This is a genomic window from Flavobacterium sp., assembly GCF_004295795.1.
GTDB lineage: Bacteria > Bacteroidota > Bacteroidia > Flavobacteriales > Flavobacteriaceae > Flavobacterium.
The window spans coordinates 1-115,343 of the sequence record NZ_SEBR01000014.1; the positions used below are offsets into that span (position 1 = coordinate 1).

Annotated in this window: 107 protein-coding genes and 1 tRNA gene (1 of these 108 running past the window's edge); 70 read left to right on the top strand and 38 right to left on the bottom strand. The window is 47.4% G+C overall.

Annotation, left to right across the window (positions count from 1 at the left end; genetic code table 11):
- Positions 1–739: 739 nt before the first annotated feature.
- The 4 genes from EOO49_RS12520 to EOO49_RS12535 all read left to right on the top strand — a co-directional run bounded on the left by EOO49_RS12520 (position 740) and on the right by EOO49_RS12535 (position 5,655).
- Positions 740–1,894 (top strand): M14 metallopeptidase family protein, encoded by a 1,155-nt coding sequence (locus tag EOO49_RS12520; RefSeq protein ID WP_290846183.1) that lies wholly within the window; start codon positions 740–742, stop codon positions 1,892–1,894.
- A gap of 85 nt (positions 1,895–1,979) precedes the next feature.
- Positions 1,980–2,459: a winged helix-turn-helix transcriptional regulator gene (locus tag EOO49_RS12525; RefSeq protein ID WP_091399129.1), complete on the top strand. Its 480-nt coding sequence runs from the start codon at positions 1,980–1,982 to the stop codon at positions 2,457–2,459.
- A 110-nt stretch (positions 2,460–2,569) separates the two neighbouring features.
- Entirely contained in the window at positions 2,570–5,140 is a 2,571-nt protein-coding gene (locus EOO49_RS12530; protein WP_290846382.1) for a phosphoenolpyruvate carboxylase, read from the top strand.
- Entirely contained in the window at positions 5,140–5,655 is a 516-nt protein-coding gene (locus tag EOO49_RS12535) for a DinB family protein (protein ID WP_290846188.1), read from the top strand. Before EOO49_RS12530 ends, EOO49_RS12535 begins: the two co-directional genes overlap by 1 nt.
- Position 5,656: 1 nt before the next feature.
- Here EOO49_RS12535 and EOO49_RS12540 read toward each other — a convergent pair whose 3' ends face one another.
- The 10 genes from EOO49_RS12540 to EOO49_RS12585 all read right to left on the bottom strand — a co-directional run bounded on the left by EOO49_RS12540 (position 5,657) and on the right by EOO49_RS12585 (position 16,691).
- Complete coding sequence (locus tag EOO49_RS12540) at positions 5,657–6,136, bottom strand: DNA-deoxyinosine glycosylase (protein ID WP_290846190.1); 480 nt, start codon at positions 6,134–6,136, stop codon at positions 5,657–5,659.
- Positions 6,133–6,933, bottom strand: a complete 801-nt coding sequence (locus tag EOO49_RS12545; protein ID WP_290846192.1) for a bifunctional 2-polyprenyl-6-hydroxyphenol methylase/3-demethylubiquinol 3-O-methyltransferase UbiG — start codon at positions 6,931–6,933, stop codon at positions 6,133–6,135. The genes EOO49_RS12540 and EOO49_RS12545 overlap by 4 nt, the downstream gene beginning before the upstream one ends.
- Before the next feature lie 271 nt (positions 6,934–7,204).
- Entirely contained in the window at positions 7,205–7,651 is a 447-nt protein-coding gene (locus EOO49_RS12550) for a DNA primase (RefSeq protein WP_290846194.1), read from the bottom strand.
- A gap of 10 nt (positions 7,652–7,661) precedes the next feature.
- Positions 7,662–8,633 carry a deoxyhypusine synthase family protein gene (locus tag EOO49_RS12555; protein WP_290846197.1) on the bottom strand — a complete coding sequence of 324 codons (972 nt, stop codon included), beginning with the start codon at positions 8,631–8,633 and terminating at the stop codon, positions 7,662–7,664.
- Between the two features lie 42 nt (positions 8,634–8,675).
- On the bottom strand, positions 8,676–10,079 hold the full coding sequence (locus EOO49_RS12560) for an arginine decarboxylase (RefSeq protein ID WP_290846199.1): 1,404 nt from the start codon (positions 10,077–10,079) through the stop codon (positions 8,676–8,678).
- 55 nt (positions 10,080–10,134) lie between these two features.
- Positions 10,135–10,308 (bottom strand): hypothetical protein, encoded by a 174-nt coding sequence (locus EOO49_RS12565; protein ID WP_290846201.1) that lies wholly within the window; start codon positions 10,306–10,308, stop codon positions 10,135–10,137.
- A 58-nt stretch (positions 10,309–10,366) separates the two neighbouring features.
- Positions 10,367–11,428, bottom strand: coding sequence for a 3-dehydroquinate synthase (gene aroB, locus EOO49_RS12570; protein ID WP_290846202.1), 1,062 nt, complete (start codon positions 11,426–11,428; stop codon positions 10,367–10,369).
- Positions 11,429–12,268: 840 nt separating this feature from the next.
- A complete protein-coding gene (gene katG / locus EOO49_RS12575; protein WP_290846204.1) occupies positions 12,269–14,521 on the bottom strand; it encodes a catalase/peroxidase HPI in 2,253 nt (750 codons plus the stop codon).
- A gap of 119 nt (positions 14,522–14,640) precedes the next feature.
- The gene (locus EOO49_RS12580; protein ID WP_290846206.1) at positions 14,641–16,215 is read right to left on the bottom strand and encodes a Na+/H+ antiporter; all 1,575 of its coding nucleotides are present in this window, start codon (positions 16,213–16,215) and stop codon (positions 14,641–14,643) included.
- Positions 16,216–16,307: 92 nt separating this feature from the next.
- A complete protein-coding gene (locus EOO49_RS12585) occupies positions 16,308–16,691 on the bottom strand; it encodes a hypothetical protein (RefSeq protein ID WP_290846208.1) in 384 nt (127 codons plus the stop codon).
- 260 nt (positions 16,692–16,951) lie between these two features.
- Between EOO49_RS12585 and EOO49_RS12590 the strand changes: the two genes are divergently transcribed.
- Together EOO49_RS12590 and EOO49_RS12595 are read left to right on the top strand one after the other, a co-directional pair.
- Complete coding sequence (locus tag EOO49_RS12590; protein ID WP_290846210.1) at positions 16,952–18,121, top strand: proline dehydrogenase family protein; 1,170 nt, start codon at positions 16,952–16,954, stop codon at positions 18,119–18,121.
- Positions 18,122–18,140: 19 nt separating this feature from the next.
- Positions 18,141–18,755: a hypothetical protein gene (locus tag EOO49_RS12595; protein WP_290846212.1), complete on the top strand. Its 615-nt coding sequence runs from the start codon at positions 18,141–18,143 to the stop codon at positions 18,753–18,755.
- A 998-nt stretch (positions 18,756–19,753) separates the two neighbouring features.
- Here EOO49_RS12595 and xth read toward each other — a convergent pair.
- Positions 19,754–20,527 carry an exodeoxyribonuclease III gene (gene xth / locus EOO49_RS12600; RefSeq protein WP_290846214.1) on the bottom strand — a complete coding sequence of 258 codons (774 nt, stop codon included), beginning with the start codon at positions 20,525–20,527 and terminating at the stop codon, positions 19,754–19,756.
- A 235-nt stretch (positions 20,528–20,762) separates the two neighbouring features.
- Between xth and EOO49_RS12605 the strand changes: the two genes are divergently transcribed.
- The 5 genes from EOO49_RS12605 to EOO49_RS12625 are packed head-to-tail and all read left to right on the top strand — an operon-like array spanning position 20,763 to position 27,298.
- Positions 20,763–22,007, top strand: coding sequence for a response regulator (locus tag EOO49_RS12605; protein ID WP_290846216.1), 1,245 nt, complete (start codon positions 20,763–20,765; stop codon positions 22,005–22,007).
- Between the two features lie 3 nt (positions 22,008–22,010).
- Positions 22,011–25,571, top strand: a complete 3,561-nt coding sequence (locus EOO49_RS12610) for a response regulator (RefSeq protein ID WP_290846218.1) — start codon at positions 22,011–22,013, stop codon at positions 25,569–25,571.
- Between the two features lies 1 nt (position 25,572).
- The gene (locus EOO49_RS12615; RefSeq protein ID WP_290846220.1) at positions 25,573–25,941 is read left to right on the top strand and encodes a response regulator; all 369 of its coding nucleotides are present in this window, start codon (positions 25,573–25,575) and stop codon (positions 25,939–25,941) included.
- Positions 25,938–26,747, top strand: a complete 810-nt coding sequence (locus EOO49_RS12620; RefSeq protein ID WP_290846222.1) for a protein-glutamate O-methyltransferase CheR — start codon at positions 25,938–25,940, stop codon at positions 26,745–26,747. Before EOO49_RS12615 ends, EOO49_RS12620 begins: the two co-directional genes overlap by 4 nt.
- Positions 26,729–27,298, top strand: coding sequence for a chemotaxis protein CheB (locus EOO49_RS12625; RefSeq protein ID WP_290846224.1), 570 nt, complete (start codon positions 26,729–26,731; stop codon positions 27,296–27,298). The genes EOO49_RS12620 and EOO49_RS12625 overlap by 19 nt, the downstream gene beginning before the upstream one ends.
- Positions 27,299–27,343: 45 nt before the next feature.
- Here EOO49_RS12625 and EOO49_RS12630 read toward each other — a convergent pair whose 3' ends face one another.
- The gene (locus EOO49_RS12630) at positions 27,344–27,919 is read right to left on the bottom strand and encodes a GDYXXLXY domain-containing protein (protein WP_290846225.1); all 576 of its coding nucleotides are present in this window, start codon (positions 27,917–27,919) and stop codon (positions 27,344–27,346) included.
- Entirely contained in the window at positions 27,909–29,192 is a 1,284-nt protein-coding gene (locus tag EOO49_RS12635) for a DUF2157 domain-containing protein (RefSeq protein WP_290846226.1), read from the bottom strand. The genes EOO49_RS12630 and EOO49_RS12635 overlap by 11 nt, the downstream gene beginning before the upstream one ends.
- Before the next feature lie 134 nt (positions 29,193–29,326).
- On the opposite strand from EOO49_RS12635, the gene EOO49_RS12640 reads away from it, so the two are divergent.
- A complete protein-coding gene (locus tag EOO49_RS12640) occupies positions 29,327–30,817 on the top strand; it encodes an aminotransferase class V-fold PLP-dependent enzyme (protein WP_290846228.1) in 1,491 nt (496 codons plus the stop codon).
- On the opposite strand, the gene EOO49_RS12645 is transcribed toward EOO49_RS12640, so the two are convergent.
- Entirely contained in the window at positions 30,807–32,039 is a 1,233-nt protein-coding gene (locus EOO49_RS12645; RefSeq protein WP_290846231.1) for a sterol desaturase family protein, read from the bottom strand. The genes EOO49_RS12640 and EOO49_RS12645 overlap by 11 nt on opposite strands.
- Positions 32,040–32,223: 184 nt before the next feature.
- Positions 32,224–33,108 (bottom strand): lysophospholipid acyltransferase family protein, encoded by an 885-nt coding sequence (locus tag EOO49_RS12650; RefSeq protein ID WP_290846232.1) that lies wholly within the window; start codon positions 33,106–33,108, stop codon positions 32,224–32,226.
- A gap of 101 nt (positions 33,109–33,209) precedes the next feature.
- Here EOO49_RS12650 and EOO49_RS12655 point away from each other — a divergent pair, with 101 nt between their 5' ends.
- The 5 genes from EOO49_RS12655 to EOO49_RS12670 all read left to right on the top strand — a co-directional run bounded on the left by EOO49_RS12655 (position 33,210) and on the right by EOO49_RS12670 (position 36,045).
- Positions 33,210–33,857: a rhomboid family intramembrane serine protease gene (locus EOO49_RS12655; RefSeq protein WP_290846234.1), complete on the top strand. Its 648-nt coding sequence runs from the start codon at positions 33,210–33,212 to the stop codon at positions 33,855–33,857.
- Between the two features lie 41 nt (positions 33,858–33,898).
- A complete protein-coding gene (locus EOO49_RS12660) occupies positions 33,899–34,588 on the top strand; it encodes an SIMPL domain-containing protein (RefSeq protein ID WP_290846236.1) in 690 nt (229 codons plus the stop codon).
- A gap of 372 nt (positions 34,589–34,960) precedes the next feature.
- Positions 34,961–35,149 carry a hypothetical protein gene (locus tag EOO49_RS12665; protein ID WP_290846237.1) on the top strand — a complete coding sequence of 63 codons (189 nt, stop codon included), beginning with the start codon at positions 34,961–34,963 and terminating at the stop codon, positions 35,147–35,149.
- A gap of 177 nt (positions 35,150–35,326) precedes the next feature.
- Positions 35,327–35,500, top strand: coding sequence for a dihydrofolate reductase family protein (locus tag EOO49_RS19320; RefSeq protein WP_366927242.1), 174 nt, complete (start codon positions 35,327–35,329; stop codon positions 35,498–35,500).
- Between the two features lie 53 nt (positions 35,501–35,553).
- Positions 35,554–36,045: a DUF6438 domain-containing protein gene (locus EOO49_RS12670; RefSeq protein WP_290846238.1), complete on the top strand. Its 492-nt coding sequence runs from the start codon at positions 35,554–35,556 to the stop codon at positions 36,043–36,045.
- 430 nt (positions 36,046–36,475) lie between these two features.
- On the opposite strand, the gene EOO49_RS12675 is transcribed toward EOO49_RS12670, so the two are convergent.
- The 3 genes from EOO49_RS12675 to EOO49_RS12685 form a co-directional block, all read right to left on the bottom strand.
- Positions 36,476–36,556, bottom strand: a tRNA-Tyr gene (locus EOO49_RS12675).
- Between the two features lie 137 nt (positions 36,557–36,693).
- Entirely contained in the window at positions 36,694–37,830 is a 1,137-nt protein-coding gene (locus EOO49_RS12680; protein ID WP_290846240.1) for a TlpA disulfide reductase family protein, read from the bottom strand.
- An 87-nt stretch (positions 37,831–37,917) separates the two neighbouring features.
- Positions 37,918–39,324: an MBL fold metallo-hydrolase gene (locus EOO49_RS12685; protein ID WP_290846241.1), complete on the bottom strand. Its 1,407-nt coding sequence runs from the start codon at positions 39,322–39,324 to the stop codon at positions 37,918–37,920.
- 126 nt (positions 39,325–39,450) lie between these two features.
- Between EOO49_RS12685 and EOO49_RS12690 the strand changes: the two genes are divergently transcribed.
- Positions 39,451–40,572 carry a VWA domain-containing protein gene (locus tag EOO49_RS12690; protein ID WP_290846243.1) on the top strand — a complete coding sequence of 374 codons (1,122 nt, stop codon included), beginning with the start codon at positions 39,451–39,453 and terminating at the stop codon, positions 40,570–40,572.
- Positions 40,573–40,743: 171 nt separating this feature from the next.
- Positions 40,744–42,207: an AAA family ATPase gene (locus EOO49_RS12695; RefSeq protein ID WP_290846245.1), complete on the top strand. Its 1,464-nt coding sequence runs from the start codon at positions 40,744–40,746 to the stop codon at positions 42,205–42,207.
- On the opposite strand, the gene EOO49_RS12700 is transcribed toward EOO49_RS12695, so the two are convergent.
- Positions 42,208–42,450: a hypothetical protein gene (locus EOO49_RS12700; RefSeq protein WP_290846246.1), complete on the bottom strand. Its 243-nt coding sequence runs from the start codon at positions 42,448–42,450 to the stop codon at positions 42,208–42,210.
- A gap of 196 nt (positions 42,451–42,646) precedes the next feature.
- On the opposite strand from EOO49_RS12700, the gene EOO49_RS12705 reads away from it, so the two are divergent.
- Positions 42,647–44,605 carry an endonuclease gene (locus tag EOO49_RS12705; protein WP_290846248.1) on the top strand — a complete coding sequence of 653 codons (1,959 nt, stop codon included), beginning with the start codon at positions 42,647–42,649 and terminating at the stop codon, positions 44,603–44,605.
- On the opposite strand, the gene EOO49_RS12710 is transcribed toward EOO49_RS12705, so the two are convergent.
- Complete coding sequence (locus EOO49_RS12710) at positions 44,606–47,035, bottom strand: PAS domain-containing protein (protein ID WP_290846250.1); 2,430 nt, start codon at positions 47,033–47,035, stop codon at positions 44,606–44,608. It lies immediately after the preceding gene.
- 243 nt (positions 47,036–47,278) lie between these two features.
- On the opposite strand from EOO49_RS12710, the gene EOO49_RS12715 reads away from it, so the two are divergent.
- Complete coding sequence (locus EOO49_RS12715; protein ID WP_290846252.1) at positions 47,279–47,995, top strand: 3-ketoacyl-ACP reductase; 717 nt, start codon at positions 47,279–47,281, stop codon at positions 47,993–47,995.
- A 579-nt stretch (positions 47,996–48,574) separates the two neighbouring features.
- On the opposite strand, the gene EOO49_RS12720 is transcribed toward EOO49_RS12715, so the two are convergent.
- From EOO49_RS12720 to EOO49_RS12755, 8 genes are read right to left on the bottom strand one after another with little or no spacing between them, the layout of a single operon-like run.
- Entirely contained in the window at positions 48,575–50,431 is a 1,857-nt protein-coding gene (locus EOO49_RS12720; RefSeq protein WP_290846253.1) for a hypothetical protein, read from the bottom strand.
- A 6-nt stretch (positions 50,432–50,437) separates the two neighbouring features.
- Positions 50,438–50,869 carry a GPW/gp25 family protein gene (locus EOO49_RS12725; RefSeq protein WP_290846254.1) on the bottom strand — a complete coding sequence of 144 codons (432 nt, stop codon included), beginning with the start codon at positions 50,867–50,869 and terminating at the stop codon, positions 50,438–50,440.
- Positions 50,850–53,279 (bottom strand): ATP-dependent Clp protease ATP-binding subunit, encoded by a 2,430-nt coding sequence (locus EOO49_RS12730; protein WP_290846256.1) that lies wholly within the window; start codon positions 53,277–53,279, stop codon positions 50,850–50,852. The genes EOO49_RS12725 and EOO49_RS12730 overlap by 20 nt, the downstream gene beginning before the upstream one ends.
- A 9-nt stretch (positions 53,280–53,288) precedes the next feature.
- The gene (gene tssO / locus EOO49_RS12735) at positions 53,289–53,801 is read right to left on the bottom strand and encodes a type VI secretion system TssO (RefSeq protein ID WP_290846258.1); all 513 of its coding nucleotides are present in this window, start codon (positions 53,799–53,801) and stop codon (positions 53,289–53,291) included.
- Positions 53,802–53,813: 12 nt separating this feature from the next.
- Positions 53,814–55,001 carry a hypothetical protein gene (locus EOO49_RS12740; protein ID WP_290846260.1) on the bottom strand — a complete coding sequence of 396 codons (1,188 nt, stop codon included), beginning with the start codon at positions 54,999–55,001 and terminating at the stop codon, positions 53,814–53,816.
- A 24-nt stretch (positions 55,002–55,025) separates the two neighbouring features.
- The gene (locus EOO49_RS12745) at positions 55,026–55,889 is read right to left on the bottom strand and encodes a TssN family type VI secretion system protein (protein ID WP_290846262.1); all 864 of its coding nucleotides are present in this window, start codon (positions 55,887–55,889) and stop codon (positions 55,026–55,028) included.
- Entirely contained in the window at positions 55,889–56,824 is a 936-nt protein-coding gene (locus EOO49_RS12750) for a hypothetical protein (protein ID WP_290846264.1), read from the bottom strand. Before EOO49_RS12750 ends, EOO49_RS12745 begins: the two co-directional genes overlap by 1 nt.
- A complete protein-coding gene (locus EOO49_RS12755; RefSeq protein WP_290846266.1) occupies positions 56,821–57,387 on the bottom strand; it encodes an NlpC/P60 family protein in 567 nt (188 codons plus the stop codon). Before EOO49_RS12755 ends, EOO49_RS12750 begins: the two co-directional genes overlap by 4 nt.
- 322 nt (positions 57,388–57,709) lie before the next feature.
- On the opposite strand from EOO49_RS12755, the gene EOO49_RS12760 reads away from it, so the two are divergent.
- The 40 genes from EOO49_RS12760 (at position 57,710) to EOO49_RS12955 (ending at position 97,833) form a co-directional block, all read left to right on the top strand.
- Entirely contained in the window at positions 57,710–58,696 is a 987-nt protein-coding gene (locus EOO49_RS12760) for a PKD domain-containing protein (protein WP_290846268.1), read from the top strand.
- Between the two features lie 18 nt (positions 58,697–58,714).
- Positions 58,715–59,179 (top strand): hypothetical protein, encoded by a 465-nt coding sequence (locus EOO49_RS12765; RefSeq protein ID WP_290846270.1) that lies wholly within the window; start codon positions 58,715–58,717, stop codon positions 59,177–59,179.
- A gap of 8 nt (positions 59,180–59,187) precedes the next feature.
- Positions 59,188–60,552 carry a DUF5458 family protein gene (locus EOO49_RS12770; RefSeq protein ID WP_290846272.1) on the top strand — a complete coding sequence of 455 codons (1,365 nt, stop codon included), beginning with the start codon at positions 59,188–59,190 and terminating at the stop codon, positions 60,550–60,552.
- Positions 60,553–60,716: 164 nt separating this feature from the next.
- Positions 60,717–61,103, top strand: coding sequence for a type VI secretion system tube protein TssD (tssD, locus tag EOO49_RS12775; RefSeq protein ID WP_290846273.1), 387 nt, complete (start codon positions 60,717–60,719; stop codon positions 61,101–61,103).
- A 104-nt stretch (positions 61,104–61,207) separates the two neighbouring features.
- Positions 61,208–61,603, top strand: coding sequence for a type VI secretion system tube protein TssD (tssD, locus tag EOO49_RS12780; protein ID WP_290846275.1), 396 nt, complete (start codon positions 61,208–61,210; stop codon positions 61,601–61,603).
- A gap of 7 nt (positions 61,604–61,610) precedes the next feature.
- Positions 61,611–62,030 (top strand): hypothetical protein, encoded by a 420-nt coding sequence (locus tag EOO49_RS12785; RefSeq protein WP_290846277.1) that lies wholly within the window; start codon positions 61,611–61,613, stop codon positions 62,028–62,030.
- Positions 62,031–62,149: 119 nt separating this feature from the next.
- Entirely contained in the window at positions 62,150–63,970 is a 1,821-nt protein-coding gene (locus EOO49_RS12790) for a phage baseplate assembly protein V (RefSeq protein WP_290846279.1), read from the top strand.
- 11 nt (positions 63,971–63,981) lie between these two features.
- Entirely contained in the window at positions 63,982–64,152 is a 171-nt protein-coding gene (locus EOO49_RS12795; protein WP_290846281.1) for a hypothetical protein, read from the top strand.
- Between the two features lie 18 nt (positions 64,153–64,170).
- Positions 64,171–65,211, top strand: coding sequence for a DUF2931 family protein (locus EOO49_RS12800; protein WP_290846283.1), 1,041 nt, complete (start codon positions 64,171–64,173; stop codon positions 65,209–65,211).
- A 9-nt stretch (positions 65,212–65,220) separates the two neighbouring features.
- Positions 65,221–66,612, top strand: a complete 1,392-nt coding sequence (locus EOO49_RS12805; protein ID WP_290846285.1) for a DUF2235 domain-containing protein — start codon at positions 65,221–65,223, stop codon at positions 66,610–66,612.
- Between the two features lie 17 nt (positions 66,613–66,629).
- Positions 66,630–67,427 carry a hypothetical protein gene (locus tag EOO49_RS12810; protein ID WP_290846286.1) on the top strand — a complete coding sequence of 266 codons (798 nt, stop codon included), beginning with the start codon at positions 66,630–66,632 and terminating at the stop codon, positions 67,425–67,427.
- Positions 67,428–67,442: 15 nt separating this feature from the next.
- The gene (locus tag EOO49_RS12815) at positions 67,443–67,907 is read left to right on the top strand and encodes a DUF4280 domain-containing protein (RefSeq protein WP_290846288.1); all 465 of its coding nucleotides are present in this window, start codon (positions 67,443–67,445) and stop codon (positions 67,905–67,907) included.
- Positions 67,908–67,910: 3 nt separating this feature from the next.
- Positions 67,911–70,448 carry a hypothetical protein gene (locus tag EOO49_RS12820; protein ID WP_290846290.1) on the top strand — a complete coding sequence of 846 codons (2,538 nt, stop codon included), beginning with the start codon at positions 67,911–67,913 and terminating at the stop codon, positions 70,446–70,448.
- A complete protein-coding gene (locus EOO49_RS12825) occupies positions 70,449–71,150 on the top strand; it encodes a hypothetical protein (RefSeq protein WP_290846292.1) in 702 nt (233 codons plus the stop codon).
- The gene (locus EOO49_RS12830; protein ID WP_290846295.1) at positions 71,147–71,785 is read left to right on the top strand and encodes a hypothetical protein; all 639 of its coding nucleotides are present in this window, start codon (positions 71,147–71,149) and stop codon (positions 71,783–71,785) included. Before EOO49_RS12825 ends, EOO49_RS12830 begins: the two co-directional genes overlap by 4 nt.
- A 199-nt stretch (positions 71,786–71,984) precedes the next feature.
- The gene (gene tkt, locus EOO49_RS12835; protein WP_290846296.1) at positions 71,985–73,985 is read left to right on the top strand and encodes a transketolase; all 2,001 of its coding nucleotides are present in this window, start codon (positions 71,985–71,987) and stop codon (positions 73,983–73,985) included.
- 3 nt (positions 73,986–73,988) lie between these two features.
- The gene (locus EOO49_RS12840) at positions 73,989–74,444 is read left to right on the top strand and encodes an RpiB/LacA/LacB family sugar-phosphate isomerase (RefSeq protein ID WP_290846298.1); all 456 of its coding nucleotides are present in this window, start codon (positions 73,989–73,991) and stop codon (positions 74,442–74,444) included.
- A gap of 19 nt (positions 74,445–74,463) precedes the next feature.
- Positions 74,464–75,870 carry an NADP-dependent phosphogluconate dehydrogenase gene (gndA, locus tag EOO49_RS12845; protein ID WP_290846301.1) on the top strand — a complete coding sequence of 469 codons (1,407 nt, stop codon included), beginning with the start codon at positions 74,464–74,466 and terminating at the stop codon, positions 75,868–75,870.
- Between the two features lie 30 nt (positions 75,871–75,900).
- On the top strand, positions 75,901–77,421 hold the full coding sequence (zwf, locus tag EOO49_RS12850) for a glucose-6-phosphate dehydrogenase (protein WP_290846303.1): 1,521 nt from the start codon (positions 75,901–75,903) through the stop codon (positions 77,419–77,421).
- A gap of 1 nt (position 77,422) precedes the next feature.
- Positions 77,423–78,166 (top strand): 6-phosphogluconolactonase, encoded by a 744-nt coding sequence (gene pgl, locus EOO49_RS12855; RefSeq protein WP_290846305.1) that lies wholly within the window; start codon positions 77,423–77,425, stop codon positions 78,164–78,166.
- Positions 78,167–78,761: 595 nt separating this feature from the next.
- The gene (locus EOO49_RS12860) at positions 78,762–79,625 is read left to right on the top strand and encodes a hypothetical protein (RefSeq protein WP_290846306.1); all 864 of its coding nucleotides are present in this window, start codon (positions 78,762–78,764) and stop codon (positions 79,623–79,625) included.
- Positions 79,626–79,677: 52 nt separating this feature from the next.
- Entirely contained in the window at positions 79,678–80,373 is a 696-nt protein-coding gene (locus EOO49_RS12865) for a hypothetical protein (protein ID WP_290846308.1), read from the top strand.
- Between the two features lie 31 nt (positions 80,374–80,404).
- Positions 80,405–81,364 carry a hypothetical protein gene (locus EOO49_RS12870; protein WP_290846310.1) on the top strand — a complete coding sequence of 320 codons (960 nt, stop codon included), beginning with the start codon at positions 80,405–80,407 and terminating at the stop codon, positions 81,362–81,364.
- A gap of 32 nt (positions 81,365–81,396) precedes the next feature.
- Entirely contained in the window at positions 81,397–81,729 is a 333-nt protein-coding gene (locus EOO49_RS12875; RefSeq protein ID WP_290846312.1) for a hypothetical protein, read from the top strand.
- A 1-nt stretch (position 81,730) separates the two neighbouring features.
- Positions 81,731–82,327: an STM3941 family protein gene (locus EOO49_RS12880; RefSeq protein ID WP_290846314.1), complete on the top strand. Its 597-nt coding sequence runs from the start codon at positions 81,731–81,733 to the stop codon at positions 82,325–82,327.
- Positions 82,328–82,395: 68 nt separating this feature from the next.
- Positions 82,396–82,959 (top strand): hypothetical protein, encoded by a 564-nt coding sequence (locus EOO49_RS12885; protein ID WP_290846316.1) that lies wholly within the window; start codon positions 82,396–82,398, stop codon positions 82,957–82,959.
- A 73-nt stretch (positions 82,960–83,032) separates the two neighbouring features.
- Positions 83,033–84,253, top strand: a complete 1,221-nt coding sequence (locus EOO49_RS12890) for an ankyrin repeat domain-containing protein (RefSeq protein ID WP_290846318.1) — start codon at positions 83,033–83,035, stop codon at positions 84,251–84,253.
- Between the two features lie 25 nt (positions 84,254–84,278).
- Complete coding sequence (locus EOO49_RS12895) at positions 84,279–84,893, top strand: hypothetical protein (RefSeq protein WP_290846320.1); 615 nt, start codon at positions 84,279–84,281, stop codon at positions 84,891–84,893.
- 81 nt (positions 84,894–84,974) lie between these two features.
- Complete coding sequence (locus EOO49_RS12900) at positions 84,975–85,646, top strand: hypothetical protein (RefSeq protein ID WP_290846322.1); 672 nt, start codon at positions 84,975–84,977, stop codon at positions 85,644–85,646.
- A complete protein-coding gene (locus tag EOO49_RS12905; RefSeq protein WP_290846323.1) occupies positions 85,643–86,212 on the top strand; it encodes a hypothetical protein in 570 nt (189 codons plus the stop codon). Before EOO49_RS12900 ends, EOO49_RS12905 begins: the two co-directional genes overlap by 4 nt.
- Before the next feature lie 100 nt (positions 86,213–86,312).
- Positions 86,313–86,852, top strand: a complete 540-nt coding sequence (locus EOO49_RS12910) for a hypothetical protein (RefSeq protein ID WP_290846325.1) — start codon at positions 86,313–86,315, stop codon at positions 86,850–86,852.
- A 760-nt stretch (positions 86,853–87,612) separates the two neighbouring features.
- The gene (locus EOO49_RS12915) at positions 87,613–88,575 is read left to right on the top strand and encodes an L-histidine N(alpha)-methyltransferase (protein WP_290846327.1); all 963 of its coding nucleotides are present in this window, start codon (positions 87,613–87,615) and stop codon (positions 88,573–88,575) included.
- A gap of 24 nt (positions 88,576–88,599) precedes the next feature.
- Positions 88,600–88,983 carry a VOC family protein gene (locus EOO49_RS12920; protein ID WP_290846329.1) on the top strand — a complete coding sequence of 128 codons (384 nt, stop codon included), beginning with the start codon at positions 88,600–88,602 and terminating at the stop codon, positions 88,981–88,983.
- A gap of 22 nt (positions 88,984–89,005) precedes the next feature.
- Positions 89,006–90,154, top strand: coding sequence for an ergothioneine biosynthesis protein EgtB (gene egtB, locus EOO49_RS12925; protein WP_290846331.1), 1,149 nt, complete (start codon positions 89,006–89,008; stop codon positions 90,152–90,154).
- Positions 90,155–90,159: 5 nt separating this feature from the next.
- Positions 90,160–91,530, top strand: coding sequence for a mercuric reductase (locus EOO49_RS12930; protein WP_290846332.1), 1,371 nt, complete (start codon positions 90,160–90,162; stop codon positions 91,528–91,530).
- Positions 91,527–92,501 (top strand): ABC transporter ATP-binding protein, encoded by a 975-nt coding sequence (locus EOO49_RS12935; RefSeq protein ID WP_290846334.1) that lies wholly within the window; start codon positions 91,527–91,529, stop codon positions 92,499–92,501. The genes EOO49_RS12930 and EOO49_RS12935 overlap by 4 nt, the downstream gene beginning before the upstream one ends.
- Positions 92,488–94,050, top strand: coding sequence for an ABC transporter permease/substrate-binding protein (locus tag EOO49_RS12940; RefSeq protein ID WP_290846336.1), 1,563 nt, complete (start codon positions 92,488–92,490; stop codon positions 94,048–94,050). The genes EOO49_RS12935 and EOO49_RS12940 overlap by 14 nt, the downstream gene beginning before the upstream one ends.
- Before the next feature lie 3 nt (positions 94,051–94,053).
- On the top strand, positions 94,054–95,598 hold the full coding sequence (locus EOO49_RS12945) for an MFS transporter (RefSeq protein WP_290846338.1): 1,545 nt from the start codon (positions 94,054–94,056) through the stop codon (positions 95,596–95,598).
- Between the two features lie 203 nt (positions 95,599–95,801).
- Positions 95,802–96,626, top strand: a complete 825-nt coding sequence (locus EOO49_RS12950; RefSeq protein ID WP_290846340.1) for an alpha/beta hydrolase — start codon at positions 95,802–95,804, stop codon at positions 96,624–96,626.
- A 28-nt stretch (positions 96,627–96,654) separates the two neighbouring features.
- Positions 96,655–97,833 carry a PAS domain-containing protein gene (locus EOO49_RS12955; RefSeq protein ID WP_290846342.1) on the top strand — a complete coding sequence of 393 codons (1,179 nt, stop codon included), beginning with the start codon at positions 96,655–96,657 and terminating at the stop codon, positions 97,831–97,833.
- A 63-nt stretch (positions 97,834–97,896) separates the two neighbouring features.
- Here EOO49_RS12955 and mnmE read toward each other — a convergent pair whose 3' ends face one another.
- Complete coding sequence (gene mnmE, locus EOO49_RS12960; RefSeq protein ID WP_290846344.1) at positions 97,897–99,291, bottom strand: tRNA uridine-5-carboxymethylaminomethyl(34) synthesis GTPase MnmE; 1,395 nt, start codon at positions 99,289–99,291, stop codon at positions 97,897–97,899.
- A 155-nt stretch (positions 99,292–99,446) separates the two neighbouring features.
- Here mnmE and EOO49_RS12965 point away from each other — a divergent pair, with 155 nt between their 5' ends.
- Positions 99,447–100,280 carry a universal stress protein gene (locus EOO49_RS12965; RefSeq protein ID WP_290846346.1) on the top strand — a complete coding sequence of 278 codons (834 nt, stop codon included), beginning with the start codon at positions 99,447–99,449 and terminating at the stop codon, positions 100,278–100,280.
- Positions 100,281–100,448: 168 nt separating this feature from the next.
- A complete protein-coding gene (locus EOO49_RS12970; protein ID WP_290846348.1) occupies positions 100,449–101,825 on the top strand; it encodes an NAD-dependent succinate-semialdehyde dehydrogenase in 1,377 nt (458 codons plus the stop codon).
- A 407-nt stretch (positions 101,826–102,232) separates the two neighbouring features.
- On the opposite strand, the gene EOO49_RS12975 is transcribed toward EOO49_RS12970, so the two are convergent.
- The 7 genes from EOO49_RS12975 to EOO49_RS13005 all read right to left on the bottom strand — a co-directional run bounded on the left by EOO49_RS12975 (position 102,233) and on the right by EOO49_RS13005 (position 108,618).
- Positions 102,233–102,577 (bottom strand): hypothetical protein, encoded by a 345-nt coding sequence (locus tag EOO49_RS12975; RefSeq protein WP_290846350.1) that lies wholly within the window; start codon positions 102,575–102,577, stop codon positions 102,233–102,235.
- A gap of 58 nt (positions 102,578–102,635) precedes the next feature.
- Positions 102,636–103,328 (bottom strand): LipL32 family surface lipoprotein, encoded by a 693-nt coding sequence (locus EOO49_RS12980; RefSeq protein ID WP_290846352.1) that lies wholly within the window; start codon positions 103,326–103,328, stop codon positions 102,636–102,638.
- 347 nt (positions 103,329–103,675) lie between these two features.
- Positions 103,676–104,794: a DNA polymerase III subunit beta gene (dnaN, locus tag EOO49_RS12985; protein WP_290846354.1), complete on the bottom strand. Its 1,119-nt coding sequence runs from the start codon at positions 104,792–104,794 to the stop codon at positions 103,676–103,678.
- A 96-nt stretch (positions 104,795–104,890) separates the two neighbouring features.
- A complete protein-coding gene (gene gldG, locus EOO49_RS12990; RefSeq protein WP_290846356.1) occupies positions 104,891–106,696 on the bottom strand; it encodes a gliding motility-associated ABC transporter substrate-binding protein GldG in 1,806 nt (601 codons plus the stop codon).
- On the bottom strand, positions 106,693–107,418 hold the full coding sequence (gene gldF / locus EOO49_RS12995; protein WP_290846358.1) for a gliding motility-associated ABC transporter permease subunit GldF: 726 nt from the start codon (positions 107,416–107,418) through the stop codon (positions 106,693–106,695). Before gldF ends, gldG begins: the two co-directional genes overlap by 4 nt.
- Before the next feature lie 68 nt (positions 107,419–107,486).
- Positions 107,487–107,783, bottom strand: a complete 297-nt coding sequence (locus EOO49_RS13000; RefSeq protein ID WP_290846360.1) for an antibiotic biosynthesis monooxygenase family protein — start codon at positions 107,781–107,783, stop codon at positions 107,487–107,489.
- 1 nt (position 107,784) lies between these two features.
- Positions 107,785–108,618, bottom strand: a complete 834-nt coding sequence (locus tag EOO49_RS13005; RefSeq protein WP_290846362.1) for an SAM-dependent chlorinase/fluorinase — start codon at positions 108,616–108,618, stop codon at positions 107,785–107,787.
- 137 nt (positions 108,619–108,755) lie between these two features.
- Here EOO49_RS13005 and EOO49_RS13010 point away from each other — a divergent pair, with 137 nt between their 5' ends.
- Complete coding sequence (locus tag EOO49_RS13010; protein WP_290846364.1) at positions 108,756–109,706, top strand: PhoH family protein; 951 nt, start codon at positions 108,756–108,758, stop codon at positions 109,704–109,706.
- Between the two features lie 62 nt (positions 109,707–109,768).
- Here EOO49_RS13010 and EOO49_RS13015 read toward each other — a convergent pair whose 3' ends face one another.
- Complete coding sequence (locus tag EOO49_RS13015) at positions 109,769–111,061, bottom strand: hypothetical protein (RefSeq protein WP_290846366.1); 1,293 nt, start codon at positions 111,059–111,061, stop codon at positions 109,769–109,771.
- 152 nt (positions 111,062–111,213) lie between these two features.
- Here EOO49_RS13015 and EOO49_RS13020 point away from each other — a divergent pair, with 152 nt between their 5' ends.
- The 3 genes from EOO49_RS13020 to EOO49_RS13030 all read left to right on the top strand — a co-directional run bounded on the left by EOO49_RS13020 (position 111,214) and on the right by EOO49_RS13030 (position 113,140).
- Positions 111,214–112,164 carry a phosphoribosylaminoimidazolesuccinocarboxamide synthase gene (locus EOO49_RS13020; RefSeq protein ID WP_290846368.1) on the top strand — a complete coding sequence of 317 codons (951 nt, stop codon included), beginning with the start codon at positions 111,214–111,216 and terminating at the stop codon, positions 112,162–112,164.
- A gap of 158 nt (positions 112,165–112,322) precedes the next feature.
- A complete protein-coding gene (locus EOO49_RS13025; RefSeq protein ID WP_290846370.1) occupies positions 112,323–112,703 on the top strand; it encodes an ankyrin repeat domain-containing protein in 381 nt (126 codons plus the stop codon).
- 41 nt (positions 112,704–112,744) lie between these two features.
- Positions 112,745–113,140 (top strand): hypothetical protein, encoded by a 396-nt coding sequence (locus EOO49_RS13030; RefSeq protein ID WP_290846372.1) that lies wholly within the window; start codon positions 112,745–112,747, stop codon positions 113,138–113,140.
- A 61-nt stretch (positions 113,141–113,201) separates the two neighbouring features.
- On the opposite strand, the gene EOO49_RS13035 is transcribed toward EOO49_RS13030, so the two are convergent.
- Positions 113,202–114,290: a M42 family metallopeptidase gene (locus tag EOO49_RS13035; protein ID WP_290846374.1), complete on the bottom strand. Its 1,089-nt coding sequence runs from the start codon at positions 114,288–114,290 to the stop codon at positions 113,202–113,204.
- 83 nt (positions 114,291–114,373) lie between these two features.
- Between EOO49_RS13035 and EOO49_RS13040 the strand changes: the two genes are divergently transcribed.
- The 3 genes from EOO49_RS13040 to EOO49_RS13050 form a co-directional block, all read left to right on the top strand.
- The gene (locus tag EOO49_RS13040) at positions 114,374–115,054 is read left to right on the top strand and encodes a DUF4294 domain-containing protein (RefSeq protein ID WP_290846376.1); all 681 of its coding nucleotides are present in this window, start codon (positions 114,374–114,376) and stop codon (positions 115,052–115,054) included.
- 71 nt (positions 115,055–115,125) lie between these two features.
- On the top strand, positions 115,126–115,302 hold the full coding sequence (locus EOO49_RS13045) for a hypothetical protein (protein ID WP_290846378.1): 177 nt from the start codon (positions 115,126–115,128) through the stop codon (positions 115,300–115,302).
- A 20-nt stretch (positions 115,303–115,322) separates the two neighbouring features.
- Positions 115,323–115,343: part of a hypothetical protein coding region (locus EOO49_RS13050; protein WP_290846380.1), annotated on the top strand (this coding region is incomplete at its 3' end). 486 nt of the annotated region lie beyond the right edge of the window; the window shows 21 of its 507 annotated nt.

Here is a 115,343-nt window from a genome sequence, read left to right on the forward strand (position 1 = left end):
TTTTCGGTTTCGCTTTTTTGCCACGAATGGACGAATGTCACGCGTTGCTGATTTTTTGCCACGGATGCACGGATTTTCACGGATCGCACGGATTTCAGTTCGGGTTAACCTGCAAGGTTTTTTCAACCTTGTAGGTTTTCGAAGTTTATGTAACCGCGAATTCGCGAATTTATGTGACGGATGTCAGGAGGAATTCGCGAATTGGCGGCTGAAATAATTTTTGGTTTCGCTTTTTGCCACGAATAGACGAATGATACGCGCCGCTGATTTTTTTGCCGCGGATGGGCGGATTTTTCACAGATCGCGCGTTATTACAGATCGCAAATTTTCACATATTATCGGATCGTACGGATTAACTCAATCCAAAGCCACCCTTAACTTTCCTTAACTACTTAATGGTTTAAAAACGTTAGACTGTGTATTTCTGGCTGAACATAAGCGAAGCGCCTTAATGTTCTTAATGGTTAAAATTTTGCCACGACTGGAAGATTGATCGTAAAGGTAATTTTCCAAAGAAGTAGTAATGTTTCCGCTGGAACAAAAACGGTATTTAGTTAAAATTCAGCGTTTACAAAACCAAGACCAAAGCAAAGCCGTAAATGTAAAAGAGACAAGAGATCCGCGTCCCTAAACGCGGTTCGAAATATTTGTGTTTGTTTTATTGGTTCTGAAACCTCGGCACGTTCCGGGGTTTCTCATTTTTGGCAGTATGCGTACTTTTGCGGTTCAAAACACAAAGATGGATTACAGAAAAGTTTTCGACAGCCATAAAGAAAAAGCCATTCACGGCCGATACATTACGCTCGACGACATACTTCCGTTACTCAAGAATCACAGCAGACACGCGCTCGTGAAGCAATTCGGGACATCGGTGAACAAATTGCCTTTGCTTTATTTGAAGGTCGGAAGCGGTTCGCGCAAGATCCTGATGTGGTCGCAAATGCACGGAAACGAATCGACATCGACCAAAGCCCTGTTCGATCTTTTCAATTTTCTGGCATCCGACGAAGCGCTGGCCAAACAATTTTTATCGGAATTCACGATGTGTTTTGTTCCGATGCTCAATCCCGACGGCGCCAAATTGTACACGCGGGCGAATTTTGACAACGTCGACCTGAATCGCGATTTCCACGAATTGACCCAACCCGAAAGCCGCGCGCTCACTGAGCTTTTTGAGGAATTCGAACCCGATTTCTGTTTCAACCTTCACGACCAACGCACGATTTTCGGTGTCGGGGATACGGGCAAACCGGCCACGATCTCGCTTTTGGCGCCGGCATTCAATTTCGATCGCGACATGAATGGCACGCGTCAGAAAGCGGTGGATGCTATCGTGGCGATGAACGAAGTCTTGCAACAGCTGATTCCCGGTCAGGTGGGAAGATTCGACGACTCGTTCAACATCAATTGCGTGGGCGACAACTTCCAGTTCCGGGGCGTTCCTACGGTTTTGATCGAAGCCGGACATTTCGGGAAAGATTACGATAGGGAAGAAACCCGCTTTTTGTTTTTCACGAGCCTTTTGACTGGTTTGCAGCAGATTTCCGAAAACGTTATAGTTAATAACTCCATTGCAGAATATTTAAATATTCCTCAAAATAAGGTCGTATTTTTTGATTTTGTCTACAGAAATATCAAGATTAATTATGATGGTACGGAAAAAATTACGAATTTTGCCGCACAATACAAAGAGGAACTTGTCGGAAATTCCATTCAATTCAACGCTTACATAGCGCAGGTTGGCGATTTGGATCACCACTTCGGACACGTCGAACTGGACGCAGCTCAGGAAATTTTTTCCAACGGAATCAATAATTTTCCTGAAATTGACCAAAAAGCAAATTTTTCTATCGGAAACGATGTTAAAATTGTTAATGGTTTAAAAGAAATGTAGTCTTTTCGTTTTTCTATTAAGGAAAAAATATTTCTTTTGTATTGCAAAGACAAATTATACAGACCGATAAAAACAAATACACATTATGAGCAAGTTTCGTTTAGATGAAGTCGATCATCAGATTTTGGATATGCTGATTGACAACACCCGCGTACCTTTCACTGACATTGCCAAAAAACTGTTGATTTCTGCCGGAACCGTGCACGTGCGTGTCAAGAAAATGGAAGACGCCGGAATCATCATGGGCTCGTCTCTAACGCTTGATTACGAGAAATTGGGCTATTCTTTCATCGCTTACGTCGGGGTTTTCCTCAACAATACGTCACAGACCAAATTCGTTTTGGAGCGCATCAACGAAATCCCTTTCGTGACTGTGGCACATGTGACTACAGGAAAGTTCAACATCTTCTGTAAGATCCGCGCCAAGGACACCAAACATGCCAAGGACGTTATCTTCATGATTGACGATATCGACGGCGTTTACAGAACAGAAACCATGATTTCACTAGAGGAAAGCATCAATGACAAGAAACGTCTGATGCATACGATCTTCAAGAATATGTAATTTTCGGTGTTCGATTTTCCTTATCGGATGTAATCCACACACTTATGAATTTCTTAAACCCCGACGCTCGTTCGGGGTTTTTTTATACCTTGAAGGAAAATCTTAAAAACATGTACACGCCGCCAAAAATGGAGCGTTTCGACCGAAATGTCCTGTCCAAATACAACGTTTACAACAGCGTTTTCCTCACACTTCCTTTCGACGACATTTACAACACGGGCGCGCTTTTGCCTTTGTTCACAGAAGTTTGCGAGAAAGGATTTTCGCAAAATGAAAGTCCGGAGCAAATCGTGGGTTTCTTCGCCTCGAAATACATGGACAATCCGTCCGAACAGGATCGCATCGATTTGATGTTCCGATTCATCCAATATGTGGAAAGACAGATCGTTTTGTTCGACGCTATCGAAGATGCCGCTTTCGCCGATGTGAACAATCTCGAGGGAAAAGGTTCGATGCGCGAAGTTCGCGACGCAGCCGATGCCGAAGATGTGCGCAACAAACTCAAGGATTTCCTCGACGATTTCAAGATTCGGACAGTGCTCACGGCGCATCCGACGCAATTCTATCCGGGATCGGTTCTCGGAATCATCACAGATCTTACCGAAGCCATCCGCACCGACAACCTGTACGAAATCAAGAAACTGCTTTCCCAACTCGGGAAAACGCCTTTTATCAAAAAAGAAAAACCGACGCCTTACGACGAAGCCGTCAGCCTGATTTGGTATCTCGAAAACGTATTTTATGAGACTTGCGGCGACATCGTGAATTTTATCTGCCGAAACATTTACCAGGGCGACAAGATTGGCGGCCCGATTTTGAGTCTCGGCTTTTGGCCCGGAGGCGATCGCGACGGAAACCCATTCGTGACAACCGAAATCACGCACAAAGTTGCCGAAAGGCTTCGCATCGCGATCCTCAAATGTTATTATAAGGACATGCGTCGTCTTAGGAGAAAAATCACGTTTTCCAAAGTCGACCAAATGGTGGCCGATCTCGAAACCAAAATCTACAAATCGGCATTCAGTCCGGACGGCGAATTGTTTCTCTCAGCCGACGAATTCAAAAGTAGCCTGATTGAAATCCGCAAGATCATCACGAGCGAACACCAATCGCTTTACGTGGAAGACGTCGATTCGCTTTTGAACAAAATCAACGTTTTCGGGTTTTATTTCGCCTCGCTCGACATCCGCCAAAACAGTCACATCCACAATTCGGTGATCGAGACAATCAGTAAGAAAGACTCCGAAATTCCCAACGATTACAAGGATTTATCCGAAGAAAAACGAATGGAAATCGCCGGAAACATCAAGGTAGAAAACCAAAAATCAGATCTGGACGACGAAATCGCCAACCAAACGCTCGACTCGATGCGCGCCATGAAGGAAATCCAGCAAAAAAATGGCGAATTGGCGAGCAACCGTTACATCATCAGCAATAACGAAAGTGCACTCAATGTCCTGGAAACACTTGCCATGTTTAAACTTTCGGGTTGGGAAAATCCAAATGTCGATATCGTGCCTTTGTTCGAGGCAGTCGAAGATCTGAAACGTTCGGAAGATGTGATGGAAGAATTGTATACGAATCCGGAATATCTCGCGCACCTGAAACGTCGCGGCAATACGCAAACCGTAATGCTGGGCTTTTCCGACGGCACGAAAGACGGCGGCTATCTCATGGCGAACTGGGGAATTTTCAAGGCCAAGGAAGCGATCACGGCCGTTTCGAGAAAGTACGACATCAAAGTGATTTTCTTCGATGGACGAGGCGGTCCGCCGGCAAGAGGTGGTGGAAAAACCCACAAATTCTACGCATCGTTGGGTTCGGACATAGAGAATCGCGAAATCCAGCTTACGATCCAAGGCCAGACGATCAGCTCGAATTTCGGGACAAAAGATTCGTGCCGATACAATCTCGAAAATTTGCTGAGTGCCGGAATCAACAACATGGTATTCGAAAAAGGCAAAAACGATCTTTCGGCAGACGACAAAAAACTGTTGGACGAACTTTCCGAATTCGGCTACAAAAAATATTCCGCTTTCAAGAACCACGAGAAATTCCTTCCTTTCTTGCAGGAAATGAGTGCGCTCAAATATTATTCAATGCTGAATATCGGCAGCCGACCAGCCAAACGGAACAAAGGAGATAAATTGAATTTTGGCGATTTGCGAGCGATTCCTTTTGTGGGCGCATGGAGCATGCTCAAGGTCAACATCCCGGGATTTTTCGGAGTCGGAACGGCTTTGAAAGCTTTTGAGGAAAACGGGAATTGGGACAAAATCCAGGAGCTTTTTGACCGCTCGCTGTTTTTCAGGACTTTGCTCGAGAATAGTATGATGTCGCTCGCAAAATCGTTTTTTCCGCTCACGAACTACATTCAGGACGATCCGGAATTCGGGCCTTTCTGGAAATTGGTCAAGGACGAATACGAAGAAACCAAGCGCTTGCTGCTGAAGATCGCCGGACACGAGACGCTAATGGAAAATTATCCCGACGGAAAAGCCTCGATCGCCGTGCGCGAACACATCGTTTTACCGCTGCTGGTGATACAACAATATTCGCTTCAGCGCATCAATGAAATCCAGAAAAACGAAAATCCCGATGAAAACCTGATTGCCGTTTATGAAAAACTCGTGACGCGATCGCTCTTTGGAAATACCAACGCCGCCAGAAATTCCGCCTGATGAAACCCAGCCAATTACAGCCGAACGAGTATCCGGCTTATCAAAAAACATATATCGATTTGGTCGACGAAGTCAATTTGGTCGAAGAACTTGAGATCTCGCTTCACCGATTCGTGCATTTCATAAGGGAAATCCCAATGGACAAATTCGATTACCGATACGCCGAAGGAAAATGGACAATCAAGGAAATCATCCAGCACATTATCGATACCGAACGCATTTTCGCCTATCGCGCGCTGGCTTTCGCGAGAAATGACAAAACGCCTTTGCCGGGCTTCGAGGAAAATGATTACGCTGACGAATCTTTCGGGAATTCACGTCATTTGACGGCTTTGCTGAATGAATTTTCCGAAGTGCGCTACTCGAACATTTCGCTTTTCAAGTCTTTTTCGGACGAGGTTTTGGCGCGGATAGGCAATGCTAACGGGAATCCGAATTCGGTTCGGGCGCTTGGTTTTGCGATCATTGGCCATCAAAACCATCATGTCAAGGTTTATCAGGAGCGGTATTTGTAGCTTAAAAATTCAGGATCGTTTTCCAGTTTTCCAATTTCATGTCAAACTTCATAGTGTTCGCCGGACTCGTCGAAGGCATGACGATCTGCGGAAGCGAAATGGAAGAACCGAACGTCTTGACAAATATCTTATGGCTTTCCTTTCCGTTGAAAATCAGCGCTTTTATGTTCGGATGGTTTTCGAGTAATTCGGGGATTTTGTTCGGGATTCCGTTTTTGATGTTGGAATCCAGACTTCCGGCGCGCTCGCAACTTTCCAAGACGTCCCAAAGTGCGATGTCGTTGGCTATCAGGATTTTTTTGCGACTCTCGAAATCAGGCGGAACGGGTAATTTGGAGAAAAGCGAAAACATGATCTTCCAGAAGGCATTTTGCGGATGCGCATAATATTCGTGTTTTTCCAAAGATTTTACGCCGGGCATCGTTCCCAGAATCAGGATTTTTGAGGTTTTTGACGCCAGGGCAGGAAAGGAGCTGATCATTTCTTTGCGGCCAAAATCGAATACACCATCGGGATTTTGTTGCCAAAATGCTTGATGCGGAATTTTCCGGCTTCGAACTCTTCGGTGTTGTTGAAGCAATCGTATGGCGAATAGTCGTATTCGTTGAATTTTTCGACAGACAATCCGTTCGCGACAAGACTTGTGAAAACTTCCGAAAGCGAATGGTTCCAGGAAATCGTGCGGTTCTCGATTTCGGAATCTTGGTTGGCATACGTGCCCGTGGACGTTTCCAAAATCGCATCCGACTTAAAATAATCGTAAGTCACTTTCGCAAAATCGTCGTCGTACATCCAGATCACGGGATGAAATTCCGCGAACACGAATTTTCCGTCGGGTTTTAGGAAATGGCTGATGACTTTCGCCCATTTGTCGAGATCCGGAAGCCAACCAATCGTTCCGTAAGACGTAAAAACGATATCGAATTCCTGATACATTTTGTTTGGCAGATCGTAGACGTCGCTGCAAATAAAGGTTGCATCGGCATTCAGATCTTTTGACAGACGCGTCGCGGTTTCGACAGCTTTATCCGAAAAATCGACCCCAACTACGGTCGCGCCCATTCTGGCCAGTGAAATCGAGTCTTGTCCGAAATGGCATTGCAGGTGCAAAATCCTTTTTCCTGCTACATTTCCAAGCAACTCGAGTTCTATCGGTTTGAGCGAACTTTTGCCCGACATGAAATCGGCTTGACCGTAAAAATCAGAATTGACGTGCACATCGACCTTGTCGTTCCAGGTTTTTCGGTTCAGTTCGAGATAATCTTTTTCCGGATCCATTTTTTAAACACTTTGCTTAAAGTTAGCAGTTCTTTTTTACAAATCACCAAATTCCAAAACCCAATCCCAGTCATGACAAATTCCAAATTCCAAAGATAAAATCCGGGAAGAACAGCGCAAATCTGTTAAAATCAGCGTCCGGGAATCGGGAATCGGGAATCAGATCGAGGTCAACTGCGATTTAGTTTTTGCGTTGTACGAACTCAGGCATTCAGGAACTCCGAACTCAGGCACTCCAAAAAAAAGGAACCCAAACCGGATTCCCATTTCTTTATTTTTCGTCTTCTTCATCATCTTCTTCGTCGTCGAATTCTTTCTCGTCCTCGTCGAAATCGTCGTCATCGTCATCGTCGTCGTCACCATCTTCGCCTCGGCTGCGCTTTGGCTTGTCGGCGTCGTCTTCATCTTCTTCTTCCTCATCGTCTGCCGATGGCGCATCCTCGTCCTCGATTTCCAATTTCATGGAATCGATCGGTTCTGCGATATCGTCTATGTCGTTGTCTTCGTCGAATTTCTCGAGACGGCTTGCAAGTTTCGTACTCACTTTTACCAAATAGATCGTGTCTTCGGTACGGACTTCGACGGCTTCGACAAGCTCGTTTTGGGCATTTCTGAAACGTACGATGTGTGAATCGTCGTATCCGTCGGGAAATTTTTCCAGCAGCAAAGTCAGGATCTCGTTGGTCAGTTTGTTATAGTCTACAATTACGCGTTTCATAGGGCAGAGGTTACATGTCTAAAAGGTAAGCGAAAATAAGCGGAGCCACAATAGTCGCATCCGATTCTATAATAAATTTGGGTGTGTTGATGTCGAGTTTTCCCCAGGTGATTTTCTCGTTGGGAACGGCGCCCGAATACGATCCGTAACTTGTGGTAGAGTCCGAGATCTGGCAGAAATAGCTCCAGAACGGAACATCGTGCATTTCCATGTCCTGATACAACATCGGAACGACGCAAATTGGGAAATCTCCTGCGATTCCGCCTCCAATTTGAAAGAAGCCGACGCCTTTGTCTGAATTCTTGGAATACCAGTCGGCCAGGAAAGTCATGTACTCGATACCTGATTTCATCGTCGTGGCTTTCAGTTCGCCTTTGATTACGTAAGAGGCGAAAATGTTGCCCATCGTGGAATCTTCCCAACCTGGAACGACGATCGGCAAATTGGCTTCCGCGGCAGCGTACATCCACGAATCCTTCAAGTCGATCTCGTAATATTCCTCAAGAACGCCCGAGAGCAACATCTTGTACATGAATTCGTGAGGGAAATAACGCTCGCCCTTGTCGTCCGCGTCTTTCCAGATTTGGTAAACGTGCTTTTGCAGACGTCGGAAAGCCTCGTGTTCAGGGATGCAGGTGTCGGTCACACGGTTGAGTCCGCGCTCGAGCAAATCCCATTCTTGTTGTGGCGTCAAATCGCGGTAATTCGGAACTCTTTCGTAGTGCGAGTGCGCCACCAGGTTCATGATGTCCTCTTCGAGGTTCGCTCCGGTGCACGAGATGATCTGGACTTTGTCCTGGCGGATCATTTCGGCGAAAATTTTGCCAAGTTCAGCCGTACTCATCGCGCCCGCAAGCGTCACCATCATCTTTGCCCCGTTGTTCAATTGGTCTTCGTAAGCTTTCGCCGCGTCCACCAAGGCTGCCGAGTTGAAATGCAGATAGTACTTTTCAATAAACTGGCTAATTGGTCCTTTACTCATTATAGTCGTATTCTAGTTTTTGTCTTAGCTTTCAAAAATAAATTATTTTTCGTCGTAACCTAGAATTTTAAGTACGTCTTGAGATTTCTGCTCCGGAGAGAAAATCTCTGTACCCAAAATCCCGTTTTCGTCACGGTCGATGAGAATGTGCTTGGGTTGCGGGATCAAACAGTGGTGCAAACCTCCAAAACCGCCGATGGTTTCCTGATAAGCGCCCGTATTGAAAAACCCTATGTAAAGTGGTTTCTCCTTGTTGTATTTCGGAAGATAAACCGCGTTCATGTGTTGTTCCGAATTGTAGTAATCGTCTGAATCACAAGTGAGTCCGCCAAGTAAAACGCGCTCGTAAGTGTCGTTCCAGCGGTTTACGGCGAGCATCACGAAACGCTTCGAAATCGCCCAGGAATCAGGCAATGTCGTGATGAAAGACGAATCGATCATGTTCCATTTCTCGCGGTCGTTCTGTTGTTTTTGGTGGATGATCTCGTAGATCGCGCCACCTGATTCGCCAACAGTGAACGATCCGAATTCGGTAAAGATATTCGGAACAGGAACTTCGGCATCGTCGCAAGCGGTCTTGATCTGGTTGATGATCTCGTCGACCATATATTGGTAATCGTATTCGAAAGCCAACGAGTTTTTTATCGGGAAACCGCCGCCAATGTTCAGGCTGTCAAGCGTTGGACATTCCTTTTTGAGGTTGATGTAAACCTTGAGACACTTCACCAATTCGTTCCAGTAATACGCCGTGTCGCGAATTCCCGTGTTGATGAAAAAGTGCAGCATTTTGAGCTCGACCTGTTTGTTGTCGGCAATCTCTTTCTTGTAGAAAGGCACGATGTTTTTGTATCCGATGCCCAGACGCGAGGTATAGAATTCGAATTTCGGCTCTTCCTCGGCCGCGATCCGGATGCCGACCTTGATTTTCTTGGTCGGGACTTTTTCGAGAATCATGCTCAATTCGTCGTAATTGTCGATAACGGGAATCGTCTTGCTGTGACCGTTGTTGATCAGGCGAGCGATGTTGTCGATGTATTCCTCTCGTTTGAATCCGTTGCAGACCACATGCGTATTGCGGTTGATCTTGCCGTTCTTGAGCAGATTCTCCACGATATTGATGTCGAATGCCGACGAGGTCTCGATGTGGATATTGTTCTTGAAAGCCTCGTTCATCACGAATTCGAAGTGCGAACTTTTGGTGCAATAGCAATAGAAGTATTTGCCTTCGTATCCGCTTTTTTCCATCGCTTTCCTGAACCAGCCTTTTGCCTTGTTGATGTTGTTGGAAATCGCCGGAAGGTAGGTGAACTTGAGCGGCGTACCGTATTCCTCGACGAGTTTCATCAGGTCGATGTTGTGGAAAAGAAGCGAATCTTTGTTCAGACGGAATTCTTCCTGCGGAAAATAGAACGTCTGGTTGATAAGGTCGAAATATTTTGTATTCATTTAGTACCGGATTGAAATTGAAAAAGGTTTAAAAACAGCGTATGCGCAACTGTCCTCAAACCCGTATATTGGCAAAAATGATCTGTAGTTTTTCACTGTGGAAGCAAGGGCCAGGCTCTACGTGAAGTACGGCCCAAACCGTTCTGAAAACACCTGTTGCCTCGCGGTAAATCCACTTGACGAAAATGTCGAAAGGCGCGTTTTTAGTAGTGTTTTGGAAATTGTTCATTAAGGGCAAATGTAAAAAATAAAGTTTCCTGTAAACAAGCCTTTTTATTAAAAATATATTAAGATTTGTACGATGCGAAGGCTTTGAGAATCAGTTCGTTTTCGACTTGGGCATTTATTTTTATGCCGCCGATTCCGTCCAGCAACGAAAACAGCACTTTCCCATACTCGTTTTTCTTGTCGTGTTTGAGCAATTCGAAGATTTCCGGAAGGTCATTTTCGTCGATTTCGACCTTGCCGAAAATTTCGGTTATGGCCGTTGTGATTTCCGATAATTCGGCTTCCGACAAAAGTCCTTTTTGCCAGGAAATGTGCGCCTCGAGTAGCATCCCGACTGCAATCGCCTCGCCATGCAAAAGCGGATTTTCAGATTCCAGATAAAAACTCTCGATCGCATGCCCCAAAGTATGACCGAAGTTCAGTGCCTTGCGGATGCCTTTCTCGGTCGGATCCTGGGAAACGATTTCCTGCTTGATCTCGATCGAGCGATAGATCAGCTGATCGAAATCGGAGAAATCGACTTGGGACAAATCGACAAATTTCCGCCAATACGGTTTGTCGTAAATCAGTCCGTGTTTGAGCATTTCGGCCAATCCGGATCGCATTTGTTGCTGCGGAAGCGTCGCCAGAAAATCGGTATCGATCAAGAGCAATTTCGGAGGCGTAATGGTTCCGACCTGATTCTTGAGCACGCCAAGATCCACGCCGTTTTTCCCGCCAACCGACGCGTCGACCATCGCGAGCAAAGTCGTCGGAACGTGGATGAAATCGATGCCGCGCTTGAAAGTCGAGGCCACGAATCCGCCCAAATCCGTGACGACGCCGCCGCCGACATTGATCACAAGCGCTTTTCGGTCGGCTCCATATTCGGTCAGGACGTTCCAGATCGAAACGCAGGTCTCGATGTGTTTCTGTTCCTCGCCGGGCTCGATCTCGATGACTTCGATGTTCACTTCGGTCTCGAGTTGCGCCAGGAAATCTGGAATACAGAACTCGTTCGCGTTCGAATCGGTAATGACGAAAATCTGGGAATAGGAGTTGGCCGCCAAAAGTCCGTTGAGTTCGGAATATCCGTCCTCATTGAAAACTATCGAGTAACCATCGGCATGAATCGCTTGCATCGCTTTTTGATTTGAGGGGCAAAGTACGCGATTTGTATTTAAAAAGCTGTCGTCTTTAGGCAAATAAAAGCCGCTGTTTTTTCGCATTTTCTGCTTCATCACGCTTTTAGCTGCATCCACTTCTGTTTCCGTAAATGCTTGTGAATTTGGGCGTGTCACCGCCTGGAAAAAAGCTGGCCGCATTTTTCCCAGCCGCTGTCAGGCTGACCCGCTGCAATCTTTTTTGCGGAAATCATTTTGGTGACGACAAAGAGTCATTTCGCAAAAAAGGATTTCCACTTGCATCCTTCACGCAAAGCGTCCGAAGCCAAAATTGTCTAGACAAGGAATGCAGTTTTCCCTTAGTCCAAGAACTCCATACCATTAGTGGTTCAAAATTTTGCCGCTACATTTATTTTGCCAGGGATTCTTACTGTTTGAGCATTTCGACGAAAGCGCAAACGTCAGCCAGTTAGTGAAACACCTTAATGAACTTAATGCCCTTAATGGTTCAAATTTTTGCCGCTGATTTTTTTTTTGCCACGGATTCTTACTGTTTGAGCATTTCGACGAAAGCGCAAACGTCAGCCAGTTAGTGAAACACCTTAATGAACTTAATGCCCTTAATGGTTCAAATTTTTGCCGCGGATTTTTACCGCCAAAATATTTTTAACCGCGAATTCGCGAATTTACCTGCGGCTGTCAGATAAATTCGCGAATTCGCGGTTAAAATTTGAGCAGTGTGTTTTATCCCTTTTGACTTGTCAAATCGCGGTTAGGCGCGCGATCACTCACAATTCCGGAGAAATAGAAAAGCCACGAATAAACGAATTCGTGGCTTAAATAAATTTGCACTGAAGATCAGTCGAGGTCGAACCTGTCGAGATTCATGACCTTGTCCCAAACCTTGACGAAATCCTTGACGAATTTTTCTTTCGCGTCGGACGAAGCGTAAACCTCGGCCACGGCACGCAATTCAGAGTTCGATCCAAAGACAAGGTCGGCGCGCGTTCCCGTCCATTTCGCTTCACCGGACTTGCGGTCGCGTCCTTCATAAAGTTCGCGGTCGCCTGAAGCAGCTTTCCACTCCGTGTTCATATCGAGTAAATTCACGAAGAAATCATTGGTCAATTGCCCCGGATTGTTTGTGAAAACGCCGTTTTTCGAGCCGTCGTGGTTCGTTCCCAACACGCGAAGTCCGCCAATGAGAACCGTCAATTCAGGAGCCGAAAGCGTGAGCAGGTTGGCCTTGTCGATAAGTAGAGCTTCGGTAGCGACTGGCGCATTCGACTTTTTGTAGTTTCGGAAACCATCGGCGAACGGTTCGAGATAGTTGAAAGATTCGACGTCGGTTTGTTCCTGTGACGCGTCCATTCTGCCGGGAGTAAATGGAACAGAAATCGCGTTTCCTGCATCTTTTGCCGCTTTTTCGACAGCCGCGACTCCGCCTAGCACGATCAAATCTGCCAACGAAATCTTCTTTCCGGAATTCTGGAATTCGCGCTGTATGTTTTCCAGCACAGAAAGTACGGTCTGCAACTTCGCCGGATTGTTCACCTGCCAGCTTTTTTGAGGTTCCAGCCTGATTCTTGCTCCATTGGCGCCGCCGCGTTTGTCCGAACCGCGGAACGTCGAGGCCGAAGCCCAAGCCGTCGTTACCAGATCTGAAACCGACAAACCTGAAACCAACAATTTCGACTTGAGGTCAGAAATATCGCTTTCATTGACCAATTCGTGGTTCACTTCGGGAATCGGATCTTGCCACAGAAGTTCTTCGCCTGGCACTTCCGGGCCTAGGTAACGCGCTTTTGGTCCCATGTCGCGGTGCGTCAATTTGTACCAGGCTCTCGCGAATGCGTCCGCGAAAGCGTCGGGATTTTCAAGGAAGTTGCGCGATATTTTTTCGTAAACCGGATCGAGTCGCAGCGAAAGGTCTGTGGTCAACATCGTCGGAAGGTGTTTTTTGGAAGCGTCGAAAGCGTCGGGAATGATGGCTTCGGCGTTTTTGGCGACCCATTGGTGAGCGCCCGCCGGACTTTTCGTCAATTCCCATTCGAACGCGAAAAGGTTCTCGAAGAAATTGTTGCTCCATTGCGTTGGAGTTTTCGTCCAGGTGACTTCCAATCCGCTGGTAATCGTGTCCGGACCTTTTCCGGTGTTGTATTTGTTGTGCCAACCGAAGCCTTGCAGTTCGAGATCGGCGGCTTCCGGTTCTTTTCCGACGTTGTCCGAATTCGCCGCTCCGTGCGTCTTGCCAAAAGTGTGTCCGCCGGCGATCAGGGCCACGGTTTCCTCGTCGTTCATCGCCATGCGGCCAAAAGTCACTCGAATGTCGTGAGCTGCTTTTATAGGATCAGGGTTTCCGTCCGGACCTTCAGGATTCACATAGATCAATCCCATGTGTGCGGCGGCAAGTGGTTCTTCCAAACCTCTTGAATGCGTGTCGCCCGTGGCATCTTCGTCAGACGATAGGACACCGCGACCGCTCACGCCCGAAACACCGTCAGCATAACGTTCCTCGTTTCCGAGCCACGTTGTTTCCGATCCCCAATAAACCGATTCGTCGGCTTCCCAAACATCGGCTCGACCGCCGGCGAACCCGAAAGTCTTGAAACCCATCGATTCGAGCGCGACATTTCCGGTTAAGACCATCAGATCGGCCCACGAGATCTTGTTTCCATATTTCTGTTTGATAGGCCACAGCAAGCGGCGCGCTTTGTCGAGGCTCACGTTGTCTGGCCAGCTGTTCAATGGTGCGAAACGCTGCATTCCGGCTCCGGCGCCACCGCGTCCGTCAGAAACCCTGTATGTTCCCGCGCTATGCCACGCCATCCGGATGAAAAGTCCGCCGTAGTGACCAAAATCGGCTGGCCACCAATCCTGGGAATCTGTCATCAAAGCGTGAAGGTCTTGTTTTACGGCTTCCAGATCGAGGCTGTTGAAAGCTTTTACATAGTCGAAATCTTGTCCCAAAGGATCTGAAACGGGAGAATTCTGCCTGAGAATCCCGACCTTGAGTTTGTTTGGCCACCATTGCTCGTTGCGGGTTCCGCCTCCGGCCGTGGCTTGTGAATTGTGGAAAGGGCATTTGCTGATGTCTGATCCGTGTTCCATAGTATTGCGTTAAAATTGGTTTGCTTTGTTTACCGAATTTCGGTTTTCATAAAGTTAGGAGTTTGGCCCGAGAATCCAAATCCTATTATTCTATGCGCAAATAGCCAAAGGCGATACGATTAGCTCAATCGCAGTTTTTCCTCCTCCAGATCCAGTCGCAGCAAGTGTTTGCGGACGATATCTTCATTGAGATGCTGGTCGCCTTTATTCTTTTCGAGAAGCCAGTGGCGTTGTCTGGAAATCAGGTCGGACAGGATCGTTATGCACTCGCCAGTGTAATCATCGCCCTCGATTTCGGAATTGTTCTGGAGTTTGAACGCGATCTGTTTGATCAGCGGCTGGGTTTCCATTTGTGTCGGATAGTGCGTGCGAAGTTGGGACAGCGCGAAGGCGGCGAGTTCGTGTTTGAGGTTGTTCTCGATTTCGGCTTCGGACAATTCGTTTTCCGGATATTTGGGATGGAACTTTTTGATTATCCACGGAAGTGTAAGCCCTTGTCCAACCAAAGTCAGCAAAATGACGACGAAAGTGATGAACAGGATCAGGTTGCGCTGCGGAAAAGCTTCTCCCGAAATCATTACTGGAATCGACAAAGCGGCCGCCAATGAAACAACGCCTCGCATTCCCGACCAGCCCAAAATGATCGGGACGCGAAAACCGGGATGACTCGCATCTGCGACCGTGATAAAATTTCGCATTATCAAGGTGATAATTACAGCGGCATAGCACGAAATGAGTCGGGCGACAATCAGCACGAAGGTTACCAAAACGCCGTAACCGATGGCAGTCATCACGTCGAAACCTTCCTTTTCCAGTCCGTTGGTAATGTGCGGAAGATCGAGTCCGATGAGCATAAAGACCAATCCGTTCAAGAGGAAACTCAGGCTCGCCCAAACGTTCACGCTCCGAATCCTGGAAGTCGTCTGCAGGAATCGGAACCTGTTGTTCGACAAAAACAGTCCGCCGGAAACAACAGCCAAAACGCCCGATCCGTGCACTTCTTCGGCTAAAATGTACATGGCGTAAGGCGCGACCAAGGTCATGATCACGTCGATATTGGCATCTGTGGGAAGATATTTGTGCAGTTTCATGAACACGAATCCCGTCAAAACGCCAATTCCGACACCCGAAAAAAGCATCCATCCGAAACTCATCGCGGCTTCGTGGAAAATGAATTCACCGCTTCCGACAGCAATCAGCGCAAATCGAAAAATGATAAGCGAAGAAGCGTCGTTGAGCAAACTTTCGCCTTCGAGGATCGACGAGAGCCGTTTGGGCACGTTCACGAATTTGAGGATTGCTCCGGCACTTACCGCATCAGGCGGAGAGACGATTCCGCCAAGCAAGAAACCAAGTGCCAAGGAAAATCCAGGAATAAGATAGTGCGCGGCCAAAGCGACCGAGAAAGCCGAGAACAAGACCACGAGAAATGCGAAACTGCAAATGATGCGTCTCCAGAACCAAAGATCTTTCCACGAGATCGACCAGGCGGCTTCATATAATAAAGGTGGAAGGAATATCAGGAAAATGAGTTCGGGGCTGATCTCGAACTGCGGGATTCCGGGCACGAAACTCAATCCGAGTCCGGCGAGTACAAGCAAAACCGGATAAGCAACCCGTATTTTGTTGGCCAACATCACCAGGAGCGCGATGACCAAAACGAGAATCAGGTAAAAGGGGAAATTTTCTGCCATTTCGTTCGACCGCGAAGTTTAGGATCGGTCAAAACGAATTTAGAAAAAAACGGACGAAAATCGGTTGTTTTGGACTCGTCCGATGAAAGGAATTATCGGTATTCGACGAAAATCGCTTCCGATTCCAAAAACGCGAACAAATCCATCCATTCACTCGGATCGTATTTCTCGACGCCGCTCATGTACCACTTCCCGATGACCTTGATCTGGAAATCGTTGAAGCCGTCCAAATCGATACTCATTCCCAACATTCCGGCAAGCATGAAATCCTCGAGTACTTCGTTGTTCAAAAGTTTTTGCGGGATTCCGAGTGAGATTGGTCCGTTGTTGCTTTCGTAATTGTGGCGTCCGGAGTAAAATCCGTTGGAGAAAGCTTCTCCGCTGTAAGACATATCGCCGCCCAGAAAAGGGTTCGACCCGAAAACGTATCCGTCCATGTATTCTTTTCTGTAAACCGGATCAAAAATCTTATCCATAGTAATCGTGGTATCTTGTGAATTTCTGGGTCAAACTTATCAACAATACTTTTCCTACTAATTTAAAGTCGTTGAACGGTGAAAAAACTCTTTAAATCACAAAGGCCGTGGCGTTCGTCGATTAAAAAAATAGGGATTATCGACAAATGACAGGACTTGCGTTTTTTACCGATGAACAGCGAAATCGTTATCATAAATTTCAAAATGCCGAATAAGAAATCAGGATTCGTGGTTATATTTGCACAATCTTCAAAATTGCCATGGAAAAAATCTTCAACGACACACAAGTCGCCTTTGCCTTGAAAAGCGATACCGAACTCGATCGCGCCTATTTTTTGTTCAAGCTCATCGACAGCGAGCCTTTGGTGAGAATCGGAACCGCGGTCACGAATTTTGCCATCAAAGCGCACTTGCCCGTCGAAGGTTTGATCCGCGCGACGGTTTTCGACCATTTTTGCGGTGGCGTGAACGAACAGGATTGCTTGCCGGTGGTCGATAAGATGTTTACGAAAGGCGTTTCGTCGGTTCTGGATTATTCGGTGGAAGGAAAAGAGGAAGAAGCGCAATTTGACGCGGCACTCGAAATGACGCTCAAAACGGTGGAATTTGCCAAGGAAAGGCTCGCGATCCCGTTCGCGGTTTTCAAGCCGACGGGTTTCGGACGTTTCGAACTCTACGAAAAAATCGGTGAAAACCAGGAATTGACGCCACAGGAAAAAGCCGAATGGAACAGAGTAGTGGAGCGTTTCGACAAAGTCTGCAAGACCGCACACGAGAAAGATGTCGCGCTTTTGATCGACGCCGAGGAAAGTTGGATGCAGGACGCCGCCGACGATCTTGTCGAGCAGATGATGCGCAAATACAACAAACAAAAGGCCATAGTTTACAATACTTTGCAGCTGTATCGCCACGATAGATTGCACTATCTGCAGCAATTGCACGAGCGCGCCAAAGCCGATGGTTTCTACATCGGGATGAAATTGGTTCGCGGCGCGTATATGGAAAAAGAGCACAAAAGAGCTGAGGAAAAAGGCTATCTCACGCCCATTTGCGCCAACAAGGAAGCCACCGACAAAAACTACGACTCCGGAGTCGAATACATGGTAAATCATCTCGATTCGATGTCGGTCTTCGCCGGAACGCACAACGAGGACAGTTCCTACAAACTCATCGAACTCCTGAATCAGGAAGGAATCGCCAAGAACGACAACCGCATCTGGTTCGGACAGCTTTACGGAATGAGCGACAACATCAGTTACAATCTGGCCGAAAACGGATACAACGTGGCCAAATATTTGCCGTTCGGGCCGGTTCGCGACGTGATGCCATACTTGATCAGACGTGCCGAGGAAAATACGTCGGTTGCCGGACAAACCAGCCGCGAACTCACACTGATCAAGGCCGAACGCAGCCGTCGCAAAGGAAAATAAACGTCCGAAACAATTAGATATGCCAAATTCCCATTCGCTCAAAGCCGACGGAAAACCAATGCTGTTCAGCTACGATCTGGAAACAGAAATCGAGAACATCGAACGTTGGTCGCAAGGAAGTAAGGCCGATGGAACTTCGGTACAAATCCTCAAAAAACTCGCTTCCGATTATATTGAAATCATTGATTCGAACAGCGTTTCATCGGAACAATTGCAGCGATTGCACGAGGCGACTTCAAAAGGGAAAAGCGGCATTTGGGAAAGAGCGGTTTCGCGTTTGGAACTTTTGGTCTATCATTTTGACGAAGCCAAACTGTTTGTGGTCGATGCGATAAAGGCTGCGAAAGGCGCGACTTTGGAACGTTTGCTCAATGTGGTTTCGGACAACTTTTCGTCTGAACAACAACTCCAGATTTTTGGTTCGGGACTTGCATCGGCCAACAAAAAAATCCGGATGAAAGCTGCCGAAATGTGTCTGGATTCGCGAAATATGGAGTTGGTTCCGATGCTCGAGTCCAAACTAGCTTCTGAAGTAGATCCGATCGTGAAATCTTGCTTGAAATTCGCTATCCGGAATATGCATCAACCTAAAGGTGAATTGGTTATCGATATGGATGATGAAGATGACGATTGAACCTGTAGACTTTTAGGGATTGAAACTATTAAGTTCAATATTAGTCTAATAATCGTTCGCAAATAAATTTGAACCATTAAGTTCATTAAGAGCAGTAAGGTTTTTGTCAGTCGCTGCCGAAAGAATTCAATCGGATCGATCTTGACTTTTTACTTTCCGCAAATAAATTTGAACCATTAAGTTCATTAAGAGCATTAAGATTGTGTCTGCCGTTGCAGAAAGATTTAATCGGCTCGATCTTAACTAACCTTAATTATCTTAATTGTTTAAAATTTCAATGAAAGAGCTTAATGTGCTTAATGTGCTTAATGGTTTAAAAGTCCAAGCGGATTGATGGCCAAAAAACTAATCTGTAAGCTCGATCTTGACTTGCTCGGGAATAAATTTGAACAATTAAAGTTCATTAAGAGCATTAAGGTTGTGTCTGCCGTTGCAGAAAGATTTAATCGGCCCGATCTTAACTAACCTTAATTATCTTAATTGTTTAAAATTTCAATGAAAGAGCTTAATGTGCTTAATGCCCTTAATGGTTTAAAAATCCAAGCGGAACAATGGCAAAAAGACTAATCTGTAAGCTCGATCTTGACTTGCTTAGGAATAAATTTGAACAATTAAAGTTCATTAAGAGCACTGAGATTGTGTCTGCCGTTGCAGAAAGATTTAATCGGCCCGATCTTAACTAACCTTAATTATCTTAATTGTTTAAAATTTCAACGAAAGAGCTTAATGTGCTTAATGTGCTTAATGGTTTAAAAGTCCAAGCGGATTGATGGCCAAAAAACTAATCAGTAAGCTCGATTTTGACTTGCTCGGGAATAAATTTGAACAATTAAAGTTCATTAAAAGCATTAAGGTTGTGTCTGCCGTTGCAGAAAGATTTAATCGGCTCGATCTTAACTAACCTTAATTATCTTAATTGTTTAAAATTTCAATGAAAGAGCTTAATGTGCTTAATGCCCTTAATGGTTCAAAAATCCAGGCGGAACAATGGCAAAAAACTAATCAGTAAGCTCGATCCAAACAGGCGCATGATCGCTTGACTTTTCCCAACCGCGAACGTGCCGGTCAACCTGAGCCTCGGCCAAACGCGCCTCGAGACCGGGACTCAAAAGAAAATGGTCGATCCGCAAACCCGCATTTCGTCCGTAAGCATTTCGGAAATAATCCCAAAAAGTGTAAATGGTTTCCGTCGGATACAAATGCCTGATAGCATCTGTCCAACCTTGCGCAACCAACTTGTGGAAAGCCTCGCGGGTTTCAGGCCGGAAAAGCGCATCGTCGACCCAGCGCTCGGGTTTGTACACATCGAGTTCGGTTGGCATTACGTTGAAATCTCCTATCAGAATCGTCGGCGTGTTGAATTCCAAAAGCTTTTTCGCGCGATTTTGCAATCTTTCGAACCAGTTGAGTTTATAGTCGAATTTCGGTCCGGGCGAAGGATTTCCGTTAGGCAGATACAGACAACAAATCAAGACGCCATTCACCATTGCTTCGAGATAGCGGCTTTGCTCGTCATCCGGATCGCCGGGAAGTTTGCGCCCTATTTCCTGTATTTCGTGTTCGCGCGACAAGATTGCCACGCCGTTCCAGCTTTTTTGTCCGTGCCAGATCGCTTTGTAACCTGCCTCTGCAATCGCTTGATCGGGAAATTTTTCGTTAGGCGCTTTGAGTTCCTGAAGGCAGACAATATCGGGTTTTGCTTCAGACAGCCATTTCAAAAGTACTGGCAATCTTCCGTTTACGCCATTTACGTTGTAAGTTGCGATTTTCATGGTGGGAAATTTAATGGAAATTCCGAAAAATTATCGGAAATTGGAAGTGTTTTGGCAATGCTTTGGCGTCGCGAAAAACGCCGATAAACATGTGAATCATGTAACACGGAACCGAATTTTAATAACAAAATTTGTGGGTTGCGTCAGAAATATCGCGCACAAAAACCAACACTCAATTATGTCCTATCTTATCGAATCCCGCCGTTGATGCGATCAGACAATCCAAATACCAGGTATGATACTGATCGTTGACGACAAAAAGGAGAATATTCTTCCGTTGAAAAAAATTCTTGAGGTGCACGGACTCGAATCGGATTCAGCCGAATCGGGTGAGGAAGCGTTGCTCAAAACCCTCAAAAGAGAATACGCATTAATAATAATGGACGTGCAAATGCCCGGGATGGACGGCTTCGAAGTCGTCGAGACCTTGTCGGGAAGTAGCCGTACCAAAGACATTCCCGTGATTTTCCTGTCGGCGATCAGCAAGGAAAAAAAGTATATCGCCAAAGGATACGAATCGGGCGGCGTCGACTATATCACAAAACCCGTCGATCCTGACTTGCTTATCATGAAAGTCAAGACGTTCCTGAAACTCTACAACCAGAATAAGGAACTCAAGGACATGCGCGACTTGCTGTCCAAAGAGATTGAAATCCGCAAGGAAACCCAGCAGGAATTGATGCTCGCCAACGAAAATCTCGAAGTGAAAGTATCCGAAAGGACTAGCGAACTCACCGAGAAAAACGACGAGCTCGAGATGCGCAACCACGAATTACAACAGTTCGCGTGGGTCGTTTCCCACGATTTGAAAGAGCCGCTGCGCAAGATCGAGACTTTCGTGAAATTGCTGCGCGACCGCTATCTCGTGCCCGAGGAAAAAGCCATCGATTACGCCAACCGCACTGTCGGATCGGCTTCGAGAATGACGAGTCTCATAAACGATTTGCTTGATTATTCACGACTTTCGTCCGAAGTTGTTCCCGAGGAAGTTTACCTCGAAGATGTCATAAACGAGGTTTTGGCCGATCTGGAACACCAGATCGCCACGAAAGACGCCAAGATCTTTGTGAGCAATATGCCCAGATTGGAGGGAATTCCGGGGCAGTTGCGACAATTGTTCCAGAATATCATCGGAAATGCGCTAAAATTCTCCAAGGAAGGAATCGCGCCTCAAATCGATGTAAGTTGCGAGCGTATCGGCACGAAAGACTTTGCTGGCGCAATTTCGGACAACGGTCAATTTTGCCGGATCACCATAAAAGACAACGGAATCGGCTTCGAGGAAATCTATCTCGACCGGATTTTCGTGATTTTCCAAAGCCTTCACGACCGAAAGAGTTTTGAAGGAACGGGCATCGGACTTGCGATCGCCAAAAAGATCGTCGAGAGACACAACGGGTTGATCACCGCAAAAAGCCAGCCTGGCGAAGGAACCAGTTTCATCGTCATTTTACCCATCGGATCAAACAACAAACACTAAATAATGAGGAATACTTTCAAAAGGAATCTACTGCTTAGTTTCGGCGGATCGCTTTTGCTGCTGGTAATCAGTTCCGGAGCGGCTTACCTGAGCATCAAAAACTTGCTCGGCAGCTCTGAAATGGTCGACCACACCAACGAGGTGATTTACAACCTGAACCGCGGCCAGCAAGTCATGACTGACGCACAATCGGGAATGAGAGGTTTCGTGATCACGGGCAAGGAGGAATATCTGTCCGATTACAAAGGGGCCGAAGTAAGGGCCGATTCGTATTTCAACAAACTGCGAGAACTCACCCAGGACAATCCGGTGCAACAGAACAGTCTGCGCGAGCTCGTGCCTTTGCGCCTCAAGTATTTCCTTTATCTGCAAGCCAGGATCGGGGAGAAGAAGCGAGGCGAATCGAATTTGGGCGAACTCGGAAACGGAAAAGCGATGATGGCCGAGATGCGAAACATCGTAAGGCGAATGGAAAGCGAGGAGTTAGGGCTGCTAAAAAAACGCACGCAGGAAACGCAAACCTACGCCAATTACAGTATTTGGCTTATCGTGGCCGCTGCTTTTGTTTCGATTTTCCTCAGCGGACTGTTCTTCGTGAGAATTTTGGCCGATTACAACGAAAGGACGAAACTCAACAAACAACTCGTCGACAAGGATATCGAAATTGCCGAAAGAATCCGGATCATAAGCGGCGTGGCGCAACAGATTACTGAAGGCAACTTCAAGGTGCGCGTTAAGGATTCGACTACCGATAATTTGGGAAGTGTGGGCGAATCGCTCAACAACATGGCCGTCGAACTCGACAGATCGTTCCAGTCGCTTTCCGACAAGGAATGGCTCCAGGCCGGAATCGCCGAATTGGGCGAGGTCATGATAGGCGAGAAAAACGTGTTGCAACTTTCCAAAGACGTTATTACGTACATAGCCGAATATACCAAAAGCGATGCGGCGGTGATTTACGTGCAAAACGGTGACGAACTCGTTGCGGTTGCCGGTTACAGTTATGTCCCGAATCCGAAAAGGGAAAAGATACAGATTGGGCAAGGTCTTGTTGGACAAGCCGTCGAATCGGATAAATTGACACAGATCAGATCAGATTCAGAAGACAATATCACGGTTTCGTATGCACTAGGCGAAATGAAACCCAAGCACATCGTGGCACTTCCGCTCAGGGAAATCAACGTGGAAGGTGCGCTTGAGATCGCGACCGTCAACGCGTTTTCACCTTTGCAGCTCGAATTTTTGGACGCTGTCGCGGACAGTATCGCCATCGCGTTGAAAGGCGCCCAAAACAGATCGAAATTGCAGGAATTGCTCGAGGAAACCCAGGCACAATCCGAAGAGTTGAAGGCGCAACACTCCGAATTGGAAAGCATGAATGCCGAATTGGAAGCCCAGACCGAAAAACTCCAGGCATCCGAAGAAGAGCTCAAAGTGCAACAGGAAGAATTGCAGCAAACCAACGAGGAATTGGCCGAACGCAGCGTTTTGCTTGAAGAAAGAAATACCGAAATCCAGAAAAAGTCCGAAGATCTGGAACGCACGACGCGCTACAAATCGGAGTTTTTGGCCAACATGTCGCACGAATTGCGAACGCCGTTGAATTCGATTTTGCTTTTGAGCCGATTGCTTTCCGAAAACAACGACAAGAACATGTCATCGGAACAAATCGAATTCTCGAAAGTGATAAACAGTTCGGGCAACGGATTGCTTGGCTTGATCGACGAAATCCTCGACCTGTCGAAGATCGAGGCCGGAAAGATGGATCTCGAATTCGCCGACGTTTCGGTCCAGGAAATATCGGGCATGATGAAAAGTCTGTTTTCGGAAGTCGCCAAGGAAAAAGGAATTGCGTTTGTCGTGGACGATTCGAACGCTCCGGTCGTGATCAAAACCGATAAAATGCGTCTGGAGCAGATTCTCAAAAACCTGATTTCGAATGCGATAAAGTTTACGGAAAATGGATCGGTGACTTTAGCCATCTCGAAATCGGAGGACAAATTCGCGACATTTTCGGTAAAAGACACGGGAATCGGAATCGCTCCGGAAAAGCAACTGCTGATCTTCGAAGCGTTCCAGCAAGCCGACGGATCGACCAAAAGAAAATACGGAGGAACGGGACTTGGATTATCGATAAGCCGCGAGCTCGCGAAATTGCTCAGAGGCGAACTCAAACTCTCGAGTTCGGTAGGCGAGGGTAGCGAATTCTCTTTGACGGTGCCGCTTTCGGCTTCGTCCGCGGCGGTTTCGGGCCCGATTTCGGTGCAGCGTCCAACGTCGGAACAAATGTCGGAGCAAAACGACGAGGTCAAACTCACGAAGACTTCCGAATATCTGAGCGACTCGATTCCGGACGACATTCCGGACGATCGCGAGTCAATTTCGGAAAACGACAAAACGATCCTCATTGTGGAAGACGACACGAATTTTGCCAAGTCGTTGCTTGAATTCACGAGACAGCGCGGCTACAAAGGCATCGTATCGGTTCGCGGCGATCACGCGCTTAATCTGGCTTTGGTCTACAAACCGATCGGCGTTTTGCTCGATATTCAACTTCCGATAAAAAGCGGATGGGAAGTCATGGAAGAACTCAAAAGCAACGGACAGACGCGCCACATTCCCGTCCACATCATGTCTTCTCACAAAATGCGCCAGGAAAGTCTGCTCAAAGGCGCGGTGAATTTCCTCGAGAAACCGGCGGCTTATGAACAGATTCCGGAGGTTTTCCGACGCATCGAACACATCGTGAACCGCGAATCGCAAAAAGTGCTTATCATCGAGGACAATTCGCAGCATGCCAAGGCGCTCGCTTACTTTTTGGAATCGCACAACATCAATTCGGAAATCCAGAGCGACATCACCTCGGGCGTCGACGCGCTTCAGAAAGAACACGTGAACTGCGTGATTCTCGACATGGGAATTCCCGACAAACAATCCTACGAAATCCTCGAGAATGTCAAGAAAAACAAGGGCTTGGAGAATCTTCCCGTCATTGTTTTCACCGGAAAAAGCCTGTCGCTCAAGGAAGAAGTCAAGATCAAGCACTACGCCGATTCGATCATCGTGAAAACGGCACACTCGTACCAAAGAATGCTCGATGAGGTTTCGCTTTTCCTGCATTTGATGGAAGAACAGAAGAAAGCGCCGGGCATGGCCAAAAAGGTGAATCTTCTGAACAATATCCTTAGCGGAAAAACCGTGCTCGTGGTCGACGATGACGTGAGAAACATCTACTCGCTCACCAAAGCGCTCGAAACCCTCAAAATGAACGTGATTACGGCAATCGACGGCAAAGAAGCGCTGAAAGTACTCGAGGCGCATCCCGAAACGGACGTCGTTCTGCTGGATATGATGATGCCGAATATGGACGGATACGAAACGGCGACGCACATTCGCCAAAACCACAAATACAAGAATCTTCCGGTGATTGCCGTGACCGCAAAAGCCATGACCGGCGATCGCGAGAAATGCATCAACGCCGGAGCTTCCGATTATATCACAAAACCAGTCGACGTCGACCAACTTATGTCGTTGCTTCGCGTTTGGCTTTACGACAAGAATTGATATGGAAAAGAAACGCATTCTTATCGTAGACGACGATTCGCGCAACATTTTTGCACTTTCGGCGGTTTTGAGATCGAGAAATTTCGAGTGTCTGTCGAGTTCGGGCGCGCGGGAAGCCATCGATCTGTTAAAATCCGAAACCGACGTCGACTACTTGCTGCTCGATATGATGATGCCCGAAATGGACGGATACGAAGCCATTCCGATCATAAGGAAACTGCCTAACGGAAAAAAACTTCCCATCGTCGCCGTAACCGCTCAGGCCATGGTAGGCGACCGCGAAAAATGCCTGGAAGCCGGAGCCGACGAATACATCTCGAAGCCCGTCGATATTGACAAATTACTACAAACGCTTACCAAATTGCAATGACCGAAGACCGTGAAATCGAATGGTTGATCAATGAAGTGGACGAATATTACGGCTATGATTTCAGCGGATATTCGAGAGCTTCGTTTCGAAGACGCGTAGATCGTTTGCTCGAGGTGGACGGTTTTAAGGATTTTTCCGAATTCCTGTCCAAAGTGCGTTCCGATCCCGAATACTTCAAGCGCATGGTCGAGGAAATTACCGTGAATGTGACCGAAATGTTTCGCGATCCGTCGTTTTACGCCGTTTTGAGAAATGTGATTTTGCCGGAACTCGGAACCAAACCGTTCATCAGGATCTGGCACGCCGGATGCTCGACCGGAGAAGAGGTTTTTTCGATGGCGATCCTGCTCGAGGAAGCCAATCTTTTGCACAAATCGCTTTTGTATGCGACCGATATCAATCCGCAGGTTTTGGACGTCGCCCGGAAAGGGATTTTTCCGCTTCGCATGATGAAGGAATATTCCGAAAACTACGTGACGTCGGGCGGAAAACAAGATTTTTCGGGATATTACACAGCCAACTACGGATTCGCCAAATTCAGCGACCGCTTTTCCGAGAAAATGGTTTTTTCGCAGCACAATCTCGTCTCTGATCGATCTTTCAACGAATTCGACCTGGTTTTGTGCCGAAACGTGCTGATCTATTTCGATAAGGACTTGCAGGATCACGCGCTTCAGCTGTTTGACGACAGTTTGGCCAAACTGGGTTATTTGGCGCTCGGAACCAAGGAAAGCATCAAATTTTCATCCATCCAAAGAAAATACCAACAGTACGAAAAGGACAAGATATGGAAGAAAGTCAAGTGACGAAACTAGTGCTCATAGGCGGTTCGGCCGGAAGTCTCGAGGTTTTGATGCAACTGCTTCCCGAATTGGCTTTCGGATTGGATTTTCCGATTGTGATCGTGCTTCACCGAAAGAATTCCGACGACACGACTCTCGAAGAACTCATTGCAATGAAAACCGTTTTGCCCGTTCGCGAGATCGAGGACAAGACCGTGATGCAAAAAGGTTCGGTTTACATCGTGCCGTCCGATTACCACTTGCTTTTTGAGAACGACGCATCACTTTCACTGGACACTTCCGAAAAGGTGAATTACAGCCGCCCGAGCATTGACGTGGTTTTCGAATCGGCGGCGGTGGTTTTCAGGGAAAGTGCGGTCGCAATCTTGCTTTCGGGTTCAAACGCCGATGGAGCCAGCGGATGCCGCCTGATAAAAGAAAACAACGGGAAAGTCATCCTCCAGAATCCAAAAACGGCCGATATGGGGTTTATGCCGAACTCGGCTTTGCAACTCGTCACGCCAGATTTCATTTTGGAATCTTCCGAAATTGCATCGGTGATCAATGAACTTTGAGATTGCGTTCGCTGCTTTTGGCAACATTTGCGTTACCGATATTGTTCATTGCTTCGTCTGAAGCATTTCCGAGGCGATCTCGCGGATCGATTTCCCGTCGATCATCACATCGGTCACGACAGCTTCTCCATCTTTCACCGAAACTACGGCATAGCAAACGCTGCTTGATTCCGGAAGTGCCTGGACAATCGTGGCACGAGTGTAGGCTTTTTCGGCTGCGGGCGCTTTGAATTCGTCCATGTAAAAATGATCGAAAGGCAAAATGATCCGAATTTGGTCGTCGTAATTGTTGGCGATGATTCTTGCCTTTACGGAATTTTTCTCGGCCGATGCAGAAAGCCCGATCGCTTTCGCAAAACCGTTTTCATCTTCTCCCAAAACCACGTAAGCCTGGGTTTGGTCTGCCCATTTTTTGGAATCAGGGCGGTGGATTTCATCAAGCTCGAAATTGAGATAGACGTACTTCCCGCGAAAAGGATCGGAAGGATCGATGGGCGCGGTCTTGAACTTGAATGCCGTTCCTTCGTCAATGATCGATTCGCGTTCGAAGATCATCTGCGCCGGAACGAACAATTGGGCAACGAAAGCGATTGCCAGCGCAATAAACCATTTATTGCTCATTTTTCCTGCGGTTTTTAAGAAGTTTCACGTTGGTCAGAATAAATCCGGTGCCAACAGCCATGAACAGAAGTCCGCGCGCGACGAACGGGATATCGGTATCGAAAAATCGGCAGATGGCGAGGATCACGATGATCAGCAATCCGAAGTTGAGCAAGCCGAGATGATCCATTTTACGACCTTTTTCCACATACCACAATCCGATGCAAAGCACGAGAATGTTCGGGAGTATGACCGCGAATCTCGTGAAATAGCCGATGATGAAAGCTGCGACAAAAACAAGGCTGAAAAGCGGAATCGGATCAAGATCGCCGGGATTTGCGGTTTTGTACTTTCGGATCAGCAACAAGACGCATCCCACAAAAAGCACAAAAGCGATCCAGAAATTTGCGGTCGAGAACAATTTCGGCTCGAAAAAGCGGCCGAGTTGCCACATCCAAAACCATTCAAAACTCGCGATAAGCAACAGGATCGGGATTCCGACGGCTGACAAAACCCGGAAAGGATTCGCGAACAAGGCTTTTCCCGAGAACATTGGAAATTCGCCAATCTGATAGAGGATCGCCAAAAGGAAAACGTAGGACAACATCGTGAATTCTTCGCCTTCGATCCCGAAAGCGCCGATTGCGATAAGCGTCGAAATGCCCCAGAACCAATGGTGGAAAGCCGTGAAATTCGAATCGGGACGGTTTTTTAGCGACATCAGATAATGTGGCGCCAAAAGGACGACGAATCCAAAGTATTCGAAAGGAAGTTCGCGCGGGTAGCCGAATCCAATCGAAAATGTCAAAACGGTTGCGCCGGCAATTGACAGCAACGAGGCCATAGACGACCGCATCAGGTAAACCAAAGGAACCGACAGCAAAACCCAGGTTGTGACAAATGATTTGAAATCGCCGGGAATGTTGTAGATCTGGGCGACCAGCGCAATGCTCGAACCGATCGAAAACACGAGTAAAGTCGTGCTGCTTTCTCGCCATCCGACCGAATCCTTGCGAAAGAAGAAACTGAAACCGCAAAGCAGCTGCGAAAGCACCAAGGGCAGGAACGCGAGGAAAGTGCGCACCGATTTCGGGAAATCGTCCCAATTGTGCGCCAGAATCAAAATGATGCCAAGTCCTATCAACAAAGCACCGATGATTCCGAAAACGACAAAAATCCTATTTGAGTTGTCGGGAATTTTACTGTTGTGGTAATCGGCGATCGCCTGACGCGTTTCGGGCGTGATGATGCCTGCCGACAAGAGTTCGTCCAAGTCTTTTTTAGAGATGTTCATTAATTGGGTTTGCGCCAAATCTAACGAATTTTCCAGTTCCGGTTCAAAGAAAACGTTTTCGCTTTTGCACGTTTTGGCCTGAAAGATTACTTTTGCCGGATTCAGGTTTTGAAACTGAAGTAAACCACGACGCCATGAGTCCAGAAACGCCCGTAAAAACGTCTTTAGAGCAGTATTTCAGCAAGTTCCGAAACGACATCGTCGGGATTTCACAGGAATTCGAATCGCCTTTCGGAACCCGGAAAATCATTTATACCGATTGGACGGCGAGCGGTCGTCTCTATCGTCCGATAGAACACAAATTGCTCCACGATTTCGGGCCATTCGTAGCCAACACGCACACGGAAACCACAGTTTCGGGAACGGCGATGACGATGGCTTACCACGAGGCGCGTCACATCATCAAACACCATGTGAACGCCAATCAGGACGATATTTTGATCACCGACGGAAGCGGAATGACGGGCGTCGTCAACAAATTCCAGCGTATCCTTGGACTCAAGATTCCCGAAAACCTCAAGCAGTTCACCAAAATCCCGAAAGAAGATCGTCCCGTGGTCTTCGTTTCTCATATGGAACATCACTCGAACCAGACTTCGTGGCTTGAGACGATTGCCGAGGTCGTGGTCGTTCCGGCTTGTCCGAAAGGCTTGTTCTGCCTGGAAACTTTCGAGAATTTGCTTTTGGAGTACAAAGATCGTTCGCTCAAGATTGCCTCGGTGACCTCTTGCTCGAATGTAACCGGGATCAAGACGCCGTATTTCGAGATCGCGCGTTTGATGCACAGGAACAACGGGTTGTGTTTCGTCGATTTTGCGTGCTCCGGACCTTATGTCGAGATCGACATGCATCCGGAAGACGAAGAATGCCAACTCGACGCGATTTTCTTTTCACCTCATAAATTCCTTGGCGGACCCGGAACTTCGGGCGTGCTCATCTTCAACAAAAAGCTTTACAAGAACCTGGTGCCGGATCATCCCGGCGGCGGAACCGTGAGTTGGACGAATCCTTGGGGCGAACACAAATACATCGACAATATAGAAGAACGCGAAGACGGTGGAACGCCGGGTTTTCTTCAGACGATAAAAACCGCTTTGGCCATAAAGCTAAAGGAACAAATGGGCGTTTCTAATATTCTCGAGCGAGAGGAAGAACTTGTCGATTATGTCTTTTCGGAATTTGATTCGCTCCCGAATCTCAACATTCTCGCGGGTCAACACAAGAAACGTCTTGGCGTGATCTCGTTTTACATCGATAAATTGCACTTCAATCTCGGAGTCAAATTGCTGAACGACCGTTTTGGAATCCAGACGCGGGGCGGATGCAGTTGCGCCGGAACGTACGGACATTATCTGCTTCACGTGGACCAGGAAACCTCGAATTATCTGACCGACAAAATTTCTTGCGGCGAATTGCTCGAAAAACCGGGATGGATTCGAATGTCGATCCATCCGACGACCACAGATTCGGAGATTGCATTCGTTTGCAAAAGCATCCGTGAATTAGCGCAAAACCACGAAGAATGGGCTAAGGAGTATGATTACGATTCGCGCTCGAACGAATTCGTGCACAAGAATGCCAAGCGCAATGAAGCTGCAATGATCCAAAACTGGTTTACGCTTTGATTTTGGTCTCGTCGTAAAGCAACACGTGTTTCTCGTACCATTTATCAAGTTCGAGAGCGTAGTTCAAAATGACGAAAACCGCCGCCGAAGTCGCGAAAAGCAAACCCGAATCCAGCCAGTACGAAACATAAGCCACAACGAGAATCACGCGTAGATATTCGAGATAGTAAATCCAGCGCCTTTGTTCGAGAAGCGCTCCGCAATTGATCAATGTGATCAGGATGAATGTCACGCAGAAAGTGACCGTGAACGCATCCGCGGAAGCGAAATAAGCCGTAAATACAGTCAGGATCGCCACACAAATCCCAAGTTGTACATACAAATATTTTCGGAAACGGAAGCGGCACTGCCAATGTTCTTTTCTGTCCGGAATAAACGTCTTTTCGAGCTGCGGCCGAATGTCCTGATCGAGCAATGCCGGACTTCCAAATGTGATTCTCATCTTGTTTTTGAATCCGGTCACGCGTCGGCAGGCTTCGTAAATCTCGAGGTAGTAATGGAAATGCTGCCAAAGGAAACTGTGGCTTTTGAGCGGATGGGTGAGTCCGTAAGTGGGTTTTTCTTGCTCTCGCATAAACGTTCCGAACAGTTTATCCCAAAACACGAAGACGTCGCCGTAATTCTTGTCGAGGTATTTTTCGTCAGATGCGTGATGGACGCCGTGAATCGATGGCGTTACCAAAATATGTTCGATCCAGCCCAATTTCCCGACGAGTTGCGTGTGAGTGAAAAACGAGTAAGCGCCGTGGACGACCAATACGAGCATGACCATATCCGGTCGGAAGCCCAAAAAGGGAAGTGCGCACCAGAAAAAGCCGCGGATTATCGCCTGGAAAGTCGTGATTCGGGCCGAAACCGTAAGATTGAATTCCTCGCTTTGATGATGCACGATGTGCGCCGCCCAAAAGATGTTGACTTCGTGTCCAAGCCTGTGATACCAATACCAGACGAGATCGGTTGCAAGCAAAAGTCCGATCCAGATGTACCAATGGCCAGGAATCTGGAACAATGCAAAGTTTTTGTAGACGTAGACGAAAAGCTCGTAAAAACTCACCGATATGAACAAATTGAGCAAGCGTTCGGCAATTCCGATACTCAAATTCGTGACCGAACTCTCAAAGTGAAACAGTTTTTGCTTTCGGAACCGCGCTATCCGATACTCGATATAGAGAAAAATGAAAAAGCCCGGAATGGCGAAAGCGAGATAGTTTGCGTTTTCCATAAAAAAAAAGCGGCCACCTGAATCAGGAAGCCGCACTTGATTAAAAGTTATACCAAAGCCTTACCCGACACTGCGCGCCAAATCATTACAACAACAGTTGCAACAAGTAGCGGCCGTAAAGCAAAACTGATTTTTCATTGTGTCCAAGTAACGAAATTTTGGTTTGTAAAACAACAGCGAAATGCTATTTAACAGCGTCCGGTTTGCGGTGTTTCCAGCGTTTGTGCGTCCACAAATAAAGTTCCGGAACTTTGCGGATCTGTTTTTCAAGACGTTTCATGTAATCGTCGGTGATCTCGAAATTCGGGATCTCTCGAGGATTTTCGGACAGGATCTCAAAAGTCGCCTCGTAGAAACCGCGTTTTACCTGATCGACTCTCAAGTTCAGCGCGATCATGTCGTAGCGCTTGGCCAGCATTTCGGGTCCGATGTGAACCGGCGTCTGGATTCCCATGAATTCCGTCCAATGCGAAATGCTCGAGGCTTTGGGCGATTGGTCCGAAACAAGCCCGTACGTTCCGACAACGCCGGCAACTCGATTTTTGGTGATCGTGGGAATCGTTTCCTTGGTCGTGATCAGATGCGCGCGAAAACGACCTCTGATCTTTCTGACCAACTTGTCGAAATAGGGATTTCGGATGCGCTTGTAAACTGCAAATCCGTTGTTTACAGTGTGGTAATTCACAGAAATGATCCACTCGTAAGTGCCGTAATGCGAGGCATAGACCATGATGTTCCGGTTTTGCTTCTGGAGTTCGAGAAACAGTTCGAGATTGGTGAAGTGGAAGTGCTTTTCCATTTCGTCCCGCGATATCGTAAGGGTTTTGACCATCTCGAGGAAATTGTCGCACATGTGATGGTAGACTTTTTGCTCGATTTCTCGTCTTTGCTTGTCCGATTTCTCCGGAAAGGCAAGCTCCAGATTTTTGCGCACCGTCGATTTGCGGTATCCGACGAGGTAATAGGCAACCAGATAAATCGCGTCCGACACCACGTAAAGTATCCGCCAAGGCAAAATCGAAAGCACCCATAAAATCGGGTAAAGCAATAAATAAGCGAGCAACTGCATCGACAAAAATTTTGGCAAATATACGGTTTCCCGAATCGGGCAGGTGCGCACCTTAACAATTCCCGGGCATATTCGTATTTTTACGCCACAAAATTTCTTCCATGGATTTAGTCCTTATTGCGCTCATCACAGTAACGGCGCTGTTCAGTCTCAAAGGTTTCGAAGACCTTCACTTTTTTCGCAAGTACGATTTTCATATCGGAAGCATCCGGAAAGGCGAGCAAATCAGAATGTTGTCATCCGGATTCCTGCACGCAGATTACATCCATCTTGGCTTCAATATGCTCACTTTGTATTTTTTTGCTCCCAAAGTCATAGACGAATTGGGCGATTTGCTGTTTTTGTTGGTTTACTTCGTGAGTTTGGTTGGAGGAAGTCTACTTACTTTGGTCTTGCACAAGGACGACTATTCTTATCGTGCCATCGGAGCTTCGGGCGCAGTCACAGGCATCGTTTTTTCGGCAATTTTAGTCGATCCGAGCATGAGAATGGGATTGCTTTTCCTGCCGAGACAACTTTATATGCCAGGCTGGATTTTCGGGATCGTCTACCTTTTGTATTCGATTTACGGCATGCGTGCAAAACGCGACAACATCGGACACACGGCTCACTTTGGAGGAGCAATCGGCGGATACGCGATCACTTTGGCCTATCAACCAAATTTATTTACAGATCAAACCTTCACAGTCATTGCTTTAGCTATCCCGATAGTCGCACTTTTCGTTTTGGAAAGACTCGGCAAGCTGTGATGGCACAATAATTGAAAACAGGCAACTCAAACAACTTAAATATGAAAAAGATTATCCTCATGTCGGCTATGCTTATCGGAATGGCCGCCGCAGCCCAAATTCAGGTCGTCGACCAAAAACCTCAGATTTCAGTGAACGGAGAAGGCAAGGTCAAGGCCGTCCCGGACCAAGCGCAAATTTCCATCGGAATCGAGAACAAAGGTGCAAACGCCACTGATATCAAGAAACAGAACGACCTCACGACAGAAAAAGTCGTCAATTTCCTTAAGAAGTTCAACCTTCCAAAAGGCGATGTCCAAACCCAGAAAGTTTCGCTCACGCCAGAATACGACTACGACAAAAAGAAATATACCTACGTCGCCAACCAGACTATCACGATTTTCCTGCGCGACCTCAATAAGTATGACGAACTCATGGCAGGCCTCGTCGATACCGGAATCAACCGCGTGAATTACATCAATTTCAAGTCGTCGAAAGAAGAGCAGTACAAAACCGAGGCGCGAAAACTGGCCATGCAGGACGCCAAGAAAAAAGCCGAGGATTACGTGTCGGTACTCAATCAAAAAGTGGCTAAAGCGCTAACGATCAACGACAACACCCAAGTCATCTACCCGCAAGCCGACAGGATGATGGCCTTCGCGAAAGTCGGTGGTGGCGCGGCTCCGGAGACGCTGATGATCGGTGAGATCGATGTCACGGCCAATGTCAGCGTAAGCTTTTTACTTGAATAACTATAAAAAACGATTTAACAGAAAGTCCCGGTTTTTCCGGGATTTTTTATTTACGGCAACTGCGACTGCTTTCTGCCACTGCCACTGCGACTGCTTTCTGCGACTGCCACTGCTACTGCTACTGCTACTGCCACTGCCACCGCTTTCTGAATTTGGGCGTTGCGGCGGTAACTGCATCCTGTTCTGCCACAACTCCGGGCAACCGCCGCCGGGCTGGTCGCACTCGCTATTTCCCGCCGAAAAGAGGCGGGAAATGAGCTCAAACAAAGCGACCATCCCTAACGCAGATCCGTTTACGCGACTACTTAAGTTCTTTCTAAATCGCTTTGCATCCGCCGTGAGAATGGGTAACTTCAGGATAAAAACAGCGCCATGAGAAAACTGATTCCGTGTGAATGGCTGGCATTGGATGGTTTCGCTAGCGACAAGAACGGCACGACCGCATTCTTCGAGAATCCAAAATACGGCAAAGGTTCAGACCAAGACATGCTCGGGATCTTGAAAAATGTAGACACGATCCTCATCGGAAGGAAGACCTACGAAATGTTCGTGAACTTCTAGCCAGACGTCGATCCCAAAAAAAGAACCGATAGCAAAAGCGCTCAATGCCACGCCAAAAATCGTATTCCCGGGCACACTTGCGAAAGCGCCTTGGGGAAATGGGAAGAGGCGAAAATCGTGTCGGGAGCTCCATCCGAAAAAATTGCCAAACTAAAATCGCAAACTTGAAAAGATATCATCGTTTGGGGAAGTATTTCGCTGGCGCGCGCGCTTGTTGCCGCAAATCTCGTTCACGAATACCAAACTCGCGTCTTACCCGTAATTTTGGGCGAAGGCGAATCGTTGTTCAACAATTCCGACCCAATCGATCTCGAACTGTCGAGACCGAGGGCTATGAGTCGGGATTGGTAAATTCGCGTTATCTGCCCAGGTAGTTTCGACAAATATTCTAAATCACCTTTAAAATGAAAAAAGTTGTTCTTGTGCTTCTGGTGTTCGCCGCTTCGTTGGGTTGCGCCACCAAATCCGAATCTTCGTCTTTCGAAAAGATTGTCTACCACACGTCGGGCTGTTTCGGATTCTGTCCAATTTACCATTTGCAGGTCGAAGGCAACGGAAAAATCAGGTTGCATATTGAACGTGTCTACACAAACGGGCGGGAAGTCGACTCGACAAAAATCGGGTACTACGAAGGCACGCTTGATAAAGCACTTTACTCCAAGCTCGAATCGGAAATCCGGAAATTCGACACTTCCAAAATCAAATTCGAGAACACGAGTTGTTGTGACGGCGTTCTCAAAACCGTGATACTTTACCGAAATGGCAAGCGCGAATTCGTGCGTGAAATGTTCGAGCCTGAGCAGATGCGGCCGCTGGTTGGGGTTTTGAATGAAATTTGTGCTTTTGGTGGTTTGAGGCGTGTTGGGGAATTTGAGGTTGAGGTTGGGGAGAGGTGATTTTTGGTGTTTTTTGGTTTGGGGAGTGTGGAGATTGGTTTGGTGTTGGTTGGTTTTAGATTGGTAGGTCACTCGCTGCGCTCGTTATTTTGGCGTGAGTCCTTTTCGCTGCGCTCGTTTTTTTTGGCGTGAGTTCGTTTCGCTGCGCTCGTTTTTTTGGCGTAGTTCGTTTCGCTGCGCTTGTTTTTTTTTGGCGTGATTCCGTTTCGCTGCGCTCAATATTTTGGGTTATATGGTAAATGGCGCTGCGCTTAAAGATTCTTTTTTTCTTCGATTGCAAGTACTTTTTAGGTAATGACAAGATTTTCCCACAGGATTACGTCGCTTCGCGACGTGATCCATGTGAGGGTGAACCCTCACATAATAAATTCAAAAAAAAACTGGGCAATCAAGCGAAGCTTGTTGCCCAGTTTTTTTTTGAATTTATTTGTGGGAAGAGCAGGATTCGAACCTGCGAAGGTTTCCCAACGGATTTACAGTCCGTCCTCGTTGGCCGCTTGAGTATCTTCCCTTGGCGTTAACGGGTGCAAATATAAGCCGCTTTTTGGGCTTTGCAAGTTTATTAAAAAATTATTTCAGAAGTATTTCGCAACAATCTGAATCCCAATAACTACAAGCATAAAAAAATCCTCCGGGCGGAGGATCGTATTATTTCGGTACGTCTGGCTTGGCGAGCCATTCTTCGACTTTCTTGCGAAGTTCTGCTCCGTGAAGGTCTTTTCCCACAACAACTCCGTATTGGTTCACGACAAAGCTGCTTGGAATCGCTTCTACTCCGTAGCGTTGCGCGATCGGGTCTTTCCATTCCTGAAGATTGGAAACCTGCGTCCAGGCAAGTCCGTCTTTGGCGATCGCTTCTTTCCATTTGTCGGCAGATTTGTCCAATGAAACACCAACGATATTCAAACCTTTGGCGTGGAATTCATTGTAAAGCGCGACGACTTCCGGATTCGCTTTTCGGCAAGGACCGCACCAGGAAGCCCAAAAATCGATAAGCGTGACTTTTCCGCGGGCGTCTTTAAGCGAAACCTGTTTTCCGTCTGGCGTGGCGGCCGAAAATTCCGGAGCGCGTTTTCCCGCTTCGACCACTTTCGCTTTCTTGATCTGTTCGCCAAGCTTCTTTCCTGCTTTGGTCTTTTTGAGTTCAGGGTCGAGGTTGTTGTACATGGTCTCGATTTCCGGAATATTCGGCTCATAAGTCCTGAATCCGTTTCCGATAAGGAAAATCGAAATATAAGCTTTCGGGTTGTCTTTCGTCCACTTCATGATCTTCTCTGTGATCACTTTCTGCCTGCCGTCCATGTCCTTGCGGATCTTGTTCACCGTGGCCGTGTCGTTCTTTTGTTGCGCAGCCAGATACTGCGGCTGGATTTTCTTCCACTGCTCGCCCAGCTCAAGTGTCAGTTTCGAGCTCAGCTCACCATATTCGGTAAACTTGTCGTTGTTGAAAGTTCCGGAAACCTTGTTCTTGAAAATACTGTCTTTGTTGATGGCCACATCAATCGTTCCTTCTTCGGCTATGAATGGGGAAATCGTCTGCAGACCTTCGATTTCGAGTCCATACATTTCAGGCTCTGTCGCCGTTCCCTTGAATTCGAATTTTCCGTTTTCGATCTTTACCGTGTCGACGTTGACAGATCCTATCGAGTCATCTTGTCTCTTGAGGATGATTTTTTTTCCGTCCACTCCAGAAACGGTTCCTTTGAGTACGAACTCGTTTTCGCCAACCGAATTACAGGCGATCAAAAGTGCCGGGATGGCCAGTGCCAAAAAAGCTTTTTTCATTATTAAAATTGATTTTTCGTGTGCAAATGTATCTAAAAATAAAGCCGTACACGAATCGCACGGCCTAAAATTTTCTTATTGTTTGGGTTACTTCGAATTCGACGGACAGGCGAAATTGCTCAACGCAACATCGGTCTTGCGAATGCCTGCCATTCCTTTCTCGACGTTGGTGAAATTGTGTATGCCGCGCGACTTGAGGATCGATCCCATGATCACCGAACGATAGCCGCCGGCGCAATGCAGATAGAATTCTTCCTTGGGCAAACCCGCGAAATTCTCGTTCACATCGTCAAGCGGGAAACTCAACGCGTCTTTGATGTGTTCCGATTCGAATTCACCCGGTTTTCTGGCGTCGACGATCGGTTTTTCGGTCGCGGCCGATGCGAATTCCTCGGGCGATACCGACTTCATTGCATCGGTCTCGAATCCGGCATTTTTCCAGCTTTCGATTCCGCCTTCGAGATAACCGACGACGTGGTCGAACCCGACGCGCGAAAGTCTCGTGATCGCTTCTTCCTCTTTGCCCTCGGGCGTGACGAGCAGCAAAGGCTGGTTCACGTTCATCAGCAAAGCACCGACCCAAGGCGCAAATTGGCCCTGCAATCCGATGAAGATCGAATTCGGGATGTGTTCTTTCACAAAGTCGTTTTCATGTCTCACGTCAAGCACGACCGCGTCCGTTTCGTTTGCCGCAGCTTCGAAAGCTTTCGCAGACAACGCCCTTTTGCTGTTGGCCAGAATCGCGTCGAGGCTTTCGTAACCTTTGCTGTTCATCTTGACATTTTGCGGGAAATAGGCTGGAGGCGCGCCAAGTCCATTTAGCAGTTCTTCGGTAAATTCGGCTTTGGTCATGTCCTGACGCAAAGCGTAATTCGTTCTTTTTTGGTTGCCGAGTGTATCGGTGGTTTCCTTGCTCATGTTTTTTCCGCAAGCGCTTCCGGCTCCGTGACTTGGGTAAACGATCAAATCGTCGGCCAACGGCATTATTTTCTCACGAAGCGAATCGAACAGGTAACCGGCCAATTTCTCTTGCGTCAGATCGGCTACGGCTTCCTGGGCCAAATCGGGTCTGCCGACATCACCTATAAATAAGGTATCGCCCGTGATGATGCCATATGGTTTTCCGGTTTCATCCGAAAGCAGATAACAAGTACTTTCCATAGTGTGGCCCGGCGTATGGATAGCTTTGATGGTGTATTTCCCGATTTTGAATTCCTCATTGTCAGTGGCGATGTGGGCTTCGAATTCTGGTTTTGCCGTCGGTCCGTAGACGATTTTGGCAGCTGTTTTCTTGGCCAGATCCAAATGTCCCGAAACGAAATCGGCATGGAAATGGGTTTCGAAGATGTACTTTATGGTAGCGTTGTCGTTTTGTGCCTTTTCGATATAAGGCGAGACTTCGCGCAACGGGTCAAAAATGGCCGCTTCTCCATCACTTTCCAGGTAATAGGCGGCCTGAGCGATGCATCCGGTGTAGATTTGTTCGATTTTCATGACTGTAAGTTTGGCTTTTGCCGGGCATAAAAGTACGATTTTTATGGGTTTGGACTGGTTCCGATTTAACTTAAAATTAGTATCGGCCCAAAGCTCCAACCGACGATTTTGCCGTAATTTTAGCCTATGGACAATATATTCAAAAAAGGGTTTCGCTTCCATTCTTACCAAGCGCCCGAATTGTCGCCATTCGATCGTCTCTTCGACATTTTCAAGGAACTCATCACGCATACATCGGGCGATCTCGACGAAGCGCTTGATTGGTTGCGCGAACTGGATTCCGAATACAATCTCACCGACGAAAACTATACGATAGCGCATTTTGTTGAGGATCTGAAGAAAAAAGGCTACATCCGCGAGGAATTCGAAGACGACGGAACGCCCGGATTGTCGATCACGGCAAAGACCGAACGCGCCATCCGCAAACAAGCTTTGGAGCATATTTTTGGGAATCTGCAAAAACAGGGATCGGGCAACCACCGCACGAAATTCACGGGAAGAGGTGACGAACATACCGGAGAATTCCGCGAATACCAATTCGGCGACGGACTCGAAAGGATCTCGCTTACCGAAAGTTTGAGAAACGCCCAGATCAACAACGGAATGGACGAATTCCGCCTGACGGAAAACGACCTGATCGTCGAAGAAGCGCGTTTCAAAGCCCAAATGAGCACGGTTTTGATGATCGATATCTCGCACAGCATGATTTTGTACGGCGAAGATCGCATCACGCCAGCCAAGAAGGTCGCGATGGCTTTGGCTGAACTGATCACGACGCGCTATCCGAAAGACACCTTGGACATAATCGTATTCGGGAATGACGCTTGGTCGATCGCTATCAAAGATCTTCCGTATCTCAAGGTCGGACCTTATCACACCAATACTGTCGCGGGTTTGCAGTTGGCAATGGACATTCTAAGGAGAAAGCGAAATACCAACAAACAGATTTTCATGATCACAGATGGAAAGCCGAGTTGTGTGCGCGAACGCGACGGATCGTATTACATGAACAGCAACGGCCTAGACGAATATATCGTGGACAAATGCTATACTCAGGCAGCCCAGGCGCGAAGGTTGCACATTCCCATCACGACTTTCATGATTGCCGAAGATCCTTATTTGCAGCGTTTCGTGAGCCTTTTCACCGAAGCCAATCAAGGCAAAGCGTTCTACACCGGGCTTAAAGGTCTTGGCGAGATGATTTTTGAGGATTATGAGGCGAACCGTCGGAAGCGGATTCGGGGATGATTCAGTTGCAGTTGCAGAAGCAGTTGTAGTTGCAGAAGCAGTTGCATTTGCAGATTTATAAACAGATGCAGAAGCAGTTGCAGAAATCGAAGCAGTTTGTTTCGCAGTAAATAGCAGAATGGCCGATCGATTAAACAGATGAGATCGTCGGCTTAACAATTAGAATTCAATATGGAAAATCAGACTATAAAAACAATAGGACAATTAAGGCAATCGGGTTATGTTTCGAAATCGATCAAAGACGAGCTGAGAGACAACCTGATCGCAAGCATAAAGACCAAGAAATCAGCTTTCGAAGGCATTCACGGATTCGAGAATACGGTTATACCGGAACTTGAACGCGCGATACTTTCGCGTCACAATATCAATTTATTAGGACTTCGCGGACAAGCAAAAACGAGACTTGCCAGACTGATGGTAAATTTGCTCGACGAATACATTCCGGTTGTCGAAGGTTCCGAAATAAACGACGATCCTTTGCGCCCGATTTCGCGTTTCGCCTTGGACTTGATCGCCGAAAAAGGAGACGATACGCCCATTTCGTGGTTGCACAGAAACGATCGTTTTCTGGAGAAATTAGCGACGCCCGACGTAACTGTCGCAGATTTGATCGGTGATGTCGATCCGATAAAAGCCGCGAATCTGAAACTTTCTTACGCCGACGATCGCGTCGTGCACTTCGGGATGATTCCGCGCGCCAACCGCTGTATTTTCGTCATAAACGAATTGCCCGATCTTCAAGCAAGAATTCAGGTGGCCTTGTTTAACATCTTGCAGGAAGGCGATGTACAGATTCGCGGTTTCAAGGTTAGATTGCCTTTGGACATGCAATTCGTATTTACCGCAAACCCTGAAGATTACACGAATCGCGGCAGCATCGTCACGCCGTTGAAAGACCGCATCGGCTCCCAGATCCTGACGCATTATCCCGACACGATCGAAGTCGCAAGAACGATTACCGAACAGGAAGCAAAACTCGACAAGCGACAGGAGGAAAGCGTTTACGTGCCATCTTTGGCAAAAGACCTTCTGGAACAAATCGGGTTCGAGGCGCGCGAAAGCGAATTCATCGACAACAAAAGCGGCGTCAGCGCGCGAATGAGCATCACGGCCTATGAAAACTTGCTGAGTACGGCCGAAAGACGCGCGCTGAAATCAGGCGTTGACAAAACTTCGGTGCGTCTCTCGGACTTTTTGGGAATTATTCCGGCGTTGACCGGAAAAGTGGAACTGGTGTATGAAGGCGAACAGGAAGGCGCGGCATTCGTCGCCCAAAGATTGCTGTCAGACGCAGTGAAAACGACCTTTTCGAATCTGTTCCCGAAAATAGAGAAACTCGAGAAACAAGGCCAGGACAATGCTTATAAGGAAATCGTCGACTGGTTCTTTACCGAATCCGGATTCGAACTGGCCGATGAAGCGTCTGACCAAGAATACAAAAAAACGTTGGATTTTGTCACGCCACTATCTGACCTGATGAAAAAATACCAACCGGACACGCCTGAAAAAGACGTGCCATTCGTAAAAGAACTGGTATTGTGGGGATTGGTCGAAAACAACAAACTGAGTAAAGACAGGTTTACCGAGGGTTTCCAATTCAAGGATCCTTACGGCAGCTACATCAGCAAGTTGTGATCAGGCACTCGCGAGTGTATTGATTCTGGTTCGGCAAACGTGAAGTTCACCTTGGGCGTGTTCAAGCTCGTTCATGGTGATTTTCATGTCGAGCGTAAGCTGTTTGAGTTCGCGTCTGAAGATCGCGTCTTCGGGTTTTTGGTCGAGTTGGGAGCGTACATTTCTGAGTTTTTCTTCCAGCATTTTTACGGTTTCCCGCGCTTTTTCGACCTGCAGTTCATAATCCAGGCAGGTTGTACTCATTATCGTTTATTTGTGTTATTGTTTCTCGATTGCTAATATACAGACAATTAAATTTCGCGCAATTACCTAAAAGCGGTATTTTGAATATATCCCTAAAATCAGGGATATTTAACAGGTTGATAATCGGGTTTTTAACGAAAATTCCTTCACGGGCTGCGATAAAAATGTACCTTTACGGTGACTAAAATTTCCCGTAATGTTCAAAAATACGCTGGGCTTCCTGCTGCTTTTGTGCTCGTTTTCGAGTTTTTCGCAGGTTGTCATCAATGAATTGGATTCCGATACACCAAGTACAGACGACAAGGAATTCGTAGAACTCAAGTCCAACGTCCCGAATTTTCCGCTTGACGGATACGTGTTGGTTTTCTACAACGGAGCCACGAATTCGAACCGAAGTTATTTCGTGCTCGACCTCGACGGACTCATAACTGACGCAAACGGCATCGTCCACATCGGAAACCAACTGGTAGCGCCCGTTCCGGCGAGGATTTTCTCGAACAGCGTAATCCAGAACGGAGCTGACGGCGTGGCCTTGTATGTAGGAAACGGCTCCGATTTTCCAAACAACACCATAGCGCATTCCAACAATCTCATCAGCGCACTCATTTACGGAAACAACAATCCAGATGCCACGACCTTGATGTCGCTTTTGGGCGTTTCGGTACAATATAACGAAGCCGCGAACGGACTCGGCACGACGCAATCGCTCCAAAGGAAAGCCGACGGAACTTACGAGGCAAAAGCTCCGACTCCGGGCGAGAACAACGACGGAAGCGGCATAGTTTTCAACGGACTGACAGCGAGTTCCAACATTACCTACGAAATTGCCGAAGGTGCAAGCATGACTTTGACGTTCAGCACGCAAACGCCGGTAACATCGGCGCTCACATTTACTTTCTCTTTCGAAGGAACGACGTTTTCCACAGCCGATTTCACCGGAAATACAACTCTTACGATTCCGACGGGAGCGACAACCGCGACGACGCAAATTACTATCGTTGACGACAATCTCGACGAAGGCGACGAGGTTTTCAGGCTCAAATTCGGAACGCTTCCAACAGGATACGTGAGGATGAACGACAATCTTCCGTTCATCGTGATCGACAACGATTTTACGACGGCAACTTACGGAACGCCGCTGAATCCAACCTACGGACTGGTCACACCGGGAATTCCGGCGGGGTATTACGATTCGCTCGAAGGAAAAGCCGGAGTCGAACTCAAGCAAGCCATCCAGGCGATCATCGCAAATCCAAATGTCGTGCGCGCCCAGAATTACGGCGACATCCAATATATGTTGCAGGACGCCGACCAGAATCCTTTGAACAGCAATCAGGTTTGGTTGATGTATGTCGAGCAGCCAAGAGGCAAATATAAGTTCCAATCGACAGCATCGAATACGGGTTCCTGGAACCGCGAGCACATTTTTCCGCAATCGCGCGGCGGATTTTCGGATGGAACGAGCAGTCAGGCTGACGGAATAAACGTCTGGCTTCCGACAGGTCCGGGCGATATTCTGGCCGGTCACGCCGACGGACACCACATCAGGGCAGAAGACGGGCCCGAAAATTCCTCGAGAAACAACCGCGATTACGGATCGGACTACAACGGGCCGGCAGGAAACCAAGGCAGCTGGAAAGGCGATGTGGCGAGAGCGTTGTTTTACATGGCGGTGCGCTACAACGGACTCAATCTCGTCGTCGGGAATCCTGACGATACGACCGGAAACCAAGTCATGGGCGACCTGATCTCACTTTTGGCGTGGAATCACAGCGATCCCGCGGACGATTTCGAGATGCACCACAACAACGTGATCTACAACTGGCAACTGAACCGGAATCCGTTCGTGGATTATCCGGATTTGGCCGATTATGTGTATGGACAATTCGCCGGTGCAAGCTGGCACGCGCCTTTGTCGACGCCAAGTCCTGAAAAACCAAAAGTCGCTTTGTATCCGAATCCATCTAAAAACCAATTCCGCCTTTCGGGAATCGAAACGGCGAGTATCGAGATTTTCAGCGTTGCGGGAATGAAAGTAATGGAAGCACAGGTTTCAGGAACCGACGCAGTGAATTTCGACCTGAAAACGGGAATGTATCTTGTGAAAGTTTTGTCCGACGGAAAAGCTACCACGCTAAAACTCGTGGTGAAATAATCACTTGAATTTGACGATGAATTTCGTGCCGTGACCGGGTTGGCTTTCGGCAGAAATACTTCCGCCCATGGCTTCCACCTGATTTTTGGTGATGAAAAGTCCGATGCCGCGCGAATCAGGATTGCTGCTGAAAGTCTTGTACATACCAAAAATCTGGTCGCCATATTTCTCCAGATCGATGCCGATTCCGTTGTCGCTGACTTCGAGTATTTTCGAAGCTTCACATTCCGTCCATTTCACGAGTACTTTCGGGTCGCGTTCCGAGCTGCTGTAACGGATCGCATTCGAGATCAGATTCAGCAGAATACTTTCCAGATAGGCCGGATTGAAAAGGATTTCAGCTGTTTTCGGAACCTCGACCTTGATATCCGCAGCCTTTATCGCAATTTGTTCCGATAGGACGGCCAGTGCATTTTCCACGTAATGCCTCACGTTCAGATCTTCCGAAACCAAACTGATATTGGTTTGGATGTTGACCACTTCATTGAGATTCGTCATGGTTTCGTTGAGTGAAGCCGAAACCGTGCGCAACATCCCGATCATCTGTTTCCTTTCGTTTTCCGAATCGGCCGCGTCCATCAAGACTGCGATCGACTGGATATTGCTTGTGTGCGATCGCAAATTGTGGGAAACGATGTACGAAAAATTCTGCAACCTTTTGTTTTGCTCGATCACGAGTTTGAGCGATTCGTTGAGTTTCCTGTCAGATTCCTTGCTGTCGGAAATGTCCATCATGATGCCTCGCACGTAAGCGGGCGCGCCCTTTTCGAACACGACGCTCACATAATCCTTGACCCAAAGTATGCTTCCGTCTTTTTTGATGAATCTGTATTCGAACTCGAATTGCTTGTTCTTGCGCACGTTTTCCATGTAGGCGCGAATCGTGGATTCCCGATCTTCCGGATGCACGTGATTGGTCCAGAAATTGGGTTCTGACAGCCATTGTTCTACCGGATAACCCGAAATTTCCTCGGCCTGCGCATTCACGAACGAGATGTTGTCGTTCTCGAAATCGCTTTCCCAGACGATGCCGTCAATCGTGTTCACGAGCGACTCTATCTTTTGTTGGGAATTGTAGATGAGTTTTTCAGATTCTTTCCTGTCAGTGATATCTTCCGTGGCGACGATTACGCGATCGAGCGTTTCCTCACAACCTTTCATGACGGTCCATTGCAGGAAAAGCTGGCGATACGATCCGTTTCCGACTTTCATTACCGTGTCCATCGAAGTCGTTGTGAGCGATTTGGAGACCGCCGCGATCTGTCGCACGAAATCGTCCTGGACGTCGCTTCCGATAATCGAATCCAAACCTTCGGCCAACAATTCTTCGCGCGTTTTCGGATAGTGCAACCTCAGGCATTCGTTGTTGACATTGATGATCTTTACGAGCGAGAGGCAGTTTTTGAGTTCGTTCGGATTCTTTCGGAAAAAATCGTTGAGGAATAAAAAATCGCGTTCCATGAGGTTCATGTCTACGAGATAGCGCTTGACGTGCGAAAAATCTTCTTCCCACAAGGCAATTGGCGAATCGTTGAACAAACTCTCGAATTTGGCTTCGCTCTCGCGTGCGGCCTGCGCGGGTTTTTCCAGAAGTACGGTTACCAGGAACCCGAACAGCAAAGCCACGGCCATTCCGAAAAGCAAAATCGGGAACACGATCCAAAGTGCGCGATAATTGTCTTTCGAGGCCAGGATCAGTTTCCAGCCGCCGTCGGGAATTTCACGCGTTACAAAATTCTTCCCGTTGTAACTGTCTTCGCCCGGCAAAAAATACTGGATTTGTCCTGTGGACGGATTGGTCTTTACGAGCTGGAAATAGAATTTGTTCTCGTCGATAGATTTGAGTCCGGCGTAGCGATAGAGCGTTTCAGGTTTGATCAGCACCGCCGAAAATCCCCAGAATTTGCCTTTGCGATAGACCGGCAAACGGCCAATGATTCCCATTCCGCCTTGCTTCAGCAAGATCGGTCCGGCGAAATACATTTTTCCGTCGTTGACAGATCGCATGGCTTCGATTTTGTGATCGGGCGAATTCAGGATGTCGAAACCAAGTGCTTTTTCGTTTCCGATCGTCGGATAAATATACTTGATCACGCCGCCGGGAACGAGTTCGAGCGTGTGGATGAGATTGTTGGATTGCAGCAGTTCAGAGGCGATCCTGTCGAAATCTTCGGGCACGCCGTCGTCGTTGATCGTCATCGCGATCGATAAGGAGGAAGCGTAACAACTTTTGATCGACTGCTCAAGATTTTGGTGCGCGGCATCTATGAGTAAATGCATTTCGCGTTGTTCGTTGGCCTTCGACATGTGGTAACGCTGAAAGGCAATCAAAGTCACGATAAGCGCCAATAAAAAAGTCGCCAGGACACCCGAGGTTTTCGGATGCGAGGCGAACCAGTCGAATGTACTTTTTCTTTGCCGTGGGATCATCCGGGCAAGCAGGTTAGGTTAGTCGAACAAATGTAAGTATTAACTTTTGATTAACATTCGTTGAAAGTGTAAATAGCCTTTTCGGATGCGCTTCCGCGGATGCAATAGCACTGAGAATAATCGGATTGGCGTCGGTGGATGCAATACGGGTTTCGAACCTAGCATCCGAATCCCAAAAAATCCCAATGTTCACACCAATACCAACGGAATTCCCGAAATTTACGGCACTCAAAAAAATACAACATGAACACATTGAAAGGAAAAACGGCAATCATAACCGGCGGTAACCGCGGATTGGGAAAAGCGGTCGCGTTATTGCTGGCACAGGAAGGCGTAAACATCGGCTTGACCGGAAGAAACGAGGAACAACTTGCCTCGGTCGCGGCCGAAATATCGAAAATAGGAGTGAAGTCGGCTTATGCGATTTTTAGCGTCGACAACGCACAGGAAGTAAAATCGGGCATCGACAAATTGGTGAATGAACTTGGAGGCGTGGATATTTTGGTCAACAACGCCGGAATCGGCTGGTTCGGATCACTCGAAAAAATGCCTGCCGAAGATTGGGAACAAGTCATCAAGACAAACCTATTCGGCGTTTATTACACGTCTCAGGCGGTTTATCCTTATCTCAAGGAAAAAGGCGAGGGCGATGTCGTGAATGTTGCGTCTACCGCGGGACTCAAAGGTGGCGCCAATATGTCTTCGTACGCCGCCTCGAAAGCCGCCGTGATTTCGCTTTCGCAGTCGATGATGGCCGAGTGGCGTAAAAACAACATCCGCGTGATCACTTTGACACCGAGCACGATCGCTACAGACATGAGCATCGAAGGAAAACTCACCGACGGAAATCCCGAAAAAGTGCTGCAACCCGAAGATTTCGCCGAATGGGTGCGCGACATGCTCAAGATGAACCGACGCGCTTTGATTGCCAATGGGTCGATCTTTTCTACGAATCCATAATTACAATCAAGTTCCAAAATTCAAATTCCAAATTCCAAAATCGCGGTGGCAACTTCGGGTTTTGAATGCTCGGATTAATTTTGTTAAATTTTGTGGCGGATTTTTGCTCTCGGTTCAATGGAAATTCGCGAATTCGCGGTTGAATTGAATTCGGGTTTGAGAGCCCGTGTTTTCCTGCCTGCCAGTTCGCTTTTTGACAAGAATTTTTGCGGATTACACGATTGTGCTTTCGCGTCTTCGGATTTCATGGACGGAAATCTCCTCGTTTAGTTTTTACTACAAATACAGGATTTTACATTGGCCGAATTATTCGTGTACTCGTGGCTCAGTTCATAAAAATCTAAATGTTCAGGCCGAAACAGTTAGCGGAAAATGGCTTCTTGTGTTTATTTCTTTCAACGCAAATTCGGAAATTTCGTCAAGTTTTCGATCTCTATCGATATTCCAAAAAACAACCCTGTCACCGTTTAAAACAGTGACAGGGTTTATAACCCTGACAGGGTGTGCATTTTTTGTACGAAAAAGTCAGAAAAGTCAGTCAAATCCCAACCCAAAAAAACTTGCACTTAAACCATCACTTCAAGCCGAATAAATAACGCGAAAAGGAATAATGTTAACAGCACGCTTCTCAATGGTAAGTTTTAGGTTCTCGCTTAGAAAGTGCCATTCCTCATCGGTGTAAATTTCAGGATTTTTACGATGGATGTAAAGATCGATAGTGGGCGTGTATCCGACATTTTCGTCCAGGCTCGTCTGGATTCCGTTTTTCACTTCGACGCCACTTATCGCGTCTCCATAGTGATTCTTGCTCAAGATTATCAAATCCTGTCGCGTCACTACACGTTGGTTCGAAATCAGATTTTCGCGGTAGGCGTAGATTTTCTGTGAATTCGTTAGTTCGTCTTTTCCGCCTCTTGTACTCGATAAAAAGGCAATTCCGTCTTTCTCGAATTCCGATCCCTTGTAAACGGTAAGTCTCGAAAAAGCGTTGATTTTGTTTGCACTTTCGCCGTTAGTCGTCCAGTATTTCACGAAAAGGCTGCCTTTCCGATTTTTGTCTTTTGTGTTCAAAACCAAGTAAGGACTGTTGGCGTTCTGCATGTCGAGTTGCACCATCTTGTTTCGGAATCTCGAAATGATCTGGTTGATTTCCTTGAGGTTGTTGTCGGTGAAATCGTGTCCGAGCCTTGAAAAAGCCGCGGCTTCATCGCGAACCAGATCGATCAGGTAATTGATTTCCTCGGTGGCATTCCGCTCGTCGAATCGGGCAATTCCGCCAAAGCGCAAATACGTAAAATCCTTGTCTTCGTTGCGTTCTTCGGTCGAAGTCACGATGTCGAATTCCTCGTTTTTGTCGTCGGTGACCGAAAGCAGTTCGAGAAAAAATTCCTGTCCGAGACTCAAAGGATAAATATTGAGCAAATTCTTGATGTTGCCCTGCATTTCGTTGAGCTTTTTGTTGATCGCGGGAAAGCAGTTCGTCGCGCAAAACATTTCGGCGAGCATGTCGTTGTTGATCACATTCGGAAATTCGACTCGCAACCAAAGCAGTTTTTCGGCTTCAAGTTCCTTGAGGTTTTCTGTGGGAAGAAACTGCGAAAACTCCTTTGGAACAGAAGTATCCGACTCAAAAATCGTGAGAATGTCCTTCACGGTAATAAACTGCTTCGAATAGAATTCGTTGACGTGTTCCTGGGTTTTCTCGATGTGGTAAAAACTCTCGCTGCTCAAGGATTCGGACGCAAAATCATCCGACGCATCGTTGTTGTAACCTTGTGTGGTATGCAATTCGTAGTCGTTCAGGAACCATTTCGCCTTCGGAAGAAAATGATAGAAAGTCGTCCTGAAATCGATGTTCTTCTGGTAAAAATAAAACATCAGATCCTTGACGATACCGTTTCCTTCGTGTTTGATTCCAATCCACGCTTTTCCGTAAGGCGAGGGTTTCAGGAATTCCGAGCTGCCAACGCTTTCGCGGAACTGGTCTTTAGAGATTTCCTGGACACCATTCGGAAGCACGACATACCGAAGCTTATTGCGCGTAAGTTTCACCGGCGCGGTCGGCCCGAAAAAGTAGCTTTTGAGATTGGTTTCTATCGGATTGTAAGGATTCGTCTCTTTTCGTTGGTAATAAAATTGATGATGATCGTGCAAGATAACCTCGTTCTCGACCGGATAAGCTTTCAAGATCGCGCTTGCCGGAGTGGCTTTTGTCGCGGCAGTCGGTGTGAGGATGTCGATCAGGCGCTCGGTCATGCGACGTCGGCTCGAATAGATTTCGCCCGAAATTTTCTCGAGTTCCTTGGCGCAAACGTCAAACAACAAATTCACGATGGGATCGAATCCATTCTCGAGTTCGATATCGCTGTAACCCCATTGTTTGGCGGCGCGCTTGAGCAAACGGTCTTTGATCTGGTCTTTCGATAGCTGGTTCATGGGCGTTTATTTGAAGGAAAATGGCGCTAGGAAATAGGAACTTTTGTAGTAGTAAGGCTGGTTGGTTTTCTTGATTATGCCGTAAACGATGATGTCGAGGCGTTTTTTCACGCGGATGTTCGTCGCATAATTCACCGTGTCTTCGTTCACGCTTAAAGTGACGTCGGTAATCGTGAGGCGCTGCTCGTACTTTTTTACTTTCGAAAAAACCGAGTCTTTTATGATGTCTTTCAGATGGTTTACGTTCGCCAATTGGTTGAAATCGGTTTCCCAGATCACCGTCCCGAATTCGTCGTCATATTTGTATTCGCCAAAAATTGTCGAGATGATAAGCGAGATGAATTGAGCAAGCGATTCCTCGATCGTCACTTTTCTCACGTCTTGTCCCTTGGTCAGATTTCCAAAAGCCAACGGCAATTTATAATACAGATCTTTCATGCGCTTTCTCGAATTTGATGGTGCCGTTTTCGTCCAATTTCACCTTGAGATGATCGCCTTTCTGGATTTCGTTGGCGATGATCATACGTGACAACGGCCGTTTCAACTGATTTCTGATGATGCCTTTTATCGGACGCGCACCATATTCAGGACTGAAACCTTTGAGCGCGATCGCTTCCTTGTCAGCCGCGTCGATCTCGAGCGTGATCTCAAGTTTTTCAAGCAATTGCAGCAGTTCTTTTTTGAGGTGGATGTCAAAAATCCGGGCGACATTCGTGGAGCTGATCGGCGCAAATGGAATGATTTCGGTAACGCGTCCCAAAAACTCAGGACGGAAATAAGGACTCATCAACTTGATAAGATCGTTCGACTCGGGAATTATCTCCTGATCGAACTGCTTCACGATATAATCCGATCCGATGTTTGAGGTGAACAAGATCACCGAATTCGAAAAATCGCCTTCTTTGCCCAATCGGTCGTGCAGTTTTCCCTCGTCCAAAATCTGGAGAAAAACGTCGAAAACAGACTTGTGGGCTTTCTCGATCTCGTCAAAAAGTACGATGGAATAAGGTTTCTGACGGATTTTATTGACCAGAAGTCCTCCTTCTTCATAACCGACATAACCAGGAGGCGCGCCATAAAGCAAAGCAGCCGAATGTTCTTCCTTGAATTCGGACATATCGAATCGTATGATCGCGCTTTCGTCCCCGAACAGGAAATCGGCAAGCGACTTGGCGAGTTCGGTTTTCCCGGTTCCCGTCGGACCCAAAAAGAAAAACGACCCAATCGGTTGTCCGGGTTTTGTCAATCCCGACCGCGATTCCAGAATCGCGTCCGAAACCACTTTCACGGCGTGATCTTGCCCGATGACGCGTTTTTTGAGCGTATTCTCGATTTCCATCAACCGCTCGCGTTCATCCGACTTGACTTTCCCGGCTGGAATTCCGGTAATGCCGGAAACGATCACCGACAAATGCGAAGGAAGCACGATTTTTTCCTGCGTTTCCAAGGCTTCCAAAAGCTCGAAAAGGTTTTTTATCTGGGAATTCCTGTCGTCTTCCGAATTGTTTTCTTCCGAAAAAAGATAACCTGCGCTGTGGAAAATGCGCGAAAAAAGGTCAGCATAAAGCGCTTCCTTTTCCTCGTTTTGGGCCTTTTCGATTTCCTCGAATTCGGTCCGCAAAGCCGGAAGTTCTTTCTTTATAAGCTCGCGCGCGACTTTGAGCGAAGACATTGTTCGGTCGATCAGGTCGAGAGCCGAATCCGGAAGCGATTTTTCCTTGAGATACCGTTTCGAAAGCCGAATCGATTCCGAAAGACCTTCGTCGTCAATCGTGTAGTCGTGGTGCGTTTGGTAATGGTCGATCACGTTCTTGATCATTTTGTGGGCGAGATTCGCGTCTGGTTCGGCAATCTCCAAAACCTCGAAACGTCTGGTAAGCGCGTCGTCCTTGCCAAGCGATTTTCGGAACTTATCGGTCGTGGTCGCGCCAATGAACGTGATGTCGCCTTTCGACAGTTCCGATTTTATCAAACTCGTGATGCCCGAACCCTGACTTGTATCGAGCAATTCGTGAATGTCGTCCACGAAAACGATCGGTCTGTTGAATTCGCGTATCTCGTTGAAGAGTTTCTGCAATCTGTCCTCGACTTCGCCTTTGTATGAAGCGCCCGCAAACAGCGAACTCACGTCGATTTCGAAAAGTGTCGCCTCGTGAAAGATGTCGATCGCGCTCTTGTTTGCGATCTTGTGGAAAAAACCTTCAACTAAAGTCGATTTGCCGACGCCGCTTTCGCCCGTAATCACGATATGCGGTTTCTGGCGGCGGTTCAAGACTTCGGTAATCGTTTTGATTTCGCGATCGCGTCCAATCACGGGCACGAATTCGACGCCTTGCAATTTCCGGAGCTTGTCGATACAATATTTGTTGATGTTGGATGAACCGCGCGATGTAACACTGCTGACAGCCAAAGGTTTCTGGTTTCCAGATTTTGCGCCTGTAGCAAATGCCGTCTCAAGTTCGTGTACCGAAACCGGGAGCGACTTGAGCTGATCGTTCGAAAACCCAACGCCCGGCGTGACCAAAGCGATCAGCACGTGAATGAAATCCTGGTCTTTTCCGGCTTTTTGGGCAATCGACTCGCTTTCCGACAGCACCGAATCGGCGTGGTCGTCGAGTTCGGGTTCGGTTGTGGGTTTGGCGGTTTTCGCGTATTCGCCCATTCTGATATCGGCCCAATCCTCGAGATAAAAAACGTCGATTCCGGCCGCGTCAAGCGCTTTCATAAACGGGAATTGGCGGTTGAGCAAAGCTTTCAGGAGATGCGCCGGACTGCATTTGGGATTCATGTTCTCACGCGCGACCTGTTTGGCCACGTGGAGCATTTCGAGTAGGTTATCGGCTGTCATAACTTGGATTTAAGGGCGCATATTGAGTTGTCTTGCGAGTTCGAGTTCGCGCGCAAGGTCTTTGTTGTCTTCTTCGTAAGCCTTGATCTGGTTGTTGAGCATGTCGATTTCCTTTTTGGAATCGCTCACCTGAAGCAACTGTTTTTTGGTGTTCACAAGATCTTTTACGGTCAGGATGTAATTGTCGTAAAGCTTGAGCGACTGGTCGGAATCGGGTGGAAGCTTTTCCTTGAGGCGCACGAGTTCGTAAGTGATTCCCTGTTCGATGAACTGGAAACTTTCGGGTGCTTTGTCGAGCGAATCGACGAGTTTCGAGACGTGCTCGATCTTTTCCGAAAAACCTTTCTGGAAATTGAACTCCTTGAGAATCGTCTCGTTTTCGGCTTTCAACACCTCGTTTTCCTTGAGCGGAAGTTTGAAATTGACGAATATCGCGGCGATGAGCGTGCCGGTTGTGATCAAAAACATCAACAGGAACAGCAAAAATGCCGACAATCTTTCTTTTCTGTTTAGTACGTCCATGGTAGTTTGGTTTTATTCGGCCAAAAAGGAAGGCGAGGTTCTTGGTTCGTCGTCGTCGTCATTGGCAGCGTTGCCGAAGAACGAAGGTTTCGATGTTTTGAGGATGTTCTCGTTGACGAAGATTCCGGAGTCGCGTTTCTTGCCGATGTAATCGAGTTGGTTCAAAATCGAGAACAGATTCCCGGCGTGTTCTATGAATCGCGTGGCCTGCACGATTGTCGGAGCGATGTCGTATGCATTGCACTTCACGTTTATCGTATCGGTGAAAAGCCTTTCGTAGTCGCCGCTCGTGATTTCGGTCCATTCTGAAAAATAGTTGAACAGGACTTCTTTTCCGTCTCCCGAAAAAGAGTCGAACGTATTCTTGATCACGCGGGCCAAACTCACGGTGTTTTCCAAAACTTCCATAGGACTCAGGTTTCCGCCTTGCCACTTGTTTTTGGTAATGCATTGCGCGGTGAAAATCTTGATCTTGTCGCAGGCGTCGAAAACCATTTTGGCGATGATGTTCTCGTCTTCGGTCGTGTTCCGGAATCTGATCTTCTGCGAAATCTGAACAGAATTGAATTCCATCTGCTTGAAGAAATTCTCGTAGTTCTCGAAAAGCGACAACAAATTCGGATGGCTGTTTATCACCATGCAAGGCGGGACGAAATCAGTGATTATCTCATAATTGTCCTGCGTCATGCGGAATTTGGCCAGCGGAAACTGCAAAGCGCCAATGTTGTTCTGGTTCACTTCAGATTCGACGATGCTCGTCAGGAAATACCTCGGAAGCGCATTCGGAAACCGCGGCGGCACCTCGTCCATTTTCTGTTCGCCCGACGGAACGCGCTGAAAAGGATCGATGTTGAGCAACAGGAAATAATCGTTCTCGCGGAAATCGAAGTCGTTCAACGCGATGCTTTCGGAAAATTCGCCCGTGTAATTCGTGATTTCGATGCGTCCGCCGCCCGGAGTTACGGCTTTGAGAAACTTGATGTTCACCGTGAGTTCGCGATGGGCATCGATCGAGATCGAGTACTGGAAAGGGCGCGTCAAAGGCGTCGGCAAAAGACCGTAGTTGATGTAATTCACGCCAATCGATCGCGCGTCGCGAAGCAGATCCTCGATATTGTCCTGCAAATCAATAAAGTGGTTTTTATTGATCTTCATTCCGTCGATCCAGTTTACCGGAAAATGTTTGATGTTTTCAGCCATGTCGTTGTGTTGTAGGTTGTTGTGTTAGATACGTTGGCAAATGATGGTTTGTCCGTCCTTGAGGTTGTTCGTGTCGATCGCCAGATCTGGGTCGATATAGTTCGAGCCGCTGAACCACTGCGGTTTGGTGTAGAAATACCAGCCGTAAGGTTCTCTTGCCGAATCGAGATAGTGGATTTGGCTGTTCGGATTCTTCTCGTTGTAATCGTTGATGAAGTAGTAGAAAAGCCGTCCGAATTCGAAGGCACGAGGCGCTTTCACCTTGAAATTGATGATGTGCTTGTCCCCGTCTTTTTTCTGGAAAACGAGATTGAGGATGATGATATTCCTCATGTCAGACGAATGCGGATCGGGATAGATCTTGCTCACCGGATAAAACCAGCGCTTGTGCAACTTTACCGGAATCGAGATCGCCGTTTCGAATAAGGTGTAGCTCATCGTCGGTAAAAAGAAAACCAGGACCGTTCCCAACATATAAGGCAGGAAAGTGAACTCTTTGAAATAGGCGACGGTCGCAATCACGAAAGCCGACAGGAAAATCGCGCTCACAAACGAGATAGCCAATTCCTTGAAGATCGATTTGGAGTCGAATCGCTTGAAAAGGTTTCGGAAAAGAATCAGGTGAACCGAACCCGCAATCAGCATAAAAGCCTGAACCGACAAGAATCTGTCAGTAAGCGTCGTTCCTTTTAGATTGTAGAGAATTGCCCCGAAAATCAGGAAAAAAAGTCCCGTCGTCAACATATATATAAGGTAGCGTCTCTTGTCCTGCCGGAATTTCGGGACTTTGCTTCCGATGAAAATACTCACGATAAGCCCGATGGCCACGGCCAGGAACACATAGATTAGGATTTCGGCCCCGCCAAATTGGTTAAGGTAGCTGCGCATTACAAAACGGTTGAGATTCCCAATCGGGATTTATAGATCAGTTCGTCGTCCATCGAAAACAGTTCGTCTTCCGGATTCAGGCTTATTTCGAACGAGAATTGCGAATGGAACGGGATAAAAAGGTTAAAGAACGCATTGAGGAAATTCTCGAGCTCTTCTCCGGTGAAATACAAAGGCAGGTTGGAAGGCTTTGAAAGCGGCCCGATCCTGAAGTGGTATTTCTTGAGGAAAATCTTCTCGCTGCTGGCAAGTGTCGTGTTTATTCCCATTATCATTTCCTGTTGTTTGTCTTCGATGTCGAAATTGTTTTCGAGTATGATGTTGTCGCTTGTAAAAGAGACCGATTCGCCGATTATCTCGGAAAGTATGCGGCAAAGCTCGACCGTGTCGTTCACGGGTTTGCTTTTTTGCAGCATCAGCGCATAGAACAGTTTGATGACCAGATGATCAGGCATTTCCTTTTCGATTCCGAGGATTGACTTGATGATATCGGCGACTCCATTGGTATTCAGTCCCGATAAAAAACGCGCCTCGAAAGTCTCGATCTCGTGCCGGAACAAAAAGAACTCATTTTCCAGCGGACTGAAAAAATCGCGCGCCTGTTTTTCCTCTTTCTTGCGGCTTTTGAAATCCTGAACCGGATCTTCGCGCACATCGCGTCCGGAGTAATCGTGCGTGATGCTTTGCGGAAGGATGTCGTAAATCCCGTCTCGGCTCACGGTAATCTCCAGCGCATCCGGATCATTCCTGTCCTGTTGTACCAAAGTCACGTCCTTGCTGAACTTTCTGTAGAAAAGGCTTTTGTGGATGATGTTCACATCGGCCGGATCGACGCCTTGGTGCAAAAGCGCATCGAACAGCAGTTCCATTCGCACATCGAAATGGATCAGGCTGCGGTAGTTTTCCGTGAAAGTCTTTTTGTCGAACATAGTCATGATTTGAATCGGCCGCCGCTGACGAAATTGCTCTTCCACTTTTTCTTGTCGAGACTGTAAATGGCTGCTTTATTGTTTTCACTCGAGACGAATCTTCCGTTTTTGAGATAGACGCCCGTGTGTGTCACGACCTCATCGCTTGATGTCCTGAAAAAAACCAGATCGCCTTCGCGAAGGTTGTCCTGCGATTTGAAAAGCTCGAGTCTCTTGTCGCTCATAATGTCTGTTGGAGTGCCCGTGATCTTGCGGTTGTAGACCGAATCGTAAAGCAAGGTCACGAGTCCTGCGCCTCCGGTCGAGATTCTTTTTCCCTCGCAACGTTTCACGAAGCCGTAAAGTTTGGCGTTTGTCAATTCAGAAGGTGCGACACCAAGTTTCAGCGCAAAGTAAGCCTTGTCTTCCTTGCCGAGTTCGCTCGTTTTTTCACCGCTTGACGGACCGCCTCTTTCCTTGTCAACATAGGCGTCGGTTATGATGAAATCTTTTTTGGATCCGCACGATCCGACACAGGCGAACAAGCTGCAAAAAATCAGAAAAAAGAAAAAGCGTTTAGTTGGCGGCATAGGTTTGGGATTTGGAAACTGTAAGATATTTTATACGGATTTGATGTTTGAAACAAGTGTTAATTTAGGACAACTCTGACATTAAATTAGTATATTGTTAATACAATTTACCTCAATTAACAATTTCATAGCCGATTTTTAACAAAGTTTTCGTCAAGAATTTTCTTTCATAAAAAGGTACGTTAAATGATTGACAAGATTTTGTTAATAATGGTTTTTGGTAGTTTAAAATTCAATTGCTTTGTTAGAAGCGGGAAAAGCGATTTTCCCGAAAATGTTTCGGAATCCTTAGAGAAGTGTTTAAAATGCTAAACAATATCACATGGCAACCGCTATTAAGACCCATTTCGATAAAAAAGTGATAATTCTATTTATCGCACTTTTCATCGCGTCCGGAGCTTTGCTTGCTTTCAATCTCAATTCGGAAGCCCGCTGTCTTGCCAAGCAATTCGAGGTAAGTTCAGGAACACTCAAAGAAAACGAACTGATCACTTTTACAGATGTCACGCCCGGTGCTTACGACTGGAAATGGTCGTTTGGTGACGGTGCCGAATCTTCCTTCAGATCGAAGACCACACACGCATTTCCCAAAGCCGGAAAATACAAAGTGAAACTCGTGGTCAACGGATCGTGCAAGGTCGAAAAAGAGCTCACGATCTTGCCCCGAAAAGAAGAACTCAACAAGGCATTGCTTCCGGTTTTCAGCGCGCCGGCCGTCGTATACCAAAATGCCGAGGTCGCTTTCGCGGATGCCACAAAACACGCCAAATCGTGGGAATGGCGATTCGGGGACGGCACCAAGATCGACGCCACCGAAAGCCATCCGAAACACACCTATAGAATTCCCGGGGAGAAAGTGGTTTCGCTTGTAGTGAACGGCGACATCAAATATGTTTCCTACCAAAAAATTACGGTGCTTCCGGCCAAGAAACTCAAGAAAGACTGGGTCAAAGACAGGATTGCACGCCGAAGCCAGGCACGCGCGGACGCCGTTGGTGAATATTTCGAGAAAATTCCCGAAGCGCCAAAAAGAGGTCCGGAGCTCGACGGAATCGACGAAAACAAACTGAGGTCGATATTGCTCGGCGTGTCCGAGGACAAATTGTCTTACGCAAACATGACCCGATATATGTGTGACGACAACCTTCCGCTGGTGCAGTTGAGAGACGGAAAAGCCATTTCGCTAAAGGAACTCGACAAACAAATCAGGAACCGCGCGATAAAAATCCGAAAACTTAGCCTGCAAAAAGACAAAGACAATTGTGTCGCGCTTATTTTACTCGATTTCAAATTCAGATCATTGTTCTAATACCTAAACATATACAACATGGCAAATACATTTTCAAACAGTTACGGCATCGGTGGTAACGAAGTAAGGCTGGAAGGGCAGGAGGCCATCCTCGAAATCCCGCAAAACAAGACCCTTATTGCCCAAAAGCTCACGCCAGATACGCCAGTGCGTCCGGAAATCGTCACAGGTCTGCAAAACATGGACGAGGTTTTCGAGCACTTTTCCCCAAAAGTGAAAGTGAATTTCGAGGACGACGAAGGAAAGATCTCAAGGGAAGAACTGGCTTTCAAGAATGTCGGTGATTTCTCGCTCAACGGATTGACTTCGCAAAGTCCATTTCTGCAGGATCTAAAAACCAAGACCGTCCAATACCAGAAAATGATCAAGCAACTCAAGACCAACAAGGTGTTGAAACTTGCGCTCCAGGATCCGGAAGCCAAAAAAGCCATAATCGCCTCTCTCGAAGGATTGATTCAGGAACTTGAACAAACCGATAAATAAGCCGCCCCATGACAAACTCTGAAAATAACAAAGCTACTTTAAACAACAGCCAGGAAAAAGTTGCGGGCGCCAAGTCGCTCGAGCAAAACCTCGATTCGTTTTTGCAATTCGGAGGTTTCGACCTTTTGGAAGGCGCCATCGACGGCGTACAGAACCTGAATCCGGAAAGGAAAGCCAGAAAAAACATCTTTCTGACCGAGAACGCCAAAAAGCAGGAGCGAAAAGAACTCAAGACGGTTTTGAAACTCTGGAAGGAATCGCTGTTGAAGTCTGACAACCTCGTCGACCTTGTATCGGAATGCGAACAAAAATCGCAGGAAGCCGAACAAACCTTGAAAAAGAATCTGACCACGGCCGTTAACGAATCCAAGGAATTGGAAGAAAGTTACAGAACGCTCCAATTGTTTTTCAAGAACACCGAAGAAAGCAAAGTCAAGAACATCGCCATTCTCAACGCCGAACTCGACCAACTCAAGGATCTTGACAATTCGCGTTTCGTGGACCATATAAACGAAGAACTCGTGAATGGTTTCGACAGGCTCGATTTGCGTCAAAACTATTCGCTTTTGGTGATTCCGGGTTATTTGGGATCGAACAAAGTCATAGAGAAATGGGCGAAAATGGCCTATGAAAACAAAGTTATGCTAATCACCGATTTCCAGCATCTGGACGAACCGGATGATGTTATGGAAATGTTCGAATCGGCAAATCTTACAGGTGGCGACACTTACAGATCGAACGTGATGATGACGTGTAACTGGCTTGTCGGTCGCGGAAAGCACGACGAAATTGAGGAAGAAGACAACCTTTACATCGCGCCATCGGCCGCACTTGCAGGGAAAGTGTACAATACTTTGATGTCGCAAGTTACCGCCGGTAAGAAATTCGGCGGCATAAACGAAGTCGACGGCGTAAAATTCGACCTCAAGAAAAGCGAGATCGCCAATCTTGAAAATATGGGCTTGATCCCGATGGTGAACGAGTACGGAAAAGTCATGGCCTTTTCGGGCAAGACTTTATTCAACGGCGACAACTTAGGATTGCAGACTTATTCGGTTGTCCGGGTTTTCGATTATGTGACAAAAGTGTTGATGGATTTCCTCAACAGACGCGCTTTCGAGAACTTCAACGCCAAGACGCGAAAAGAAATCCTGAACCAGATCGTGAAATTTCTCGACAACGTTTCCGGTCCTGACAAACTCATCGAGGATTTCGAGATCAAACGCTTCGAACAGGACGAGCAGCAAAAGGACAGGATTTTCCTTGACATCCGCCTCAAGCCTTATTTTCCGGCCAAAAATTTCCTTATAAAAATGGATGGTCAAAAAGGAGACGATGGAAACGATTGGGATACCGAATACGCTGAATCCTAATATGTTAAAATTGATTTATTTAGAATTTTTTAAGAATTAGTTAAACCAACAAAATCATATTTTTCGTACATTCATACTACTTAAAAAAGGCAATCACTCACGCCTTTTGCCTCCCTCAATTTAACTGAACCCACGTCTAGAAATAAACCTTAAACTATATTACTATGTCATTTAAATCTAAACTCAAAGTTGGCGGAAAAGAGCTGAATGTTCTAAGTGTTTCTTACGATCTGCACCAGGAAATCGACGCCACTGGTCGCCCATCGTCCGTTACCCGCGGTGGTACGATCAATCTTGCAATCGAATCTACCGGAGATTCCTTCTTTTTCGAATGGATGACCAACAATTTCGAGCGAAAAGACGGAAGTGTCCAGTATGTCAAACGCGACACCGACGCAAAACTAAAAGAACTGAACTTCAAAGAAGGCTACCTGGTCAAGTACAACGAAACTTTTGATGCCAAAGACGGCAATCCGCTGGTGGAAACTTTCACTATTTCCGCAAAAGAACTTTCTATGGGCGGAGGTGCGCATGTCAACGAATGGGTTTGATTTTCTTAACAACACATTGAAGAAACAGTAAAGGGTTTGCGCTTCCTGCATTCCCTTTATTCTTTCATTTTTCAGATGATTGTTAACTAACGAACCTTTTCGATATGTCATTTTTAGCCAAACTGGAGATTGACGGTGAGGTCATGAACGTATTGGAATTCCAGTGCACGATTAACCAGGACACCGACAAGAGCGGAAAACCTTCGGCAGATCCCGTCGGAGGAAAAATCAGGGTTGTAGTAGAATCTACAAAAAGTACCATGCTGTTCGATTGGATGGTGAGCAACACACAAACAAAAAACGGTAAACTTACCTTTTACAGAAGGGATGCGATTTCGAAAATGCGCGATCTTCAGTTCAAGGATGCTTATTGCGTGCATTATGACGAGATGTTTGTGGCTTACAATTCCATGTCGATGAAGATCGAGATCGTGGTTTCGGCCAAGGAAATCGATATGAACGGATCGCGATTCGCGAGAAACTGGCCTCTTAAACTTTAGGTTACACATGCGAAGCAATTATTTCAACCGATATCAATCGATCAGAGACGATTTTGAAAGTCGCGAAAACCAATTTGCGTCAGGTGAAAACCGATATTTTGAGCATTCCGATTTCAGGTCGGATGCGCAAATCGACGTCGGGCTTCCATCGGATTCATTCGGCAAGTTCGCCAATCCGGGCAAGAATCACATCTGCGGAAATTCTCCGGACTATTTCACGTTTTCCCAAAAGCGCGATTTTCCGCAATTTGAAGCTTCCGATGAAAAGCAGCCACCGAATCAATCGGACGAATTTCCAAAGTCCCAGGTTTTTTCGAATCCGGAAAGTCGCGATTTCCTTTTTTCGTCACAAAAATCGGCTTACCTCAATTACGGTGAAGTTTCGGTTTCGAAGGATGTTTTGGGAAAAGCGATAAATCTTTTCTGATCTCAGGCAGCATTTATTCCGTTAGCTTATCGTCAAGACGATAGAAGTTATCGCATCCGGATTTTTCGCAGGAATACCGATACCGCACAATTGCACATAATAGCCAAATACAAAGCGCTATGCCAATAAGTACCCAAATAAAAATTACCATAGCCGGAGAGACACTCACGCGTTTTTCCAAGCTCGTGATCGACCAAAAAATCCAAACGCACCACCGGTTTTCGCTTTTACAGCCGCTGCCGAAGGAATTCGTCGAGCAAGCGATCGACAAAGCCCAGAAATACGTCGGGCAGTCGATAAAGATCGACATCGATGCCAACAGCACGGTCACGACTTCGAATCTGGTCTTCAACGGCATCATAACCGAAGCGCGTCTGATACGAACCGCAGGCGCATCCGGCGGAATTCTCATAAACGGTTACAGCCCGACAATCTTGCTCGAAGGCGCGCCGCACACGCGATCTTACAGCGCCAAAACGCTTTCGGATATCGTAAATGAAGTCCTAAAAGACTACTCTTCCCAAGAACTGAAACCATCCGTAAACGTTCAAAAAGACAGCACTTTGCCTTACACGGTGCAATACGGCGAAAGCGATTTCTCGTTTTTGGCCAGAATCGCCGAGAAAAAAGGGCAGTGGCTTTATTACAACGGATCCGAAATGATCTTCGGGAAACCAAAACCAAAAAATTTCACGCTCGAATACGGACGCATCCTGCATTCGTTCAACATAGAAATGCATGCCAAATCGCTTGCTTTCGACTATCTCGGATACGATCCGTCGAACGGGGACACGCAAAAGGCGAGTTCGCTCGAGGTCGACCATCAGGCAAAAGGCTATTCCAAAACATTGTTCGACGCTTCGAGGAAAATGTATCCGAAAGCCTCGACGATGCTTTATTCGCATTCGCTCGACGAAGGAAATTCCAGAACGCATCTCGTAGACCGCGTCACCACGCAAATGGAAGCCCGCACGGCAGATCTTGTCGTGGCTTCGGGCAATTCTGACGAAACCGGTTTGCGACTTGGCGATATCGTCTCCATAAAAGAACCTGCGTTCTCGCTCACCGGAAATGTGGCCGAGCGCTTGCAGGAGCAAAACTTCGGAAGTTATATCCTGACCGAGATCGTACACACTTGCGACGAATCGGGCAATTACCACAATACGTTCAAAGCCGTCCCAGATTCCGCGACAGCTCCGCCTTACTCAAATGTCCACAGTATTCCGGTTGCCGAATCGCAGCCCGCAACGGTGATCGACAACAACGATCCGGCTGGTTTGGGACGCGTTCAGGTGGCGTTCGCCTGGCAAAAGGAAGGAGGCGGGAACACACCTTGGATTCGCATGCTAAATCCACATTCGGGCGGCGGAAAAGGCTTCTATTTCATCCCTGAAAAAGGCGAGGAAGTTCTGGTTGCGTTCGAAGGCGGAAATGCCGAAAAACCGTTCGTGCTTGGCTCGATGTACAATGGATCGGCGTCAAGCGGATATGCCGAGCAGGAAAACACGGTAAAGGCGATCCACACCAGAAGCGGCCACATCATCAAGTTCACCGAAGACGAAAGTATCCTGATCACCGACAAAAGCGGCAACCAGATCGTGCTCGATACGACGGGAAAAAATATCAACATCACGGCACCGGAAACCGTTACGATCAATGCGAAAAACATCGTGATGAACGCCCAGGAAAGCATTTCGTCCACGGCCGGCAAGAACATTTCCTCGAGTGCGGCCAAAGACATCGTGCTATCGGCTTCGGGCGACATCAACGAAGTTTCCGAAAGCCGAACCGAGATCGCCGAGAAAGACTACACGAGAACGTCGGCCACGTCTCTCGAAATGGCCGAGGAAGTGACGCTCAACAGCACCAAAGAGAACATCCTGATGCAAAGCGCCAAAACGGTGGCTTTCAACAGCGGCGAAAAGTCCAACATTTTTTAATATCGGAGAAAATGGCAATCGTAAAAATGGCAGACAACATCAAGATCACGGTCAACAACCGATACATCGCGACGACAGCGACCTTGAAAAAAACCGCCGAAAGCATGAAAGTCGACGCGACAAAAAACAACCTGGCGCTGAATTGCCTCAAGAAAATCTGCGCGAACGGCGACAAGAAATAACCAACACCAACCAATTTCATGAACAAGTTATCGCCTAGAATACTGCTTTTCAGCGTTTTGACGTCCATAAGCATTTTGGGTGGTTCCTGCCAAAGCCAAGGTCAGAACAAGATGGAAGAAAAATTTGCATGGACGGCCACTTTGTCGGCTCCGGCCGAATATCCGATAGAAATCTACAAAGGAGAATTGTCCAGCGCCGATTACGACCAGAACTTCAAGGATTGGGGAATAATCAATCCCGGTTGGGGCAATATGTTCGGAACGGTCGTAAGCGGACCGACCCAAAAAGCCGCGCCCGACAATCTCAAGGTGACTTGGCTGTCTTTTGCCGAAAAGAAATTTTTCTCGGGCAATTTCGAGCTTCCGAAAGACAAGATCGCTTCGCTTCTCCAGCAAGGATTCAAGGACGAAAACGACAAACAGCAAGCCTACACGAACATCGTGATCGGTTTTGCCCCAAAAGGACTGGCCTCGATTTGGGTCATGGGCGCAGGGAAACGCGTTTTGGTCGCACAATTCCACGCAAGGGAAACTACGATAGATCCCAAGTCGGTCGAGTCTCACGATACTTATATGTTCCGCGAAGGCTATATTGAAAGAACGCTCCAGAACGACATGATCATGACCGATGAGGTCAAACAGAAAATCGCGGTGTCGGGAAACCCTGATCCTTCGAAATACGAAAAGCATTACAACGAGAAATTCAGCTGGAAACCGTCTTTCGAGTTGTACGAAAACGGAAGCGCAGAAAACTTCGGTTTCACTACTTTCAACGGCGAAATGGACAAACTCTTCGGCGAAAGCCTGACCAAAAGTGAAGCCAAGTCGAGAGCCGTTCCGAAGGAATGCTTTTTCTACTGGAAAACCGACAAAGGCGAGAAACACGCGGTAAAAGTCGTAAGCTTTGACGAGAACGAGATCTACGAAGCTTTTCACGCAGTTGGCGAAACCTCGGGGAGGCTTGTTTTTAAGGTCGCCTCGGGCAACAAGGTCGACATTTCACTCAAAACCGATTCGAAGGAAATCGCGCTCAAAAAATCGAAAGTCAAATCGCAATAACGATCGGTCATGGCAGAAAACGTAACATTCGGCACATACGAGGCATCTGAATTCGAGGATATCACTGCGGTTCGCGTGCACATAGACGTGTATTTCGACGGAACGCTCAACAACATGTACAACTCCGAGCACTTCGACAACAATTCGCCCGAGTTCCAGAAGAGCGGCGGAAACAAGAAGAAAAAAGACTCGAGTTATTACAACGACAAGTCAAATGTGGCGCGGCTTTGGGAAGTTTCGCGTCAGGACACCAAAATCTACATAGACGGAATCGGGACGGAAAAAGGCAAGAAAGACAGCACGATGGGCTTTGCTTTCGGATCAGGTGATACGGGCGTAATCGGGAAAGTTTCCATCGGATGCGATCAGGTCGTCGAGAAAGTCGGCGTCAAGATCCAGGGTTACGACAAGGTTTCGCTGCTTATTCTCGATGTTTTCGGATTCAGCCGCGGATCGGCCGCCGCAAGGAATTTCGTGCACGAGGTCGGAAGAAAAGAACACAAATCGAGAATGATGCCCGTTTCTGTCGGGGAAACGATCGTGATGCAACGCCAGGACGACGACGGCAATCCGACATCTCTGGAAACCGTTCCGGAATACGGACAACTGGGCGTGAAACTGAAAGCCGCCAACCACAAAGTCGACAAGATAATCGTGCGCTATCTGGGCATTTTCGATACGGTTTCTTCTTATCATCCGACGCTTTCACTTCGTCCGAATTTCAGGAATGACGTCGATGAGCTGCATCTGAACCACATCGGACATTCGATGAACGTCGTGCATTTTACGGCCGAAAACGAACACCGCACCAATTTTTCGCTCACGCATTCGCCCGTCGGGATGGAGAAAAGCTTTCCCGGCGTGCATTCTGACATTGGCGGAAGTTACAAGAACGGAACTGAAGTTGTAGAGGAAATCGAAACGACCTGGACAAACCGCAACAGGCTGAATCCGTTGAAGGAAAAGCTTGTCGCCGACGGTTGGTACAATCCGGATCAATTGGAAATCACGGGCGGGAATTTTTATTTTGCGCTTCAGGGAACGCGCGAATTGCGGAACACTTACAGTTTTATACCGTTGCATTTCATGGCCGAGATAGGTAAGACGAAATTGGTGCCTTTCGATACCGACACGCTCGAGAAAGAAAAATATTCCATTGAAAAACTTGAGGAAGGTTACACGCAGGAAATGGCCGATTTGCTCAAACGCGTCAAGGCGAAACTGCGGGCTTACGTTTTCGACGGCGGGCCGGCTTACAGTTTTATCCCGAGCCATGTCATGCCACCAAATGCCGAACAGCAGGATTTGCGCAAGCTCCGGAACAAGTTCTTGCATTGGTCGGCCAGGCGCGAAGGCATCGGAATGGATCCGAACAGCGACCGTAAACGAATCGTGTACTAATTTGCATCAGACAAAAAATGCTTTACACCGACAGCAAATATGACTTTCTCGACCGCGACAACTGCATCCGTTTCAACGGATCGGCTTTCGAGAGGACGTATGCCGTCGAGATGTTCATAGAAGAGAACGAGAATTCCAAGACGAGGATTTCGCACAAGGCTTTCGTGAAGGTGCTAGAAGTCAGGAACGACGCTTATCTGGTATCGGTCGTGCTTTGGAATTTTTTGATAAACGACCGAGAGCCAGATCTGATCTTGGAACAATTGGCGCAAAAATGCCGTCGTCCGATAGAGAATCTCGAGTTTCTGGTGAACCGCAAATGGCAGATAATCGGTCTTGAAAACCACGATCTTATCCTCGAAAGCTGGCAAAAGACCAAGAAAAGGGTTGAGCAGGAATATTCGGGTGACATTTTTGACCGATACGTTTCGGCTCAGGATCAAGTGATAAGAAACAAGCAGGTTTTGCTCGAAAAATTGAAGAAAGACGTCTTTCTGACGCAGTATTTCAGTCCGGTTTACGACTCGGCTTTCAGCAATTTCGCTTTCAGCGCGACCGAAAATCTCAAAGTCCTGAATCTGGACTATACGGTCGATGTGGTTTTTTTGTTGTCCGATGAAAAACAGCACGAAAACCTCAAGATCCTCAAGACGTTGGACGCTAAAAGCCCGAATTTACGAGAGATGCCAATAGAAAGTTACAATTCGGAATACGAACTCGACGCGAATTCGGCCATCAAAAGCATCCGCGGGAAATTTGCCAATCACGGCCGCAAATTCAGTTTCAACATCAATCAGGACAACAGCGCAGCGTAACGAAAATCAAATGGTATGTCAGAGAAACACTTAGTTTGCCACGGCGCTTTATGCAAGTGCAATTTTGGTACGTTGCCCGACAAACTCTCGGTAAACACGCACCAAAAGGAATACATAAACGATTCGAAAGGCGCACAGAAACGCATCGCAACAGACAAGGATATCGCCAAGACTTTCGAGAAAAACACGTTCGGAACCTGCGCGAAATTAAACAACGCACCTTGCCAGGTGATCGTCACCGAATGGAAAGGCTTTTACGAAAAGACGACGCTGAACAACGGCGGAAAACCTTTGCTCGAAGATTCGACGGCGACTTGCCCGATCGGCGCTCCGGGTTGCATTTCGATCGTTTTCCACGGACAGGTCGCCCAAGTGAGCAACGCCAATGTCGACAACGCCAAACCAGAAACTATGACGGCACTGAATCCGTTGGTTGGCAAAGAAGCACTTACAGAAGACAACACACCCGACTATTATTGAGATATGAGAGGTATTGCAGGCATAACAGGAAACAAATCGCCTTTGGTTGGGCAAGACGCTTTTTATGAAGTGAGCAGCCTTTATCCGGGAACGGTCATAAGCGATTACGGTCAGGTGAAATGGAAGGTTTTCAGACAGGCCAACGGAAGTTGGGTCGAACTCAAAGGCACGCTCAAGACCGGAAAACGCGTTTCGTTCAGTTTTCCGCAGAAATGGTACGGACAACAATTGCTGATTGAAGCTTTTTTGTCCAATCCCGAAAAAAAGTCGCCACCGGGAATCGTGATCCGTCCGGTTTTGGGTCCGAAGAAAATCAGGGAAATCAAGATGCGCGACGTAAACGGCAATCCGCTTGCGCAAAAACCAAAATACGGACAAAGCATCCAGGCGCAAATCGTCACTGAAAACATGCTTGGCGATACTTTGAAACTCAGTATCTGGGAACGCGACACGATGAAAAGCACCGGACACGACCCAAACGGAAACGTGCGCTTGTGGTCAGGAACTGTGCAAGTGACCGAAACCGACGGCGTGGCCAAAAAGAACATATTGCTCACGCCGGCGATGATGACGGAAGCCAACAAAAGTTACTTCGAAGGCGGAGAACACGAATATTACATGGTCGTCCAGGCCGACAACACCCAATCGAAACATTCGTCCCAAACGCTCGCGGTGCAAAACGAGATCGTGCTTAGCAAAACCTCGCGCAATCCGGCACAAACTCCGGCTGCGACGCCCGCCGAAACCTTGTCATCTTTATGGGAACAGGCCAAATTGAATGTATTTAACGCATTGGGAATCAACGAAATGCCGGCCACGGGTCAAACTGCGACGACAGTGAACCAAAGCGGTCCGACGACGAATTGCGGTCAGCGGTATTGTATCAAAGTCGGCGATAAAAGCGAGGTGGTTCGCGAAATCAACATCCGCTTGTCGGGCTTCGGCGGAAATATCCCAACAGACGAATTCACGACAAGAACCGAAACCACGATCAAAAATTTCCAGAAAGACTACATGAAGATCTCGCCTACGGGAAAAGTGTGCGGGAACACGCTCAAGGCCATAGATGAGTTCGGGACCAAATACAATTACACGTTTTCGCAATCGGCTTGTACCTGCGGCGTTTGTACGGGATATGGCGACGGCAGCAACAAAGGCGAATACACGGGAACGACGCATACTGAAATGTACCACAAATATGAATATCCAGGCATTCACAGAAGCATGTTCTGGGCGTTGAAAGCCTTGATGTTCTACATGGAGAAAGACGGCGGGACTTATACCTTGAACAAGATCAGTTCGGGTTACCGATGCCGCGAGGACAACCGGAAAAACGGTCGCAGTTCCACCAACCACATGGGAAAAGCGCTCGATCTGCACTTCAACAAAAATGGCAACAGAACGCGTGAAGTCGCCGATATCGAAGCGATTCGTGCCGACTTTTTCGTAAAATACCTCGGAGCGCAATACTCGTGGCCGGCCGCGAACAAATTCAGTCTCGAAACCACGGCCCAAGGCGCGAACACTTGGGTGCATTATGACGTGAGAAGTTTTGAGGCCACGCACCTCGAGGACAAATATTTCGCCAAAACCGACGCGGCCGTAAAAGGAGAACCGATGACAGCGGTCGCGGTGAGCAACAACTTGGTTCAAACGTGCCAATGCCAGGGCGAAGGAAACAACGCCGCCGCCGAGACGCCCTTGCAGACAGGCTGTTTCTGCAACACCGACATTACCGAACAAGTGCTCAAGGATTTGGGGATTTCGGCAGCGCGCGCCACAAAATATCTCGAAGATCTCAACAAGACCTTCAAGGATTACTCGATCACGACCTGTTTGCGAAAGTCGCACTTTTTGGCGCAATTGATCCACGAGTCGGCATCGTTTGTCTACACAGCCGAAACTGGCGTAGCCGATACGGAATACGGCGGTTTTAAAGGCCGCGGCCTCATCCAGATCACGGGCGAGACGAATTACACGAACTACGGAACTTACGAAAGCCAGGATTTCACGTCTTCGCTCGAAAACAAGAAGAAAATCGAGGAATTGCCTTATTCGGTGCGCTCTGCGGGTTGGTATTGGACCGAACTCAAAAGCCTCAACGAGAATGCCGACGCCAACGATCTGATCTACATCACGAGAATCGTCAACGGCGGACTCAACGGCTATGACGACAGGCTCGACCACATCAAGAAAGCGTTCGAGAAGATTTACAACCTGTGCAAGAACGACACGGGCAAAACCACAGATTTCCCGTTCGCCGATTCGAAAGCCTACAACGACAACCGCGGTTCTTTCGCTTGGGGATTGTGGCACGATCCAGGCTTGGCCAAAACCGGCTGTACAAAAGACAGGGACAAGGCCATCGCGGGCTACGAGCGGTTTATCGCAAGAGTTCCCGACACTTTCTCCGAGACGAATTGGTACAACATCAAGACGATTGCCGCTTTCGCCGATCTGAAATACACGCACGCCGGAAAGCAATACGTAAAAGTGCTTGATGCGGCCAAAAAGCGTTTGGAAGCCTTAAAAAATCAATAGATGAAACGATTTTTGGTGCTATTTTGGCTCATTGCCTCGGTTGGAATCGCCAAGGCGCGCAGTTTTCCGTTATCGAAATGGCATCGGACGGAAAACGAAACCACTGTCGATTCGGTATTTTTTTCGGTGAAAAGCCTGTGCAATTTTTCGGTCGAATTCACATCCGACAGGAAAATCAAGGCGATCATAAACGGAAAAACTTACGTCGGAAGTGCATCGTCCAACAAATTCACGAAGGGTTTTTTCGACTTCACCCAAAACGGATCGATCGTTTTCACTTTTACGACCGAACCCGGAAAGTTGCTTATCGTGAACCAACAGTACCAATTTGGTTGCGAGTCGGCTAAAATTGTCGAACTTTCCAAATTGACATCGGACGCAAAAGCCAGAAAAGACTTCGATGAGTATGCCGATTTCAATTCCGATTTATGGCAGAACACGACGGCCGTAAACGACAAAGCGTATTATCTAGGCGAACTCAAATTGTACGAAACCGCGATTTATGTACTGGAGAAAGTCGTTTCCAAAAATCCCGAAAGAGCGGTTGCCTGGCTCAATCTGGGCGATTATTTGTGGGAAACCAAAAACTCCGAAAACGCGAAAAAGGCATATTCAACTTATGTGTCGCTGATCGAACAACAAAAGAAAAGCGCGACCAAAATACCCAAACGCGTTCACCAAAGACTAAATTCCACACCATGACAACAACAAAATTCCTATTGGTCTCGCTCTTGATCGGGCAACTTTTTTTGTCGGGCTGCAAAAACGAATCGCCCGCCAATCCCGAAACCGTCGCGACATCGCAAGACTCGATCCCGCAATCCAAACCTACGCAAGACGCCGTAAATCCTGAAACGCCTCTCGCCGACGACACTTATGAAAACGACAACGACAACGGAGGCGAGGCTTGTTTCGAAAAAAGCGATTTCGGTCTTCCTTACGACCAAACTCTGGATCCGTCGAAAGCCAAGTATAAAATCCTGCCTTGCGAAGTTCAGGGCGTCGAGGATTTTTTGTGCAACAGTCGCGGTTTACGCTACATTGCGCTTCCGAAATTCCAGGACGTAGACGTTGTTTTGGTTCCTATGGATTGCGGCGATTTCAAATACAGATACGTCTTGCTGACGATCGTCCACAAAAACGTTGTGGCCAACCAATATGTGGAAGGCGAGTGGTATGAGCCCGGAGATGAATCCTACAAGGAACTTACCAAGTTTTCCATCGACAAGAACTACAAGATTTCGGTTGTGACCAACAGCGTCGAGAACGGAAAAACGGCGTTGAAGGAAAAACTTGATTTCCAGCTTTTGGCCAGTGGCAAACTTCAGAAGCTTTAGGCTTGTCAGCCAGACGACAAATCAATTTTTCTAAAGCCAGCGCAATCGATTTCTGTTAATTTGGGCGAGAAATCGGCTTCCAAATGCCATCGGTTTCCCGATATTTTATCACGGAAAACCAACTTGCAACGTTAAATTTATCAAACCACTTTGCCACTATCCGCGAAGCAAATGTTAACTTTGGGTACGATAAATCAATATGGCACAACTACACTTTTCCGCAACAGACGAACTGGCCGTCAATACGCTTCGATTCTTATCGACAGACATGGTCCAGAAAGCAAATTCCGGGCATCCCGGCTTACCTTTGGGCGCGGCGCCGATGGCCTACGTGCTTTGGAGCCGCTTCCTCAAATTCAACTCGAAAGCGCCTTTCTGGCCAAATCGCGACAGGTTCGTGCTCTCGGCCGGACACGGATCGGCATTGCTTTACAGCTTGCTGCACGTTTACGGTTACGATTTGCCGATGTCCGAACTCAAAAAATTCAGGCAATTGGGTTCCAAAACGCCCGGACATCCTGAATCGACTTTGGTTCCGGGAATCGAAGTCACGACCGGACCTTTGGGACAAGGCTTTGCCAATGGGGTAGGCGAGGCGATTGCGGAGGCTTTCCTTTCGGATAAATACGGAAGCGAAATCGTCGATCATTACACTTACGCGATCGTGAGCGATGGCGATTTAATGGAAGGCATTGCGTCAGAAGCGGCGTCATTGGCCGGACACCTCAAATTGGGCAAGCTGATTTACCTGTACGACGACAACCTGATCTCGCTCGACGGACCGACAAGTCTCGCGTTCACGGAAAATGTTCCGGCGCGATTCGAATCTTACGGATGGCACACCATTACGGTCAAAGACGGGAACGATCTGGCCGAAATAGAGGCCGCGATACTTGCTGCGCAAAAGGAAACCGACAAACCGACGTTGATTTCGGTCAAGACGATCATCGGTTTCGGAAGCCCGCAACAAGGCACGAATAAAGTCCACGGGAATCCGCTTGGCGAAGAAAATCTCAAGAAAACGAAAGAACATTTCGGATGGAATCCGGACGAGACCTTTTTTGTACCGACCGAAGCCAAAGCGCTGTTTGACAGCCAAGCCGAAAACGGCAAAAAATCTTATGCCGACTGGCAATCCAAGTTCGATTCGTATTCCAACTCAAATCCTGAGAAAGCTTCCGATTTCCAAACGAGCTTTGCCGGAAAACTTCCCGAAAACTGGGATAAGGATTTTCCGGCATTCAAAGTCGACGAACCGATCGCCACGAGAGAAGCTTCGGGAAAAGTGTTGGAAGCACTAAAGAAAAACGCGCCCTGGATCATTGGCGGTTCGGCCGATTTGGCGAGTTCGAACAGCACGCCCGGAAAAGGCGAGGACAGTTTCCAGCCTCAAAATTATGACAAAACCAACATCTGGTTCGGCGTTCGCGAACATGCTATGGGCGGAATCCTTAACGGAATCGCGTCACACGGCGGAACGCGCACTTACGGCGGAACTTTCCTCACGTTTTCAGATTATATGCGAGGCGCGATTCGACTTGCGGCCATGACCGAAGCACCCGTTACGTACATTTTCACGCACGACAGCATCGGTTTGGGAGAAGACGGCCCGACGCACCAACCGGTAGAACATGTAACGGCTTTGCGTGCGATTCCGAATCTTACGGTAATCAGACCTGCCGATGCGAACGAAACCGCCGAAGCCTGGCGCATCGCGATCCAACGCGAGAAAGGTCCGGTCGCTTTGATCCTGACGCGTCAAAAACTTCCCATCATCGACCAACAGAAATTCGCATCAGCGTCAAATGTCGCCAAAGGTGGCTATATTCTTAGCGATTCCGAAGAAGCACCTGAGATCATCTTGATCGCAACGGGTTCGGAAGTGCAACTGATTCTCGCGGCACAAGAAAAACTGAAAAACGAAGGAATATCGGCGCGCGTGGTGAGCTTGCCGAGTTTCGAACTGTTCGAAAAACAAAGCAAAGAATACAAAGACAGCGTTTTGCTGCCGTCGAACCACAAGCGCCTGGCCGTCGAGGCCGGAGTGACGCAAGCCTGGTACAAATATGTCACGGCCGAAGGCGACGTCATCGGAATTGACGGTTTTGGAGAATCCGGTCCCGGTGATGAGGTTTTGAAACACTTCGGATTCACCGTAGAAAATGTGTACAACAAAGCCAAAGCGCTTTTTGCAAAATAAGGTATGAAGATAGGAATCGCAGCCGATCACGCCGGATTCGAACAAAAGCAGATCGTGCTCCGGGAACTTCGCGACGCCGGCTTCGACGTTGAGGATTACGGCGCTTTTTCCTACGACGCCAACGACGATTATCCCGATATCATCGTTCCGTTGGCCGAAGCGATTTCCAAAAAAGAAGTCGAAAAAGGAATCGCGATTTGCGGAAGCGGCGTTGGTGTCTCGATTGCCGCCAATAAAATCAAAGGCGTCCGCGCGGCGCTGATTACCGAAAATTATTCGGCACACCAAGGCGTCGAGCACGACGACATGAACCTGCTTTGCCTTGGCGGAAGGGTTTTGGGCGCAGCTTTGCTTTCAGAACTCATCCAGACTTTCCTGAATGCAAAATACGATGCAGGCGAGCGCTTCCAACGAAGGCTCGACAAGGTCATCTCACTTGAAAACAAACAAACACGATAATAATATAAAATATCATCCAATGAATCAATACGATTTTGGGACTGTGGGACTTGGCGTCATGGGCAGCAACATTTTGCTCAACGTCGCCGATCACGGTTTCTCTGCAGCCGGACTCGACCTAAGTCCGGAGAAAGCTGCCGCATTCGAAGCCGCCGCACAACCCGGACAATCTGTTTTCGGGACCGTTTCTGCCGAAGCTTTCGCCAAATCACTCAAAACCCCAAGAGCGATATTGTTGCTCGTTCCGGCCGGAAAACCCGTAGATCTTGCCATTGAAAGCCTTTCTCCGTTTTTGGAAAACGGCGATATCGTGATAGACGGCGGGAATTCGTTTTTCACCGATACCAATCGCAGGTTTTCCGAACTCAAGGAAAAAGGCATTCACTTTTTCGGAATGGGAATTTCGGGAGGCGAAAGCGGTGCGCGTTTCGGTCCGGCGATGATGCCCGGAGGCGACAAATCGGCTTACGAAAGATTGCGTCCGATATTCGAGGCGATCGCGGCCAAGGTCAACGGCGATCCTTGCGTAGCTTACATGGGCAACGGATCGGCCGGGAATTATGTCAAAATGGTGCACAACGGGATCGAATATGCGATCATGCAATTGATTTCGGAAACCTACGATTTGCTCAAACGCGGACTTGGCGTGGCCGATTCCGACATCCAAAAACTGTTTTCCGACTGGAACGAGGGCGAACTCCAATCGTTCCTGATCGAGATTACAGCCGAAATCCTCAAGGTCAAAGACGAGGAAACGGGCAATTTGCTAGTAAATGTGATATCCGATTGGGCGCGTTCGAAAGGCACGGGAAAATGGACGTCCCAAAACGCGATGGATTTGCAGGCGCCGGTTCCGTCGATCGACTCGGCTGTGACGATGCGGAATCTTTCGGCACACAAACAACAGCGCTTGCAAGCTTCGGAACTTCTCAAGGTCGTTGCATCTGGCGAAAAATACGATATCGCGAAATTCGGTGAATCGCTCAAGGACGCTTACTATTTCGCGATGATCAACATCTACGCACAAGGTTTGGCGCAACTCACGATTGCCTCGAAAGAATACGGTTATGATATCGATCTGGAGCAAGTGACCAAAATTTGGAGAGGCGGTTGCATCATTCGCGCGGCTTGTCTGGAAAACTTCCGCGAAGCGTTTGCCACGAATCCTGAATTGCAGAATATTTTGTTGGACGCGAACATCGCCAAAACGGTACTTGATCGTCAAAACGGAATGCGTGAAATTGCGAAATTGGCCATTGAAAAAGGCATTCCGGTTCCGGTTATGCTTTCTTCGCTGAGTTATTTCGACGGATACAGAAGTGCCGTGCTTCCTACAAATTTAATCCAGGCGCAACGCGATTTCTTCGGAGCACATTTGTACGAACGCACCGACAAAGAAGGTTTCTTCCATACGATTTGGGAATAACTGCGACATTTTTAACAAACAAACACGACAATGCCTTCCGCTAAACAGACAAACCCAACCATTATCGTCATTTTTGGCGGTACCGGAGATCTTGCCAACCGCAAGTTGCTTCCGGCTTTCTACAATTTATATCTCGACGGATGGATGCCCGAGAAATTCGCCTTGATCGGGCTCGGACGCACCAAATTGCACGACGACGAATATGCCGATCATCTTTTTGAAGGACTTACGCAATTCTCGCGCAAAGGAAAACCCGATGCCGAAAAATGGGCGGCGTTCAAGGAATCGGTGAGTTATTTCGTGTCCGATATCAACGACCTTGACTCTTACAAGGCGCTTGCCGCGAAAATGGACGCGATCGACAAACAATGGGGATTGAGGGCCGAACGCCTGTTTTATCTTTCGGTTTCCCCTCAATTCATCGAGGCCGCGACGGTCAACATCAAGAAATCGAAACTCGCCGACCATCCCAAAACCGACCGGATCATCATAGAGAAACCGTTCGGACACGACAAGGAAACGGCCATAGAACTCAACAAGTTGCTCATCAAGACCTTTGATGAACAACAGATTTACCGCATCGACCATTATCTCGGAAAAGAAACGGTTCAGAATATTCTCGCTTTCCGTTTTGCCAACACGCTTTTCGAACCGCTTTGGAACCGCAACTACATCGACTACGTGCAGATTACCGTTGCCGAAGAAGTCGGTGTTGAGGAAAGAGGCGGCTATTACGAAGGCGCCGGAGCGTTGCGCGATATGATCCAAAACCATCTTTTGCAGATTCTGTGCATGGTCGCCATGGAACCGCCGGTTTCTTTCGACGCAGAGGAAATCCGGAACCGCAAAGTCGACGTTTTGCGCGCCATTCGCCGAATCCGTCCCGAAGAAGTGCACCGTTACGCCGTGCGCGGACAATATGACGCGGGTTGGATACAAGGAAAAAAAGTACAAGGATATCGCGAAGAGCCGCAGGTTGACGAACGCTCGAACACCGAAACTTTCGCGGCAATCAAATTCTACCTCGACAACTGGCGCTGGCAGGATGTTCCGTTTTACTTGCGCACGGGAAAACGCATGCAGGAGAAAATTTCTTCAATTACAATACAATTCCGTCCTGTTCCGCATTCGACATTTTCCAAGACGCAGGAAGACAGCCTCATGGCAAACCGATTGACAATCAACATCCAACCGTCGATGGACATCCGACTGCGATTCATGACCAAAAAACAAGGTCTGGAAATGAACCTGAATCCGTCGGAGATGATTTTCGACTACGACGCCTGTTCGACGCAAACGCCCGAAGCTTACGAAACTTTGTTGCAGGACGCCATGCACGGAGACACGACATTGTTCATGCGCTCCGACCAGGTCGTCGAAGCCTGGGACGTGATCACGCCAATTCTCGAAGCCTGGGAAACGCGCGATTCACTCGATTTCCCGAATTACGCAGCCGGAACCTGGGGACCGGAAAGTGCCGAGGCGCTTATCGCAAGACAAGGACACGTATGGTCGCTGAACGCGCATACGACACAAAAAAAGCACAAATAAAATGATCCGAATATTCAAAGATCCTTCGGGATTGAGTACGGCAGCGGCCGAAATCTTTGTCGCCGCTTCAAAAAAAGCCATTGCAGAAAAAGGAAAATTCACCGTTGCCTTGACAGGCGGATCTTCTCCGGCGAAACTCTACGAATTGTTGTCCGGGCCGGAATTCACCGAAAAAATCGACTGGCAAAAGACCTTCGTGTTTTGGGGAGACGAAAGATGGGTTCCGATCGAGGACGAAAAAAGCAACGCGGGCGCGGCTTTCAAGGTTTTGCTCGACAAGATCGACGTTCCGAAGCAAAATATTTTTCCGATGTTCAAAGCCGATGCAAAGCCCGAAGAAAGAGCGACGGAATACGAAAATTTGTTGCGCGAACACTTGGGTGCGTCCGGCGAATTCGACTTGATCCTTTCGGGAATGGGCGACGATGGACACACGGCCTCGCTTTTTCCGGGAACCGCGGTCTTGCACGAAAAATCGAAATGGGTCGAGGCCTATTATCTCGAACCGCAGCAAATGTTCCGCATCACTTTGACCGCGCCTTTGCTCAACAAAGCCAGGCAGAATGTGGTTTTGGTTTTTGGCGCGAACAAAGCACACGCTTTCCGCGAAGTGATTTCGGGCGAGCGCAATCCTGAGAACTATCCTTCACAACTTTTGAAACCCGATTCAGGCGAATTGATCTGGTTGACCGATGAAGCGGCCGCAAGTGAATTGCCTTCGGATACTGAAATTACAATAGGGTAAACTCGTTTTTACCGACATTTCTTTTACGGACACAACCAGAATACGTTGCAAATTGCGCGTGTTTCGGTTGTGTCCGTTTCGTTTTTGATCGGCGGTAAGAGCATTGCTCACTTTCGTCTGAACGGCTGAAATTCAGGCAAATCGTTTTTTAAGCCGGTTTCAGATGTTGTCCTTTCACGAATATCATCCGAAAAGTAACGCCAATACACCGGAAAGTAGCGTTTGTACATCGGTTGAAATTTTACCGCGTGAATAATCTAGTTTTGGTTTTCGTTGAGAAATTGGAATAAGGACGAATTATTAACAAATTACAAAAACCTGTTTTTTTAATACCTGCACTATTCTATGTTTGCAAGATGTACCGCTTTTTTTACTAAAATTTTCAGAATGCCCAAAATTTTACTTTCCGGATCCAGTTTGTCCTTTACAACATCCGATCAAATATTCCCAGTAGTTTCAAACCGTCGGGGCAATCTCGAAAAGAGATTTCTATTTTGAACCAACTTCACTTTTTTACGCATTTTCCCAATCAGCGAAAGTCATCTTCTTTCGACAACGATTCCGTGTCTCAGTTAATCATCCAAAAATAAAAATCATGTCATCAACCATTTGCCGATTCAAAATCCTGGAGACCGAAACACGCGTGCCAAGTCCGCAGGAAATCGTTGAACGCTGCTACGACAATCGCGAAGACACGTTCAACGGTTGGTGCAAGGACATGGGAATCGCGCTTTCGAAAGATGCCGTCGACAGGCGCGTCAAGGTTGATCGCTTTGTCGAATTGGTTTCGGAAGCTTACAGAAAAGACGGTTCGGGTTTCCTCGATGCTTTCGTGAAAAAAGACTTCTACTACATCGAGCTTGTCGATACTCTGCGCAAATCTTACGAATCGCAAGGCGTGCTTGAAATCGTTTCCTATCACACCTTGTTTTGGAACAACCTCTTCGCTTCTTTGGGTTATGCCGATTACAAACCGGCCGAAGTCACTGAAATCAAGGTAGAGATCGCGCAAGTCTATCCGGGAATCAACGTATTTCCGAAGTACACCATAAACGACACCGTCACAAAAAGGATGGAACGTCATTTTCTTACGCGGATTTTGTCTGACATAGAAAACAACGACGCAATCGCAAATTGGTTCGGGGCGACGGGAAGCGACCTTGCGCCGTCAGACAACTCGATGCACATCAAATCTACCGATCGCATTGGTGCCGACGGCATCGTTTGGGGTTTCCAGCGCGGGAAGGATTTGATCGCAAAACCTGACAACGCCGCCTTCCGCAAGAAATACAAAGACGCTTGGTGGCTCGAGGAATTGCCTACCGACATTGACGAAGGCGACCAAGACTATCCGATAAAGGTCGTGGAATATTCGGTTTTTGTGCATCCGAAATGGTTTCCCGAAATCGACAAGATCGTTGCCGGAAAACATATCAACGACAGTACGGCCTACTATTGATGGCCAATGAAATTCTGATTCTAGAATCTGCTACGTTAACGCAAACCAAAATATGAACACAAGAAAGGAAATCGAATTCAGGCCAACGACGAACCCTGAAGATTTCGCAAAAGCCGTCGTCGATCTCGCCAATCCTGAAGATGTCCTGACAGACACGACGCTTCTCGACAAGCAAGTCCTATTGCCAAAAATAAGCATGCCGGGTTATCTGGCCGACCCAAAATTCGAAGGTTTGACGTTCCATTTCGTGATTACACCAATCTTCAGTGATGTGGTCGACTTCAGATTGACCGAAGACAACAAATACGAATTCCTGAGTATGGACGGCAAAACTTTTGACGAAATGTCAGAAGAGTTCCTGGCCGATTGTGCCGACGAAATGGAGCAGGATTTTGATGAGCGCAATGAGGAGACGACTTACCATTTGCCAGCCGACGAACACTACGATGGTATCGACATCCAGATTGGCGCGCCTTCGTGGTGTCAGGAAAAATTCCAGCGCCAATTGGACGATGCTGAAATTGAAGCGCTCGAAGCCCGCCAGGAAAACGGGGAAGTTTTCGATTATTGGTCGTTTGATTTTGACTTCGGATACGAAACCGATTACACTGATCCCGGGCTTCAGGACGAAAACGGCGATGCGCTCGAATTCGTGGCGCAACTCAATGAAGGCGGCGCTTTCGGCACTTATTATCTTTTCTATTCGCCCAAAACGCGATTGGTGAGACAATTTTTTCTCTGCACATAAAAAAATCAAATAACCAGTAATCCCTATAAAAATGAGCTTTTTTAAGAAACTGAAAAACATGGTCGGCGACACAGGTGTTGCGCTTGATTATATCTACGTGGAAAATCCGTGGCCGTTCTATGATCCTATGATCAAGGCGACGATTCGCGTCAAAGCCGAAAAAGACGAGCTTACGATCGTTTCGGTAGTCGGGACGTTTTACGCCAAACGCACTGTCGACGGAAGCGAGCAGGAAATGGTCTTGGGTCAGGATCACATCACGCCCGATAATTGTTACAGCGAAACCATCGACGGCGTCAAGCAAAAACAGGTTCCAAGAAAGGTGGCAAGCGGACGCGAGGCTGACTTCGGACTTTTCGTAAAAGACATGAACGTTACCGACTTGCTTGAAAAATGGGGCGCGGGCACTCCCGAATTGGCCCAGAGAAACGGCGTGACTTTCTTTCTCAAGACCGAAGTCGACATCAAGGAAACCGTCGGGCTTTTTGATCCTACGCACGAAGTAGAGATTGAGGTTTGGGACAATTTCGTCGAGCGTCAACAATGGCTCATGGAAGAAAGGGAATACGACGAAAAACGCCGATTGGAACAGGAAGCCGAGGAAGCGCAAGACAAAATCGACGAGGTCGAGGACGCGAAATTCCAGTTTTCCCAGGCGCAACTCGACTTGCTGAAATCTAACAATCTCGAAACGGAATTGGAACTTTTCGTGGACGGATCGGCAGACGAATTCCACAACCTGATAAGAATGCACAAAAAAATCGTGCGCCTCACTGACGATTGGGAAGACGAGACGAAAATCGGTCTTTTCACGATCGAGGAAGTCAACGGCCAACGCGATCTGCAATTCGCAAACCCGCAGGATTGGGAAGGAATTCCGATCGAAAAAATGACCTATTCGCTCAAAAGCCTTTCGGATTCGGGCGAGATCGAAATCCTGAGACAAAAATCGATTTATCCGCTCAAGGACATCGCTTTGTTCAGACAATAAGCTTTTATCGGATTTAAACAATCGTAATCACAATGTTCTGGATCGTCTGGAAAGGGAAAGGCATTTTTGTTCCCATCATTTTTTTTGCCGTCTTGTATGCTTATTTCTATGTGTTCGTGAGCGATCCGTCAGAAAAAGTCATCAACTCGAAAGGATGCGCGACTGCTTTGGTCATAACCGGATTGCTGTGCTTTTTGCTCGCACGGCGCTGGAAACGCAAATACGGGCGCGTCTATTTTGACGAAAAGAAAAACCGGGAAATCGTGGTGCGTCCGGATCATTCGTTCTATTTGCTCAACGTTTATTATTGGTCATTCATCCTGACCGGCTTGGGCTTGCTTTGTTTTTATTTTATCCTTTTTTAGCATGACGAACCAGAATTTTATTGAAACCGCGCGCCATAGTGGCCAAATCGAGAAAGGCACGAGGAATCTGATGATTTTGATGGGCGTGCTCGCCGTGGCCATGATCGTATCGGGCCTTTTTTACGAAAGTCACACCGCTGTTTACCAGTATGTAAAAAGCGGCGATTTGACGCGCAGAGGTTGGCCGGCAAGCGTGCTGCAATATTCGGCGATTTTCTTTTGCGTGTTTGCGTTTTCGCTGTATTACATCCGATGCAAGCAGGACCTCAAAAAACCGGCCCTGGGCTTGACCGACGAAGGATTGTTCATCAACCAGCAAACGCTTAAGAACACGTTGGTGGAGTGGGATAACATAGAGAAAGTCGAGATCCGTGGCCACATTTCGAGTCCGGTGTTGCGCGTGTTTTTCAAAGATGTCGATGCCTTGCTCAAAAAACAGCCGTTTCCGTTCAAGTCCATCTCGAAGGCTTCGCTCAAAGCAGATCCGAGTCTTGGCATCTCAAAACACGAGTGCATCGGCGATCTGGTCAGGTTCTTCGATTTCATGAAGCAGAAAGGCGTCGCATCCGAGGAAAAAATGGCGGGAAGAAACCAATAACGGACAATCGAGCCATTTGGAAACAACGCATCCAAAACCAATAAACTGAATTTTTAAAACCAATAAACATGAAAAAAAAGAACCTGCTTGTCTTGACGGCAATCGCGGCACTTTCCATTACGGCTTACAGTTGCAACGGAAGCAAATCGGCGGAAGGCGCAACTGCGGAAGAAAACGCAACCCCTGAAAAACCACTTGTATTCGCAGAATTCGTCGATCTCGACTTGAGCAGCTACGGAATTCCGGTGGTGACAAAAGCGCCAAAAGATGCCAAAGTCATCAAAAGCACTACCGAAGGCGAGATTTTCGTCTACGGCGGCAAAGCGTTCAAGCTGACTTTTATGCTACGCGAGGGAACGGCCGAAGAATCGGTGGGGCAAATCAAGGAAATGACTGGCGACAAGGAAATGAATCCGAGCTTCGACAAGTTCGTGACCGAAGATCCGACCGGTTTCATAAAATCGAACAAAGAAGGCAAACTTTCCTTCACATACGGCGTGACCACGGGCGAATCGTCGGTGATCATCCAGGAAGGCATGACATACGATCAATCGCCGGATCAATTCACCGATTACAGCCCAGCCGACGTCAAGTTGATGTATGAGGCGGCAAAGGCGTCGGTCGCAAAATAAATCACCGAACATCTTAGTTTTTTGAACCTCGGACACAAATGCTGTCCGGGGTTTTTACCCAAACCAACCAGACATGGACAGCAACAAAGAACTCGTAATCGCTTCAGAGACAGGCGATCTTGAAACCGTAAAGCAATTGCTCGCCAAAGGTGCCGATGCGAGTGCGATGGGACCGAATTCCGGCGCTTTACATTGCGCGGCATCGAACGGCCATCGCGAAATCGTGCGGCTTTTGCTCGAAAACGGATCCGATCCGAACATAGCCGACAACCAATCGTTTTACCCGATTCACTTGGCGGCGGCGTTCAAACGCACCGAAATCGTACAGGATTTGATCGATCACGGCGCAAAACTAGACGTAGTAACCTCGAGCCTGGGAACTTTGCTTCACGTGGCGGCTGCGAACGATTTCTACCCGATATTCGATATTCCGCAAATGAAAAATGCGCCCATCGAGGCAAGGGATCACGAAGGAAAAACGGCATTCAATGTGGCCGCGGCCTTTGGCAGTTATTGGATGGGAAGAAAACTTTTCGAAGCAGGAGCAAAGGTGGACACAGTAGACGACAACGGTTACACGCCCTTGCTGAATTTGCTCTCGCGTCTGGACGATGCCAAAATCGAACATTGGCAGTCGACCGGATCCAATTCTGGCGTCGACGTCAAATATGAAATCAAGAACGGTTGTTTCCGCTACATCAAACCTTTCAAGGGCGGCGCGGACGAATTGGGGCGTGTGCTTTCGTTGCGCGACCAGTATGACATTTCGTTTTACGATTGGGGACCGACGCAGCACCGCGCTTATGTCGACTGCATTTATTTTGTCGAATATCTCGTCAAGAAAGGCGCTGACGTCAATTTCAAAGCTTCGAACGGCAATACGCCCATGATCATGGCGTGCTCGGCGGGCGACGGGGAAACGATCGCGATCCTGGCAAAAAAAGGTGCAGATTTCAACGTCAGGAACGAAAAAGGCACGATGCCTTTGCATTACGTTTCGAGAACCAAGCGCCTCGACGGCCTGAAAGCCTATTTCAAACACAACGAAAATGCCGACGCGAACGTGTTGGACGCCAAGGGATGGACGGCCGGACATTACCTCGCCGACATGGGCGGACACGCCGAAATGGCCAAACTGTTGATTAAAAACGGGCTCGACGTAACCATCGGAAGTACACAGGAATTTGCCGGAGTCTACCCAATCGGTGTGACCGCGAAAGCAGTGGCCGAACATTGGAACGACGACGAAATGGCCACGCTGATGACTCCGAAGAAAGATAAAACCAAAGTCTGAAACTGCAGATTACAACCAGAGAATCATGTCAAAATCAAAACCGATCGGCCTTAAGCGAACGACCAAAGCCGAGCCTGTGGAAAATGTCATCGTCGCATTTCCCAAACCGTCCGACGTGCTCGCCGAACCCAAACATTTCGAGCAAAAAATCGCGTTGCCACAGTTCAGTATTCCAGGAAATTTCATCAAGCCGGAGTTCGCTGATCTTGTTTTCCATTTTATCGTGACGCCGGTTTTTCTGGATTATGCCGATTTCCGCTTGACGGACGACAACAAATACGAGATCGTGTCTTACAGCGAAACCAGGATTTCCGAATTCGACGCGAAATTTCTCGAATGGTGCGCTAGCGAGATGCACGACAATTTTTACGGATACGAAGACGAACCGACGTATTTCGAACTGAATCCATCAGAAAAAGACGGGAGCATTTACGTGGGTGGCGAACCCATTTGGGACCAAACCACATACGAAAAAGAGCACAAACGCAAAACCGACTATTCGCTCGACATCTTCAAGGACGAAAATGGTGATGTCATGGAATTCATTGCGGCGCTTTATGATGAAAATATTTTTGGTTCCTACAACCTTTTCTATTCTCCCAAAATGCGTCTGATCAGGCAATTTCACCAATCGACCTAAATCAAAATTTTGACAATGGCATTTGCTGAACAATAACATTAATACGCCCGTAAAACAATCGGGTAAAAGATTTCAAAGATTATGAAGACATTTTTTAAGATCGGATGCGGAGCGATAGTGCTATTGTTGGCCGTCGCTTACGGATTCTATTATTACGAAACCGGTGGCAGCAAGCCAAGCCAATCGATCAAATTTCTCAATACCGGCAAGGACGAACGGTCGGTGACTTTCGAAATGGTAGGAAAAGACGGAAAACTGCTGGACGGCTATTACGCCAACAGCAAGGTCAAGCCGAACGATTTCAAGATCGAGGAAGTGCAGGCGGGAAATTACAAGATCAGGATTTGGGACGCAGCCGATAATCTGGTAAAGGAAATGGATTTCAAACTCACGCTTCCGGATCCGAACAAATCGAATTACGAACTGCTGCGCTTCGACTTGGCGCAGGACAAAGTTTTCGTGATCGTAAACATGAACAGTCTGTACAAAGGCAACGATATCGCCGAACACATGTCGAAAGCCATGGGCACGCAACGCAGCGGTTTGACTATAGCAAAGGCATACGACGGACAAAAACCGTTTATGCTTGACCCAAATATCACGATGCGCAATGTGGTCGACCTCGAGGATGATTTTCCGGATAGGGTAAGTTACGGCAATACCGTCTACGCAATATTTGCCGTGCCAAGATCGTTGCCCGAAGGTCAGCTCGATGCGAATCTGATGGAACAAATCTCAAAAAAGACAGAGTGAATCCGCAAAAGTACGATCGGTTGCAAGCGCTAGGCAAGCAAGCTTATCTCGATGCGTTGGACGAAATCGGATGGTTTGATTTTCCGCAGAACAATCGCGCGCAAATCGAGGCCAAAATCAACGAAAGCGATTCGGATTTGTATCTCAGTTTGCACCATTTGCACCTTTTTGCCGAAGATTTCGAGTCGGATGAAGGATTCGTGGACGTGATCGAAAAGTTTCAGGCAATTGCGGGAATCAATTTCCAATCTGTTGATTTCGATTTCGACGAAGCGGAAATGGAATTCAAGATCACCGCGGCCGTCGACGGGAAAACCATCACTACGTGGATCGACAGAAGTGAGTATCCGGTTTCCGAAATCGAGCAAACGCTGAATCATCTTCTCGACAACTCCGGATCCGAAACGCATTTCGTCTGGCTACCGCTGGAAAGCGAGCTCCTTTTTTACGTTTTCGTGCCCCACGAACTCTATATGAAAGCGGTCAAAAAAGGAGTCATTCCTCAGGACGATCAGTACATCGAGGCTTTGTATGACGAATACGACATAGACGAAACCAAACCGTAAACCCAGAAATGCGAACAGCTGGACGAACTGATCGAAGCTGTCGGATCTGCCAGCAAAGGCGATCAATTGATTTCAAATTAAAAACCAAATAATTTTCAGTATGAACCAAACCGAAATCCTTTTGCAAAAACGCCAAGCCAAATTCGTCCTTTACCTGATGGCCGGATTTTTCTGCGGCATGATAACCATTTTTTCCCTGATCGGGCTGATCGCCAATTTCGACTGGTTCGTGCTCGCCGTGGCAGTCATCACGGGCAGTTGCTTCGCCATTGTCGCGACCCGACTCATTCAATTCCTCACTTACAGCAACGCCTGGCTCGTGGCAGAATCTGACGGATCTATCCTGCGTTTCTACAACAAGAATCAGGCAGGCAAGGTTTTCAACACGTCCGAGGACATCGATCTTGCGAAGGTAAAATCGTTTTACGTCATCAAGAAAAGAACGCGCTATCTCATGTACAATTATTCTTTCGGATACGACAAAGGCGGCCTGATGTCGCGCGAATCGGTGTCGGTTTTCCCGTCGCTGTTCGAAGCCGGACGCCATGAAATGGAAACCGTGCTGCATTTTGTCAAGTCGGCACGTCCTGAAATCGAATTGGGTTATGAGAACATGTTCCAGAAATTCGCCAAGCGCTAATTTTGAACGGATTGCCAAATTAGTGAAAAGCATAACTAGTCGATAAAATTCGGCGGAAAACACGATCTTGTTTTTGGATAAGATTTTTGTTTTCCGCTTTTTTTTATCCGATGCAGCAAAAGTAACCGAAGCTCGAGGCCAGTCTAAACTTTTCTCAGCTTCTCAATGGCTTTTAATTCTTGCTACTGATTTTATTGATCTAACCGCGAATTAGCGAATTTTATAGCAAGCCGAATCTTCGCCAAGCACCGGCTTGTACTTTTTGATGATCGAGAACTAAAGGGGATTTTGGTTCAGAACATCAGTCAGAAGTGATTTGCGATTTTTGAGTTTCGGATTGGTGGATTTTTAGGTTGAAAAAGAATATTACAATATTAGGATTCAAATACTTAGCTGTCGTTATTTCCGCTTTTTGTTTTAGGGATTTGAGTTGAAAGTTGGCAGATTTGTAGGATTTTGTTGTGTTTTGCGTTAAATTCTTACAAAAAGGACCACCCTGTCAGGGTTATAAACCCTGTCACTGTTTTAAACGGTGACAGGGTTAAATTTTAGGTGGATTTAAAAGGAATGGAATCCGCGAATTCGCAGTTAAAATTATTTCAAAGCAAGAATCTCTATTTGTAGCTTCGCATCGCAACTTTTCCGAGTTCACAAAAACTGAATCCGTCAACAAAAACATGGGAATGTTGCAAAGCACCGCATAAAATGGACTTGGTTGATTTCGTACCTTTATTGGAACACATAAAAATACCGAAGCCAAATGAGCGGATGTACACTTACAGTTCAGGATACGAAATTCTACAATGACGCGATTTCCGGCCTCTCCGGATTTCCCAAACAACTTCCTTCAAAATACTTCTACGACGCAATAGGCGACAGGCTTTTTCAGGAAATCATGAATTGCGACGACTACTATCTCACGAAATGCGAGATGGAAATCCTCGAATTCCAGACCACCGCCATCGTCGAATCCATTTCGGCAGACGATTATTTCGAACTCGTCGAACTCGGGCCGGGAGATGGTACGAAATCGATAAAACTGCTCAAGCAACTCGCGCACAAAAAAGCCGATTTTACTTATATTCCAATCGATATTTCGCACAGCGTGATCGACAATCTCGAGGCGTTGGTTTCCGATGCGCTTCCGCAGGTGAAAACTTCGGGCATGAACGGGGATTTCTTCGACATGCTCAGCCAGCTCAGGGATTCAAATGGCGCCAGACGCGTCATCTTGTGTTTGGGCGGAAACATCGGGAACATGACCGTTTCCGAAAGCCATGCGTTTTGTGAGAAGTTGCGCCAATCGCTGTCAAGCGGCGACAAAGTCATCTTCGGATTTGATCTCGTGAAGAATCCCGGAATCATCAGAAGAGCATACGACGACAGCCAAGGCATCACGAGCCGTTTCAACCTGAATCTGCTCGAACGCATGAACCGCGAGCTGTGCAGCGATTTCGACGTGGAAAAATTCGAGCATTATTGCAATTACGATCCAGAAACCGGATCGTGCAAAAGTTATCTGATCTGTCTCGAAGACCTCACTGTGCACTTTCCGGAAACCAGCATCTCGTTCAAAAAGGACGAATACATCTACATGGAAATCTCTCAAAAATACAGGCTTTCCCAAATCGAGGAAATGGCGCAAAAAACGGGCTTTAAGCTCGACCGCAATTTTTCCGACAGCAAAAAATGGTATGTAGATTCGGTATGGGAAGCCGTCTGACGTAACAACACAACACTATATAGTATGCTTAAAGACAAAAAGGCTTACAGCAGTTTTTCGGTGAACGACATCGAAAAAGCATTCGCGTTCTACAAAGAGACGCTTGAATTGGACATCATCAAAGGTGACATGGGAATTCTCGAACTCCATTTGTCGGGAAACGAGAATGGCGCGATCATCTATCCGAAATCAAATCACGAACCGGCAACCTTTACGATCCTCAACTTTCCGGTTGACGATATCGACGCGACCGTAGATTGGCTGATCTCGAAAGGAATCACGTTCGAACAATACGACATGGAATACATCAAAACCGACGAAAAAGGAATCGCTCGAGGAGAAGAAGGCCCGGAAATGGCGTGGTTCAAAGATCCGGCGGGAAATATTTTGGCGATACAGGGAAAATAAATCGGGCGACCGAAACCGGCAAATGACTTTACAAGAAAATTTCAATTCCATACGCGCGGCCTCTGAAGCGATTTGCAGGCCGTTGCTTACTGAAGATTACTCCGTGCAACCGAGTACATTCGCCTCGCCTCCAAAATGGCATCTGGCGCACGTGACCTGGTTTTGGGAACAGTTCGTACTCACCGAATATCTCGCTGATTATGCCGTTTTCCACGAAGATTTTTCGTTTCTGTTCAACAGTTATTACAACAATGTGGGAAAACGCGTTTTGCGGCCAGTGCGCGGTTTGATGACGCGTCCGAGCGTGGAGGAAGTGTATCGCTATCGCGCTTATGTGAACGAAAGCATGAACAAGTTGTTCGAAAAAGAAGTGTCTGATGAAGTGAAAGCTATCATAGAAATCGGACTCAACCACGAACAGCAACACCAGGAACTTTTGGTGTATGACATCAAGTACATTCTGGGGAATCAACCCACTTTTCCCGCGTATTTAAACGATGTTTTTACATTTGGGAAAGTGACTTCTGCCAATAAATTCCACAAGATCGAAGCCGGAATCTACAAGATCGGGCACGATGGGAACGGATTCGCTTTCGACAACGAATTCGGCAGACACAAAACCTATATCCAGGATTTCGAAATCGCCGACGATTTGGTTTCGAACGCCGAATATCTCGAATTCATAACGGCTGGCGGCTATTCCGACTTCAATTTCTGGCACGACGAAGGCTGGCAATGGGTTACTGAAAATGCCATAAAAGCACCTATGTATTGGCACGAAATCGAAGGAACGTGGCACTATTATGACCTTGGCGGATTAAGAGAATTGGCGGCTGACGAACCCGTAAGACATATCAGTTTCTACGAAGCTTTCGCGTTCGCGCAATGGAAAGGCATGCGTTTGCCGACGGAAGCAGAATGGGAAGTCGCCTCGTCCCGTTTCGATTGGGGACAACTTTGGGAATGGACAAACAGCGCCTATCTCGCGTATCCCGGATATGTCAAGCAGCCCGGTGCGATCGGCGAATACAACGGCAAGTTCATGGTCAACCAAATGGTGTTGCGAGGCGCATCGGTGGCAACTCCGAAAGGCCATAGCCGAAAAACCTACCGCAATTTTTTCCACGCCGACATGCGCTGGCAATACAACGGAATCCGACTCGTAAAATAGAAACTATGACAAAATTCGACGCAATCATCATCGGTTCGGGACAGGCCGGAACGCCTTTGGCCTTCAAATTGGCCGCTGACGGAAAAAAAGTTGCCATAATCGAGAAAGCGAAAGTCGGCGGAACTTGCGTAAACGTCGGATGCACGCCCACGAAAGCTTACGTGGCAAGCGCCAGACGCATTTGGGACGTGGCGCACACCTCTGAATTCGGGATCGAGCTTTCGCAAAAAGCAAAGGCAAATCTCAGGAAAATCAAAGCTCGCAAAGACGAGATCGTCGGCGCGTCGGTGAAAGGCATCAAAAGCGGTCTTGAAAACGACAAAAATGTGACGATGCTTGAAGGCGAAGCGAAATTCGTCTCTGATTTTGAAGTCGAAGTAAACGGAAAGATTTTGTCCGCCGACCGGATTTTCATCAATGTTGGCGCGCGCGCTTCGGTTCCGGAAGCGTTTCAGAACGTCGATTATCTGACAAACGAAAGCATTTTGGAGCTGACCGATTTGCCAAATCATCTGATAATTATCGGTGGAAGTTATATCGGATTGGAATTCGGGCAAATGTTCGCGCGTTTCGGAAGCGAAGTCACGATCATCGAAAAATCGGCCCAAATCATAAGCCGTGAAGACAAGGAAACCAGCGAATCCATACAGCGATTCATGGAAGCCGATGGCGTGAAATTTGCGCTGAACGCCAAAAATATACAGGCGAAAAAAGGGGACAACGGCGCAATCGAAATTACCTTTGAATCAGATTCCAAAGCACTGAAAATAAACGGTTCCCATTTGCTTTTGGCCATCGGACGCACCCCAAATTGCGACACCTTGAATTTATCGGCGACCCAAATCAAGACCGACGAAAGAAACTATATCGAAGTGGACGATTTTTGCCAGACCAACGTCCAAAACATCTTCGCGATGGGCGATTGCAACGGAAAAGGCGCCTTCACACACACTTCTTACAATGATTTTCAGATCGTCTCTGATTACTTATCGGGCAAAAAATCACGCAAAATTTCAAATCGCATCATGACTTACGGCCTTTTCACCGATCCGCCGTTGGGTCGGGCCGGATTGACCAAAAAAGAAGCGCTCGAAAAAGGATTTTCGGTTCTCGAAGGAAAACGTCCCATGTCAAAAGTGAGCCGCGCCGTCGAAAAAGGCGAAACCAATGGCTTCATGAGCGTAATCATCGACGAGAAAACCGACAAGATTTTGGGTGCCGCGGTTTTGGGAGTCGGAGGGGACGAAATCATTACGAGCATCCTCAATGTAATGTCGGCCGACAAACCTTACACGCTGATTCGAGACACGATGGTCTTGCACCCGACAGTTTCCGAATTGATCCCGACGCTTCTCGAAACGCCCAAAAAAGTATGATCGAAGTCCGCCATGTGAGTAAATCTTTCGGCAAGAATCTCGTAGTCGAAAACATTTCGTTCACCGTAAACCAAGGCGAGAAGCTGATTTTGCTCGGCGTGAGCGGTTGCGGGAAAACCACGACGCTCAAGATGCTCAACAAATTGATCGGCGTTTCCCAAGGCTCAATTTCGATTGACGGAATAAACATCAAGGACAAACCGTCCGAAAAACTCCGGCGGAATATCGGTTATGTGCTGCAACGCAATAGTCTGTTTCCGCATTTTACGGTGCTCGAGAACATTTCGGTTGTTCCGAATCTGCTCAAATGGGAAAAAACCAAAATCGAGGAACGAGCGAAAATCCTGCTTGAAAAATTCCATCTTCCGCAAGACCGACTGTCGGCTTACCCGAAGGAATTGAGTGGAGGAGAAGCGCAACGCGTCAATCTTGCCCGCGCTTTGGCCGCCGATCCGCCCATTTTGCTCATGGACGAACCTTTCAGCGCCCTTGACACGATCACGCGAAAAGCCATGCGCAACGAGTTCGTCGAACTAGGGGAATTCAGGGAAAAAACGATCGTAATGGTCACGCATGACGTCCAGGAAGCTTTCGAGATCGGCGACAGGATTTGCTTGATGAACAACGGAAAAATCGTGCAGATCGGAACACCAAAGCAATTGCTGTTTGCGCCTGCGAACGATTTTGTCCGGGATTTCCTGTCGAATTCGTACCTGCAATTGGTGTTGACTGTGACGCGTTGCAGCGATATCTGGTCGTTTTTGGACGGTTATCGGGAAACCGAAAATGAAAACGGCACTGAATTTTCTGCGCAGATTTCGGTCGCTTCGGCACTCGAACTTTTCAAGGACAAAAACGATCCTGACAAGAAAATCAAGATGCGCTGGCAAGATTTTGTGAAAATGCTTTCCGTTTCAGACTTGCTCCAGGGATTTGCCAATTATAAAGCCGAAGCCGATGCAGGAACCTGACACTTTCTGGGAATTCGTCTCTAGCCAATGGGCGAAATTGGGTGAGCAGACTTTGCAACATCTCGGGCTCACGCTGTTTTCTTTGTCGATTGCGGTGATCGTGGGCGTTCCGCTTGGGATTTTCATAGCCCGAAAAAGAAAAATCGCGCCGACAGTACTGAACATCACCGGGATTTTACAGACGATTCCGAGCATGGCGCTTTTGGGATTCATGATCCCATTGTTGGGAATCGGGCCGAAACCTGCCATTTTCGCTTTGTTCCTGTATGCGCTTTTGCCGATCGTGCGCAACACCTATATCGGGATAACCGGTGTCGACGCCGACGTAAAAGAAGCCGCCTCCGGAATGGGAATGACGTCTTTCCAATCGCTGTTCAAGGTTGAGATTCCGCTTGCTTTTCCGGTAATCATGGGCGGAATCCGGACGGCGACGACCATAAACGTAGGCGTGGCGACACTTGCGGCTTACATCGCTGCCGGCGGTTTGGGCGAATTCATTTTCGGCGGAATTTCGCTCAACAATACGAACATGATTTTGGCAGGCGCGATTCCGGCGGCTTTATTGGCGATCGCACTCGATTTTTTGTTGGCGCGGCTGCAAAAAGTGAACCTGGCCAAAGTCAGGAAAACGCTTTTTGCACTACCGGCGGCGTTGGTCGTTTTTTCGCTGCTTTTTGCGTTCCGAACTGTTGAGGACAAAAGTCTGCTGGCGGGATTTACGCCCGAATTCATGGGACGTCAGGACGGCTTTTTGGGATTGCAGCAAAAATACGGCTTCGACATGCGTACCGTCGTGATTGACGATGCGATGATGTACAAGGCGTTATATGAAAACAAACTCGATGTGATCAGCGGATACAGTACCGACGGACGTATCAAGGCGTTCAATCTGGTCGCACTCAAAGACGACAAAAATATTTTTCCTCCGTATTACGCTGCGCCGGTTGTGCGTGAGGAAATCCTGCAAAAATATCCGGAAGTCGAAGAAGCGGTCAATCTTTTGTCAGGCATAATCAACGATTCCATCATGACCGAACTGAACTACAAAGCCGATCATCTGCACCAGAATCCCGAGGCGATCGCAAAGGAATTCCTGCAATCGCAAAAGTTGTGGAAAGCGCCAGGTGCCAATCCGAAAGGAAAAATCGTCATTGGATCCAAAATTTTCGGCGAACAATACATTTTGAGCGCGATGTATGCGATGTTGATAAAAGGTCATACGAACCTCGATGTGACGACCAAAACCGGGCTTGGCGGAACCAAAATCTGCTTCGATGCACTGACCAACAAACAAATCGATCTGTATCCGGAATATACGGGAACCGGTTTTTTGGTTTTGCTGCAACCCGACGAAAAAACCGTAGACGGATTGATCAAAGACAAAAATGCGGTATACGATTTCGTGAGTAGCGAATTCCATACGCGGTATCGGTTAAAATGGCTCAAACCGATCGGTTTCAACAACGCTTACGTGCTCATGATGCGAAAAAAACATGCGGATGAACTCGGCGTTTCCACAATTTCAGACCTGCTTCGGCCCAATCCATAACTCATGGCGACCATTTCCTTGAAAAGTCCTGACGGAAAATGGCTCATGGTTGCCACAATCATGGCCTCGGGCATGGCATTCATAGACGGAAGCGCGCTAAATGTCGTGTTGCCGTCGCTTCAGCAAACATTTCGAGCCACAAGTGCCGAACTTTTCTGGGTGCTCAATTCCTACCTGTTGCTTTTGGCGGCCCTCGTCTTGGTAGGTGGCGCTTTGGGCGATTCGCATGGACGCAAAAAAGTGTTTATGTATGGGATCGCGATTTTCATGATCGGATCGGTTTTGTGCGGATTTTCACCAAACGTCGGCGTTCTCATTGCTTTCAGGGCAATACAAGGAATTGGAGGCGCACTCATGATTCCCGGAAGTCTTTCGCTGATTTCGTCCTCCATAAACGAGAACGAACGCGGAAAGGCCATCGGGACTTGGTCATCGATTACCACGATGGTGAGCATCGGCGGGCCTATCCTTGGCGGATTTTTGGGCGATCACGGTTTGTGGCGCTATATTTTTTTCATCAATGTCCCGATTGGAATTGCCGCGTTGTTGATTTTGTGGAAAAAAGTCAGGGAAACGGAAAACGAGGAAAAACGATCCATCGATTTCGCGGGCGGATTCTTATTGGCGTCAGGCTTGGCGTTGCTGACTTTCGGATTTTTAAGAGCGCCCGAAGTAGGTTTTGGAAACTGGCAATCGTTTGGCGCTTTGTCGCTCGGATCTGTTTTTCTCATCACATTCCTTATCGTCGAATGGAAGTCGCTCCAGCCCATGATGCCACTCGAATTGTTCAGGAATCCGACATTTTCCGGAGTGAACCTTTTGACGCTGTTCCTATACGCCGGACTGAACGCCGCAATGTTGTTCATGAGTCTGAACCTGGTGCAGATTCAGGGATATTCCCAAATGGAATCGGGTATGACTTTCGTGCCGTTTACGATAATCATGGTACTGATTTCAAGGTTTGCCGGAAGTCTCGCCGACAAGCACGGCCCGCGTTGGCTGCTGATTTTGGGGCCGTTCACCGTTGGGATCGGAATGCTTGTTTTGTCTTTTATCGGGCAAACGCAAGGGCCCAAATCGTACTGGCTTACTTTTTTTCCGGGCATCCTGATTTTCAGCACGGGAATGGCTTTTACGGTCGCACCGCTGACGACGGCTGTCATGACTTCGGTACAATCGCGATTTGCGGGAACGGCTTCTGGCGTCAACAATGCGATCAGCCGTGTATCGAACGTTTTGGCCAACGCCATTTTTGGATCTTTGGCGTTGGTGCTTTTTACGGCTGCCTTGCAAAGTCGGCTCGCGGATTCCGGTTTCAGCGAAAGCGAAAAATCAGAAATTTTGGCGCAGGCCGTCAATCTGGGAAATGCGAAAGTTCCATCGGGAATCGAAATGAAAAAACGCTCCGAAATAACTCAGCATTTCCACGCATCCTTTATCGAATCGTACCAAAATATCATGTTGATCGCCTCGAGCTTGTGCTTTGTGGGAAGTTTGGTTTCGGTGTTTTTCGTACGCAGAAAAGATTTTGTGCCAAATGATCCATAGAACTTGCTATAACCTCTCGATACGTGAGGCGTTAAATTCCGTCTGGATCAACGTCTGGAAGCAGGATGAGTATGACTATTGGTGTCGGAATTAAATTGTCCGTTGCGACTTTAGTTGCGGGCACTGACTGGAAAAATTGTGGTGACACATAGCCTTTTTATTCGTTAACTTAGCGAACACTTCAAAATAGCTGTTCCCAGATTATGCACAATCCAATTATCGAGCGAAATAATGTAAAAATACTTGGATCAGGGGAGCAAACGTTGCTTTTTGCCCATGGGTTCGGATGCGATCAAAATATGTGGCGTTACATTATTCCGTCGTTCGCCGGGAAATACAGAATCGTCTTGTTTGATTATGTAGGTTGTGGAAAATCTGACGTGTCTGCCTATAATATTGAAAAGTATGCATCGCTGGATGGGTATGCCCAAGACATTATCGATGTCTGTCATAGCTTGGATCTCGAAAATGTGATTTACGTAGGTCATTCCGTGAGCTCGATGATTGGAGTTCTCGCCTCTGTCAGGTATCCTGAATTATTTAGCTCGATGGTTCTCATCGGGCCATCGCCGTGTTACGTGAATGATGCAGGCTATGCCGGAGGATTTGACAAAAAAGATCTTATCGACCTTTTGAATGTCATGGAAAGTAATTACATAGGCTGGGCAAGTTTCCTTGCGCCTGTTGTCATGAAGAACGAGGAAAAACCTGAACTTTCTCAAGAGTTGGAACAAAGCTTTTGTTCGACTGACCCTTTTATCACCAAGCGTTTTGCCGAAGCGACATTTTTTTCGGACAATAGACGCGACTTACCCAAAATTGATGTTCCCGTTCTAGTGCTTCAATGTTCAGATGATGCCATCGCACCAGATTATGTTGGTGAATATACCGCAGGAAGCATCGCAGGAAGTGAGTATGTCAAAATGCAGGCCACGGGTCATTGTCCTCATTTGAGCCATCCTGAAGAAACCATTGATCTCATAACCAATTTTTTGCAAAAAACATATTCAACTGTTCAATCAACATAGCAACGATACGGACGTGACTTACGACGCGATGCCATGCTATCTCTTTTCGTTTTCGAATGACGGGACGATTTTACGTATCAACAGGACATTTCTCACAGATCTTGGTTATTCGGCCGGGGAAGTAGTAGGCAAGAAAAAACTGGAGCAACTACTTACCGTTGGAAGTCGGATTTTTTTCCAGACGCATTTTTATCCCTTGATAAAGATGCAAAAAAAAGCAAACGAGATTTTCCTCTCGTTTTTGACAAAGCAAGGTGATGACATTCCGGTTTTGTTGAACGTCGTCGTCGCGGAGTGTGCAGACAAGATCGAGATGCATTGCGGCGGCATGCAGATCTCAAGACGCAACCAGTTCGAGCGGGAGCTTCTGGAGGCCAAAAATATTCTCCAAAAGGCACTTGACGAAAATGCCGAACTTATTGCCACGCGAGACAAGCTAAAAAACGCGGAACGGAAACTGGAAAAACAACTGCAGAAGCTACACGATAAAAGTATCGACCAAATCGAACTTAACAAAGTGCTGACGCACGACCTACAGGAACCTTTGAGGAAAGTCAACCTTTTTAGTAGCAAGCTTTTACTCGATCTCGACCCAAATATCAAACCGGAGTCATTCGAGGCACTTCAAAAAATTACCGTTTTTGTCGATCGCGTTAGGCAATTATTGGACAGCCTGAATAAATTCAATTCTCTAGACAGCATGAAGATGGCGAAATCTAAAATCGATTTTGCTGAAATTGTGGATGTCGTCATAAAAAAGCATTCCATTGATGCCTCCAAAGCAATTCACTTTACAGGTAACGCGCTCAAGTCAAGCTCGGGTGCTGTTTTTGTTTCCGATTTCAAATTATTGGTGGATCTGTTCGATGAACTTATCAAGAATGCGCAAAGGTTCGATAGTGCTGACCTACCGAATCTGAAATTCAGGATAAGTACTGATGTTGTAAAGCTCAACGTTTTTTCCAAGAACGAAAGCAGATTTCAATATGAAGATCGCCTCCGCATCATTTTTGAAGAAAACTGCTCGAGGAATTATGGTTTGGAGGCCAACGCTTTCCAACTTTTTAAATTGTCCAATCTGGTTGTCGACGAACTCGGGGTAGGGCTGTCCTATTGCAGGAGGATCGTCCAAATACTGGGAGGCGATATTGTTGTGTCGCCAAAGGAAATCGGGGCGGTTTTCACGATCACTTTTCCACTTGAATAGCATTGCCGACTTGTCGATTGTATATCAGCACCTCAATGGAGAAAGCCTGCTGTTGTCGCGTTGTTACTTTCCGATGCAGAAATTCGCAAAAATATTCCCCAAAAGCTCATCATTGGTAACCTGGCCGGTGATCGTCCCAAAGTGGAACAAAGCCTCGCGGATATCGATTGCCATAAGGTCGGCGGGCAAGTTTGTCTGCATCCCGAACTTCACCTTCTGGATTTCCTCCAAAGCTTTAAGCAAGGAATCGTAATGTCTTGTGTTGGTTACAATTGTCTCATTGTTTCGGAGTGCGCCCGTATTTACGAAAGAGATCAATTTTGACTTGATTTCCTCAACCGAAACATTGTTTTTAGCCGATATCAAAACGATGTCCGGAATCTCGATTTTGAGTCGGATCTGGTCTTCGTGCGACAGTTTATCCGACTTGTTTCCGATAACCAACAGTGGCGTTTGCGGATATTGGTTCCTGATTTTCCCAATGTCGGATTTCACGCCGTCAAGCGGATTTTCGAGCGTGAGATTTCCACCGTCCAGCAAGAGCAAAACCACTTGGGCCGCGGCCATTTTCTCGAAGGTTTTCTGGATTCCGATGCTTTCCACGACATCGTTCGTCTCGCGGATTCCGGCTGTATCAATGAACCGGAAAGCCATGCCCGCGATCACGAGTTCGTCCTCGATCGTATCGCGCGTCGTTCCGGCGATGTCCGACACAATCGCGCGTTCCTCGTTCAAAAGTGCGTTCAGCAAAGTCGATTTGCCAACATTCGGTTCACCTACGATCGCCACGGGAATCCCATTTTTGATCACGTTTCCAACGGCGAAAGAGTCAATCAGGCGTTTCAGTACAAGTTCGATGCGGTCGAGCAGGTCGCGAAACTGGCTTCTGTCGGCGAATTCCACATCTTCTTCCGAAAAATCAAGTTCGAGTTCTATCAGCGAAGCGAAATTGAGCAATTCCTGCCGTAAATTGGCGATCTCGTTCGAGAATCCGCCGCGCATTTGTTGCATCGCGACCTGGTGCGAAGCCTCGTTGTCGGAGTTTATCAGGTCGGCGACAGCTTCGGCTTGTGATAAATCCAGTTTTCCGTTGAGAAAAGCGCGCAGTGTAAATTCGCCCGCATTGGCCATTCGGCAACCTTTTCGCAGTAACAATTGTATGATTTGCTGTTGGATGTATGTCGATCCGTGGCAAGAAATTTCTACCGTGTTTTCGCCCGTGTAAGAATTCGGGCCTTTGAAAATAGACACGAGCGCTTCATCCAAAGTCTTTTCGCCGTCAACGATCTGTCCGAGGTGGATCGTATGCGATTTTTGTTTCTCCAGATCTTTGTCCTTGATCGATCTGAAAACCGATGCACCTATCGAAATCGCGTCCAATCCCGAAATCCTGATCACCGCAATCGCGCCCGCACCGGAAGGCGTGGCCAATGCGACGATGTTGTCCTGATTTATCATGGCGCAAAATTACGCAAATAAGAAATGGTTTTTAGATTTTCAGATCATCGGATCATCCGCCTATCCGAAAATCAAAAAAAGCGAAAGTTAATATTTCACAAAAGCCCAAAACGGCCTCGCGTTCTTTGCCTAACTTTAAGCAAACAACCAAAACCATGTTGAAAAAAATCCTGTTTCCGACCGATTTTTCGGAGGCTTCAAAAAACGCTTTCGTGTACGCGCTCCAACTCGCCAAGCACATAGAGGCCACGATCGTCACGCTCCATGTTTATGAGATGCCGGCGGCGAATTACGTCGATGTTCCGGCTTATCTGATGGAAGTTTACGATACGGTCGAACTTGCGAATTTCGAGAATTACAAAGGACAGATTCCGGTTTTGCGCCAGATTGCGTTGGCCAACGGATGCGAAAATGTGCCCATTGAAAACGTTTTGCTAGACGGCGATTTGGTGAATTCCATCCTTCAGATCGTCAAAACCGACAACATCGATTACGTTGTCATGGGCACCAAAGGCGCATCCGGCGTCAAGGAAACTTTTTTGGGGACTTCGACGGCAAACGTGATGACGCGCACGAACGCTTTCGTTTTGGGCGTTCCCGAAGATTCCACTTATACTCCGATACGGAAAATCACCTTTACGACGCGTTTCCGTGAAAAGGATTTACCTGCGTTAAAACAGCTTTTGCCGTTGGCCGAGGCTTTTGGCGCGACGATCGATTGTCTGCACGTAAACACACCGGCATCGGACGCGAAAGAAGTCGTAATAGCGAATTGGCAATTGCTGATGAAGGACAAAAACGTGAATTTCCACATCATCGAAAACGAGTTTGTCGAGGAAAGTATTCTTGATTTCATCCACCAGAACGGGTCGGATCTGCTCGCGCTTCTGAATCACAAACGCGGATTTTTCGAAGGACTTTTCCATACGAGTCTGACCAAGAAGCTGGCTTTTCATTCGAGGATTCCGGTTTTGGCGATCCATGAATGATTACTAATTAATAATTGATAATGAATAATTAATAATTGGTCGGGAACGATTTACCGACAAATAACGAATAACGAATAACGAATAACGAATAACGAATAACGAATAACGAATAACGAATAACGAATAACGAATAACGAATAACGAATAACGAATAACGAATTCTTTTATATGCCGATACAGACCATAAACCCATACAACAATCAACTCGTCGAAACGTTCGAGGAATTGACTGACGAACAACTCGAATCCAAAATCTCCAAAGCGCACGAAACCTACAAAATCTGGAAAAATACGCCTTTGCAAAAACGAATCGAACTGCTCAAAAAAGTGGCTTCCATCTTTCGGCAGAAAAAATCAGAACTCGCAAAACTGATCACGCTCGAAATGGGAAAACTCATTGCCCAAAGCGAATCGGAAGTTGAAATGGTAGCATCCGTTTACGACTATTACGCCGAAAATGCAGCGGAATTTCTCGAAGACCGACCAATGGAAGTCAAAGATGGAAAAGCTTTCGTAAGGCTTTCGCCGATGGGAATCATTTTAGGCGTCGAACCCTGGAATTATCCATATAACCAAGTTGCGAGATTGGCCGCTCCAAACATCGTCGCCGGAAATGTCGTGCTGATCAAACACGCCTCAAACGTGCCACAATGCGCCCAAATGATCGAGCAGGTTTTTCGCGAGGCCGGCGCGCCCGAAGGCGTTTACACGAATTTGTTCCTGGCCGGAAAACGCGTTTCGAAATTGGGCGAAGACGAGCGAATCGTTGGGATGTCGCTTACCGGAAGTGAAGCCGCGGGTTCCAGTCTGGGTGAATCGGCGGGAAAAAATCTCAAGAAATCGGTTCTCGAATTGGGCGGAAGCGATGCTTTTGTCGTGTTGGAAGATGCCGATTTGGATCTTGCAGTCGAAAAAGCTTACCTCGGACGATTCTCGAATACCGGACAAGCGTGCACGTCTGCCAAGCGATTCATCGTTCTGGAAGCGGTCGCCGACGAATTCATCGAAAAACTCAAGGACAAAATTACAGGTTTGAAAGTTGGCGATCCGATGGATCCGGAAACCGAAATCGGGCCAATGTGTACTGAGGACGCGTTGAAGAATCTCGACAAGCAAGTCCAGGAAACGGTCAAGGCCGGAGCGACGGTCTTGGCAGGCGGAAAACGCATCGATAGGCAAGGAGCATTTTACGAGTTCACGATCCTTACCGACATAAAACCCGGAATGGTCGCGTATCACGAGGAACTTTTTGGGCCGGTCGCTTCTTTTTACCGCGTAAAGTCTGAGGAAGAAGCCATCGAGTTGGCCAATGCCACGACTTTCGGGCTTGGTGGCGCCGTGTTTTCACAAGACACCGAACGAGCTATCAACGTCGCAAATCAAATGGAAACTGGAATGATTTTCATCAACGAGAATCTTGCCTCGCGTCCTGATTTGCCTTTCGGCGGCGTGAAACGTTCGGGTTATGGACGCGAATTGTCGCCTTTGGGAATCGAGGAATTCGTCAACAAGAAACTCATTCGCGTGGCCGCCACAAAATCGTGAGCCGCTGACGACAACTTTTTCGAAGTTGCCGCAACAGGTTGAGCTAATAATTTTAACCGCGAATTCGCGAATTTACTCTTGGATATGAGTAGATTCGAAAACTCGCGGTTTATCTTTTCCCCCGTGACGATTTGGCCACGAATTCGCGAATTTACTCTTGGAAATGAGTAGATTCGAAAACTCGCGGTTTATCTTTCCCGTCAGACGATTTGGCCACGAATGCACGAATTTACTCTTGGAAATGTGCGTAAATTCGCGAATTCGCGGTTTAGCTTTTCTCGCAAGAAGATTTGACCAAGACCTTAGCGGCGCAAACTGGCCGTAGGTGATTATCGAAAGTATTGTCCTCAACAACTCGTGTATTAGTGGCCGAAATGACAAGAGTGATTCGCAGTAGAAAGCGTGTTCTATACGCCAGTCAATTTATTGATGTAAGCCAATGTCTTTTCGCCAACTGCTTTTTTTTCGAAGTTGAGTTTTACGGTAAGTTCGCGTCTCACTTCGATAAATTCGATCGCGTCTCCCTCGATTTTTACATTCGATGTACTGAAATCGAAATCCTGCCCGAAAACAGTGTGGCCGAATCCGATAGTCCATCCACCGTTATTTAATTCGCGCACCGGCAAAGGACTTTTGAAACTGAAGTGGTGTGTCGTTCCGTCGAAAGAATAGTCGATGACTTTGGCGATAAAACGCTCCTTGTTTTGTACTTCGCAAACGCCTTGCTGGCCTGTGTATTTTGAGATATCCATAATTTTTCATAAAAAAGCCGCTTGTTTCCAAGCGGCTTCGGTTTTGTAAATAAATTGATTATTTCGCGGCTTTTGCGACATCTTCCGGTTTTGCGGCAACAGCTACTCCAGGCAATTTTACCGGAGCACCTATTTGCGCAAGGAAACTTCCCTGAACTTCGCCTTTTTTGTAAGTCGTGAATCCGACGCGGTACAAGCCCATAACCAACGATTTCGTTGGGTTTGACGTTTCGCTCGTAATACGCATCAAAGAGTTGTATTTGCTACCTGACGGTTGAGCCGGCAGTTCAGAAGAGTCGTCATTCGACTCGATCTTGATCCATTTGGCAGTTTTGGCTTTTGCGGCCACGTCCTCGATTTTAAGGATTCCTTCGGCTCTTTCAAAGGTCACCCAAGTATCGAAAAAGCTTTTGGTGTCAGAAGAGTTCGCAGTAAAATCTGCAGTCACGTAATCTTTGTCTGACGGCTTCATGCCCTCGGGCGCAGGAGAAACCATGCGAATCCCAATTTCGGGAGCCGCAACCGGAATCCAGACGTAGACGTAGTACATCTTTTTGCCGTCTTTGGTTTCGTCAGGCGTCGCGCCCGGTTTCACGAATCCGTAATAGCTGATGACATCCGTGTATGGCACGCGCACTTCTTTGCCCATTAGGCTTTTCTTTCCGAGGTCAGCCCCGAATTTGTCGAGTTTCTGCGCGCTGGCAAACAATCCGGCAAGACAAAGCACGCCGGCTAGAACTTTTTTGTTCATTGGTAATTGGTTTTGGTTGGTTTTCCTACTCGTAAGGCTTTTCGGTTTCCGCCAAGAAAGTGAATTTCTTAATTGGGTGTAATATTAGAACTTTATTGATGAAACTGTTTTCGGAAACATCAGATTTTAATTAACAAATTGCTTTTTTACAGAAGTCATGGCTTATCTGAAAAATCGCGTCCCGTCCAAATTTACCACAATAGTCAAAAGTTTGGAAAGCCGATGAACGAACGTCGGGCGTAAATGGATATTCGGCCGAAGACAACGGACATTCGTAATAACCGGATAAAACAAAAAGACCGCGATCAAATTGAAGGCGGTCTTTTATAAAAAAAATGGTTGGTAGCTTAGCTGTTCAGCATGACTGGCATTACAAGCATTGTCACGCTTTCGCCTTCGTCAAGTCCGTCAACGGGCGTAAGGATTCCCGCGCGGTTTGGAAGCGACATCTCCAAAAGGATGGAATCCGATTGCAGGTTGGTTAGCATTTCGGTAAGGAAACGCGAGTTGAAACCGATCTGGATGTCGTCGCCTTGATAGTCGCAAGTCAATCTTTCTTCGGCTTTGTTGGAGTAATCGATATCTTCTGCCGAAATATTGAGTTCGGTTCCGGCGATCTTTAGTCTGATTTGGTGTGTGGTCTTGTTCGAGAAAATCGCCACGCGACGCACCGAACTCAAAAACTGTCCGCGGTCGATTTGCAGCTTGTTTGGATTTTCCTTCGGAATCACCGCTTCGTAGTTCGGATATTTCCCGTCGATCAAACGGCAAGTCAACACATAATTGTCGAACGAAAAAGTCGCGTTCGAGTCGTTGTATTCGATTTTGACTTCGGCATCCGACGCACCCAAAATGCTTTTCAGGATGTTCAAAGGTTTCTTTGGCATGATGAAGTTCGCTTCCTGGGACGCTTTTACGTCCGCACGAGCGTATTTCACGAGTTTGTGAGCATCCGTGGCAACGAAAGTAAGTCCTTCAGTAGAAAACTGGAAGAAAACGCCTGACATCACCGGACGCAAATCGTCGTTTCCGGCAGCAAAGATCGTCTTGCTGATCGCAGTTGCCAAAACTTCGGCAGGAACGACCGTAGACGAAGGATCGTCCAAACTCACCGAACGCGGAAATTCCTCGCCCGGCGCATAGGCCAAAGCGTATTTACCCGAATTCGAGCTGATTTCTATGGTGCTGTTTTCCTCGACGGTAAACGTCAAAGGCTGTTCTGGGAACGTCTTGAGGATTTCAAGCAACAATTTCGCCGGAACCGCGACGCTGCCTTGGGAAGTCGAATCGATCTCAAGCGTGGCGCTCATGGTCGTTTCAAGATCGCTGGCCGAAACCGTGAGCGTGTTGTTGTCCAGTTCAAAAAGGAAATTGTCAAGGATAGGCAAGGTGTTGCTGCTGTTGATAACACTTCCCAAAACCTGGAGTTGCTTGAGTAAATACGAACTCGATACGATGAATTTCATCTGCAAATTTTATTTTTTAGTCGGAATTTATCCGAAACACAAATATATCCTAATCCACCAAAAGGCGAAACAAAGGCAAAACTATTTTTATTAACACTATTTGGCGAAGCGACGTCTGCGCAGCCACGTGAACAAAAGTCCGAAAACGACCAGGATCGCGATTGGGAATCCGAGCGTTACGGCCTGGATCGTCGAATAGCTGTCGTAAACTTTTTGTTGGTCGAGCAACGGCAATTTGACTTCTTTGTTGCGGATGTTGATAAGTCCGGTGTCGTCGAGCAGATAATTCACGCAATTGCTCAGGAATTCCTTGTTTCCGTAGAGTTTGTTGGTCCATTTGTCATAACCGAGTTCAAGCGGACGATATTCCTTGTCCAATTGGTTGCGGACGATATCACCGTCTGAAATCACGATCATCTTTGCGGCCTTTCCTTCCGCCTTGAATTCGGGATCCTTGAACGCCAGCACGCGATTTTCGTAAACCGAATGGAATTTTCCCTCGAGCAAAACCGCCAACGGGATGTTGCCTTTCCCTTTGAATTCTGCCGGATCGGGACGTTCCTGAACCATGTCGAGTCTCACTTCGACGGGCGTTCCGACGACATTCGAATATTGGGAAGACTCGAGCAAAACCGTCTTTTGGATGTCGTTTTTCAAAACATCGATGCTATTGGCAAAATCGAATTTTACCGGATCGAGATTGGCCGTGATTGCGCTTTTCGAACCCTTCGGAGCATAAGCCAGTGGCGAGTAGAACCAAGGATATTGCGAATATTGGGCCGCGCTGCCTTGTTCTCCGGTGGCCAACGCGATAGGTGCGCAATTCAGGTCTTTCACCAAAGTAGGATTGATGCGGATGCCGTATTTGAAGAACATGTCGTTCAGGTTCAGATCGACGGGAAACGCCAATGTCGCGCCGTTGTTCGTGTAAAGACTGTCCATCGAGACATTCGCCTGATCGATGAGCCACAAGGTTTTTCCACCGTTTACGATATATTGGTCGAGCACTTGTTTTTCGGCGTCGGAAAAAGTTTCGGTCGGTTTTGCGATCACGACCAAATCGTATTTCTTGAGGTATTTGAGGGTTTCGGTCGGTTGTTTCGCCACGGAATCTGTCGTAAAAGTACCGATGAAGTAATTCTGGCGCGTGTTCTTGATGAAATCGGCCATCAAAAGATCGTGAAGCTCGCCATTTCCTTTGAGTACGGCAATTTTTTTGTTCTTGCTCTTGGCGACAGTGTTGAATCCGTTCGAAAAGGCGTATTCCAGGTGTTGCACGGAGCCGACGACTTTTTCGGCCGTCGAGGCGCCCATCATGTTCTTGAGCAACGGAATCTTGACGCTTCGGCCTTGGTAAGTGGCGATCGCCCAAGGGAAAACCACGGCTTCGGTCTGTTTGCCTTTGTCGTTCATCGTCACGCGTGCCGGCGTCATTCCGGTTCCGACGAAGGAATCGAGAACGGCTTTGTCAAGATCCGAAATCCCGTCGATACTCTTCTTGACTTCGGCTGTTTCCTTGGCCGGAACCGTCGGATTGTCCATCCTGAAAATCGAGTAGATCAAATCGCGTTTATCCGGAGCGCTGTTTTCTGAATCGTCAAGCGGATTGATGAACCGGAAGCGGATATTCGAGTTGTAGGCCTTGAATTCCTCGAGCAATTGCCGCGTCTCGGATTGCAGTTTCTTAAATTCGCCCGGAAAATCACCATCGAGATAAACGTCGACGAGCAAAGGTTCGCGCACTTCCTGCATGATGTCGAATGAAGTCTGCGAAAGCGTGTATCTCTTGTCTTGCGTGAGGTCGAAGCGTTGGAAAGCCTTGACTCCGATAAGGTTCAAAACGACCAAAACCGCAATCGTGATCCCGAGGCTTTTGAGATTTTTCTGTTTGGCTGCTGTCATGACTTTAGCGATTTGAGTTTGAACACGGTGAACGAAAGGAACAAAACGGTCACGGTAAGGAAGTAGACCACATCGCGCGTATCGATCACGCCTCGTCCCATACTTTCGAAATGGCTGTCCATGCCAAGTGCCGATACGAGGTCGCGTGAATTCCCGACGAATCCGGCCAAACCTTCGAATCCATAATACAAAAGGAAGCAAAGGAAAACCGACAGGATAAAAGCCACGATCTGGTTATCGGACAGAGACGAAGTGAAAATCCCTATCGCCGAATAAGCGCCAATCAGGAAAAGCAATCCGAAATAAGAACCCATCGTGCTTCCCATGTCGATGTTGCCTTCGGGCATTCCGAGTCTGGAAACGACGTAAACGTAGATAAGCGTCGGAACGATTGCGATGGCGATCAGCAAAACCGATCCCAGGAATTTCCCGTTCACTATTTGCCACGCGCTCAACGGTTTGGTTAAAAGCAGTTCAAGTGTTCCTTGTTTCTTTTCTTCGGAAAAACTCTTCATGGTCACGGCCGGAACCAGGAAGATCAGAATCCAGGGCGCGATCGTGAAAAATGGCGTCAGGTCGGCGAAACCGCTTTGCGCAATGTTGAATTCCCCGTCGAAAACCCAAAGGAAAAGCCCGTTGAGCAACAGGAAAATGGCGATGACGAGATAGCCGACGGGCGAACCGAAAAACGACTTTATCTCTCTTAACAGAATGGCTTTCATTACCTGTTCTTTATTGTTTCTATTCTTAATTTCAAGGTCAGATCTGTTTTCGATCCGGATTTCCGACTTTACTCCAAACGCACCAAACGGTCGACGCTCCAGGCTTCGGGTTTGTCGTTGAAAAATTTCTTGGTGAAACTCCAAACGTCGTAAAACAGTTCGGACTTTCTGTAGTTTTCGAGATCATCTTCGGATTCCCAATAACTATAGGTAAAGAAAACGCCCGGATTTTGCTTGTCGCGATACAATTCCAATAAACGGTTGCCCGGCGCATTTCGTATCTTTTGCTTCATCAACTCGAAATTTTCGAGAAAAGCAGGCACATTTTCTTCGTGGAAACTCAGTTTTACGATCCTGATGAACATCTTACTGGAAATTGATGATGACGTCGTCCCAATATTTGAGTCCGAGCAAAGAAGATGCGTCCCCGGTCGTTTTCGGATTGCTGCGGTAAACGGCAATCTCGAGATTTCCGGCCGCGTTGAAGACGGCAAGTTTTTGTCCTTCGTAAAAACTCGGGGAAAAATTGTCGGATGTGATCACATCGGAATATTTTGCGAAGATCGTCCTGATGGCATTTTGCCCAAGTCGGAATACGATCTCGTAGTTGCGGTTTTTGGCTGTTTCCGAAAACATCTTGCGCGTAATGTTCGTCACGACATTCCCGAAGTGATCCACGTAAACGACATTTCCTTTGATGTTGGAAAAATCAGATGCGATCACGGGTTTTTTCTGGTTGAGTTCCCGAATTTCCTCGGTGTCGCGTCCGACGACATTGAGATTTCCGCCTTTTGCCAAATGACAGGCGACTTTCACCAACGCGTCGAGATCGCTTGAATCGTCAGGCAATCTGTCGTGGATGTTGATCGCGACGATTTTCTCGGCAGCGAATTTTTGCGTCAGGAAGCCCAATGTTCCGTTGTCTGCGCACACGAAATAATGCCCGTCCCACAACATGGCCAAATGCCTTTGGTGGCGGTTGATTTCGGCGTCGACTCCAATCAGGTGGACGCTTCCTTTCGGAAAACTCGAGTAGGCGGCCTCGACGATGTAACTCGCCTCGGCCGTATTGAACGGATCGATTTCGTGGGAAATGTCGACGATTTGCGCCTCTGGGTATTCTGTCAACACTTTCCCTTTCAATGCTCCGGCGAAATGATCGCGCAGGCCATAATCGGTAGTAAGCGTAATTATTGACATCTGATTGTTTATAAAATCTTGGCGAGGCGCCTTTAAATTGGTTATATTTGAGAGAACCGAAACACAAAAAAAGTGTGTCCGGAATTCATGCAAAGCTACTTAAAAAAGCTTTTATTCCTAATTTAAAAAGCAGCCGTTTGAACGAGAGAGTCATTGAACTAGGCGAGATTGCCCCAAAGGATTTCTGGGGCGCGCAGGATGCCCATCTGGAAACCATCAAAAAGTATTATCCGAAACTGAAAATCGTTGCCAGAGGCACGACCATAAAGGCATTCGGTGAAAAGGAAGTGCTCGACGAATTCGAGAACCGCTTCCACAGACTCATGGCGCATTTCACGAGATACAATAATATAGACGACAACGTCATCGATCGCGTCATCCAAAGCACTTCGCAAGATGAAACGCGAATGCCCGACCACGACAAGATCCTTGTGCACGGCCTTGGCGGAAAGCTGATCAAGGCCATGACGCCGAACCAGCAACTGCTCGTTGATACGGTTTACAAAAACGATATGGTTTTTGCGGTCGGTCCGGCCGGAACCGGTAAAACCTATACCGCCGTGGCTTTAGCCGTGAAAGCGCTCAAGGAAAAACAGGTCAAGCGCATCATCATCACGCGTCCGGCGGTAGAAGCGGGCGAAAATCTCGGATTTCTTCCGGGCGACATGAAGGAAAAACTCGATCCTTACATGCAACCGTTATATGATGCTTTGCGCGACATGTTGCCACCGACGACTTTGGAAGACTATATATTGAAAGGTATTATCCAGATCGCGCCATTGGCCTTCATGCGAGGACGAACTTTGGACCACGCTTTCGTGATTCTCGACGAAGCCCAGAATACGACGCATTCGCAAATGAAAATGTTCCTGACGCGTATGGGCAAAAACGCCAAATTCATCATCACGGGCGATCCGGGACAAATCGATTTGCCGCGTTCGACAATGTCCGGACTCAAAGAAGCGCTATTGATCTTGAAAGATACCGACGGCATCGGAATCATCCATCTCGACGACAAAGACATCGTGCGGCACAGGTTGGTGCGCAAAGTCATCGAAGCTTACAAGAAAATCGAGCATCAGGGCTGATCCGACAAAAAAAAGTATAGAACAAGCGTGGGTGAGAACCTGCGCTTTTTTGTTTTTCAGACTTATCGGTTTGATTCCGACAACCAATGGAACTCCCGTTTTTCAAGCGGAAATTGGCGTTTGTCGCGTTTGAGCAAAACAAAAACAGAGTCGTTCCGGACTTTTGTCTTCAGGCGCAAAGTATCTTTCCCAGACCAGGAATAATGCAAATCGCCAATGGGAATGCTGTCGTTTTTGTTGAATTTGTAGGCGTGCAAAACCTGTTTTTTGACATCTTGTCTGTAATAGAAATAGCCGCGGCCGTATCGCGGACGGAAAATCGTGTCCCTCGAGCCGACGCTCGCCATTTCGTCTTTCTCGAAAATGATGTCTTTCCAAACCAGCGTGTCGTTGGCCAAAACCGGAACCGTGTCTTTATTGACGATGAGTCGCTCGACCTTGAACAGGCCGTAGGTAAAGTGTTTTTTTGGCGAAGTCGCTTCTTGATAATAGTTGAAAGTGTCGAACAACATCGCGGCCGTACAAAGAAAGAACGCACATTTCAGCACGATCCGTCCAACTTTTACAGATTTTCTTTTTGAGGCAAAGTGGTACAAAGGATTTCCGAGGTCGACTTTGTGGCGGATGAAAAAGTTGTAGAGGCGAGGCATTTCAATCGCGAGCAAATAGGCGCACATGGCCGTCAAATGCATCGAGAATATTTTCACCGGAATGTCATAGCACAAGTTCAGCATCATCACATTGAGAAAAATCGCAAACGCAAGGCAAGCTCCTAAAGTGACAGTTCTTCTGAAAAGCAAAAGCAGGCCGGCCGTGAGTTCGAGCGCGCCCGAGAAAAATTGGTAAGGATCGGAATAGCCGATGAAAAGCCACGAAAGCCGCATCGGCAAAATTTCGCCGAGAGGTGTCGCCATTTGGCTCAGCATCGGAAATAGCATCTGTATCAGGAAAATTTTTATGATGCCGTAACTTATCGCGAAGTACGAGATCGTATACCGAAGTCCGGTTCTCAGCAAATAATCGAGTCGGTAATATGAGTGTTTTTTGAAATCGAGAACGCTCCAGACGAGACTTGCCAGGAGCGCGACAAAAAGTTCCAGAACCAATAGCGTCCACGCGTAAGAGGTGTCGCCGCTGCCGTTCATCGGGACCAATTCTTTCCTGAAGTGCAAAAAATGGTCGTTGAAGGCATGCACGAACCAATCGATCACGGAGGTTTGCAACTTGTTCAGCGCGGTCAGTCCCGTGAATTGCAACCAAGGCGTCGCAAGCAGATACAAAGTAAAATAAACGAAGAGGAATCGGAAGCAGATTTTTTGCCACCAAGTCCATTGGGCGCGGTTTTGGGTTTCCATCGGAAGGTTTTTGGCAAATATATAAGACGCGATTACGGACGCTGTTTTTAATCGACGAACGCCAAACTAAATAGATAAATGTCTTTCCAAAAGTGTATTTTTGCAGGCGCAAGTCTCGAAAGACAGGGCAAATCAAGTCAAAAACCACAAACATGAGCAACACGATCACAACTACAGATTTCAATTTTCCGGGACAAAAATCGGTCTATCGCGGCAAGGTTCGCGAAGTCTACAATATAAACGACGAACTTTTGGTCATGGTTGCCACCGACAGGCTTTCGGCCTTTGATGTCGTACTTCCGAAAGGCATTCCCTATAAAGGACAAATGCTCAACCAGATCGCCACGCGTTTTATGGAACTTACGAAAGATATCGTCCCGAATTGGCTTATCGCAACGCCCGATCCTAATGTCGCTGTCGGGCATTTGTGTGAGCCGTTCAAGGTGGAAATGGTGATTCGCGGTTATCTTTCCGGACATGCCGCACGCGAATATGCTTCGGGCAAGCGCAGTCTTTGCGGCGTTTTTATGGCCGAAGGTTTAAAAGAGAACGACAAATTTCCATCGCCGATCATCACGCCGACGACCAAAGCCGACAATGGCGAACACGATATGGATATTTCGCGTGAGGAGATCCTGTCTCAGGGAATCGTTTCGGAGGAAGATTATCTCGTGCTCGAAAATTACACCCACGCACTTTTTCAACGCGGAACGAATATCGCGGCCAGTCGCGGATTGATTTTGGTCGACACGAAATATGAATTCGGAAAGACAAAAGACGGAAAAATCGTGCTGATCGACGAAATCCACACGCCCGATTCTTCGCGTTATTTCTACGCCGACGGTTATCAGGAACGCCAGGACAAAGACGAACCTCAAAAGCAATTGTCGAAAGAATTCGTGCGCCAATGGCTGATCGCGAACGGTTTTCAGGGAAAAGACGGTCAGGCGATTCCGGAAATGACGGACGAATATATCCAGTCAGTGTCCGAACGCTACATAGAGCTGTACGAAAACATCATCGGCGAGCCTTTCGTGAAAGCCGATATTTCTGAAATAAACGAGCGGATCGAGAAAAATGTGCTCGACTTCCTCAAAAAGTAATTTTATCGTAACGATTTCAAAATGCCCGTAATCAGGGCGTTTTTTAATTTTGGAATGTCGGGAAGTCGTTAAAGAAACGTTAATCCGATTCATCACAGTAACGTTCTTGCACGAATTACGTCTATTATTTAAAATCAATCATTAAATCACAATCAATCATGAAAAAATCAATCTTCTGTCTGGCCATCGCCTTAGTTTCATTCTGTAATGTCGCTATCGCCAACGAAACTTCAGCTTCTGCAACCACGACTTCTACTTCGGAAGTAAAATTCATCGGAACACCACTTTGCACGGCAATCTCCAAGGGAGAAATCGAATTCGTCAAGAAAATGGTCGAATACGGCGCCGACGTGAACGAGAAATCAAACGGAATGACGCCACTTATGGTCGCCGCCCGTTACAATCAGGTTGAAATCGCAAAATACCTGCTTTCCAAAGGAGCGAGCACGAAAGAGAAAACCGAGAATGGTTTCACTGCCCAAAAATGGGCCGAAGCTACCGGCAACAAAGAACTCGCCGAGCTTCTCGCAAAAGCTTAATCAATCACAAATCATCATCAATCATCACAATCACAATCACCATGAAATCAATCATCACCTTCGGAGTGGCTATGTTGGCCATGACCGCAAACGCAATGAGCTTCGGCTTTAGCGAAATCGACACTGAAACCGGATTTGGAGACAAAATCCCGGTCAACGCAAAATTCTCGAACGAAGACACGATTTTGCATCCATCGGCTTACATTTCTTCCGATTATTCGAAGTCATCAGAAGAGACCGCACTCGACAACAACAAGGTCGTCGATGCGAATGACGAAGTGAAAGCGCCTTTGTTTTTCGAGACATCCGCAAGTGAAATCAAGGAAAACAACCGCATTATCGACGCGCAAAAAATCGAATATGCGCCACTTGATTTCAAATACATCAACAGAAATGAGTCAAAAGTTTCGATTCCGGACGCTTTGCCAAGACTGTAATCCCGACTTATAAAAGTTAGTTATAAAAGAAAAGCATCCTTATTCGGGATGCTTTTTGTTTTTACTTGAAATAGCTGAAGGTTTCCCCGTTCTCGATTCCCAGCAAGGATTCGTAGATAAGTCGGATCACGTTTTCCACATCGTCCTTGTGGACCATTTCGACAGTCGTATGCATGTAACGCAACGGAAGCGAGATCAGTGCCGATGCGACTCCGCCGTTGCTATAGGCAAAAGCGTCCGTGTCAGTTCCCGTAACTCTTGAAGAAGCTAATCGTTGGAATGGGATTTTGTTCTTTTCGGCCGTATCGAGAATGTGCTCGCGAAGATTGTTCTGGACCGCAGGCGCGTAAGTCACGACCGGACCTTTCCCGATTTGGGTTTCGCCTTCTATGCGTTTGTTGATCATCGGCGTTGTCGTGTCGTGGCAGACGTCGGTTACGATCGCGATGTTCGGTTTGATAGTGTTGGTGATCATTTCGGCTCCTCTCAATCCGACTTCTTCCTGGACGGAATTGGTGATGTAAAGCCCGAAAGGCAATTTTTTCTTGTTTTCCGACAGCAGGCGCGCCACTTCGGCAATCATGAATCCGCCCATCCTGTTGTCGATCGCGCGGCATACGAATTTGTTTCCGTTGAGGATCATGAATTCATCCGGATAGGTGATCACGCATCCTACGTGGATTCCCATTTCCTCGACTTGGGCTTTGGTTTCGCATCCCACATCGATATGGAGGTTGTCGATTTTGGGCTGTTCTTCCTTGTCGCGATTCCTGGTGTGGATAGCCGGCCATCCGAAAACACCTTGCACGATTCCTTTCTTGGTGTGGATATTCACGCGTTTTGACGGCGCGATCACGTGGTCAGAGCCGCCGTTTCTTATTACATATATAAGACCGTTGTCTGTAATGTAGTTCACGTACCACGAAATCTCGTCGGAATGTCCTTCGATGACGACCTTGAATTCGGCTTCCGGATTGATCACGCCCACGGCAGTTCCGTAAGTGTCGGTTATGAATGTGTCGACGTACGGCCTGAGGTAGTCCATCCAGATTTTTTGTCCTTCGGCTTCGTAACCTGTAGGCGACGCGTTATTGAGGTAGCGCTCGAGGAACGCCATCGATTTTTTGTTTAAAACGGTTTTTGTACTCATTCAGATAATTATTTCGGCTAAAATAAAGATTTGGCACTACAGTTGCCAAAGGATTCTATATTTTTGAACCATAATCGACCAATATGAGATTCGCAAGCGCGTTTTTGCTTTTGTTATTTTTCGGATTCAACGTCCAGGCGCAAATCACTCCAAAAGACAGTACACTGTCCGATTTCAACAAAGCCGAACAGGATTCCCTCTTGGAATATATGCTCGAGGACGTCTACATCGGCAAAGACCAACTCAATTATGCCGACAAAAAGGAATTCCTGATTTTACAGAATCGCGTCTACAAGGTTTGGCCTTATGCGAGGATGGCTTCGGAACGCCTGATGATGTTGGATCGCAATATGTCCAAACTCAAAACCGAGAAGGAAAAGAAGAAATACTACAAGATTGTGGAAGATTATATAGAGAACGAATTCTCTGAAAAACTCAAGAAACTTTCGCGCAAACAAGGTCAAATCCTGATCAAATTGATCTACAGGCAAACCGGACGCACGACTTTCTCCATCATCAAGGACTACAAAAGCGGATGGAAAGCGTTTTGGTCGAGCAATACAGCCAAAGTTTTCGACCTCGATCTCAAAAGAGGTTACGATCCTTACACGGTGAACGAGGACTATCTCATCGAAACGATCCTGCAGCGTGCCTTCCAAAGCGGCAGACTCCAAAAGCAGGAAGCGGTGAAACCGGCCGATATTGGCGAGCTCGATAAGTATTGGACGGGCAAGGCTATCGAACAGGCGCAGAAGAAAGAGTAGTACATATTATATAAGACGGTTTTTGGCCGTCTTTTTTTTTAGTAGCAGTGGCGGTTGCAGAAGCAGTTGCAGTGGCGGTAGCAGAAGCAGAAGCAGAAGCAGTAGCAGTAGCAGTAGCAGTAGCAGTAGCAGTAGCAGTAGCAGTAGCAGTAGCAGTAGCAGTAGCAGTAGCAGTAGCAGTAGCAGTAGCAGTAGCAGAAGCAGAAGTAGTAGCAGTGGCGGTGGCTGTGGCGGAAGCAAAAGAGTAGCAGTTGCAGATGCGGCAGAAATGACATATAAAAAACATTTT

Coding starts and splice junctions, on each gene's coding strand:
- EOO49_RS12955 (WP_290846342.1), top strand. CDS start 96,655: ATGCCATGCTATCTCTTTTCGTTTTCGAATGACGGGACGATTTTACGT.
- EOO49_RS12720 (WP_290846253.1), bottom strand. CDS start 50,431: ATGAACCAGCTATCGAAAGACCAGATCAAAGACCGTTTGCTCAAGCGC.
- EOO49_RS12685 (WP_290846241.1), bottom strand. CDS start 39,324: ATGAAAATCGAACAAATCTACACCGGATGCATCGCTCAGGCCGCCTAT.
- EOO49_RS12800 (WP_290846283.1), top strand. CDS start 64,171: ATGAACAAGTTATCGCCTAGAATACTGCTTTTCAGCGTTTTGACGTCC.
- gldG (WP_290846356.1), bottom strand. CDS start 106,696: ATGACAGCAGCCAAACAGAAAAATCTCAAAAGCCTCGGGATCACGATT.
- EOO49_RS12785 (WP_290846277.1), top strand. CDS start 61,611: ATGCGAAGCAATTATTTCAACCGATATCAATCGATCAGAGACGATTTT.
- pgl (WP_290846305.1), top strand. CDS start 77,423: ATGATCCGAATATTCAAAGATCCTTCGGGATTGAGTACGGCAGCGGCC.
- EOO49_RS12645 (WP_290846231.1), bottom strand. CDS start 32,039: ATGGAAAACGCAAACTATCTCGCTTTCGCCATTCCGGGCTTTTTCATT.
- EOO49_RS13025 (WP_290846370.1), top strand. CDS start 112,323: ATGAAAAAATCAATCTTCTGTCTGGCCATCGCCTTAGTTTCATTCTGT.
- EOO49_RS12895 (WP_290846320.1), top strand. CDS start 84,279: ATGTCAAAATCAAAACCGATCGGCCTTAAGCGAACGACCAAAGCCGAG.
- EOO49_RS12980 (WP_290846352.1), bottom strand. CDS start 103,328: ATGAACAAAAAAGTTCTAGCCGGCGTGCTTTGTCTTGCCGGATTGTTT.
- EOO49_RS13005 (WP_290846362.1), bottom strand. CDS start 108,618: ATGTCAATAATTACGCTTACTACCGATTATGGCCTGCGCGATCATTTC.
- egtB (WP_290846331.1), top strand. CDS start 89,006: ATGACTTTACAAGAAAATTTCAATTCCATACGCGCGGCCTCTGAAGCG.
- EOO49_RS12920 (WP_290846329.1), top strand. CDS start 88,600: ATGCTTAAAGACAAAAAGGCTTACAGCAGTTTTTCGGTGAACGACATC.
- EOO49_RS12640 (WP_290846228.1), top strand. CDS start 29,327: ATGAGTCCAGAAACGCCCGTAAAAACGTCTTTAGAGCAGTATTTCAGC.
- EOO49_RS13030 (WP_290846372.1), top strand. CDS start 112,745: ATGAAATCAATCATCACCTTCGGAGTGGCTATGTTGGCCATGACCGCA.
- EOO49_RS12540 (WP_290846190.1), bottom strand. CDS start 6,136: ATGATCAGCTCCTTTCCTGCCCTGGCGTCAAAAACCTCAAAAATCCTG.
- EOO49_RS12715 (WP_290846252.1), top strand. CDS start 47,279: ATGAACACATTGAAAGGAAAAACGGCAATCATAACCGGCGGTAACCGC.
- EOO49_RS12690 (WP_290846243.1), top strand. CDS start 39,451: ATGGACAATATATTCAAAAAAGGGTTTCGCTTCCATTCTTACCAAGCG.
- EOO49_RS12680 (WP_290846240.1), bottom strand. CDS start 37,830: ATGAAAAAAGCTTTTTTGGCACTGGCCATCCCGGCACTTTTGATCGCC.
- EOO49_RS12885 (WP_290846316.1), top strand. CDS start 82,396: ATGAAAAAAAAGAACCTGCTTGTCTTGACGGCAATCGCGGCACTTTCC.
- EOO49_RS12595 (WP_290846212.1), top strand. CDS start 18,141: ATGCCAAATTCCCATTCGCTCAAAGCCGACGGAAAACCAATGCTGTTC.
- EOO49_RS12520 (WP_290846183.1), top strand. CDS start 740: ATGGATTACAGAAAAGTTTTCGACAGCCATAAAGAAAAAGCCATTCAC.
- EOO49_RS12870 (WP_290846310.1), top strand. CDS start 80,405: ATGAGCTTTTTTAAGAAACTGAAAAACATGGTCGGCGACACAGGTGTT.
- EOO49_RS12935 (WP_290846334.1), top strand. CDS start 91,527: ATGATCGAAGTCCGCCATGTGAGTAAATCTTTCGGCAAGAATCTCGTA.
- EOO49_RS12660 (WP_290846236.1), top strand. CDS start 33,899: ATGAAAAAGATTATCCTCATGTCGGCTATGCTTATCGGAATGGCCGCC.
- EOO49_RS12730 (WP_290846256.1), bottom strand. CDS start 53,279: ATGACAGCCGATAACCTACTCGAAATGCTCCACGTGGCCAAACAGGTC.
- EOO49_RS12950 (WP_290846340.1), top strand. CDS start 95,802: ATGCACAATCCAATTATCGAGCGAAATAATGTAAAAATACTTGGATCA.
- EOO49_RS12755 (WP_290846266.1), bottom strand. CDS start 57,387: ATGCCGCCAACTAAACGCTTTTTCTTTTTTCTGATTTTTTGCAGCTTG.
- EOO49_RS12805 (WP_290846285.1), top strand. CDS start 65,221: ATGGCAGAAAACGTAACATTCGGCACATACGAGGCATCTGAATTCGAG.
- EOO49_RS12745 (WP_290846262.1), bottom strand. CDS start 55,889: ATGCGCAGCTACCTTAACCAATTTGGCGGGGCCGAAATCCTAATCTAT.
- aroB (WP_290846202.1), bottom strand. CDS start 11,428: ATGCAAGCGATTCATGCCGATGGTTACTCGATAGTTTTCAATGAGGAC.
- EOO49_RS12840 (WP_290846298.1), top strand. CDS start 73,989: ATGAAGATAGGAATCGCAGCCGATCACGCCGGATTCGAACAAAAGCAG.
- EOO49_RS12555 (WP_290846197.1), bottom strand. CDS start 8,633: ATGAGTAAAGGACCAATTAGCCAGTTTATTGAAAAGTACTATCTGCAT.
- EOO49_RS12625 (WP_290846224.1), top strand. CDS start 26,729: ATGGAAGAAAGTCAAGTGACGAAACTAGTGCTCATAGGCGGTTCGGCC.
- EOO49_RS12900 (WP_290846322.1), top strand. CDS start 84,975: ATGAAGACATTTTTTAAGATCGGATGCGGAGCGATAGTGCTATTGTTG.
- EOO49_RS12580 (WP_290846206.1), bottom strand. CDS start 16,215: ATGGCAGAAAATTTCCCCTTTTACCTGATTCTCGTTTTGGTCATCGCG.
- tssD (WP_290846273.1), top strand. CDS start 60,717: ATGTCATTTAAATCTAAACTCAAAGTTGGCGGAAAAGAGCTGAATGTT.
- tssD (WP_290846275.1), top strand. CDS start 61,208: ATGTCATTTTTAGCCAAACTGGAGATTGACGGTGAGGTCATGAACGTA.
- EOO49_RS12945 (WP_290846338.1), top strand. CDS start 94,054: ATGGCGACCATTTCCTTGAAAAGTCCTGACGGAAAATGGCTCATGGTT.
- EOO49_RS13040 (WP_290846376.1), top strand. CDS start 114,374: ATGAGATTCGCAAGCGCGTTTTTGCTTTTGTTATTTTTCGGATTCAAC.
- EOO49_RS13035 (WP_290846374.1), bottom strand. CDS start 114,290: ATGAGTACAAAAACCGTTTTAAACAAAAAATCGATGGCGTTCCTCGAG.
- EOO49_RS12860 (WP_290846306.1), top strand. CDS start 78,762: ATGTCATCAACCATTTGCCGATTCAAAATCCTGGAGACCGAAACACGC.
- EOO49_RS12740 (WP_290846260.1), bottom strand. CDS start 55,001: ATGGCTGAAAACATCAAACATTTTCCGGTAAACTGGATCGACGGAATG.
- EOO49_RS12615 (WP_290846220.1), top strand. CDS start 25,573: ATGGAAAAGAAACGCATTCTTATCGTAGACGACGATTCGCGCAACATT.
- tkt (WP_290846296.1), top strand. CDS start 71,985: ATGGCACAACTACACTTTTCCGCAACAGACGAACTGGCCGTCAATACG.
- xth (WP_290846214.1), bottom strand. CDS start 20,527: ATGAAAATCGCAACTTACAACGTAAATGGCGTAAACGGAAGATTGCCA.
- EOO49_RS12970 (WP_290846348.1), top strand. CDS start 100,449: ATGCCGATACAGACCATAAACCCATACAACAATCAACTCGTCGAAACG.
- EOO49_RS12815 (WP_290846288.1), top strand. CDS start 67,443: ATGTCAGAGAAACACTTAGTTTGCCACGGCGCTTTATGCAAGTGCAAT.
- tssO (WP_290846258.1), bottom strand. CDS start 53,801: ATGGACGTACTAAACAGAAAAGAAAGATTGTCGGCATTTTTGCTGTTC.
- EOO49_RS12820 (WP_290846290.1), top strand. CDS start 67,911: ATGAGAGGTATTGCAGGCATAACAGGAAACAAATCGCCTTTGGTTGGG.
- katG (WP_290846204.1), bottom strand. CDS start 14,521: ATGGAACACGGATCAGACATCAGCAAATGCCCTTTCCACAATTCACAA.
- EOO49_RS12965 (WP_290846346.1), top strand. CDS start 99,447: ATGTTGAAAAAAATCCTGTTTCCGACCGATTTTTCGGAGGCTTCAAAA.
- EOO49_RS12760 (WP_290846268.1), top strand. CDS start 57,710: ATGGCAACCGCTATTAAGACCCATTTCGATAAAAAAGTGATAATTCTA.
- EOO49_RS12710 (WP_290846250.1), bottom strand. CDS start 47,035: ATGATCCCACGGCAAAGAAAAAGTACATTCGACTGGTTCGCCTCGCAT.
- EOO49_RS12725 (WP_290846254.1), bottom strand. CDS start 50,869: ATGAAAGATCTGTATTATAAATTGCCGTTGGCTTTTGGAAATCTGACC.
- EOO49_RS12875 (WP_290846312.1), top strand. CDS start 81,397: ATGTTCTGGATCGTCTGGAAAGGGAAAGGCATTTTTGTTCCCATCATT.
- EOO49_RS12770 (WP_290846272.1), top strand. CDS start 59,188: ATGACAAACTCTGAAAATAACAAAGCTACTTTAAACAACAGCCAGGAA.
- EOO49_RS12695 (WP_290846245.1), top strand. CDS start 40,744: ATGGAAAATCAGACTATAAAAACAATAGGACAATTAAGGCAATCGGGT.
- EOO49_RS12590 (WP_290846210.1), top strand. CDS start 16,952: ATGGAAAAAATCTTCAACGACACACAAGTCGCCTTTGCCTTGAAAAGC.
- EOO49_RS12930 (WP_290846332.1), top strand. CDS start 90,160: ATGACAAAATTCGACGCAATCATCATCGGTTCGGGACAGGCCGGAACG.
- EOO49_RS12890 (WP_290846318.1), top strand. CDS start 83,033: ATGGACAGCAACAAAGAACTCGTAATCGCTTCAGAGACAGGCGATCTT.
- EOO49_RS12810 (WP_290846286.1), top strand. CDS start 66,630: ATGCTTTACACCGACAGCAAATATGACTTTCTCGACCGCGACAACTGC.
- EOO49_RS12605 (WP_290846216.1), top strand. CDS start 20,763: ATGATACTGATCGTTGACGACAAAAAGGAGAATATTCTTCCGTTGAAA.
- zwf (WP_290846303.1), top strand. CDS start 75,901: ATGCCTTCCGCTAAACAGACAAACCCAACCATTATCGTCATTTTTGGC.
- EOO49_RS13015 (WP_290846366.1), bottom strand. CDS start 111,061: ATGGAAACCCAAAACCGCGCCCAATGGACTTGGTGGCAAAAAATCTGC.
- EOO49_RS12880 (WP_290846314.1), top strand. CDS start 81,731: ATGACGAACCAGAATTTTATTGAAACCGCGCGCCATAGTGGCCAAATC.
- EOO49_RS12940 (WP_290846336.1), top strand. CDS start 92,488: ATGCAGGAACCTGACACTTTCTGGGAATTCGTCTCTAGCCAATGGGCG.
- EOO49_RS12910 (WP_290846325.1), top strand. CDS start 86,313: ATGAACCAAACCGAAATCCTTTTGCAAAAACGCCAAGCCAAATTCGTC.
- EOO49_RS12795 (WP_290846281.1), top strand. CDS start 63,982: ATGGCAATCGTAAAAATGGCAGACAACATCAAGATCACGGTCAACAAC.
- EOO49_RS12545 (WP_290846192.1), bottom strand. CDS start 6,933: ATGGATCCGGAAAAAGATTATCTCGAACTGAACCGAAAAACCTGGAAC.
- EOO49_RS12530 (WP_290846382.1), top strand. CDS start 2,570: ATGTACACGCCGCCAAAAATGGAGCGTTTCGACCGAAATGTCCTGTCC.
- EOO49_RS12635 (WP_290846226.1), bottom strand. CDS start 29,192: ATGAACATCTCTAAAAAAGACTTGGACGAACTCTTGTCGGCAGGCATC.
- EOO49_RS12705 (WP_290846248.1), top strand. CDS start 42,647: ATGTTCAAAAATACGCTGGGCTTCCTGCTGCTTTTGTGCTCGTTTTCG.
- EOO49_RS12655 (WP_290846234.1), top strand. CDS start 33,210: ATGGATTTAGTCCTTATTGCGCTCATCACAGTAACGGCGCTGTTCAGT.
- EOO49_RS12670 (WP_290846238.1), top strand. CDS start 35,554: ATGAAAAAAGTTGTTCTTGTGCTTCTGGTGTTCGCCGCTTCGTTGGGT.
- EOO49_RS12585 (WP_290846208.1), bottom strand. CDS start 16,691: ATGGATAAGATTTTTGATCCGGTTTACAGAAAAGAATACATGGACGGA.
- gldF (WP_290846358.1), bottom strand. CDS start 107,418: ATGAAAGCCATTCTGTTAAGAGAGATAAAGTCGTTTTTCGGTTCGCCC.
- EOO49_RS12825 (WP_290846292.1), top strand. CDS start 70,449: ATGAAACGATTTTTGGTGCTATTTTGGCTCATTGCCTCGGTTGGAATC.
- EOO49_RS12630 (WP_290846225.1), bottom strand. CDS start 27,919: ATGAGCAATAAATGGTTTATTGCGCTGGCAATCGCTTTCGTTGCCCAA.
- EOO49_RS12550 (WP_290846194.1), bottom strand. CDS start 7,651: ATGAAACGCGTAATTGTAGACTATAACAAACTGACCAACGAGATCCTG.
- gndA (WP_290846301.1), top strand. CDS start 74,464: ATGAATCAATACGATTTTGGGACTGTGGGACTTGGCGTCATGGGCAGC.
- EOO49_RS12535 (WP_290846188.1), top strand. CDS start 5,140: ATGAAACCCAGCCAATTACAGCCGAACGAGTATCCGGCTTATCAAAAA.
- EOO49_RS12565 (WP_290846201.1), bottom strand. CDS start 10,308: ATGAACAATTTCCAAAACACTACTAAAAACGCGCCTTTCGACATTTTC.
- EOO49_RS13000 (WP_290846360.1), bottom strand. CDS start 107,783: ATGTTCATCAGGATCGTAAAACTGAGTTTCCACGAAGAAAATGTGCCT.
- EOO49_RS12665 (WP_290846237.1), top strand. CDS start 34,961: ATGAGAAAACTGATTCCGTGTGAATGGCTGGCATTGGATGGTTTCGCT.
- EOO49_RS12790 (WP_290846279.1), top strand. CDS start 62,150: ATGCCAATAAGTACCCAAATAAAAATTACCATAGCCGGAGAGACACTC.
- EOO49_RS12560 (WP_290846199.1), bottom strand. CDS start 10,079: ATGAATACAAAATATTTCGACCTTATCAACCAGACGTTCTATTTTCCG.
- EOO49_RS12700 (WP_290846246.1), bottom strand. CDS start 42,450: ATGAGTACAACCTGCCTGGATTATGAACTGCAGGTCGAAAAAGCGCGG.
- EOO49_RS12915 (WP_290846327.1), top strand. CDS start 87,613: ATGAGCGGATGTACACTTACAGTTCAGGATACGAAATTCTACAATGAC.
- EOO49_RS12830 (WP_290846295.1), top strand. CDS start 71,147: ATGACAACAACAAAATTCCTATTGGTCTCGCTCTTGATCGGGCAACTT.
- EOO49_RS12750 (WP_290846264.1), bottom strand. CDS start 56,824: ATGACTATGTTCGACAAAAAGACTTTCACGGAAAACTACCGCAGCCTG.
- EOO49_RS12525 (WP_091399129.1), top strand. CDS start 1,980: ATGAGCAAGTTTCGTTTAGATGAAGTCGATCATCAGATTTTGGATATG.
- dnaN (WP_290846354.1), bottom strand. CDS start 104,794: ATGAAATTCATCGTATCGAGTTCGTATTTACTCAAGCAACTCCAGGTT.
- EOO49_RS12620 (WP_290846222.1), top strand. CDS start 25,938: ATGACCGAAGACCGTGAAATCGAATGGTTGATCAATGAAGTGGACGAA.
- EOO49_RS12865 (WP_290846308.1), top strand. CDS start 79,678: ATGAACACAAGAAAGGAAATCGAATTCAGGCCAACGACGAACCCTGAA.
- EOO49_RS12765 (WP_290846270.1), top strand. CDS start 58,715: ATGGCAAATACATTTTCAAACAGTTACGGCATCGGTGGTAACGAAGTA.
- EOO49_RS12975 (WP_290846350.1), bottom strand. CDS start 102,577: ATGGATATCTCAAAATACACAGGCCAGCAAGGCGTTTGCGAAGTACAA.
- EOO49_RS12650 (WP_290846232.1), bottom strand. CDS start 33,108: ATGCAGTTGCTCGCTTATTTATTGCTTTACCCGATTTTATGGGTGCTT.
- EOO49_RS12610 (WP_290846218.1), top strand. CDS start 22,011: ATGAGGAATACTTTCAAAAGGAATCTACTGCTTAGTTTCGGCGGATCG.
- mnmE (WP_290846344.1), bottom strand. CDS start 99,291: ATGATAAATCAGGACAACATCGTCGCATTGGCCACGCCTTCCGGTGCG.
- EOO49_RS13020 (WP_290846368.1), top strand. CDS start 111,214: ATGAGCAACACGATCACAACTACAGATTTCAATTTTCCGGGACAAAAA.